We start from the raw sequence: 109,932 nt of genomic DNA, 5'->3' as shown, positions 1-109,932 counted from the left end.
AAGGCGCTCAACCTCGATGAGAAGCACTGGGCCCCGCGCGCCGTGATGGGCTACATCAACGGCAAGAAGGACGAGGGCTTGCGCCCCGGCGACATCGACCTCTACGGCGACCCCGTCACCCGCACCTATCAGCAGATCTACAAGACCTATCAGGAGACCTGCGATCGCTCCGGGCTGGTGGATTTTGCCGAGCTGCTGCTGCGCGCCCACGAGCTGTGGCTCAACCGGCCGCACATCCTTGAGCACTACCGCGACCGCTTCCAGAACATACTGGTGGACGAGTTTCAGGATACCAACGGCATCCAGTACGCATGGCTACGGATGCTGGCGGGCAACAGCGGCAAGGTGATGATCGTCGGCGACGATGACCAGTCCATCTACGGCTGGCGCGGCGCCAAGATTGAGAACATCCAGCGCTTCCTGACCGACTATGAGGGGGCCGAAACCATTCGCCTGGAGCAGAACTACCGCTCCACCGCCAATATCCTGAAAGCGGCCAACAGCGTCATCGCCAACAACGCCGAGCGCCTTGGCAAGGAGCTGTGGACCGAGGGGGCCGAGGGCGACCCGATTTCGCTGTATGCCGCCTTCAACGAGGTGGACGAAGCGCGCTTCGTGGTCGGCCGCCTCAAGGATTGGAAGGAAAAGGGCGGCCTCTTGGCCGACTGCGCCATCCTCTATCGCTCCAACGCCCAGTCGCGGGTGCTGGAAGAGGCGCTGATGCAGGACGCCATGCCGTATCGCATCTACGGCGGCCTGCGCTTCTTCGAGCGGCAAGAGATCAAGGACGCCATGGCCTACCTGCGGCTTATCAACAACCGTGGCGACGACGCCAGCTTCGAGCGGGTGGTCAACACCCCGACCCGCGGCATCGGCGATCGCACCCTCGAGATCCTGCGCGGCAACGCCCGCGATCAGGGGCTCAACCTGTGGCAATCGGCCAAGGGGCTGCTCAATGACAAGGTGCTGACCGGTCGCGCCGGCAATGCGGTGCGCGGCTTTGTCGATCTCATTGATGCACTGGAAGAGCAGGTCGGCATGCTGCCGCTGCACCAGCAGGCGGATATCGCCATCCAGAATTCCGGCCTCAAGGCGATGTATCTGGCGGAAAAGGGCGAGAAATCCCAGGCGCGGGTAGAGAACCTGGACGAACTGGTCACCGCCTGCCGCCAATACCAGCGCCCGGACGAGCTGGAGGATATGAGCGATCTCTCCGCCTTCCTCGCCCATGCTGCGCTGGAATCCGGCGAGAATCAGGCGGACGAATATGCCGATGCTGTGCAGCTGATGACATTGCACAGCGCCAAGGGGCTGGAGTTCCCGCTGGTGCTGCTGGTCGGCGTCGAAGAAGGGATGTTCCCCAGCCCGCAATCTGCCGAGGAGTCGGGCCGGTTGCAGGAAGAGCGGCGCCTCTGTTACGTGGGCATGACCCGCGCCATGGAGAAGCTCTACATCTGTTATGCCGAGAGTCGCCGCATCTATGGCCGCGAAATGCAGCACAGCGTGAGCCGCTTTATCCGCGAGATCCCTGCCGAGTGTCTGGAAGAGATCCGGCTGCGCACCCAGGTGAGCAGACCCACCCAGTACGGCCGCTTTAGCCAGAACGAGGTGCGCGCGATCTTCGACGCCAGCGGCATCAAGCTCGGCCAGCGGGTGCTCCATCCAAAATTCGGCGAAGGGATAGTGCTCAACTTCGAAGGGGTTGGCCAGCAGAGCCGGGTGCAGATCCAGTTCGACGACGTCGGCGCCAAGTGGCTGGTGACGGCGTATGCCAGATTGGAAGCGCTCTGATTTTTGCCGTCTTTTGATACAACCAACCCGGCTTAGGCCGGGTTGGGTTTTATATCAGTCATCGCGGACATCTTATCAAATATGCTGCGTTACTCAGACCAATGACTACTCCAGAGAGTAGCGCTCTATTAAGTTACCTCGATTCGGAAGTGATAATATCCTTTACAACATATTCATAAAACCTTACGCCTTTATCGTTGAGATAAGCCCCACCAAAATTACCAAACGTCGAAGCACCTGAAGGCAGAGTCAACAATCCAGACATAATTAGAGGTTGATAATCTATGTCCGCTCCACGCTGCCAAATATTTTGTTTTTCTGCCTCATTAGTTGTAGATTCCATTTCTGACCAGTAATTATAAAAATCTTTCAGCCTAGGGAATCCCTCTACCGGATGAATACTTTCAATGCTAAACATTAAAGAGTTATATTCAAGTGTTGTAAAATGATTATGCACGAACGTCTCTATAAAAAGCTTTCCCAACAGCTTGGCTTTTAATTCGTTATGATAACGTTCGATATAGACGATTGTGTTTTCAATGATTTTATCTGTTATCTCATGAGAAAATCTTAAAGCATCTACCGATACTATACCATCCACTTCATCTTCATATACCTGCCCAATAAATGCCGCGTACTTTCTTATAAATAGCATGTTACCAATAGATTGCTTTAAATCCTTTGATGCAATAATCCATTTTATTATTGGGATTTCTTTTAACAATGCCTCATTATCACTCAAAAATGATAGAGATTCGTCTAAACCCATTTCCGTTATATCAACAAGAGCATCCTTAGTTTTCTCCGTTAAAAGCGGAGCTAAATTTTTATTAGTTTTCAATTTCACCACCATGCAAATAAAGGTGCAACCTAATGGAATGACTTAACCAGATGGTATTCCAAAGAATCTGGGACATCCACCTTTCCAAAGAATCTGGGACATCCACCTTTCTGGGTAAGCCGTAGCCAGATTGGGGATGTGGTGACGGATGGTTAGCTCGGGAGCAACAAGGTGATGGTTCTGGCCTTTCGACGAAATCTGGGACACCCACCTTTTTGAGAGAGACAGGGCCGTAGGTTCGATTAGCGAAGCGTAATCGGACGATCGCGTAATCGGTCACTTACAACGGAACAACCCTGTTAGAGGTTTACTCCAATCCCCCCTGCACCCCATCCACCGACCCACACCAATCCGGCGGATAGACGCCGCTCGCCACGTAACGATGGAAGGTGGAATACGGCCAATCGGCCACCCGCGTAAGAAAATCTGGGACACCCACCTTTTTGACAGAGGCGTAGCGGTGAGGCTACGCCCTCTTTGTCAGGCGAAGGTATCTGGTCACTTGACCAGCTTGCTCTCCATCACCCCTTGCTTGCCTTCTTCTTCACTGACCTGACTCAGCTGGGAGCGGGCCATCAGCAGGCCCATCTTGATCTCCTGCCAGACGTAGTAGTTTTTACCCGCCTCGGTGCTAAGGGTCAGGGTGGCATCGATCTCCGACTTGGAGGTGATGGTGTGACTGCCCGGCGTCACCTGCTTGAGGATATAGCTGTGGGCCACGGTATCGCCTACGGCAAAGCCATCCACCAGCACCGGCATCTTGACGGCAGTGCCGTAGGTCTCGTTGCGATAGATATAGAGGTTGGCCGCATCCTTGGGCGCAACAAACTGCTTGGCCTGCGCGTCTGCGGTGGCATCGGCCATGGGTACGGAAGCACAACCGGAAAGCAGCACCGCCGACAGCAGGGCGGCACTCATCATTATTTGCCTGAACATAGTGTTTGTTTTTAGTGGGTTAACGGGAAGGAGAGGTTCGCATGAGGCTTTGTCGCCGGGCAACCACTTAAACCGCCGTCGATGTGACGGGATTCAATATTCCAACAATTAATCAGCAGGTGCGGCACTGTGACGGTGCGGCGAAAAATCTGGGAGAAAATCTGGGACATCCACCTTTCTGGGTAAGCCGTAGCCAGATTGGGGATGTGGTGACGGATGGTTAGCTCGGGAGCCGGCTCGGGAGCAACAAGGTGATGGTTCTGGCCTTTAAAGCCTCTTGTTCAGGCAACATCATGCTCGGCATCGGATGACATGCCGGGATGTGATATGAAGTGGGGACTCGCGATTGAAAGAGGCGGCTGATGACATCGCCGCTGGCCGCAGTGCTGTGCGAACAGTTGGCAATGCTCCTTGTCACCCACAGCTCTGATGCCTTGCCGCCGAAACATCGTCACTTGTCGCAACCATTGCGCAGTATCAAGGCCAAGTCGTTGCAGGATGGGGGCAAGATGAGCCGCAATATGGCCCCGTTTGTCGGTTCTGATGGCTCGCCCTGTCCAGTCGACCAGCAAAAAGGTGGGTGTCCCAATATGACTGTCCGAATACGCTTCGCTATTCGAACCAATGGGTCTCCATTAGACTAACCGAAGGAAATAAGCTGCTTATCAGTTGATAACAACCTGAAGACAAGCCAAATATGCCGTACAAAATGAGGGGCCTGATAATATCGTTACTGGAAGCGATGACAAGGATTACAGCCACTATCTCAACCACGTCTAGCTAAGGAAGGTGCGACCCACTTGTTCGTACCTTCCTTAGGTGTTAATAGCCCCTGTCGGGGTGATGAATTCAGTTCACCACATCCAGTGATTTTACCCACAGATAACGCCCAGCTGGGCCGCTATCTATTTCACCAAACAATTTAACCCGGGTTTCTGGCCTAATATCTCTACCCCGCCAAACAGTGTTACCTATCTCCACCCGCAAGGTTCCCGTATCATCTTGGAAGGTGAAATACTCCTCGCGTTGGTGAGATACAATATTCCCCGTTAGAGTGACATAACTCCCAACACGAGCACTCATTACCTGTTGAACCGTGCTGGCCTGCCCTGTCACGCTGGGGCCAGTGAAATTAGCTGAAACATCAAGAGCAAAGAGCAAACTTGCAAATAAAACAACTGGCAGTATTTTCTTCATAGAATGTACCTTTTTTGGAGAATGATGCTTTAACCATGGAGGCACCCACAGTAGTACCCCGTATTACATTATATATTAAGTAAATGTTTCCGACGTTCATTTGCCATAATAGGAAATATGGGGTACCCACCTTTCTGAGTATCACAACTCTAAGCGGGAAAAAGTTTCTGGATCTATGGGGTCAAATCCAGACCCTCCTTGCGGACAGGCCATCAGGAAATCTGCGACACCTACCTTTCTGAGCAAGGCGTCGCGGGCGATGGCAACATTGAGGCAACCAGCAGTGATCCAATCTCGCCGAACAGCCATATCTCCTTGGCCACCGAGCAAAAGGAGATAGAACAGATGAAATGGATTCAGAGTTTGGCCGCCATTGCCATGGGGTTCGCCCTGGCAGCCTGCGGGAGTAGTGATAATGACAACAGCACGAGCAATACCAATACCGCCATCAGGATCAGCCATCTGGCCCCTGATGCCCCCAAGGTCGATGTGACGGTTGACGGCGCCGCTTTCCTGACGGCCGTTGATTATGGCTCCAGCAGCGGGCTAAAACCGCTCAAGGCTGGTAGCTACCGCGTCGCAGTAGATGGCATTTTGCCGGGCGGTACGACAACTGTCATCGGTCCGGTGTCGCTTGAGTTGAAACCCGACACTCAATATGACGTGCTGGCCATCGGCAAACTGGCTGGTAGTGGTGATACCGCGTTTGGCCCGCTGGTGATTGAGCGGCCGAGCCAGACGCCAACGGGAGGCGATATTCGCGTGCAGGTGGTGCATGCCGCACCCGGTGCACCGGCAGTCGACATCCATGTCACGGCTCCGGGGGCCGCACTGACCAGCCCGACGCTGGCCAATATTCCCTTCAAGACCTACAGCGACCCCCTTTCCCTGCCCGCAGGTGAATATCAGGTCAGGCTGACCTTGCCTGGCAGTGTTACCGTTGTGTATGACTCAGGACCACTGACCCTCAGCGCGGGCAGCGACCTGCTGATTGCGGCCATCGATAACCTCGGGGCGGGGCCAAGTCCGGTACAACTGCTCGCTATCGGTAGTGATGGCGCCACGCCCATCTTGTCTGCAGATGAGCAGGCACAGCTGAGAGTGGTTCATGCCGTTGCGGATGCACCTGCCGTCGATATCTGGGTAAATGGCGCGGCGCCGACAGCAGCCCCGCTGCAAGGATTGGCCTATAAGGGCAACACCTCGTACCTGGGCCTGGCCGCTGCCGCGTATGACTTTGTGGTCACGCCAACCGGCTCAGCCACCCCGGAGGTGATCAATGCCAGCGATGTATCGCTCAAGGCGGGCGCTCGTTACTCCCTGTTTGCCGTGGGCCAGCTGCTGACCCCATCCGGCGAAACGATAGAGCCTCTGTTACTGACTGATACCGGGCGTTCGGTTGCTACCGAGGCTCAACTGCGGGTGCTTCATGCTGCCCCCACAGCACCGGCCGTCGATATCTATCTGACCGCAGGTTCGGATATCACAGGTGCTTCACCAGCGCTCACCGCAGTGCCTTTCAAGGCATCCAGTGAGTACCTTGCCATTGCTGCCGGGGATTACTATGTGACCATCACGGCGACAGGTGACAAGACGCCGGTCATTGGCCCCTTGCCGGTCACCCTGGCTAATGGTCAGGTGTTAACAGCCGCAGCGCTGTCTGACAGTGTCGGTGGTGTGGAGCCGGAGTTGCTGATCCTGGATGACGCCAGTAGCAATTGATGACCCCCGGTCATGCAATGGACTGATAATCAGACCCAAACCGATGCCTTCAGTTTGGGTCTTTTTATGGCTGGAAATCGGCATCCGCACGCTTGAGCGCGCTGAGCCAACAGGAAGGCAACACCGGAAGGGGAATCAGAAACCCGGCCGCCAGACGGAGCCGGGTGAATTGTAAAGAGTAGGGTGACAGGGGTAGGAGTCAGCCTAGTCTAATCAACTCGATGGGCGCATAACGCTCTTGAGTGTTTGCCAGCAGCACACACTTCTCATGCTCCGCCTGATAGGGGGTCATGTTGTCGGTGCGGGCCTCTTTCAGGCAATCGACGGCGCCAGTGGCGGCAATCATGACGCGCTGACCCAGGTTCAACACATTTCGGTTCCGGTCATAGATCTTCATTACATTCTCCTTTGCTTGGGTCCTGGTGGATACACTGGCTGGTGTCCAGGACAACGGCTTTCAGACTACGCCCCTGAAAAAGGTGATTTATGTCACAGATCAAAAAAGGGGCAAAGAGGGATTCATGGGATGTAAAAGCGGGCATGGCGGGTTGGTCACCTTCTGCCGGTCACCCAGCTCCCCGGCATGTCTATGACTGGCTTGGGCTACGTTTGCCCCCATTGCTACGGCGCAGTTTTGGTAAAAAAGCCCGCGAGAATATCGCAGGCTCCCGATATAAAATAGGTGCTGGATTAATTGAAGTAATATCCAAGATATATGAATTTTCCTTTGGCGTCTTCATTCAGATCCTGAGCAAGTACCACTGCGCTACGGCCAAAATCGCAGAATGCACTCTCTACCGAATCACCATATCCAGATTGCAAGGTTGCGATATAGTCAGCATCAGCATTTTTCTGATAGCACAGATAGATATATTGACCGCCAGCACCGTCATTAAGATCAACATCCACTTTTTGCCAGCCAGTAGGAGCAGTCGCATCTTTGCCGGTAATAAAGCGCATGGCTGCGACCCCCTTGCCGCTGGTGCCAGTCTGATAATAGATATAAATATATTTCCCTTCCGCTCCCTGATTGAAATCCTGGGGGTCATTATTTTTATTACTGACGACTTGCCAACCACTTCCTGCCGGCATTCCGTGAGTCCAGTCAGCGTTATCAAGTGCCCGTGCTGTCATTTCCACGATATAAGACATGCTTAACCCTCATTGGTATCAACAGGCGCATATAAAAAACTATCTCGCTACTGAATCAGGCAGCTAGATATGGTTGGCTACAAATATATTCTGCGCCTTACTCCTTAAATATATCCGTAGCAAACCCAATAAAACCATATCAGATGGCAAAAAACGCATCGGTCAAATTTAGGCGTAGATCTGACAGGGGCACGCACAATGAAAAGCATGAGACACTCGATCTTTTATGTCGGCCAACTCCTGTCGCAGCAAGATCCAGACTTTATGGGGGAATGAGGGTTATCCGATGGAAAGTTGCGTTATATTGGTGGCCGATTAGCCAGTCTCATTCACTGTGGCCGCGCATCCGGGCCGCTGTTTCAACAAGATGGAGAGTGCTCATGAATCGCGACATTACCGCCCAGTTTATCAAGATGCTGACCAACCTTGACCAGTGCCTGGCCAAGGCCGTAGCGCATGCCGAGGTGAAGCTGTTCAGTGTGGAGAACTTCTTCGGCGATCGGCTGATCGTCGATATGCTGCCCTTCAGCAAGCAGGTGTTGATCTGCTGCGATTCGGCACGGGCCGTGGTGGCCACCGCCAGCCACAGCGAGTTGCCGGTGATGAGGGATGATCCCAAGACCATGGCGGATCTGCGCGCCCATATAGCCAGGACCATCGTCTATCTGCAGAGCAAGCTGGACGCGGACTACAGCCAGTATGCCAGCGCCCGCTACGTGCCCCACTGGGCCGGTGGCAAGGTGATGGATGGCCATACCTGCATTCATGAATACGGCATCCCCAATTTCTACTTCCACCTCACCATGGCCTACGCCCTGCTGCGCCGCGCCGGGGTCGATCTCGGCAAGCGGGACTATCTGGGCGGGTTGAACCTGCAATAAGGCTCAGGGCTGCCGGAATGAAGAGAGCCTGCCATGTGGCAGGCTCTCTTTTTTGGGCGGGCGGACCCGCGCAACCCGCTCGGGCCCGTGCCCGGCTACTCAGCCGGGATCTCGGGTTCGACCAGGGCGGCCAGCTGGGTCAGGGACTCCTGCCAGCCGAGATAGCACATCTCCACCGGGATAAGCTCGGGGATCCCGGCCTGCTCGATGGCAAGCTCGGTACCGCAGAGCACTCCGGTCAGGCTGATGGTGACGCGCATCTCTCCCGGCAGCCCGGGGTCGTCGAAGCTGTCGGTGTAGCGGATGCGCTTACCGGGTTCGAGCTCGAGATACTCGCCGCCGAAGGCGTGGCTGTGACCTGTACCGAAGTTGGTAAACGCCATCCGGAAGTGGCCGCCGACCCTGGCCTCCAACTGCGCCACCCGGCAGGTGAAGCCGTGTGGCGGCAGCCACTTGGCCAGCGCATCCGCCTCGATAAAGGCCCGATAGACCCGCATCGGCGGTGCCTTGAGCACCCGGTGCAGTCGTACTGTTCCCGTCGTCATGGTCAACGCCTCCTGGTTGAGATCCGCATCAAGGATAGTCGTCAGCGCGGGGCCATTCCTGTATGTCCGCCAGATCAGAAGGGGCCGTTACTCTCGCGCAGCTTGTCTGGCAAGCCATCGTGATCACCCAGTTCGCGCCCGGGCACATCATTCCAGTGCAGCTTGCCGAGGGTGATATTGCGTTCGGGATGGACAGCGTAGTGGATGCGGTTGTCCTCCCTAACCGTGTCGCCGATGCAGAGCAGCCGCACTGGTTGGTCGGTGTTGTTGATAAAGGTGTGGGCCAGCCCGTCACCGGCCTTGAAGCCCACCGAGTCACCCGGTTGCAGCCGATGGAGCACGCCATCGAGCCAGACATCGGGCGTGCCTTCCAGGACGTGGACGAACTCATCCTCGGTTTTTTCGGCGTGGGGCCAGCTGGTGCGATGGCCGGGCTCGACGATCTCGTGGTGAATGCCGATGCGGGCAAAACCGAAGTGTTTGCCAAGCGCGCAGCCGCGCGACATCCTCTCCTCGCTGCCGGGGTAACATCCCGGTTCCGCTTCTTGCAGCTCGCGCCAGTGTTTGATGCTGGGGTGACGGTTCATCGTGGGTTTCCTTGTCGCTATGGGGGGCAGTAACGCGAAAGGCCCATCCTACCTGTGCCACCGGAAGCGGGGAAAGGGTAAATCGGGATCTGTGGGGGCATACCTAGTGACGCGTCTCTGTGCCGACAGGTGACGGGGCCATGGAACCCGGCGCTGCCGTCACTTCTGTTCGCTAACACTGTGCTTTTTCAATGTATCGGCAAGGATTTGATCAAGGTTGCGGTTATTTCGGCCATTCGCTCATATAATCGCCGCCATGAAAATGATTCGGAAGGATTCGATGGTCACGCTGATGGCGGCCCTGTGCGGGCTGCTCTGGACCTGCCTGGTATGGGCGGCGCCCACCCCCTTTGTCGCCATCCCGACCGGCCCGTCAGCGGCCAGGGCGACAACGGAACAGGTCAGCATGGAACCGCTGCTATCCTGGTTCTCCGGCGAGTTATCCAGCTGGGAGCAGGCCACTTATGACACCCGTTTCACCAGTGCCGAGCTGCGGTTGGTGGAGATCTGGCCCGGCTACAAGGGCTTTCGCTGGGTCTATGCCGAGCAGTTCCTGACCGAGCGGGCGGTGCGCCCGTTTCGCCAGCGTATCTACCGCTTTTCTCCCGTCCCTGATGGTCGCATCCTGATGGCCGAACTGACCATGCCCAGAGCCGTCGACTTCGCCGGGGCCTGGCGCGATCCCAGTCTGCTGAACTCCCTCACCCCGCAACAGCTCTCCCTGCGTCAGGGCTGCGAGATCTGGCTGACCCGCCAACCCTCGGGGGAGTATGCGGGTCACAGCAAGGTCGGCAGCTGCGCCACCAATTTTGGCGGCGCCAGCACCCTGGTGCAGTACCTCTGGATCGGCCCCGACAGCGTCAGGCTGCTGGACCGGGCTTATGACAACGAGGCCCATCAGCGTTGGGGCAGCCCGGGCGAGGGCTATGTCTATCTGCGCAAGGCGACGCTGCGCGGGGAGTAATCCCGGTCTGACCTGCCTCTCATAAGGGCAGATCCAGCTCATGACAGTGGTTGCTGGGGTAATCGATCAGCAACCGAGGCGCAGCGGCATGGACTTCCTGGCCGAATAGCGCAGGTTGACCGGGCGCGGGGTGGGCAGGGCATCTATCACCTGGACTTTGGTTGTCCCCTGGTGCGATTGCATCGCCACCGTATCGAGACCATGGCACCGGCCTGACTCCGTATGCAAGGAGGGAAAAATGGCATTATTTCTGTCTTGGGCAGGGGGTCGCGAGCCTTTTGCCAACAGTGAAGGGGTCTGAGTGGGGGTTGCCAAGACACGAACGGGGGGCCTGGCCCCCCGTTGTTTATGCGATGCAGGATCAGAGCTTGAACAGCGGCCGCAGGCGAATGCCGATCAGGCTGCCGGCCAGGGCCATCAGCATCCAGACCCAGCCGTGCAGGCTGCCCGACGCCGTACCATCGAAGAAGCCACCCAGGTTGCATGCGCTGTACATGGCGCCCATCCCCATCAGCAGGCCACCGATGATGGATGCCAGGCTGTTGCCGAGCCGCATCGGGGCGAAGTTGCCGCCCCCGCTGATGCAGCGCGCCAGCATGGCCCCCAGGATGCCGAGCCAGAACATACCGACCATGGGATTGATAAAGAGCGGTTGGGCCAGTTTCGGGTTTCCCTCGAACAGGCCGAACAGGGAGGCGCCGCGCAGCGCCATGTCATAGACGGCGCCCGTGATGGTCCATGCCGAGCCGTGCAGGGCCACCACGCTGGAATTGAGCAGGGCGATGAGAATGCCGCCGGTCAGCACGGTGAAGCGGCTGTCGCGCCAAAACAGGTTGCCACCGCTGAAGAGGGGCTTGAGCTCGCCGGTGCGTTTGAGTTCGCTGTTGCGAAACAGCAGGAAGAGCACGGCGACCAGCGCCAGGTTGAGCAGCATGCCGCTCCAGAGATTGCCGGTGAGGTCTTTGGCCAATACCACATGGCTTGTGAAGGTGGCATCCAGCGTGGGGCGGAACTGGTTGCTGATAAGGGTACCGATGCCGTAGCAGAGCAGCACCAGCCAGAAGCGGGGCTGCCCCTCGCCACAGCCGTAAAGGGTGCCGGTGGCGCAGACGCCCGCCAGCTGCATGCCGATGCCGAACAGGAAGGCGCCGACGATGAAGGGAATGCCGATGGCCATCACGTTGCCCACCATGGCATTGCCAAACAGGGCGTGACTAAAGGAGAGGAGGCCGGTGAACAGCAGGATCTCGATGGCGATGGTGAGCAGGTGAACCCGCACATAGTAACTGTTGCGCTTGGTCAGCATTTCGCGCCAACCGAACACGATGCCGAAGCGGCTGAAGGAGAGGGTGAAGCCGAAGCCGAATCCGATCAGGGCCATCAGGGCCCATTTCATACCAAAGGTGTTGCCGAGCCAGAGTAACGCTCCCCCCGCGAGTGCCACGATGGGGAGCGACCATTTTCGATTCATGTTGTTTCCTGTGCGTCATGAGTGAATGGAAGCCGTGCATCCTATTCCCACATTGAGTCCAATGCTATCGGTTTGGTTGATGGTAAGGATTGCGGGACACGGGGGCTAGCCGTGTCCCAGGTGGTCAATTGCGGAGGTTGGCGGGGGTATCGAGGTGAAAATGCTGGGTCTGTTGGGTCAGGATTCGTGAATGTCGGGCCACGGTATCGGCTTCTTCCGCAGCCTGACGTGCGTTGTCGTTGACCTTGGTTGCGAGCTGTGACATTTCAATGATACTGCCGCTGATCCCGTAGATCCGTGTTTTCTCTTCTCCCATCAGGGTGCTGACCTGGGTGATCCGCAGGCAGATTTCGCCACAGCTCTGCTCGATGCGGGTAATGCTCTGTTTGGCATCTGCAACATGCCCTACCGTCTGCTCGACCCGAGTCAGTTCGGTATCCATTTCACTCACAGCTCTCTGGCTGACATCCTGTATCTTGCCGATGATGGTGGTGATTTCGGTCGTTGCCTCGCCGGTGCGATTGGCCAGTGAACGTACCTCATCGGCAACCACGGCGAAGCCACGCCCCTGTTCGCCGGCGCGGGCCGCTTCGATGGCCGCGTTGAGCGCCAGCAGGTTGGTCTGTTCGGCGATGCCGTGGATTACCCCCGCCAAGCCGGATATCTGCTGGGATAACCCGGCCAGGTCTGCAATGGTGCCAGAGACCTGTTTCACTCCGTGAGCCTGGGCCTGGATTACTTGCTCCACCCCTTGTATGACCAGCCGGGTGGCACTGGCGTGAGCTTCTGACTGGGAAGTCAGGTTGCTGACCTGCTGCAGCTGTGCATCTCCCTCCTGGATCAGGGCATATAGCTGCTCGATGACCTGCTCAACCTGCTTGGCCGCCCCCACTTGGGTTTGGCTATCATCGACATGCTGGCGAGAGAGGGTGGTCAGGCTGGTGGCTTGGTCGTTCAGCGAGCCGGCGCTCTGCTGCAGTGACGCCACCAGCGTTGAAAGCTGATCCCGCATGCTGCCAATCCGTTGGATCAGATCACCGATCGCATCGTTGCCAGGGTTTGGCATGGGGCAGTTCAGCGCACCGGCGGCAATGGCGGCGGTGGCCTTGCCTGCCTCCAGCAGGCGTTGCTGGGTTGGCCGTCCCAACCAGAAGACCAGAGTACATCCCATCAGGGCGGCGAGCAGCAGTAACCAATAGCTCATCCGGGTGGTCTGGGTGAGTTGTTCCAACTGTGCGGTCGCAAATTGGTTGCCATGGGTGACGGTGGCATCCACCCCGACCCGGTGGGCCCTGTATATAGTGTGCAGTTCAGCCGCTATGGCGGTGGCGCGCTCGAGATTGCCCTGCTTGATGGCCGGAATGAACTGACCATTGAGGAGTTGCCAGAAGTGCTCGCCCTGTGTGCGCTGTTCACCAAGAAGGCTCCGCTTGAGATCTTCATCCAGTGCGCTTTCCTGCCAGAAGCGGTTGCGGGTGTTGAAATCCTGCTCCAGGCGGGCGAGGGATTGCAGCAGATTCTCCTGTTCATCTGCCGTGGCATGCAGCAGGGTGTAGACCAGCAGCTGGGACTCAATAAGATAGAGCGGGGGAGGCAATATGTCGGCGACGACATCTTTCCCTTCCCCCATCTTGTCTGCTGCGTTTTTTACCGAGTGCATTCCAAAAAAACTGATTGATATCAATACGATGAATATCAATATGCCCAGCGCTTGACTGAAAAAAAGCGAGCGGTTGTGAATTGCCTTCAACATGTAACCTCCATTCGAATCCCTATCATGGATAGCATAGCCCTATCCTGAGCCGACGCCCTGAAACCTCAGAGACGGCCCGGTCCGGGGTATTTGATGGCTTTTGCGGCAGTGGGGAAGGGCATGGATGGTAGACCAGGCTCAGTGAGAGGGATTAAAACTTGGACACCCACCTTGTCTGCCCACCTCGTCTGGGCGAGTCATAGCCAGGATGGTTGTTGATGGCAGGCGAGTTGCCCAGCGGGAACAGGCCAGTGATGGTTCCCGGCTCGCCAGCACCGAGCGTCCCTCTTGGAATTGGTCCCGACCGCGTCAGGCTACTGGGCAGGTTCATACCACAACAGGCCCATCAGCACTGGGGCCGGCTGAGTGAGGAAGAGGGATCTCTACCTGCGGCCGCCCGCCACCGGTTGAGTCGGCTCGGGCAGTGTCCGAGTGTGGGCGGCATCCGCCAGGGCGCGATAGAGCAGCAGGTATCCCAAGGCGCACACCAGGCTTGCCATCAGGAAGATCTCCTGCACTGCGACTCTGTCCCCCAGCAAGGCGATGATAAGCCCGGCCAGGGGCAGGCTGAGCTGATTGAGCAACACCATCAGGCTGATCACCCTTCCCCTCTGTTGTTCCGCTATCCAATGCAGCCGCTCGGTACGAATAAAGACATTGAACAGACCGCATAGGCCGTAGCTGAGACCGCATCCTAGCAGATACCAGCCGAAACTCGGGGCCGTGGCCATGATCAGGCCTCCGGCTAGGATCAGCAGGAAGGCGAGCTGTCCTATCCAGTAGACGGCGACCCGGCGCAACAGCCATGGCATCAGCAGGAAGGCACCGATGGAGATGAGCCCCATGGTGAGCTGGACGCTGGCCAGGGTCTGATCGCTTTGACCAAACAGTCCAAGGGTCATGGGGGCTGCGGTGGCGAGCGCCAGACCGACGATCAGGTTGACCAGCATGGCGAGTCCGACCAGGCGCAGCAGTATGGGCTGGGCCAGCAGAGCGCCGAGCCCGACCCGAAGCTCGGGCAGCAGGGCCCGGTTGCCGGCCAGGGGGCTGGCTGCGGGAGCAGCACCCCTGGTGAGTCCCAGCACCCCGGTGGCACTCAGGGCGAAGCCCAGGGCGCATCCCCAAATCAGCTGGGTGGCCGGCAGCCAGATGAGCAGGGTGGCTGCCAGGGCGGGGCCGAGCACGCTGGCCCCGTTGTTGGTGACCTGCAGCCAGCTCTGGGCCTTGGCCATGTCGGCCGGGGTGACCAGTTGAGGCAAGGTGGTCTCGAGGGCAATGAAGGCCTGGGCATAGCAAAAGGCGCATAGCGCCATCATCACCATGATGGGAGCCATGCCGCTGCCAGGCCACAGCGTCATGATGAGCGCAGTGACGACACAGGCCGCCGCCCTCAGGCCGTCGGCCAATATGTAGACTCGCCGCCCGCCGACCCGATCGGCAAACACACCGGCCAGAGGGAGGGAGATGAGGCGGGGTAGCCATTCGATGAAGAAGGCCAGCCCGGAGAGGGCGACGCTCCCCGTGCTGCGATAGACCAGAAGGGGTACGGCAAACTGGAGGATCTGATCGCCGAGTCCGGACAGCATGCGGGAGCCCAGAAAGACGGAGAAGCGCATTCCCTGCATAGACGGACTCCTCAGCAGTGGACGACCGGCTGGTCGCAGGCGATCAGGGTGCCGGTCTCAATGGCGTCGGCCAAGGCATCGAGCTGGGCCAGCAGGGTCGGGTAGTCGGCGTGGTGTAACACTATCTGGCCCATGAAACCTCCATTGTCGGTCACCCTGGTGCTGACTCTCTCCCCCGAGGCCTTGCTGTAGCTGCCCTGATGCAATGTGATGCCCAGTGCCTGTGCGAGCTGCGGGATATCGGCCTGGCGGCTCAGCGTCCCGCTCTGGCGGGGGCGCAACATGCGGATCCCGCTATAGCCCAGCTGGCGTGGAAGGGTTGTATGGGTCTGGCCCGTGCTGGCCCAGTGCAACCAGCGCTGCCAGGGATCGAATGCATCGAAGCTGAGGGCGGCGAGATCCCAGATGTGCATGCCGGCTGGCCGCATGTTGCTCTCCACCGCGCTGGCCCCCTGCTCGCGCAGGAATAGCTCGTTGTGATAGGCCCCCCACTCCTTTGCCAGCAGCTGACGCATGAAGCCCCCGGCCTGATTGAGCCAGCGGGTTTGCTCCGAGGTGAGTCGGGCCGGCACTATCTGCTGGTACTCGGCGCGGTACTCCCCTTGGGTGGTGTGCTTCTCGGTCAGCCAGCGACAACCGGCCACATAATCCCAGCTAAATTCCCGCGCCGTCTCGATGAGGGGCTCCATCATGATGCCGCTGGCGTGATAGGGGGCCAGCTCCGCCCAGACGGAGGCACAGTCGGTGTGCGCATGGACCGCCATGCAGCCCCGGCTGTTGCCCTCGGCCACGGGCTTGATGAAGCCCTTGCCGCCGAGTTCCTCCCGGGTTGCGACCAGGGTCTCCAGGCTGTCGATAGCCCGGGCCGTCAGGGGCAGATAGTGATCCGGGGCGGGTACTTCGGCCTCCATGGCCCGAAAGCGTCGCTTGTCCAGGCCCGCCAAGGCCGCCTCTGGTTGGGCGCCGGGCAGCAGGTAGTGCTGGGCCAGCATAGCACCGAGCGGTACCCCTCGATCGGAGAAGGGGAGTATACCTATTGGCGTCATGGCTGCCTCTGCCAGGGCTTGGCATACCTGCGGCAGAGCGGGGTCCTGGCCGAGATCCGCCTGGATCACCAGGTCGGCGGCCTGCCAGTCTTGCAGGCTGGCCCGTTCCACCACCAGCACCAGCTGGCAATCAAATTGGTCGTGAGCCAGTTGGCGGAGCTTGGCGACATCATAGATGCGCACATTGTTGTAACCGACGATGACGTAACAGGGGTTCATGCTGATGCCTCCATCCGCGCTGGCGGGGTTAATTTGTATTCCACTCGGGTCTGCTTCAGCAGGGCGCCGAGGGCCTGGGGCAAGGTCTCCTCCCGGCCATGGACTATGCCGGACAAGGGGGTGGCGCCGGTGGCATAGCTGATGCTGCCGGGACGCACCATTTTGGGCTCCGCCTGATGCCAACTGTGCAACAGATCGCTCCAGCAGCCGTGGTCGAAGTGGATGTGTTGGGCCTCACCCGTGTGGTGGGCCGGGTAGACGAACCAGCCGTAGTGGATGTCACTCAGTGGGACGGCATGCTGGGTGATCTTCCCGTGGAGCTGGTATTGCAGGTCGATGTGGTAGAGGTTAAGCCCGGTCCTCAGGGCGAAGGTATCGGCGACCCCGGCCCCGCCGACCCGGCAGGCTGTCTCGAGGAAATGAACCCGGCCCGCCTCATCCTGGATCAGCTCGAAGTGAAAGCAGCCCTGTTCCTGACCCAAGGCGGCCAGGGTCTGGCGTAGCAGGTTTTCCATCTGCGGCTGGGGGGCTATCTGGACCGAGCCCAGAGGGGCGCCCCCTGCGTAGTCGAGGCAGTTACCCACATAGCGGCTGGTGATGGACTGTATGACATGACCATCGCTCAGAAAACCGTCCAGATGGCAGATGCTGCCAGCAATGAAGGCCTCCACGAAGTAGTCGTCGGGGCGAGTCAGGAGTCCGATGGTGTCGAGCATTGTCTGCCGATCCCCCATCACTATCCCTGTGCTAGAGGCTTCCAGCCTGGGTTTCAGCACGAAGCAGCCAAGGCTATCCGGCAGGTTGGCAAATGCCTCAAGTGACCAGAAGTCGGGCTGAGGGATGCCGGCAGCGCGGCAGCGAAGGCGCATGGCCCACTTGTCGCGCAGGGGCAGTATGGCCGCCGGGCGATCCCCCGGGATGGCGAAGCGCTCTCGTAGCAGGGCGGCCGCCAGCAGTTCGTATTCGGATCGGGCGATCAGCCGATCGGCCCCGTGCAGCTGGGGAGCGTATTGGCGGGCCAGTTCCTCGACCTCGAAGCTGGCGACCTCATGATGGTGACTCCCGGCGGGAAGGTCTGCCTGGCCGCCGGGCAGGCAGAGGTAATCCACCCTGTGTGCGCAGTGGTCTATCACCTGGTCATAACGGATCTTGCCGTAGGGTAACCGGTGCAGGATGACGATGTTCATGCTTGATACTCCACCTGGAAGTGGTGCGCCGTGCTGGCGACGAAGTCAGAGAATTTGTGGTGTGGCAGTGCTGAGATGTCCCAGAGCGCCTGACCGATGAAGATCTCCCGCGCTATCTCCGGCAGGCGATCCCCCTCCTGTACAAACAGGCGCTGATCGAGCAGGGGGGCCTCGTTACCGCTCTGGGGCTGGATACGCGACAGGGTGCGACCACTCTGACCGAAGAAGACACGAAAGAAGCTGCGCCGGTTCAAGGGAGGCGCTGGCTGGAGCGGCTGGGATAGCAGGCTGTCTAGCCAGAGGGAGAGCAGGTCTACCCCGGCGTGATGCCTGGTGCTCTCCAGTATGTAGGCGCCGCCGATGCGCGGGTTGATTTCGACAATCTCCCATCCTTGCTCTTCGGCAAACTTGGCCTCGATATGGAACAATCCCGTAGTGATTTCTAGGCTCGCCAGACACCGGGCCACGAACGTCTTACCCTCCGCTAACTGCGCTGGTTGCATCGAGACGGGGGGGCAAACGCAGGCGTTCTCCAACACGGTAAAACCCTGTTGGTGCATGTCTATTTTTTCATGGATTGCCAGTACCTGAACCTGCCCTTTCGCCACTATGACCTCGAAGCAATACTCGGAGCCCCTGATCAGGTCTTCGATGATGAATTCCGGTTCCTCCTTAAAGACACCGGCATAGGCCTGATCGGTACAGGCCTGTTGCCACAGCTCTTCGAGCTGGCTCGGTTGATCCAGCTTGTCCGCCCGGAATGCGCCGAATGAGGCAAGCCCGGTTCTGGGCTTGATAAAGAAGGCGCTACGATCGCTGAGCCTTTGCCACAAGGTGTCGATGAGCGGGTGAGCCTGCACCCGGGAGAGTCTGTCTCTGTGCAGCCAGCGTCGCATGGTCAACTTGTCTCGCAGCCGGGTTACGCTGGTCACGTCGAGGTCGGTTGCGCCGAGTAGTCCATTGGTCTGTGCCATGAGCTCACGATAGCCATCCCATACCGAGATACAGGCCAACAGGGTGATCTCGCCGGGCAGCCGTGCCAAGTAAGCCTCTATGTCCTGCATGGTCAGAGCATAGTCATCCGTGATCTCAAGCTGGCTTACCCAATCCAGCCAGGGGGGAGTGATCGCGCGCGATGGGCGGGAAGATAGGACATAACAGTCGAGCCCTCGGGCTGCCAGCTGTTGTTGCAGTGGTGCGACCATGGAGAGCAGTTGGTGGGACAGGATCAGGACACCTGTGCGTGAATTCATGGGGTCACTCCTTGGGAGGGGGCATGATGGACAGGCCCCACTCTGTGCTTATGCGGCTTGGCCTGTAGGCTGGCCATGCTTCTCGTACAGCTCCACGAAGAACAGCTTGAGCAGTTCCTGGATTTCGCTGAAGTAGCGCTTGATGTCGGCGATGTCCTGCTCGCTCTCGATGAGCAAATGCAAGATGTCCCACATCTCCTGGGTGTGATCTTCCACCAGGTCGGTGTTTAGGTGGGCAGCCTGGCCGGCAATCTTGTCTTTGCCCAGGGAGTCGGCCATGGCGGCAATCTGCTTGGGGGTGATCTTCTGAGTGGTGTATTCGACCAGATAGCTGTAGCAGACTACGCCGAGGGGCTTCTCATGTTCGGCTACGAAATAGAGGTAACCCGCCAGCAGCCGGGTGTAGAAACTGGGTTCGGTACGATAGATCTCTTCCTGAGTGACGCCGATCCGCTCTGCATCCTGAATGAACAAGGTGTCGTGCAGCATCTCTTCATCCTGATAGGCTGCATAGCGCTGGGCGGCTTCGGCATTGATGCGGCTGATCTTGTGCAGGTTGTTACACTGGGCGCTTCGTATCAGGCGGATGCGCCAGGCGTGCTCCATGAGGGTTTGGCGATAGTAGGGCAAGTTGACTTCAGCCCCCTCTAGGTGGCGTGCGAAGGGAACGGTGCGATTCCATTCGTCTATCTTGGTGTCGAGGAATGCGTCCAGCTCTCGCTTTACCTTGTTGCTTTCCTGAAGAGAGAGCAGTGGTTTACGACGAACGATGGCACGGTCAGTGATGCGGTTTTTCAATTCCATGTGAGAGTCCTCGGGTTGATTTAGCGAAGAATGACGTCGCCAAGCACCTTGCATTGGCAGGCTAGGCGCAGGTTGGTATCGGTTTGTTTCGTCAGCGCAAAAAGTCGCTGCTCCCTGGGTGTCAGGGCAGATAGCTGCTCCAGCCCTTCGACGACATTTATGGTGCAGGTACCGCAATTGCCGGCGCGACAGGCGAACCGGATATGCTCGTCCATGTCGAGCAGGCGGATCGGATTGGGCGAGTCGATGACGACACCGCTTTCCTGAAAAGTGATGCTTGGCATAGTTGAATTCCAGCAGATAGGGGGCCAGGCCGTGGATAGGGCCTCATTTGCTGGGGCAACTCTAATCTCGCCACACATGGGGGGGAAGGGAAGGGCGATATTCATTTGGCCTTACTTTACCGGTACAGTAGCCGGTAAAGTTGCTCAAGGAGGTAGCCATGATGATCCCTGCGTTGGCATTCAAGCCGAGGGAGCCCAAGGTGGTTCAAATCACGGACCACCTCGGCCAGTTGATCCGGGATGGCGTCCTGCCAATGGGGGTACGGCTCCCCTCCATCCATACACTGACGCGTCAGTTTGGGGTGAGCAAATTCACCGTGGTGGACGCCCTGGACAGGCTTAAAGGCCAGCAGCTGGTCTATGCCAGCCAGGGGCGCGGCTATTTCGTCTCCCGCCGAGGCCCCGTACCGGATAGTGACAGTCTGGGGAAACTGCTGCCCCAGGATTTTCTGAGCGTCTCCCGGCGCGCCCTGATAGGCGAGCAGGGGGCGAGCCGTCCCGGCTGCGGTTTCTTGCCTGCGGACTGGCTCGATAATGACAATCTTCGCCAGGCCCTGCGCCAGGTGAGTCGACAGCCCAACCTCAGACTGGCCGAATACGGGGATGCAGCCGGCTATCGCCCCCTGCGCGAGACCTTGAGGGAGAGGCTGGCCGTGTTCGGCATGGTGCTGACCCCGGACCAGCTGGTGACCACGGCTAATACCATGCAGGCGCTGGATTTGCTGTTGCGGTTGCTGCTGCGCCCAGGTGATGCCGTGCTGGTGGATGATCCCTGTTACTTCAATTTCCACGGTATCCTGAGCCTGCATGGCGCCCGGGTACTATCTCTGCCCCGAACCCCGGATGGGCCCGATCTGCTGCTGCTTGAACGCTGGCTCATGGAGGAGAAGCCACGGCTATATCTCACCTCCGGCTTGCTGCACAATCCCACGGGTCAGTCGCTCTCGCCTGCCCAAGCGTTCAGCCTGCTGGCACTCCTGTCCCGCTGGGATTGTCACCTGATCGAGGATGACCTCTATGGGGACCTGCTCGGGGAGAGAGTGCCCCGGCTGGCCAGCATAGGGGGATGGGAGCGAGTGACTTATGTGTCGGGTTTTTCCAAGCTGCTCAGTGCCAACCTCAGGTTGGGCTTCGTCGCAGCCAGCCCGGCCCTTGCGGCCAGCCTCGCCGGTCTGAAGCAGGTGTGCGGCGGGGTGACCATGGAGATAGGGGAGCGGATGCTGACGGGGTTGCTGCGGGACGGCCACTACGACCGCCAATTGCGCCGGATCCGGCAACGTTTGTGTGATGCGGGGAGGCGAGTTGATGACTGGCTGACGGGGCTGGGCTGCCAGCTGGAGTTTGATGGCCAGGGGGGCCTGTTTCGCTGGGTACGGCTGCCGGACGGGGTCAACAGCGAGACTCTGGCCCAGTCGGCTCTGGCCGAAGGGATCGCCCTGGCCCCGGGATCCCTCTTCACCCGCGGTAAGGAGGGGCACCACTATATGCGGCTTAACCTTGCCCACACAGACCACCCCGAACTGATGGAGCGGTTGGGCCGGCTGCTGCAAGAGGCAGGGAAAGGGTCGACTTGGCCCCCTGGAGGAGGCCCGCTCCTTCTTAAGTGATGAGCACCGTCAGTTGCTGGGCCATACCGGTCAGGATGGAGAGGCTGACGGCGCCGAACAGCAGACCCGTGACCAGATTGAGCGGGCGCTGGATACGACCAAGCAGGCGTTGGGCCCGCGGGGTGGATAGGCTCCAGGCCAGCACGCCGAACCAGACCAAAGAGAGCAGGAACAGCTCCAGCACCAGCAGGCCGCGCGTCAGGCCGTCCACCTGCGGCGTCACCATGGCCGCCAGCAATCCCATGAAGAACAGCAGTGCCTTGGGATTGAGCAGATTGGTGGCAAGCCCGCTCCCTATCCCCTTGCGCCAGCCCTGCTGCTCTCCGCCAGCCTTGAGGGCCAGTGTTGCCGAGCTGTGCCAGGCGGCCTTGAGCGCTCCCCAGCCGAGCCAGCCCAGATAGAGGGCGCCGACCACCTTCACCGCCATGAACAACCAGGGATGTTCGGCGATCAGCAGGCTGATGCCAGTCAGGCTGAGGGTGGCGTGTACCAGAATCGCCAGCGCTATGCCGAACGCGGCCCCCAGGGCCGTGGGTCTGTGCAGACTGGTGCGCAGGATCAGCGCGAAGTCCGGTCCCGGGCTCGCCAGGGCGACAAGATGGATGAGACCTATGGTCAGAAACAGGCTGGTGAACATGGCAAAACCTCAACGACAGTATGAGGGGGAAGCATGGGGGATCAGGGCTGGGGGAGATTGTAAAAGATTGCATCTGCTGACGGTCATCAGCTGGTTTGGGCTGTCATGGTCCTTATCTAGCCGGGCTGGCCCGTAAAAGATTGCATCTGTTGGCGGTAGTCCGCCGGGGTGAGCCCGAATGCCTGTCGAAAACCGTGGTGAAAGTGGCTCTGGTCGAAGAAGCCGACCGCCAGTGCCACGTCGCTCACCGGCAGACCGCTGCCGAGCAGGCGCTTGCCCTGCTCCAGTCGCAGCCGTTTGAGCCAGGCATAGGGGGTCATGCCGGTCTTTTTCTTGAACTGGCGCAAGAAGGCGAAGCGATCCAGCCCGAACAGGGCGGCCAGATCTTCCAGACTGTGGCGTTCATCCAGGCGGGCCAGCAGATAGTCACGCAGGTATCTGAGCTGTGGATCCGCCAGGGCGTGGCGCTCAGGTGCGATGTGCAGCAGTTCGCCGAGCAGCCCGAGCAGCTGACTCTCCGCCAGCAGGCCGTCCGGTTGGGGATTATCCAGATACATGTGCAGCTGGGCGAAACCCTGATAGAGGTCGGGGCGGCTCTGCAAGCCCTTGTCGAAGAAGGGTTCAGGGCTATCTGGCAGCCAACGTGCCAGCTGTTCGGGATCAATGGCAAACACCCGCACCTCGTACCCTTCTGGCTGCAGGCTGAGGCCGTCGTGCATTTCGTCCGGGTTGACGGTGGAGAGTTGGCCGCGTACCAGATGGTGGCTGCTGCCCTTGTGGATGAATTTCTGGCCGCCCTGCTGCACCAGACCAATGTGATAGTCCAGGTGAACGTGGCGGCCATAGCTGAACTCCCTGTGGTGGGAGTGAGAGAGTTCAACCCCCGGCAACAGCCGGGATTGCCAGTAGTGGATGCGGGATGGGGGAGGGCTCATCGACTATTGATAACCTGAAATCCGAATGTTGGCTTGTAGATTATTGCAGCGTCGATGAGCCATGGCATCAACTCTGGCTGGCCGCCCTGCGCCGCTTGCCGCTGCGCAACCCGTCCAGACTGAACAGTACAAGCGCACTCCAGATGCAGCCGAAGGTGATCAGCTTGTCCAGCGCCAGCTCTTCCCCGTAGAGAGTGACCGCCAGTATGAACATCAGGCTGGGGCCTATGTACTGGAAGAAACCCAGGGTGGAGAGTTTGAGCCGGGTGGCGGCGGCGGTGAAGCAGAGCAGGGGCGCCGTGGTGACTACACCGGCGGCGATCAGCAGCAGGTTCAGTTGCCAGCCGTTTTCTGTCATGTGACTGGTGGGGCTGTCGGCGAATCCCCACAGGTAGATGGCGGCCGGCGGCAGCATGATCATGGTCTCGATCAGCAGGCCCGTGAGGGCATCGAGAGCCAGCTTCTTGCGGATGAGGCCGTAGATGGCAAAGCTGGAGGCCAGCACCAGCGCAATCCATGGCAGGGAGCCGAAGGCGATGATCTGGACGGCGACACCGATCACCGCCAGTCCCACTGCCCACCACTGCAGGCGGCGCAGCCGCTCGCTCAGGAACAGCATGCCGAGCAGCACGTTGAACAGCGGATTGATGTAGTAGCCGAGGCTGGCATCCAGCATGTGGCCGTTGTTGATGGCCCAGATAAAGAGCAGCCAGTTGCCGCCGACGGTGACCGAGGTAAAGGCCAGGGTGAGCAGCACTTTTGGCTGGCGCAGCACGGCCTGCACCTTGTGCCACTGGCGGCCTAGCAAGGTCAGCACCATCAGCAGGACGCAGGACCAGATCATGCGATGGGTCAGGATTTCGGGGGCCGGTACGGCTGAGATGGTCTTGAAATAGATGGGGGCGAGGCCCCAAAGGGTATAGGCGCACAAGGCATAGATGATGCCCTGACGCTGAGCTTGTTGCTGCATGCGGATAACCTTCACTGGAGAGTCGGATGCTGGAAAACATCGAAAAAAATCAGTGTAGCGATCCTTTTGGAGGGAAAGAAGTGAATAAATGATAATCAGCGGATTTTAACGACAGGCTTCTCTGCTCAGCGGCCCCCACCGCGACGGATCTTCTCGACGTCCGCCAGCAACCACAGCATGAGTGCGATGGCGGAGATCCATGGACCCCAGGTCACATAGGCCTCACCCTGTCCCAGCAGGTAGAACAGCAGCGGCAGTCCTATCACCAGAAACAGTACACTTCCCAGAAAAAATAACATTTTTATCTTTATATTTAATGGCTTGTCTATTTGATGATTATATCGATTGGGGCGGGCGATGAAAGGGTAAAAATGAAAAAGGAGGATTTCTCCTCCTCTTTCGCGGATGTCCGTCATTTCTGATGTTATTCGAGCTGGATCCAGGTGCTTTTCAGCTCGGTGTATTTCTCCAGCGCATGCAGCGACTTGTCGCGGCCATTGCCTGATTGCTTGAAGCCGCCAAATGGCATCGTCATGTCGCCGCCATCCCAGTTGTTGACGAACACTGTGCCGGCGCGCAGGGCGCGGGATCCCTTGATCGCCTTGTTGAGATCCGTCGTCCAGATAGCCGCAGCCAGACCGTAGTCGGTGTCGTTACCCAGCGCGATCGCCTCTTCCAGGGTATCGAAGCCGGTCACCGCCAGCACGGGTCCGAAGATCTCTTCGCGGAAGATGCGCATCTCGGGCGTCACCTCGTCGAAGATGGTGGGCTCGATATAGAAGCCGCCGCTCTCGGTGTTGGTGCGGTTGCCGCCCAGCAGCAGCTTGGCTCCCTCCTGCTTGCCAATCTCGATATAGCGCAACACCTGCTCCATCTGGATGTGGTCCACCATGGCGCCGATGCGGGTGGCAGGGTCGAGCGGGTCGGCCGAAATCCACTCCTTGGCATGGGCCAGCAGCCGCTCCATGAACTGCGGTTTGATGCTGTTTTGCACCAGCAGGCGAGAGGCGGCGGTGCACACCTCGCCCTGGTTGTAGAAGATGGCGCCAGCGGCACTTTTGGCGGCGGCGTCCAGATCCGGCGCGTCCGCCAGTATGATGTTGGGGCTCTTGCCACCGCACTCCATAAAGGCACGCTTGAGGTTGGACTTGCCGGAGCACTCCACCAGATGTTTGCCGATCTTGGTGGAGCCGGTGAAGGTGATGCAATCCACGTCCATGTGCATGGCCAGTGCCTCGCCCACGGTATGGCCAAAGCCCGGCAGCACGTTGAAGATCCCATCCGGAATGCCCGCCTCTTTCGCGATCCCGGCGATGCGCAGGGCGGTGAGGGGCGACTTCTCTGAGGGTTTGAGGATGACGGAGTTGCCGGTGGCCAGCGCCGGGCCCAGCTTCCAGCAGGCCATCACCAGCGGGAAGTTCCAGGGCACTATGGCGGCGACCACCCCGAGCGCTTCACGGGTCACCAGTGCCAGCGCGGACTCTTCCACCGGGGCGACCTGATCGTAGATCTTGTCGATGGCCTCGGCGTTCCAGGCGATGCAGTTGGCAGCGGCGGGGGCGTCATACCCCATGGCATCGCCAATGGGCTTGCCCATGTCCAGTGACTCCAGCAGCGCCAGCTCCACCTTGTTCAGGCGCATCAGCTCGGCGAAGCGTTGCATGATCAGCTTGCGTTGTTTCGGGGCCAGCCCGCTCCAGCGTTTGTCACTGAAGGCGGTGCGGGCGGCTTGCACCGCCAGCTCGGCATCGGCGGCGTCGCAGGCGGCGACCTTGGTCAGCAGCTGGCCATTGGCCGGGTTGATGCAGTCGAAGGTGGCGCCATTGATGGCATCCCGGTAGCTGCCGTCAATGAAGGCTTGCGAGGGCAGGGTCAGATGGACGGCCTTGTGTTGCCACTGGGCCAGGGTCAGGTCACTCATGTTCACTCCTTGAACCGGCAAAGAATTGGTCTTTGCGTATCAATATGCTAAACATCTTGCCGCTTGTAAATCCATCCTGTAACAATTCATTAAACACTTGTCCCTTTCTCCCCGGCAATGACGGCCATCCTTGTCACTCGCCATGAGCGAGAAACCGGCCGGGGCAAGGTGCAGCGATCGGCGTGAACGCCGTTGAATGGCCTTAGAAACTGGCCGGGGTGTTGGCGGAGATCAGCTCGCACTCCTGCTCGCCCACGTTGCGAAAACGGTGCGGGGTGCGGCTGTCGAAGTAGTAGCCATCACCCGCCGCCAGCTGGTGGATCTGCTCGCCGACGGTGATCTCGACCGTGCCGCGGATGACGATGCCGCACTCTTCTCCCTCATGGCTCAGCATGTCGTCACCCGTGTCGGCACCCGGCGGCAGTATCTCCTGCATCATGCCGATGGCACGGTTGGCGCGGCTGTGGCCAATCAGCCGGTAGCTGATGGGATGGGTGCCGAGATCCGGCATGTCGCTGGCGCGGAAGATCACCTCGGTGCCCATCTCGGTCTCCTCGGTGAAGAAGCTGGCGAGCGACATGGGGATACCTTCCAGCACCTTGCGCAGTGAGGATACCGAGGGGCTCACCTGATTTTTCTCGATCTGGGAGATAAAACCGTTGGTCACACCGGAGCGTTTGGCCAGCTCGCGCTGGGAGAGGGCCGCCTTGGTGCGAACCGCCTTGAGGCGGTGACCTATATCCATCAATAGACACTCCTTGACTGTTTACTATTATTAAAATTGTGTTAAATATCTTATACCATCCTGCTCATGTATCAGCCAAGGGTGGCACCGAATGGGGCTATTATGAGCCCCTTTTTAGGAATTTAGGTGTTTAATTTAATAGGCGTTAGCCGATAGTTACTAAACACCTTAAGGATGAGGTGACCATGAAACCGATCAGCGACATCAATACGCCCTCCGATATGTCCGCCTTCTGGATGCCGTTTACCGCCAACCAGCAATTCAAGGCGGCGCCGCGCATCCTGAAGTCGGCAGAGGGGATGTATTATCACTCAGAGGATGGCCGCAAGATACTGGATGGCACAGCCGGGCTCTGGTGTTGCAACGCGGGCCATGGTCGCCGCGAGATTGCCGAGGCGGTCTCCCAGCAGATTTCTCACCTCGACTTTGCCCCCACATTCCAGATGGGGCATCCCCTGCCGTTCGAGCTGGCCAATCGGCTGGTGGAGATAGCCCCCAAGGGGCTGGGCCATGTCTTCTATACCAACTCGGGCTCGGAAGCCGTGGACACGGCGCTCAAGATTGCGCTGGCCTGGCAGCGGGCGCGGGGTCAGGGTACCCGCACCCGGCTGATTGGCCGCGAGCGCGGCTATCACGGGGTCGGCTTCGGCGGCATCTCGGTGGGGGGCATTCCCGGTAACCGCAAGTGGTTCGGCTCCCTGTTGACCGGGGTAGATCATCTGCCTCATACCCTCAACATCGCCAAGAACGCCTTTACCAAAGGGCTGCCCGAAGAGGATGTGGCGCTGGCCGACGAGCTGGAGAGGATCGTCTTCCTGCACGATGCCAGCAACATAGCGGCTGTCATCGTCGAACCCATCGCCGGCAGTACCGGTGTCATTATGCCACCCAAGGGCTACCTCAAGCGACTGCGGGAGATCTGTACCAAACACGGCATCCTGCTGATCTTCGACGAGGTGATCACCGGCTTTGGCCGCCTCGGCTCCCCTTTCGCCGCTCAGGAGTTCGATGTCCTGCCCGACATGATCACCTGTGCCAAGGGGCTCACCAACGGCGCTATCCCCATGGGGGCCGTGCTGGTGAGCAATGGTATCTATGACGACATGATGGCCGCCGGCAAGGGCGCCATCGAACTGTTCCACGGCTACACCTACTCGGGTCACCCGGTGGCCGCCGCCGCCGCGCTGGCGACCCTCGAGATCTATCGCAACGAGAATCTGCTCACCCGCGCCGCCGATCTGGCGGGCTACTGGGAGGAGGCGGCCCATTCCCTCAAGGGCTGCAAGCATGTGAAGGATGTGCGCAACTATGGACTGGTGGCGGGCATCGAGCTCGAATCCCTGCCGGATGCACCGGGCAAGCGTACCTATGAGGTGTTCGTACGCTGCTTCGAGAAGGGGGCGCTTGTCCGCGTCACCGGCGACATCATCGCCCTGTCGCCGCCCCTCATCATGGAGCGCAGCCAGATCGACGATCTCTTCACCCTGCTGCAGGACGTGTTGCAGACGCAGGCGTAACCCACTTTCACCTTACACTGCATGGCGCCCCGGATGTGGGCGCTATCTCCCTGTGCCCGGCTCGCGTGAGACGGCGCAGGGAGAGACGGATTAGCCATCACGGAGGATTTATGACATATCGGGTCAGCAACTTTATCAACGGCGAGACGACGGAGAGTCGCAGCGAGCGCTTCGGTGCCATCTTCAACCCGGCCACCGGCCAGCAGCAGGGTCAGGTGGTGCTCAGTACCGCCGCCGAATGCGACGAGGCCATTGCCATGGCAGCGCGCGCCTTCGCCGACTGGTCGCAGACCCCGCCGCTGGTGCGGGCCCGGGTGCTGTTCCGTTTCAAAGAGCTGATGGAGCAGCACAGGGATGATCTGGCCCGGCTCATCAGCCGCGAGCACGGCAAGGTCTTCTCTGATGCCCAGGGCGAGCTGACTCGTGGTCTCGAGGTGGTGGAGTTTGCCTGTGGCATTCCCCACCTGCTCAAGGGGGAGCACTCTCTCAACGTGGGCCGGGGGGTCGACAGCTACTCCATGATGCAGCCGGTGGGGGTGTGCGCCGGCATCACGCCGTTCAACTTCCCGGCCATGGTGCCGCTCTGGATGTTCCCGGTGGCCATCGCCTGCGGCAACACCTTCATTCTCAAGCCTTCCGAGAAGGATCCCTCCCTCTCGCTGCGTATGGCCGAACTACTCAAGCAGGCCGGTCTGCCGGACGGCGTGCTCAACGTGGTCAACGGCGACAAGGAGGTGGTGGACGTGCTGCTGACCGACTCGCGGGTCGGCGCCGTCTCTTTTGTCGGCTCTACCCCCATCGCCCAGTACATCTACGCCACCGCCTCGGCCCACGGCAAGCGGGTGCAGGCGCTGGGCGGCGCCAAGAACCACATGCTGGTGATGCCGGATGCGGATCTCGACCAGGCGGTCTCAGCCCTGATGGGGGCGGCCTATGGCGCTGCCGGTGAGCGCTGCATGGCGATCTCGGTGGCCGTGGTGGTGGGGGATGAGACAGCCGATACGCTGGTGGCAAAACTTTCGCCACTGGTGGCGCAACTCAGGGTCGGCCCGGGGCTGGGTCAGACCCCGGAAAACGAGATGGGGCCCCTCATCAGTCGCGAGCATCTGGCCAAGGTGCGCGATTATGTGGATCAGGGGGTGGCCGAGGGGGCTCTGCTGCGGGTCGATGGTCGCGGCGTGAGTCATGGGGAAGGCTACTTTATCGGCGGCAGTTTGTTTGACGAGGTGACCCCCAACATGCGCATCTACCGGGAGGAGATCTTCGGCCCCGTGCTTGCCATAGTGCGGGCCCCGGATTACGAGACGGCGCTCAAGCTCATCAACGAACACGAGTACGGTAACGGCACCGCCATCTTTACTTGCGACGGTGATACGGCGCGGGACTTCACCGCCAGGGTTCAGGTCGGTATGGTAGGGGTGAACGTCCCTATCCCCGTGCCCATGGCGTTTCACAGCTTCGGTGGCTGGAAGCGGTCCATCTTCGGGCCGCTCAATATGCATGGGCCTGATGGGGTGCGCTTCTACACCCGGATGAAGACGGTGACGGCGCGCTGGCCACAGAGCCTGCGTGCTGGCGCGGAGTTCTCCATGCCGACCATGAAGTGACGCGCAGGCACGCTGACATGGCCAACCTATTGCCCCCGCAGGCCATCGTTCTGCGGGGGTAACCTCTGTAAAGGAGTGACAGATGCGACTGGGAATTCTCGATTGTGACCGGCTGGATCCCGATTTGGCGGGTGATTTTGGCCCTGTTTACTCCGAGATGTTTATCAGGGGCTTTCGGGCCCTGGCCCCCGAGCTGGAGTTTCGGGTCTGGTCGGCGCTCGATGGTGAGCTGCCGGACGACCTGCACGGGTGTGATGCCTGGCTCATCACTGGCTCGCGCCACGATGCTTACAGCGATATCCCCTGGATCCAGGCGCTGCGGGCGTGGATCCGCCAGGCGCACGATGCCGACGTCAAGCTGGCCGGGGTCTGCTTCGGCCATCAGGTGATCGCCCAGGCGCTGGGTGGCGAAGTGGTGAAGTCTACCAAGGGGTGGGGGCTGGGGGTGTCGGTGCATCCCATGCTGGCGAGCGGAGCCTGGATGCAGCCCGGGCTGGATACGATCCGGATCCTGGCCAGCCACCAGGATCAGGTCGAGCAGCTGCCACCGGGCGCGATCCGGCTGGCGGGCAACGATTTTTGCCCCAACTTCATGTTCTTGCAGGGGGATCATATCGTCGCCATTCAGGGTCATCCGGAGTTTTCGGTGGAGTACAACCGGGCGTTGATCGAGCGGCGGCGGGACTTCCTGTCCGATGACCGCTATCAGCGCAGCCTCTCCTCGCTGGAGGGGGAGGTGGACTCGGCTACCATGATGCAGTGGCTGTTGCAATTTTTGGGCATACTGCCCGGTGGCGAAGGAGCGGCCGGCGGGATCACAGCAGGAGAGCGAGCATGATTATTGGCGTACCCAAGGAAATCAAAAACCATGAATACCGGGTCGGCATGACTCCCGCCGGAGTGCAGGAGCTGGCGGCCCGGGGACACAAGGTCCTGGTACAACAGCAGGGCGGTGAGGCGATCGGATTGTCCGATGCCGAGTACCAGGCGGCCGGGGCCGAGCTGGTGGTCAGCGCGGCGGAGATATTCGCCCGGGCAGAGATGATAGTGAAGGTGAAGGAGCCCCAGCCCGAGGAGTGCGAACTGCTGCGCCCGGATCAGCTGCTGTTCACCTATCTGCACCTGGCGCCGGATCCGGTGCAGACCCAGCTGCTGGTGCATTCGGGGGTGGTGGCCATCGCCTACGAGACGGTGACCGACGAGCGCGGCGGCTTGCCGCTGCTGGCGCCCATGTCCGAGGTAGCGGGGAGGATGGCGATCCAGGCCGGGGCCCACAGCCTGGAGAAGGCGCAGGGGGGCAATGGCACCCTGCTCGGTGGCGTACCCGCAGTGGCGCCCGCCAAGGTGGTGGTGCTGGGCGGCGGGGTAGTCGGTGTCAACTCGGCGCGCATGGGGCTGGGGTTGGGGGCCGATGTCACTATCCTGGATCGTTCCCTGCCACGGCTACGGGAGCTGGACAGTCTGTATGGTCCGGCCCTCAAGACCCTCTACTCCACCCGCACCAATATCGAGGCTTGCATCGCCCAGGCGGATCTGGTGATCGGCGCCGTGCTGATCCCGGGGGCGGCGGCGCCCAGGCTGCTGACCCGCGACATGCTCAAGCTGATGCGCAAGGGTTCTGTGCTGGTGGATGTGGCTATCGATCAGGGCGGCTGTTTCGAGACGTCCCACCCGACCACCCACGAGGATCCCACCTATGTGGTGGACGGCATCATCCACTACTGCGTGGCCAACATGCCGGGTGGCGTGGCGCGTACCTCCACCTTCGCCCTGACCAATGCCACTTTGCCGTTCGTGCTGGCACTGGCCGACAAGGGCTATGTCCAGGCGCTCAGGGATGACAAGCACCTGCGGGCCGGTCTCAACGTGTTCAAAGGCAAGGTCACCCAGGCCGCGGTGGCCCAGGCGCTCGGCTACGAGTACGTCAGCGCCGAGTCCGTACTGGGCTGACACAGCGGCGTAAAGCCGGCCGGCAAACGTCGAGCGGGCTCACAAACCCCGCGATTTCAGGGAGGGCCGTCAGGGCCCTTTCTCATATACTGGGGTCCCTTGTCAGTGAGGTCTCTCCATGTCCCGTATTCTGCTGCTCGCCAATCTCAACTGTGATCATGTGCTCTCCCTCTCCGAACCTCTGGTGGCCGGAGCCCGGCTGCAATACGTGGATCAGGGGCGCCGGCTGGGGGGCGGCGCCGCCAACACCGGCATAGGGCTGGTATGGGCGGGCCACGAGGTGACCATAGCCTCCCGCATCGGACTGGATGAGGCGGGCGACTGGCTGCTGGAGCAGGCGGCGGGTTACGGGTTGGACTGCTCTCATGTGGAGCGCTTCGGTGGCGCAACAGGCGAGCTGCTGATCCTGGTGGACGCCACCGGCGAGCGCACCATCCTCAGGCGGCCGCGTCGCCCCGATCTACCCGGCGACTTGCCGGTGGAGGGGGTGGACTGCCTCTACGTGAACTATCCCGGCACCGCCATCATCGGCTACATGCGCCAGATGCTCGGCAAGAGCTTCGTGGTGGCCCAGTATCCCAAGGGTGGGCAGGCGCGCCGCCCCTGCCACGTGCTGGTCGCTTCCCGCTCCGATCTCGGCGAGGTGGGCGACCCCTGGCAGCATGCCAGGCAGCTGGCGGGAGATCAGCTGGAGTGGCTGGTGCTGACCGAAGGCAAGGCGGGGGCCGTGGCCATTCACGGCGAGGAGCAGATCCGGGTGGCGGCGCGGCCGGTGTCCGTGGTCGATACCACGGGGGCGGGGGATGCGTTCGCCGGTGGCCTCATTCATGGTCTTGCCCGTGGCATGGCGATCCAGGATGCTTTGCAGTGTGCGGTGGATTGGGGGGCTTTTGCGGTCGCCTCCGAGAGTTCGATTCCCTCCAGTGCCTTGAAAAACTGGCTCAGGCAGCCCCACTGAATCCTGAAGCAAGGTGTCGTATGGAGTGGTCCGATCCCCTCGGGTGTTGAGGGAGGACAGGCGAGTTTAGCCGCCAAAAATGCCCCAAACCTTGGACTAAGCCTGCAAGTTTGCGATCAATCAAAGAAAGTGTCGATTTATGTGCATCTTCATCGACACCCGCCTGAGCTGCTCTTAACCTTGTCACTCCACGACTCAGATTAAGATGCGTGCTCCGTGCAAGCGCAAGCGCGGCCCCGCCTCTTAGCTTTAGGTTGTCGTCCTGATTTCTGGCTTGTAGTAAGAGGCAAGTGCGACCATGCAACTGACACGATTTACCGACTATGCCCTGCGTACCCTGACTTTTTTGGCGGTTCAGCCGGGAGATCGCCTGTCGACCATCACGGAGGTGGCCGATACCTTTGCCATCTCCCGCAACCACGTGGTCAAGATAGTGCATCAGCTCGGCATCAAGGGCTACATAGAGACGGTACGTGGCAAGCATGGCGGCATCCGCCTCGGTCGCTCCGCCGTCTCCATCAACTTGCGCGATGTGGTGATGGACATGGAGCACGTGCTCTGCCCGGTTGATTGCAAGCGCGAGAACTGCCGCCTCTCCGGTGGCTGCCGCATTCAGGGCATTCTACGGCGCGCCATGAATGCCTTCCTCGAGGTGCTGGGGGAATATACCCTGGCCGATGCGGTGCGGGATCCGACCCGTCTCTGCCACTTGCTCGGTATCGAACAGGATTCCACTCTGGTCATGGCATAAACGCTGTGGGGGACTGACAAAGGGGCCTTGGTGCCCCTTTGTGCTTTCTGGTGTTTTTTGAGACCAGGGTGGCGGATCGGGTCAGAGCTGGGGGATCAGGGTGATGGCACCATGGAAGCAGGCGAGACCGCAGGCACCACAGCCATCGCACGCCGCCATGTTGACGCTGACGCCGTCGGCGGTGGCCTTGATCGCCAGCTGGGGGCAGGCATCTTCACACAGCAGGCAGTAGAAGCCCTGTTTGGCCTGACAGCTCGCCTCTATCTGCACCCGGGTCTGCACCTGGCGTCCCCATTGCAGGTCGAGGGCTCCGGTCGGACAGGCTCTGGCGCAGCTGCCACAGTAGCTGCACTGGCCGCAGGCGAGATCCAGCACAGGGGTGCCAGCGATGGCAGTGCCCTCGTATTCGGATTGGCTTGCCGGTTTGAGCAGGCGGTTGGGACAGGCCTTGAAGCATTCACCGCAGCGGGTGCAGAGGGAGAGGTACTGGGACTCTTCGATGGCCCAGGGCGGGCGTGCCTCGTGACAAACCACGTCCGGTTTGCGGGAGCCCCCCAATGCGTGCATCAGCCATCGACAGAAAAAATGAGTCATGCCCACCCCTTATACCTATTAGGGGTTAATTTTATCCAAGTTTTCGCTGGCAAGCCAGAGAATAGCGCGGGGCAGGATCGCAAGCCGGGTTGCCCTTGTGTAAGCTAGGCGAGTCTTTTTGCGGGATTGAATGAACTCATGTGGTTATTTCTGTGGCGTGCGTCTCTGTTGTATATCTTCCCCCTGTTGATGTGGGCCTACTGCCGCATCAAGGATATCGGGTTCGCCGAGCTCGACACCGGGGTTAACAGTCACAAGTGGGTGGTACTGGCGGCCTACCTCCTCTATGTGCTGATCTGGCTATTGCTCAACCGTTACCTCGAGCTCTTCCTGCGTCAGCGGGGCCGTAAATGATCGACCTGGCGAGCTGGGGGCCGGCACTGCTGGTCGCCCTGATCGCCCTCGGGGTTGGCTGGCTGGCGGGGCGACGTGCCGCCAGCGCACAGGCGCAGGCGTTGTTGCTGAGCCAGGAACGTCACCAGGTGTTGCAGGATCGCTTCGACGAGCTGCAGGACGAGCGGATGCAGGGCCAGCAGAAGCTGGATCAGCAGCAGACTCTGCTCATCAAGCTCACCGCCCGCCTCAAGGATGCCGAAGCCACCCTGCGCAGTGAACGGCTGGCCGCCGCCGAGAAGCTGCAATTGCAGCGGGACGCCGAGCTGCGTCTCAGCCAGCAGTTTGAAAACCTCGCCAACCGGATTTTCGAGCAAAACTCCGGTAACTTCCGCGAACTGAACCAGAACAGTCTCGATCTGCTGCTGACTCCGCTCAAAGAGCAGCTCGAGGGCTTTCGCCGTCAGGTGGGAGAGACCCACGCCCAGGAGACGGCCCAGCGCCACAGCCTCAAGTTCGAGCTGGAGCGCCTTGCCGAGCTCAATGCCCGTATGACCGAAGAGGCGGCAGCTCTGACCCGCGCCCTCAAGGGCGACAGCAAGCAGCAGGGCAACTGGGGTGAGGTGGTGCTGGCCCGAATTCTCAGCGAATGCGGCCTGCGCGAGGGTCACGAGTACCACACCCAGGTCAACATAGAAGTGGACAAGGGCAAGCGCTATCAGCCTGACGTGATAGTCCACTTGCCTCAGGAAAAAGACATTATCATAGATGCCAAGGTGTCGCTGACCGCCTACGAGCGCTGGTACAACGCCGACGACGTGCTGGAGAAGGCAGTGGCGCTGAAGGAGCACGTGGCCTCGGTGCGCAACCATATCCGCGAGCTGGGCCGTAAGGATTACCAGCAACTGCCGGGGGTACGCACCCTCGACTATGTGCTGATGTTTGTGGCGGTGGAGCCGGCCTTCCTCACCGCTCTGGAGGCCGATCCCTCCCTGGTGCGCTACGGCCTCGACAACAACATACTGCTGGTGAGCCCCACCAACCTGATGGTGGCGCTGCGCACCATCGAAAACTTGTGGCGCTACGAGCGGCAGAACCAGAATGCTCGCCAGATTGCCGAGCGGGCCGGGCGCCTCTACGAGAAGCTGCGGCTGTTCGTGGAAGAGATGCAGCAGATGGGGGGGAGCCTGCACAAGGCGCAGGAGAGTTACGACAAGGCGATGGGGCGGCTGGTCAACGGCCGAGGCAACCTGATCGCCCAGGCCGAGCGCTTTCGCGAGCTGGGGGTCGAGGTGACCAAGACGCTGCCCGAGCCGTTGGTCAACCGCGCACTGGAGCGGGAAGAGTCTGCCGAGTGAGGCAGAGGGTCCCGCACAGCATGAGATGAAGAAGGGCAGCCATTGGCTGCCCTTCTTGCATTTCCTCACCCGAGTCTGGCCGGGCAGCGTCGCAGCCTTGATTGGCGGCGCTACTGCTTCCAGAAGGAGGGGAAGAAGATCACGGCCACCGTCAGGATCTCGAGCCGCCCCAGCAGCATGCCGAACGACAGTATCCACTTGGCCGAGTCCGGCAGGGTGGCAAAATTTCCACTGGGACCAATGATGGGGCCCATGCCCGGGCCTACGTTGGCCACCGCCGTGATGGAGCCCGAGATGGCCGTCAGGGGATCCAGCCCGATGGCGGCGAGCAGGGCGGCGATAAGCAGTATGACGGCGAAGTAAGCCAGCACGAACGAGATCATGGAGCGGATGATGGCGTCGTTGACCTGGCGACCGTTGTACTTCTGCGGAAAGACGGCGGAGGGGTGCATCAACTGGCGCATTTGCTTCTTGAACAGGGCGAACGCCACCTGTACCCGGAATACCTTGAGGCCGCCGGCGGTGGAGCCGGAACAGGCGCCCAGTGCCAGCAAGATGATAAAGATGATGCTGGTGAGCGGCCCCCAGGTGCCAAAATCGCCGAGGCCATACCCAGTGGTGGTGAGCACAGAGACGATATTGAAGCTGCTGACGCGCAGGGCATCCATAAAGCCGTAAATGTCTCTGATCCACAGGTAGAGGGTGACCACGATCGTGACCCATACCACCAGCCAGAAGAAACCCTGAACCTGGGCATCCTTGAGCAGGCTGGTGTCACGGTGACTCAGGCTCTGCACATAGAGCAGGAAGGGCAGGCCGCCGAGGAACATGAAGAGGGTGCCGATCCAGTGTGCCGAGTTGGAGAAGTGCGACATGGATTGATCCGAGGTGGAATAGCCCCCGGTACTGAGAGTGGTCATGGTGTGGTTGACCGCCTCGAACAGCGTCATGCCGCTTACCCAGTAGGCGAGGAAGCAGCACATGGAGAGCACCAGATAGACCACCACTATGTTGTTGGCCACCGTCTTGGCGCGCGGTGCGCTCTTGTCCGACCAATCCGAGCTTTCGGTCTGGAACAGCTTCATGCCGCCCACGTTGAGGTAGGGCAGCACAGCCACCGCCATCACGATGAAGCCCACGCCCCCCAGCCACTGCAGTATTGATCGCCACAGCAAGATGCTGTGGGCCATGTCGTCGAGCCCTGACAGTACGGTGGAACCCGTGGTGGTGACGCCGGACATGGTCTCGAAGTAAGCGTCAGTGAAGTCGATGTGGTTGAAGAAGAAGAAGGGCAGAGCCCCGAAGATGCAGGCGACTACCCAGACAGAGGTGGTGAGCAGGAACATCTCGCGCACGCCGAGGTGAAACTCTGCCTTGCGACCGTGGTGCAGGCAGAGCAGGGCGGCACCGTGGGTGATCAGCACGGATTTGAGGAACTCGACGAAGCCCTCGGAGCCGGTGAGCAGCGCCAGCAGGGTGGGCAGCCACATGAACAGGGCCAACTTGGAGAGCACCAGCCCTAGGGTGAAGATGATGGGACGCAGCTTGATCATGCAGGATAACCTGATCGTTGATTGACAAAAGACCCGGACAATCCGTTTGGGAGGTTGTGCCGGGTCAGGTTTGCGTTGCCTGGGGGCATGGGCAGGTTACAGGAAGAAAGGACTTGGCTGAAACAGCCGTTCCACTTCCGGGATGTACTTCTTGTCCACCAGAAACATCACCACATGGTCATCCTGCTGGATCTGGGTGCGATCGTGGGCGATCAGCACCTCATCACCGCGCACTATGGCGCCTATGGTGGTGCCGGGCGGCAGCTTGAGCTCACCCACCGTCTTGCCCACCACCTTGGAGGTGTTTTCGTCACCGTGGGCGATGGCCTCGATGGCCTCGGCTGCACCGCGGCGCAGGCTGTAGACGTTGGCGATGTCGGCCCGGCGCACGTGGGTCAGCAGGGCCGAGATGGTGGCCTGCTGCGGCGAAATGGCGATGTCGATGGATCCACCCTGCACCAGATCCACGTAGGCGCTGCGCTGGATCAGCACCATGGTCTTCTTGGCGCCCATCTTCTTGGCGAGCAGGGCCGACATGATGTTGGCCTCATCCTCGTTGGTCACGGCGATGAAGACGTCGATCTGATCGATGTGCTCCTCGGCCAGCAGTTCTTGATCCGCTGCATCGCCGCAGAAGACGATGGTGTTTTCCAGCAGCTCCGACAGCTGTTCCGCCCGCTTCTGGTTACGCTCGATCAACTTGACGCTGTAGCGCTTCTCCAGCTGGTGCGCGAGGCCGGCGCCTATGTTGCCACCGCCGACGATCATGATGCGGCGATAGGGGCTCTCGAGCCGCTGCAGTTCCGACATCACTGCCCGGATATGGCCAGCGGCGGCGACGAAGAAGACCTCGTCATCCGCCTCTATGATGGTGGTGCCTTGCGGACGTATGGAGCGGTTCTGGCGGAAGATAGCGGCCACCCGGGTCTCTATGTTCGGCATGTGATCCCGCAGGGTGGAGAGGGCATTGCCCACCAGAGGGCCGCCGTAGTAGGCCTTGACCGCCACCAGACCCACCTTGCCACCGGCAAAGTCCACCACCTGAAGCGCACCTGGATATTCGATCAACCGGCGTACATAGTCGGTCACCAGTTGCTCGGGGGCGATCAGGTGATCCACCGGCACGGATTCCGGCAGAAACAGGCGATCCCGTTCCACCAGATAGGCCGGCGATCGAATGCGCGCTACCTTGTTCGGGGTGTTGAACAGGGAGTAGGCAACCTGGCAGGCGATCATGTTGGTCTCGTCACTGTTGGTGACCGCGACCAGCATGTCTGCATCCTGGGCGCCCGCTTCGCGCAGCACCTTGGGGTGGGCGCCGTGGCCGTTCACCACCCGCAGGTCGAACTTGTCCTGCAGCTCCCGCAAGCGGTCGCTGTCGGTATCGACGATGGTGATGTCATTGTTCTCGCCGGCCAGGTTCTCGGCCAGGGTGCCACCGACCTGGCCGGCACCCAGAATGATGATCTTCATAGGAACCCCTCAGGGAACGAGGATGTGTTGCAACGGCTGCCAGTATGGTCAGGGTCAGTCATCAACATGATGATTTTCATAGGGAGAGCGTGCTCGATATTGCGCAGTAATGGGTGCCGTCAACCGGCACCCGTCATCTTCATGGCCACTGCCCTGCTTACCGTTTGAGCAGCTTGGCATAGTAGAAGCCATCCATTTCGGCTTCGCCCGGCAGGAACTGGCGGCCCGGACATGCCGGGGTATCCTGTTCGTGCAGCGGCACCAGGGTGGCATCCGGGGTGGCTGCCAGGAAGGCACGGATCTGTTCGCGGTTCTCTTCCGGCAGCACTGAGCAGGTGGCGTAAAGCAGAGTACCGCCGCTTTTCAGTTTCGACCAGAGGGCGATCAGAATACGGCGTTGCAGCTCGGCCAGCTCACGGATGTCCTGATCCCGGCGCAGCCACTTGATGTCGGGGTGGCGGCGGATGACACCGGTGGCGGAGCAGGGGGCATCCAGCAGGATGCGATCGAACTGACCCTTTGGCCACCAGAGTTCCGGGGTGCTGGCATCACCGTGGATCACCTCGGCCTTGAGGCCGATGCGATCCAGGTTTTCCTGCACCCGCTTGAGGCGGTGTTCGTCGGCATCGACGGCCACCACGCCAGCCAGGGCGGGTTGACGTTCAAGCAGGTGAGCTGTCTTGCCACCGGGGGCGGCGCAGGCATCCAGCACCCACTCGCCCGGTTGCGGGTCGAGCAGTCGGGCGGCCTGTTGCGCCGCGCCATCCTGTACCGAGCAGTCACCTGACTCGAAGCCGGGCAGCTTGGTTACGTCGCAAGGGCGTTCCAGCAGGATGCAATCTTCCCCTTCCTCACCGGCCACCGCATTGATGCTCACTTCGGCCATGCGGGCCAGCATCTGCTCGCGGCTCTGGCGCTGGCTGTTGTTACGGATCCACATGGGCGGGCGCTGGTTGTTGGCCTCCATGATGAATTCCCAATCTTCGGGATAGGCCTGGCGCAGGCGCTTGGTGAGCCACTCGGGGTGGCCTAGGCAAATGCTGGGAACGCGGTCGATGCGTAGCAGAATGACTTCAGCGCTGCGCTGGAAGTTGCGCAGCACGCCATTGATGAGGCCGCGCAAGGAGGTACCCTTGAGCAGCTTGACGGCGTTGACTGTTTCGGCCACGGCGGCGTGTGCCGGAATGCGGGTGTAGATGAGCTGATAGAGACCGACCAGGATCAGATAGTGGAAGATGCGGCTCTTGTTCTTGAGCGGCTTGTCCATCATCTCGTTGACCGCTGCATCGAGGCGGGGCAGCCAGCGCAGGGTGCCGTAGCAGAGTTCTTGCAGGAGGGCGCGATCGCGGGGCGCAACCTTCTCCTGGGCAGCAGGCAGAACAGCGGAGAGAGATTGACCCTGATCCAGCACCTGTTGAATAACGAGAGCGGCCTGTGCACGTGTTTTCATAATGTTACCTTAGATGCGCAAGTCGGGGCCTGGGCCCCGCTTGGTTCAATTCAATTGCGTGCCGGGTTCAAACCAGTCGCGGCGAGAGTTGAGCAGATCCGAGACGGACATGGCCTTCTTGCCGGGTGGTTGCAGGGTCAGCAGGCGCAGCACGCCCTTGCCGGTGGCAATGTCGATCCCCTGCTTGTTGGCCTTGAGCAGGGTGCCTGCGGGTTGGCCATGGTTGCTATCCACTACTTCGGCTTGCCACACCTTGATGGTCTGGCCGGCGACCTCGAACCAGCTAATGGGCCAGGGATTGAAGGCGCGGATGCAGCGCTCGATGGCAACGGCCTCCATCGACCAGTCGATGCGGGCCTCTTCCTTGGAGAGCTTCTGGGCATAGTTGGCCAGAGAATCGTCCTGCTGCTCGGCAGCCGTGTCACCGGCCGCCATTGCATTCAGGGTATCGACCAGCGCCTGCGGGCCCAGCCCGGCCAGCTTGTCGTACAGGCTGGTAGAGGTTTCGTCGGCGGCGATAGGGCAGCTCACCTTGCGGATCATGGCGCCGGTATCCAGCCCCACATCCATCTGCATGATGGTGACGCCGGTCTCGGCATCGCCCGCCCAGATGGCGCGCTGGATCGGCGCCGCGCCGCGCCAGCGCGGCAGCAGGGAGCCGTGCACGTTGATGCAACCGAGACGGGGAGTATCGAGCACCACCTTGGGCAGGATCAGACCATAGGCCACTACCACCATGAGATCGGCACCAAGAGCTGCCAGTTCGGCCTGCGCCTCTTCATTGCGCAGCGAGGCAGGTTGGTAAACCGGTAGATTGTGGGTCAGGGCCAGCTCTTTGACCGGGCTGGCAGTGAGCTTCTGACCACGGCCGGCCGGTTTGTCAGGCTGGGTATAAACGGCAACGACCTCGTGGTCGGAAGACAACAACGCCGCCAGATGACGGGCGGCGAAGTCGGGAGTACCGGCAAAAATCAGTTTCAGCTTATTCAATGGGGCAGGTCCTCAGAGGATTTTGCGATCTTCACGGGCCATCTTTTCCAGCTTCTGGCGAATGCGCTGGCGCTTGAGCGGGGACAAGTAGTCCACAAACAGCTTGCCGACCAGATGATCCATCTCATGCTGTATGCAGATAGCGAGCAGATCGTCTGTTGCCAGCTCGAACGGCTTGCCGTTGCGATCCAGCGCGCGGATTTTGACCTGTTCGGCGCGTGGTACCAGAGCGCGGTGCTCGGGCACGGAGAGGCAACCCTCTTCGATGCCGGTGCTGCCGGATTGCTCGAGGATCTCGGGGTTGATCAATACCAGAGGATCTTCACGGTTTTCAGAGACATCGATCACTATGATGCGCTGATGAATGTCGACCTGAGTGGCGGCAAGGCCTATGCCTTCCTCCGCGTACATGGTTTCGAACATATCATCTACAATGTGTTGTAACTCGGGTGTAAAGGTCTCGACAGGGGCTGCTATAGTGCGCAGACGTTCATCGGGAAAACGCAATACATCTAGAATGGCCATAGTTTTTTCTTTAGTTTCGTATAAATGCAGTCAATATTGGCGTAATTCTAGTCATTTACGCCGACAAAAAACAGCAACACTTTGCGCGCAGAAGTAACAGGGAGTGTTATGTATCTGAAGCAAACCATCCTCGCCTGCCTGCTGGCCACTCTGAGCCAGAGTGCCTTGGCCGATCAGTTGAAATTGCAAGTGGGTTATCCCGAGCGTCATACCGTTCAAAAAGGCGACACCCTCTTGGATATTGCTGGCCAGTATCTGGCAGAGACCGGGCTCTTGCACCGCCTGTGGAACGTCAATCCCCAGATTGCCAATCCGCACTGGAGCTACCCCCTGCTCGGCAAGGCGACAGAGGGGGGCAAGCAGGTAGTCCACCTCTCACCCAAGAGCCGCGTCGAGAATAAGGCCAATCCGGTCCCGATGCTGCCGCTCAGCGAAATAGGCCCCTTCCTGCAAACCGACCACATTCTGGCCGACAACCAGCAAGCGAAACAGCTGCCCTATGTGCTTGGCAACAATGAGGCCCATATCGGTATGCTGGAGGGCGACACCCTCTATGTGCAGGGATCGCTGACGCCAGGTCAGGACTACGGCATCTATCATCCCGGTGTCGTTTATAAGGACAAGCAAACCGGCGAGCTGCTGGGGCAGGAGGCGGTCTTTGTCGGCACGGCCAGAGCCGAGGAGCGGCTGCCGGATGATCGCACCCGGGTTACCCTCAGTCACAATCAGCGAGAGGTGTATCAGGGAGACAAGGTGATGCCTTTGCCGCCACAGGAAACTCTCTCTGCCGTGTTCACCCCGAAGGCGGCGCCCGTGATTTCACCGGGTTACATAGTCGATCTGCCGAGCAAGGCCCGTGGTGGTGGCAAGTTTGATGTCGTGCTCATCAACAAAGGGCTGCGGGATCAGCTTGCCCCCGGCGATGTGCTGGAGGTCCGGCGTCCCGGCGCCACGCTGGTGAGCAAGAACGGCAAGGTGTCGTACAAGGAGTACTCTTCCGTCTACAACAAGGCCTTCTACTCGACCGGCAAACCACCCTTGCCTTCGGAAGCTGTGGCCCGAGTCATGTTGTTCAAGGTGTATGACAAGCTGAGCTACGGTCTCATCATGCAGAGCCAGGACATGGTCAGCTCCGGCTATCAGGTCAGTAACTTCTAACGTGCCACCTCCACTCGAGCGGGTCTCGCTGTGGTTGACGCTGGATGCCGTCACCGGTATCGGCCCAGTCACTGCCGCCCGCCTGCTTGCTCACTTTGGTGGCGATATTGCAGCCCTGTTTGAGAGTGATGATGGCCATTTACGGGCGCTTGGCCTGCACTCGGCCCAGATCCGGCAGCTCAGATGGCCACTACCTTCGGTTGATCAGGGGCTGCGTTGGGCCACCGAGCCTGGTAATCACCTGATCTGCCCCGATGACCCCGCCTATCCTGACTTGTTGAAAGAGATCCCTGCCGCCCCCTTGCTGCTCTACTGTCGTGGCAATCTTGCCGCCTTGTCTGTTCCACAGCTGGCGATGGTCGGTACACGTCACCCCACCTATGCCGGCAAGGACAATGCCGCCCGCCTGTGTGCGGAACTGGTGGCGTGCGGTCTGGCGATCACCTCGGGACTCGCGCTCGGTATCGATGGTGTCTGTCATCAGCAGGCCCTGGCGACCGGTGGTGTTACACTCGCCGTACTGGGTTCCGGTCTCGACTGCCTCTACCCCAAGCGTCATCAGGGACTGGCTGGCCAGATCCTGGAGAACGCGGGTGCGCTCATCTCCGAGCTGGCGCCGGACAAGGGGCCGCTGGCCGAACATTTCCCTCGTCGTAATCGCATCATCAGCGGACTGGCGCGAGGGACGCTAGTGGTGGAGGCGGCCGAACAGAGTGGCTCACTCATCACGGCCCGTTACGCGCTGGAGCAGGGGCGCGAGGTATTTGCCGTTCCCGGTGCGCCGCAGAATCTGCAGGCGCTGGGCTGCAACAAATTAATCCAGCAGGGGGCCAAACTTGTGTTGAGCGCGGCCGATATAGTGGAAGAGTTTCCCGGATTGGTCAGCCTGGCACGGAAACCGGCTGAATTGCCTGAGCAACGGCATAATAGCGAATTGCCTTATGCCGATTTGTTGGATAACGTAGATTATGAGACCACGAGCGTGGATACCGTCGCCGAACGGGCCCAGCTTCCTGTCGAGGTGGTATTGGGCAGGTTGGTAGAGCTGGAGCTTTGCGGCGCAGTGATGGCGGTAGCCGGTGGATACGTCAGAGCGAGGAGGGCGAATCATGTTTGATGTATTGATGTACCTTTTCGAGACCTACATCCACAGCGATGCAGATGTGATGATCGAGCAGGATGAGCTCACCGACGAGTTGAGCCGGGCCGGTTTCGATAAAGAAGAAATCGACAAGGCGCTCGACTGGCTGGAGCGACTGGCCAACCTGCACGATAGCGAGCGGGAGGTGTACGTCACCGCCAGCGCGCAAGGCTCGATGCGTATCTATGCCCCGCAAGAGCTGACTCGCCTCAGCACCGAATGCCGTGGCTTCCTGCTCTTCCTGGAACAGGCTCAGGTACTGAATGCCGAAACCCGAGAGATCTGCATCGAGCGCCTGCTCGAGCTGGACAAGCCGGATATCGAGCTGGATGACTTGAAGTGGGTCGTCATGATGGTGCTGTTCAACGTACCGGGCAGTGAAAATGCCTACCAGCAGATGGAAGAGCTGGTGTTTGATGAGTCAGACGGCGTCATTCACTGACAGTCCGGTGCCGCGCTGGTAGAATTCAGGCCATCTGGATTTCAAGGCGCGGCCCATGTCAAAAATCGATCATCATCTCTTTTCTGTCCACGAGCAGGCATTTGAGCGAGAGCCCTGCCCGCAGTGTGGTGCCGAGTTGCTGATCCGACAGGGCAAGCATGGTCCCTTCCTCGGCTGCTCTGCCTATCCTGCCTGTGACTATATCCGTTCCCTGACGCCATCCGGCCGCGACATCGAGAAAGTGCTTGAGGGCTCGGCCTGCCCGGATTGCGGCCAGCCGCTGGCGATCAAAAAGGGGCGTTATGGCCTGTTTGTGGGGTGCACCCAGTACCCGGCCTGCCAGCACATCGAATCCTTGCAGGAATGCGACGATACCCAGATCCTCTGTCCTGATTGTGGCAAGGGTCATCTGGTGAGTCGCACGTCACGTTATGGCAAGCAGTTTTACTCCTGCGATGGGTATCCACATTGTAAATATGTGGTGAACGACAAGCCTATCTCTATGCCTTGTCCCGAATGTGGCTGGGGCATCATGGTGGAGAAGAAAGTAAGGGGAAATCTGAGGTGGATCTGCCCGCAAAAGAAATGCGGCCATCAAAGTGAGCAGGTATAATCCCGCCGCCGTAACCAGATTGAAACGTTTTCGGCGAACTTCAACCCCATTTGGAGTAAGGAAATTCCCACCATGAATAAACCCTTTGTTGCCGTATTGATGGGCTCTGATTCTGATTTTCCCGTGATGCAATCTACCCTTGAGATCCTCAAGTCGTTTGATATCACAGTGGAAGTCAAGGTTACCTCTGCGCACCGTACCCCGGCTGCGACTCATCAGTATGTGACCGATGCCGAAGCCCGTGGCTGCAAGGTCTTTATCTGTGCTGCCGGTCTGGCGGCTCACTTGGCCGGTGCTGTTGCCGGTATCACCACCCGTCCCGTGATTGGGGTGCCCATTGATGGAGGCCCGCTCAAGGGACTGGATGCGCTGCTCTCTACCGTGCAGATGCCGGGTGGCGTGCCAGTGGCAACCGTAGCGATCGGCAAGGCCGGTGCCAAGAACGCGGGCTATCTGGCAGCCCAGATGCTGGCAGTAGCCGATGATGAACTGGCGGCCAAGGTTCGGGCCGAACGCCAGAAGAATGCCGAAGAGGTGATGGCCAAGGATGCCGCCCTGCAGGCTCAACTCAAGTAAGTGAACGGGTGGTGCTCCGGAAGTGTCGTATTTTCTGTGCTACAGCAAAAACGTCACTTCGCCATGATCGCCGCCATATCGGTTCAACTTGCTTCCAAGTGACGAGGCGGTAGCCTGGCTGCCGCATTTTTCCTATGCCAAATGAATTTGAACAGGCGGTTGCTGCTCTCCAACAGGAAGGGGTGATCGCTTATGCGACCGAGGCCGTGTTTGGTCTTGGTTGTGATCCCGACTCCGAAGTTGCGGTGCAGCGACTGCTTACCATCAAGCAGCGTCCGGTGGAGAAGGGGTTGATCCTGATCGCTGCCGATCTGGCGCAGCTGCAAGAATATATCAATGTGAGCCAGCTCAGCGCCGAGCAGCTGGCACGGGTTGAAGCCAGCTGGCCCGGTCCCTTTACCTGGGTCATGCCTGCGAAGCCTGATACGCCCTCATGGCTGACCGGGCAGTTCGAGACCCTGGCGGTGCGCGTGACGGCTCATCCTCAGGTGCAGGCGTTGTGCCGCGCCTTTGGTAAGCCGCTGGTCTCTACCAGCGCCAACCTGACCGGCGAGGAGCCTGCTCGTCGGGTGGCCGATATCGGTGAGCGGCTGGCCAGCAAGTTGGCCTATATCCTGCCCGGTGACGTGGGTGGTCAAGCCAACCCATCCGAGATCAAGGACGCCCGTACCGGCGCCATTATTCGCCCCTCCTGAGCGGGCGGATGCGTCATGATTTGCCATCAATTCGCTGAGCGGTGAGCTCACCGAATTGATTCAACTATAAAAATGGACAGGGCGTTCAAGATCCTGCCTGACTGGAGACAAGATGAGCAAACCGGACGTGGCCCAGGTCAAGGCCTTCCTGTTGCAGTTGCAGGACGAGATCTGCCGTGGCCTGGAGCAGGCCGATGGTACCGGGCACTTTGTGGAAGATGCCTGGTGTCGTGAGGGCGGCGGTGGTGGTCGTACCCGCGTGTTGCGCCATGGCGCCGTGATCGAACAGGGGGGCGTCAATTTTTCCCATGTCTATGGCGATGCCATGCCTGCCTCTGCGACGGCCCATAGGCCCGAGCTGGCGGGTCGCAAGTTCGAAGCCATGGGGGTGTCGCTGGTGATCCATCCACACAACCCCTATGTGCCGACCAGCCACGCCAACGTCCGTTTCTTCATTGCCGAGAAGGAAGGCGAAGAGCCCATCTGGTGGTTTGGTGGTGGTTTCGATTTGACGCCCTTCTACCCGTTTGCCGAAGATGTACAGCACTGGCACCGGGTATCGCACGACCTCTGCCAACCCTTTGGCGAGCAGGTCTACCCCGAGTTCAAATCCTGGTGCGATCGCTACTTTTTCCTCAAGCATCGCAACGAGACACGCGGCGTGGGTGGCCTCTTCTTCGATGACCTGAATCGCTGGCCGTTTGCGGATTGTTTTGCCTTCATGCAGGCGGTCGGCAAGGGCTATCTCGATGCCTACCTGCCGATTGTCGAGCGGCGCAAGGCTCAGCCTTATGGCGAGCGGGAGCGGGAGTTCCAGCTCTATCGCCGCGGTCGTTACGTGGAGTTCAATCTGGTGTATGACCGGGGCACCCTGTTCGGGCTGCAGACCGGCGGACGTACCGAGTCGATCCTGATGTCGATGCCACCGCTGGCACGTTGGGAGTATGACTGGCAGCCGGAGGCGGGCAGCCCGGAGGCCTTGCTCTACACCGATTACCTCACGCCGCGGGAGTGGCTGTGACCCGAGGGGCCATAACGGCCCCTTTTTATTGGCCGATATTCAGCTTGTTCCTGAGTGCGAAAACCCGTTAAATCGGAATATTGCCCTCTGATGGAACTCTTTGATGGATCGTTATCTGGTTTTTGGCCACCCGGTGCGCCACAGCAAATCCCCCTTTATTCACACCCTGTTTGCCAGGCAGACCCAGCAAGAGTTGGAATATGGTCTGGCAGAGCCCGCTGTCGACGAGTTTGCCGATAGCCTGCGCAGCTTCTTTGCCGAGGGAGGGAAGGGGTGCAATGTCACAGTGCCCTTCAAGGAGCAGACGTTTGCGCTGGTTGACCGCTTGAGCCCCAGGGCCAAGCGGGCGGGGGCCGTCAATACCATCAAGCTGACCGATGATGGCGTGTTGCTGGGGGACAATACAGATGGTGCCGGTCTGGTGGCTGATCTTAAGGCTCACGGCGTGATCCTGACGGGCTGCCGGATCCTGCTGCTAGGTGCAGGAGGGGCGGCTCGTGGTGCGCTGGCACCGCTGCTGGCCGAGCTGCCGAGTGAATTGGTGATAGCCAACCGCACCCACGCCAAGGCGGAGCAACTGGCGGCCGAGTTTCACGATCTGGGGGGGGTCATGGCCCAGCGCTATGAGCTGCTGGAGGGAGTATTCGATCTCATCATCAATTCCACTTCTGCCAGCCTTCAAGGAGAGCTACCGCCCCTCGCCCCCGCGCTGATCCACGCCGATATTGCCATCTACGACATGATGTATGGTACCTCGGATACCCCCTTCATCGGCTGGGCTAGACAGCAGGGGGCTTGCCAAGTCATGGATGGGCTGGGCATGCTGGTCGAGCAGGCGGCTGAGGCCTTTACCGTGTGGCGCGGCATCCGGCCAGGGACTCAACAGGTATTGAGAGAACTCAAACGAAATCTGGGGACCCTATGAACCAAGGCATACTGTTTCCCGAACTGGCGGACTGGCAACCGCACGAACAGCGGATCCATTTTCCGGCCCAGCAGAGAGGGGCTCTGGTCGATTGCTACATCAGTCGCCGGCGTCTGGAAAAGATGACTGGCCTCTCCCTCGTCAGGGAGGAGGGCATACTACGCGCCTTCGAGAGTGTGCGCTTCGACATTGAAGACTTGGCTGAGAAACTCATTGAAGAACAAGAGTTTGCAGAAGATGGGGCCATCTATCTCTAAGTTTTTTAGAGTTTTTTCTCAAAGCAGCGGAACTTGTGTGGAATACCGCTGACTAACTAGATAGTTGAGGAAGTGCTAGCTAGTCACCTTTATAACGCCCCGGTATTCGTACTGGGGATTTTTTTATCTATATGAAAAACAGAGTGTTTTTTGTAATTTATTTTACGTGAAACTAAATTACATAAATTACTTTCACTTTCTGCTGCTTTGCTATACAGTTAGCAACGTAGGGTACAGAGGTTAGATGTTCTATCTTTCAGACCTTTTATTTCACGTAATTGAATGTGGCTGAATAGCGACCCCGATGAGTATTCGTCGGGGTGTTTTTTTACGTGTGATAATTAGAGTAAAAGCTTTAAGCTTGCCACGTGTTTGTTAGAATGAAGGGGATTCTTGAGGAAAACCAGTTGCCTTTGTTCTCAAGATTTAGCCTCTTCCCCATTTTTGAGCTGATTGTTGCAGGCCGATACCGCACCAGTGGTGCCGGTCTCATTTTTATCCCCCCCTCTCCCTACCATCATGTAATAAAATTTCATTTCTGTACTTATTGAGTGATGTGCCTTCTGCTCCATGGCAGAAATATGAAAACGTTGCCATGAGGATGACAAGTTGATTTCTAATGGAAATTAACTTGTCACAAAACTGTTAAAAAGGGCTTTTATCAAATTTCTTGTGGGAGTGCATAGGCGGGTATTGAGGGTTGGCGGGACGTCATCCAACTGAAAGTTTTTCAATCAGCGGAGGGTCAACTCCGCCAATTGCAAGGAGGGAAGAGCAGAATGATGAAGGAATGCATTATTCCTCTATCTGCTCTTGTTCATCACCTTCGGCGATCTCGTCTGCCCCGGCCAGATACCAGCCAGACAGGGTCTGGGCCAGTTTTTCCACCCCGATATTGTTGAGGGAGGAGAAGGCTTCTACCTGTATCTGCGGGCCCAGGTCGGCAATGGCCTGACGAACCTTGATGACCTGATTGTTGCGGGGACCCGGGCTTAGCTTGTCCGCTTTGGTCAGCAGCAGCATAACCGGCAGTTCACGGTGGGAGCTCCACTCCAGCATGTTCATGTCGGTATCTTTGAGCGGGTGACGTATGTCCATCAGGATCACCAGGCCTTTCAATGACTCACGACGCTGCAGGTATTCTGCCAGTGACTTTTGCCACTTGAGCTTCATTTCCAGCGGTACTTGTGCATAACCATAGCCCGGCAGATCGACCAGACGCTTGCCCGGTTCCAGTTCAAACAGGTTGATCAGCTGGGTGCGACCCGGGGTCTTACTGGTGCGAGCCAGGTTCTTGTGCTTGGTTAAGGTGTTCAATGCAGATGACTTACCGGCATTGGAACGGCCGGCAAACGCAATCTCGACACCCCCATCATTTGGCAGGTGACGGATGTCGGGTGCGCTGGTCACAAAATGCACCTTATTGAAATTTAGAGTTTGTGTATCCAACGTAAATTCCCCATAGAGATAGAGGGTTATAGAGTTACTTTTTTGTGAAATCGTGTAAAATGGCGTCGCTTAAACGCGTTTATTTTAACATGCCTTCAGCGGCATGGGATCTGGAAGCCTAATAACGAGAAGTTGGAACGCCATGAAGAACCTAGTCATTACTCTTGCTCTGATGGTTGGCGTAACGGGGATGGCACAAGCCAAGGGCGATGCCGCTGCGGGACAATCCAAGGCTGCCGTGTGTGCGGCTTGTCATGGACCGGACGGAAACAGCCTTGTCGATATGTACCCCAAGATTGCTGGTCAGCACGCATCATATATCAAAAAGCAATTAGTTGAACTGAAGGCTGCAGCTTCTGGCCAAATTGGTCGGGTTGCGCCCATTATGGGGCCTATGGCTCTCCCCCTGTCCGACCAGGACATGGAAGACCTCGCTGCCTACTTTTCCAGCCAGAAGGTAACACCGATTGCGGTGCCTGATGACGCTGTAGCAGCGGGTAAAGCGCTCTATATGGGTGGTGACATGAGCCGTGGTCTGGCTGCTTGTACCGCTTGTCATGGTCCACGGGGCTCGGGTGTCGAGCAGGCCAAATATCCGAGTCTGTCCGGCCAACATCCTGCTTATATCAAGGCCCAGCTCACTGCGTTTCGTGCGGCTGCCCGTGATAACGACCCGAACAGCATGATGCGGGACGTTGCCAAGAAGCTGACCGATCAGGATATAGAGGCCTTGTCCATATACGTGGCAGGCTTGCACTGATAGCGCATGATGATGCACCCCATTGATATTAACGAGGAGCTACCGGCTCCTCGTTTCTTTTTGGCCTTTAACTCCATTTGGCCAATTATTTCTCGCATTGTTGTAAGAGATCCCCCATTCATTGGTCTGGCCAAGGCTTAAACATTTTTCAATAATGTTGAGTAATTCATTAATTTCAATATGTTAAATGACAACAAGCGATTTATCTCCGTTTGAAAACGTTCTCGGTGGATTGAGTCATTTTATTAAGTTGATACAGTGGATGCATGGAGTGACCCACGGGGCGATTCACGACCGGGATGTTGTGAAGACAGGATGTCGATACGGCGGGATGCCACAGGAACAGGCAAGTGACAGGCAAGGGATTGAAATACCAGGATGGTGACTGCTCAGGAAGAGCGGGGCTGCGGGATGCAACCACCCCAGAATGACGGCCGGAGGCCATCTCCATGGGTTAAGCAAGCACACGCACATTCAGGAACGACCATTAAGGTCAGGACGACCATATACAAAGATATGATGCGCAGAGGTATCGCCACGGACAGGGTGATTTGCAGCCAGGGATGGGACTCGCATAAACATATCGAGGCAGCTTCGGCTGCCTTTTTTCTTTTGGGTCATTAACCCGATTAGCCATTCTGTGTCAAAATACCAGCAACATGCCCAGAGGATGCCGATCCTGCGGTGTTCAGACGCCAGAAATGGTCGGGTTGGTGCAGGATCCCGCTCTTGTTTCTGCTCCACTGTCCCCCGTGTCAGTATCCTCCCCGGATGGTTTCATCCCGGGAGCGGCTTCAATCCAGTTATTTGTCGGAGTCAGTCATTCATGTCGGCTAAACAACCCAATCGCAAGCCTACCGGTAAGCGCAAAGAATCAGATGCCAGTGCCCTGGAAGGCCGTGAGCGCAAACGCGCCGCCAAGCGTAAGGGCTTGAAGGCGGGCTCCCGCCAGCAGGCAGAACAGGCCAGCAACAAAAATGGCAAGCAGGCCAAGGATCCGCGTATCGGCTCCCGCAAGCCGGTCGCCCTGATAGTGGAAGAGAAGAGCGGCAAGCCGGTTGCGCCCAAGCCGTTGAAAGAGAAGAAGCTGGTGATGACGCCTGAGCAGGAGCTGGCCGCCATCGAGAATGATGATCGCCTGAACGATCTGCTGGATCGTCTCGATGCCGGCGAGACCCTGGAAGCGGCCGAGCAGACCTGGGTTGACCAGCGTGTCGATCGCTATCAGGAGCTGATGGATGAGCTTGGCATCATAGACAACGATGATGACGAAGACGACGATGGCTCCTTCGACGATGCCAGCTATGACGAGCCGAGCCAGCCAGCCTCCGAAGAGGAGCTGTGGGATCGCTTCACCCAGGTTGACTATCAGCCTGAGCCCAAGCCTGAGCCGAAGAAAAAGTGATGAGTGGATGGATGCTGGCCGCCCTGTTGGGCGGCCTGATTTTGCTGGGGCTGGCCGTGTATGCCGGTACCCTGCTGGCCCGACTCAAGCGCCAGCGTGATATGCAACGGCAGGCCATTGCGGCCCGCAATGAGCGCATTCTCGACAGCGTGCGAGTGATTGCCCATGCGGTGCGGGACGGTCAGTGCGACTATTCCGAAGGCGCCATCCGGCTGACCAATTTGCTGGATGCTTTGCAGATCAAGGGCGGCCGCGCCTTTGCCAGCGAATTTCCGGGTTTGTACGCTCTCTATGAGAAGGTGAAAGAGATGCCGACTCATGAGGCGAGACGTGCCCTCAAGCGTAATGAAGTGATGAAGATGGATCTCGAACGCAGTGGCTATGAGGCCGAGCTGGAGGCGCAGATCCTCAAGGATGTGGCCCAACTGAAGGATTTTCAGTTAAGCCGGTGAGCCGATAACAAAAAAGAGGAAGCAAGCGTGCAAGCAGAACAGATTGTGTGGGATCAGGCCCTGATCGAAAAATATAACTACAGCGGCCCGCGCTACACCTCCTATCCCACTGCGCTGGAGTTCAACGAGCGCTTCGGCTATCCGGACTTCGTCCACGCCGCAGGCCAGTATCCGGCGCGCAACCTGTCCCTCTACGTGCACATCCCCTTCTGTCACAAGCTCTGCTATTACTGCGGCTGCAACAAGGTGATCACCCGTCATCAGCACAAGGCCGATCAGTACCTCGACTATCTCGAGCAGGAGATCAAAGCGCAGTCCCCCCTGTTCAAACACCGGCTGGTGACCCAGTTGCACTGGGGTGGTGGCACGCCCACCTATCTGAACGAAGCCCAGACTCGCCGTTTGATGGCCATGTTGCGTGAGCACTTCCAGTTCGCGGATGAAGGCGAGATAAGCATCGAAGTGGACCCGCGCGAGATCGAACTCACTATGCTGGATGTGCTGCGCGAAGTGGGGTTTAACCGCATCAGCCTCGGCGTGCAGGACTTCAACAAGGCGGTGCAGGTCGCGGTCAATCGCGAGCAGGATAACGACTTCATCCGCGCGATGCTGGAGCGTGCTCGCGAACTGGGCTTTCGCTCGACCAACCTGGACCTCATCTACGGCCTGCCGCACCAGAATCGCGATAGCTTCCACCACACCCTGGAAGAAGTACTCAAGACGGATCCGGCCCGCCTTTCCATCTTCAACTATGCCCATCTGCCGAGCCGTTTCGCCGCCCAGCACAAGCTGAAAGAGGAAGACATGCCAGCCCCCCGGGAGAAGCTGGCCATGCTGCAGGACACCATCGGCTTCCTCACCGGTCAGGGTTACCAGTTCATTGGCATGGATCACTTCGCCAAGCCTGATGACGAGCTGGCGGTGGCGCAGCGGGAAGGCAAGTTGCACCGCAACTTCCAGGGCTACACCACCCAGGGGGATTGTGATCTGCTGGGGCTGGGGGTCTCCTCCATCAGCATGATCGGCGATGCCTATTCCCAGAACCAGAAAGAACTCAAGGCCTATTATGCTCAGGTAGAAACGCTGGGTCATGCCCAGTGGAAGGGGTGCTCCCTCAATCAGGATGATCTGATCCGCCGCGAGGTGATCAAGCGCCTCATCTGTGACTTTCGCTTGAACTCCGCCGCCGTCGAGCAGGCCCATGGTTTGGTCTTCAAGGAGTACTTCGCCGACGATCTCAAGCTGTTGCAGACCTTTATCGACGACGGTCTGGTACGCATGACCGACGATGGGCTGGAAGTGGTCTCCACCGGTCAGCTGCTCATTCGCAACATCTGCATGTGTTTCGATGTCTACCTGCGCAACAAGGCGCGCCAGCAGCAGTTCTCCCGCGTGATCTGAACCGGCAGCCCTGCACTGAAGATAAAAAAACCGCCGTTTCAGGCGGTTTTTTTATGGGGTAAGCAAACGGTTCAAGGTTTAGCGACTGGCGGCGCGGGCGCTCAGCTCGGCTTTCTCGCCATCGCTCAGGAAGGCGAGGGTCAGGCCGTTTTGCTGGGCGGTGCGGATCTCGCTGGCCGTCATGCCAGCGGCCGGGGCAGCCATTTCATATTCGTGGGGCAGGTCTATGCCTTCGACCGCCGGATCGTCGGTGTTGAGGCAGGCCAGCACACCGGCTGCCAGGAACTGGCGGATCGGGTGTTCGGTCAGGCTGGCGACCGTGGTGGTCTGGATATTGGAGGTGAGGCAGGATTCGATGCCGATGCGGTGCTCCGCCAGGTAGGCCATCAGGGCCGGATCCGCAATCGCCTTGACGCCGTGACCGATACGCTCGGCGCCCAGCTCGTGAATGGCTTGCCACATGCTTTCGGGGCCCGCCGCTTCGCCTGCGTGCACTGTGACGCGCATGCCCGCATCACGGACCTTGCGAAAATGCTCGGTGAACAGCTCGCCCGGGAAGCCCAGTTCGTCGCCGGCCAGATCGACGGCGACCAGTTTGTCGCGATAGGCCAGGCAGGCGTCCAGCTCCTTGCGGCACTGTTCGGTGCCGAAGGTGCGGCTCATGATGCCGATGAGGTTGGTCTTGATGCCGAAGTCGCGGCTGCCGGCAGCCACGCCGTCTATGATGGCTTCCACCACACCTTGTGGGTGCAGCTTGTGTGCCATCGCCATGTAGGCCGGGCTGAAGCGCAGCTCGGCATAGTCGATGCCGGCGCGCAGCAGGTCTTCCACGTTCTCGTAGGCGACCCGGCGGCATGCATCGTAATCTGCCAGCACGGCCACTCCCCAGTCCAGCTTCTTCAGGAAGGCGACCAGACTCGGCTCGTTCTCGACAATTTGCACGTGAGGACGCAGCGCCTCCAGTTCATTGGCGGGCAGCGGGAGATTGTGCTGACGTCCCAGCTCGAGGATGGTCTGCGGACGAATGTTGCCGTCCAGATGACGGTGCAGGTCGGTCAGGGGGAGAGATCTGTCAATCATGGTGGCGCCTTCTTCGAGTCGGGTTTGAAAGCCTGTCATTCTAGGCAGGGCTCTCAAAAAAGATACCCCGTTTGAAATCAAACGGGGTCTTATTGGTCAGTGATGTGCCAAGGCGTGATGGGAATCGTTTTTCCAGAGGATTCAGGAGAGGTCGAGCTCCTTCAGCTTGCGGGTCAGGGTGTTGCGACCCCAGCCGAGCAGGCGGGCGGCTTCCTGTTTGTGGCCATGGGTGTGATCCAGCGCCGTCTCCAGCATGATCCGCTCGAACTGGGGCAGGGCGTCGGCCAGGATGTCGGTCTCCCCCAGTGCCAGTTTGCTGGCGACCCAATCCTGCAACTGCTGCTGCCAGCCGCCGGACAGGGCTGGCTGGCCCGGTTCGGCCGTGCTGGTGATGGGGGTCAGCAGTTCGGCGGGTAGATCCCCTACCAGCACCTCCTGACCCGAGGCCATCACGGTCAGCCAGCGGCAAACGTTCTCCAGCTGGCGTACGTTGCCCGGCCAGGTGAGACGGCTGATGTAGGCCTGGGTATCCGGGTGCAGGCTCTTGCTCTCCACGCTCAGCTCCTTGGCCGCCTGCAGTAAAAAGTGCTGGGCCAGTTGGGGTATGTCCTCGCGGCGATCCTTGAGGGCCGGAATGTGGATGCGAATGACGTTGAGGCGGTGGAACAGATCCTCCCGGAATTCGCCATCGGCGACCCGCTTCTCCAGATTCTGGTGGGTGGCGGCGATGATCCGCACGTCCACCTGCACCGGTTGATGGCCACCGACCCGGTAGAATTGGCCATCGGCCAGCACCCGTAACAAGCGGGTCTGCACATCCAGCGGCATATCGCCTATCTCGTCGAGAAACAGGGTGCCGCCGTCAGCCTGCTCGAAGCGGCCGTGACGGATGTTGTTGGCGCCGGTGAAAGCCCCTTTCTCATGACCAAACAGCTCGGATTCGATGAGATCTTTCGGGATAGCCGCCATATTGAGGGCGATGAAGTGTTTGTGGGCACGCGGGCTGTGCTTGTGCAGCGCGTGGGCGACCAGCTCCTTGCCGGTGCCGCTCTGGCCGTTGATCAGCACAGAGATGCTGGAGCGCGACAGCCGGCCTATGGCGCGGAACACCTCCTGCATCGCCGGTGCCACGCCGATGATTTCAGGGGTGGTGGTCGTCTCCTGCGGGCGCGTCTTGCGCTTGGTACGCTGCTCTTTCAGGTGATTCTCGGCGCGGCGCACCAGGGTCACTGCCTCGTCTATGTCGAACGGTTTGGGCAGGTACTCGAAGGCGCCGCGCTGGTAGGCGTTGACCGCGCTGTCCAGATCCGAGTGGGCGGTCATGATGATGATGGGCAGATCGGCCTGGCGGCGGTGGATCTGCTCCAGCAGGCTGAGGCCGTCTATGCCTGGCATGCGGATATCGGAGATGATCACATCCGGCGAGCGCATCTCGAGCGAGCTCAGCAGGGCCTCGCCGTCGGCGAAGCTCTCGCACTCGAAGCCTTCGCTGCCGAGGGTGCGTTCCAGCACCCAGCGGATAGAACTGTCGTCATCGACGATCCACACTTTTGCTGTCATGACGTTCCCTTATTTGCGAAGCGGTAGAAAGAGGGTGAATTCGGTGTGACCCGGCCAGCTGATACAGTCGATTCGCCCCTTGTGCTGATCGATCAGGTTCTGGGCGATGGAGAGGCCGAGCCCGGTGCCCCCCTCCTTGCCGGTGATCATGGGGTAAAAGAGGGTATCGCGGATGGCATCGGGGATGCCGGGGCCGTTGTCGATGATCTTGATCTCCGCTGCCAGCCGGTAGCGCTGGCCGTGGATGGTGATCTGGAAGGCGGTGCGGGTCTTGATGCGGATAAGGCCGGTCTGATCGCCCAGCGCTTCGGCGGCGTTGCGCACTATGTTGAGAAAGGCCTGCTGCAGCTGATCCGGCTCCATCTCGAATTCCGGAATGCTGGGGTCGTAATCCCGCTCGATACGTACCGAGGGTGGCAGTTCGAGCTCCACCAGACGGCGCACTTGCTCCAGCACTGAATGGACATTGTGCATCTGGTGGCGGCCGGGACGCTGGGGGCCGAGCAGTCGGTCGACCAGCACCCGCAGCCGGTCGGCCTGTTCGATGATTATGCCGGTGTATTCACGCAAGGCCGGATCCGGCAGCTCTTTTTGCAGCAGCTGAGCCGCGCCACGCAGGCCGCCCAGCGGGTTCTTGATCTCGTGAGCCAGACCGCGCACCAGCTCCTTGGCGGCCTGTTGCTGGGCATGTTGTTGCAGCTCCTGGCTGATCTTCTTCTGTTGATCTATCTTGCGCAGCTCCACCACCATCAGCCGTTGTTCATGGTCGGCGAGCGGGCTCACGCTCATCTCCACCAGTCTGGGTTCTCCTTCAACCACCAGGGTCACTTCGCTGTCGGTGAAGCCCTGCCCCGAGGTGAGGCATTGCTTGAGGCGCTGCAAATCGAGGGAAATGTGTTCCAGCAGATAGGGCAGCTCGATCCCGATCAGCCGGCGCTGGCTGAGGGAGAGCAGTTGTTCGGCCGCCGGGTTGACGAACTGGATGCAGAGCCGCTCATCCATCAGGATGACGGCGGTCAGCAAGTTATCGAGCAGTATCTTGGCTTGATCCGGGCGGGCTGGCACAGGTTTCTCCCTAAAACGGTGCTATACACCAGTAATGCACCAGTATGGTGCATTTAGTCTACCCGTATCGATGCACAGGATCACCCCCTGTTGGGGCGGGGGGTCACTTTTGGTGCCGGATTGAGGCTGGCTCGGTGCAGGTAGAAGGTGACTACCTTGGATTCAGCAAGGATCGTACCGTCTTTGGCCAACAACTCGAGTTGGGCCTGGTGGGCACCGCGATCCAGGTTCTCGACCCGCACGGCCAAGCCATTTTTGACTACGGGCGCCGCCTTGCCATTCAGGAGCAAGCGCACGTCGTACTGGGCCGGTGCTTTCGGGCTGATCTGCCCCTGGAACACCACGTTGCCCGTGTTGTCGCGCAGCGTGCTGCCCTGTTCTGGTGAGAGCAGTTCGATCGCCAGCTTGACAGCTTCCTTCTCCTTCTTGGTATCGACGCCGGTCAGGCTGTTGAAGTTCTCCACCTGCACCGAGCGCGGCGAGCTGCCAATGAGAGGGGCAACCCGCAGATCCACTTCTTTGGCTTTCTGGCCGGGGGGAGGGGCATCCGTGAAGTGGGTGACGCCATTGCTATCGACCCAGGAGTAGACCCTGGTCGCATCAACGCCGAACGAGGTTAGCAGCATGAGGGTGAGTATCCCTATGCCGTGCTTGTTGTTCATCCATCTCTCCTTGACGGTAATTTGCTTAATCCTATCAGAGAAAAAACCCGCCAGATGGCGGGTTTTGTCACGATTAAGCAAGCTGACCGGATTTAAACGGGCAGTCTGTTCCGATTTAGACGGAGTAGTACAGTTCGAACTCCAGCGGATGCGGTGTCATGCGCACGCGGTCAACATCCTGTTGTTTCAGTTCCAGGTAGGAGTTGATGAAGTCATCGCTGAACACGCCGCCGCGGGTCAGGAACTCGCGATCGCTGTCCAGTGCGGCCAGCGCTTCGTCCAGAGAGCCGGCCACGGTCGGCACTTCAGCGGCCTCTTCCGGCGGCAGGTCATACAAGTTCTTGTCCATGGCATCGCCCGGATGGATCTTGTTGATGATGCCGTCCAGACCAGCCATCAGCTGTGCTGCGAACGCCAGGTACGGGTTGGCTGCCGGATCCGGGAAACGCACTTCGATACGACGAGCTTTCGGGCTCGGCACGACCGGAATACGGATGGAGGCAGAGCGGTTGCGGGCTGAGTAAGCCAGCATGACAGGGGCTTCATAACCCGGAACCAGACGCTTGTAGGAGTTGGTCGTCGGGTTGGCGAAGGCGTTGATGGCCTTGGCGTGCTTGATGATACCGCCGATGTAGTGCAGTGCCATCTCGGACAGACCGCCGTACAGGTCGCCGGCGAACAGGTTGACGCCGTTCTTGGCCAGGGACTGGTGGCAGTGCATGCCGGAGCCGTTGTCACCGAACATGGGCTTCGGCATGAAGGTGACGGTCTTGTTGTAGGCGTGGGCCACGTTGTGGATCACGTACTTCAGAACCTGAACTTCATCTGCTTTCAGCGTGAGGGTGTTGAAGCGGGTTGCGATCTCGTTCTGACCGGCGGTCGCCACTTCGTGGTGGTGAGCTTCAACGACCTGGCCCATCTCTTCCAGCACCAGACACATGGCGGCGCGGATGTCCTGGGAGGAGTCAACCGGTGCAACCGGGAAGTAACCGCCTTTCACGAACGGACGGTGGCCCTTGTTGCCGTGATCGTACTCGGTACCCGAGTTCCAGGCGGCTTCTTCAGATTCGATTTTCACGAAGCTGTGGCCCATGGTGTTCGAGAAAGTGATGTTGTCGAACATGAAGAATTCCGGCTCCGGCCCGAACAGCACGGTGTCAGCGATGCCGCTGGCTTTCAGGAAATCTTCGGCACGCTTGGAGATGGAGCGCGGATCGCGGTCATAACCTTGCATGGTGGCCGGTTCCAGCACATCGCAGACGATGTTCAGGGTGGTCTCTTCGGTGAACGGATCCAGCTTGGCGGAGGCCGCATCCGGCATCAGCACCATGTCAGACTCGTTGATGCCCTTCCAGCCGCCGATGGAGGAGCCATCGAACATCTTGCCGTCTTCGAAGAAGTCTTCGTTGACCTGGTGGGAAGGGATGGATACGTGCTGCTCTTTACCTTTGGTGTCGGTAAAGCGCAGGTCAACAAACTTGACTTCGTGTTCCTGGATCAGGGCCAAAACGTTCTGGGCTGACATGCTAAGTAACCTCCGGTGTTAAAACTCTTAGGGTGAATGCGTCATCGCATTCACATAAGCCAGTATCGTGCCAAGTTTGTGACAGCTTGATTTCAGGGCATTTGCGACTATAAGCCTGCCCCAAGACCCGCCATCTCAGCGCGTTACGCCTCAAAATAGTGCAACAGTGGATCGTTTTGGTGCACTAAAGTGGTGCGCAGTATACGGTCAGCCCCCATCTAAGCAGGCTTTGAGCGGAAGGTCTATGATCCCGAACCCCTGTTATACGAGATTGCACTGTAATTCTGCTAGGCAGATCACAAAGGCGAGAGTACAATTAGCGCCCAATTTTACCCGGTGATTGAGGCGAGAATGTTAGAGAATTTACGCAATATTGCGATTATTGCGCACGTAGACCACGGCAAAACTACCCTGGTTGATAAGCTGCTGCAGCAGTCTGGAACCTTGGACCGTACCACTGATGGTCAAGAGCGTCTGATGGATTCCAACGACCTGGAAAAGGAACGTGGTATTACCATTCTCGCCAAGAACACCGCGATCCGCTGGAAAGACTACCGTATCAACATCGTTGATACCCCGGGTCACGCTGACTTCGGTGGTGAAGTAGAGCGTGTCATGTCCATGGTCGACTCGGTGCTGCTGCTGGTTGATGCCGTTGACGGCCCGATGCCGCAGACTCGTTTCGTGACCCAGAAAGCCTTCGCCCAGGGTCTGAAGCCGATCGTGGTCATCAACAAGATCGACCGTCCGGGTGCTCGTCCTGACTGGGTAATGGATCAGGTATTTGACCTGTTTGACAACCTGGGTGCGACCGATGAGCAACTGGACTTCAAAGTTGTTTACGCTTCAGCACTGAACGGTTGGGCCACCATGGACCAAGGCGTTGAATCCGACAACATGGAACCCCTGTTCCAGGCCATCGTCGACAACGTCGAGCAGCCGAAGGGTGACCCTGCCGGTGCTTTCCAGATGCAAATCTCCCAGCTGGACTACAACTCCTACGTCGGTGTTATCGGTATCGGCCGTATCAGCCGTGGTCGCGTTAAGACCAACCAGCAAGTCACAGTCGTCGGTGCCGATGGCAAAACCCGTACTGGCAAGGTCGGTCAGGTGCTTGGCTACCTGGGTCTGTCCCGTACCGAAGTTGTTGACGCGCAAGCGGGCGACATCATCGCCATCACAGGTCTGGGCGAGCTGAAAATCTCCGACACCATCTGTGACAACGGTGCTGTTGAAGCCCTGCCGCCGCTCTCCGTTGACGAGCCGACCGTGAACATGACCTTCCAGGTCAACACCTCACCGTTCGCTGGTAAAGAAGGCAAGTTCGTGACTTCCCGCAACATCCTGGAGCGTCTGAACCAGGAGCTGGTCCACAACGTGGCCCTGCGTGTGGAAGAGACCGAAGATCCGGACAAGTTCCGCGTATCCGGTCGTGGTGAACTGCACCTCTCCATCCTGATCGAAAACATGCGTCGCGAAGGTTACGAGCTGGCAGTATCCCGTCCGGAAGTTATCCTGCGCACCGTGGATGGCGTTCTGCACGAACCGTTCGAAACCGTGACTGTCGACGTGGAAGAGATTCACCAGGGTTCCGTGATGGAGCAACTCGGCCTGCGTAAGGGCGAGATGACCAACATGACCCCGGATGGCAAGGGCCGTGTCCGTCTTGACTTCATGATCCCGAGTCGTGGCCTGATCGGCTTCCAGACCGAGTTCCTGACCATGACGTCCGGTACCGGTCTGCTGTACCACACCTTCGACCATTACGGTCCGCACAAGGGTGGCAGCATCGGCGAGCGTCAGAACGGCGTGCTGATCTCCAATGCTACCGGCAAGGCGCTGACCTTCGCCCTGTTCGGTCTGCAAGACCGTGGTCGTCTGTTCATCGGTCACGCGACCGAAGTGTATGAAGGCCAGGTGATCGGTATTCACTCCCGTTCCAACGACCTGACAGTGAACTGCCTGAAGGGCAAGCAGCTGACCAACATGCGTGCCTCCGGTACCGATGAGGCCCAGGTGCTGACTCCGCCGATCCGCATGACCCTGGAACAGGCTCTCGAGTTCATCGACAACGATGAGCTGGTAGAGATCACGCCCAAGGCTATTCGCGTGCGTAAGAAACTGCTGACCGAGATGGATCGCAAGCGCGCCGGTCGTGCTTGATATCTGTTCATCGACAGACAGAGAGAGGCCTTATGGCCTCTTTTTTTATGGTCGCCCGGCGGAGCATCGCTGGTCAGTATGTCCGAACAGATCGCATCTATCCGGCCCATGGGTGGCCAAATGACCATGCAATCTGACACAATGCCAGCATGATGAAGACATTGGGAATCACGATGCAGCAGAAATTCGGTGGCCGTCTCGGTCATGCCCTCTCTTTTTTACGCCACGATGGTGGTCACTTTGCCCAGTTTGTCTGGGGCCGTTTCCAGCAGGACAGGCTGACAGTGACTGCTGGCTATCTGGCCTATGTCACTCTGCTCTCCCTGGTGCCCATGATTGCCGTGGTGTTCGGCATGATGTCCGCTTTTCCCGTGTTCCAGACCCTGAAGCAGGCGATAGAGCAGTTCGTCTATCACAACTTCGTGCCCACTGCGGGTGAGATGCTCAAGGAGTACATAGATGGCTTCGTGGCGAATGCCACCAATACCACTGCCGTCGGCATAGGTGCCCTGATCGTGGTGGCGCTGATGCTGATCTTGGCCATCGACAAGAATCTCAACTACATCTGGCGTTCGACCCAGGGCCGACCGCTGGCACAGGCGTTTGCCATGTACTGGATGATACTGACGCTGGGCCCCGTGCTCATAGGTGCCAGCATCGCCATCTCCTCTTACATTTTCTCGCTGCGGCTGTTTGGGGCGGAGAGCCTGTTTGGTATCGGCTACCTGCTGCTGGGATGGTTGCCGTTCCTCTTCTCTGTGCTCACCTTCCTGCTGGTGTATACGGTGGTGCCCAACTGCAAGGTGCGGCTGATACACGCCTTCATCGGTGCCTTGGTGGCCGCAATCCTGTTCGAGTTGGCCAAGCGGGGATTTGCCATCTACATCACGAACTTCCCCTCCTATCAGGCTATCTATGGCGCTCTCGCGACCATTCCGATCCTGTTTGTTTGGGTCTATCTCAGCTGGCTGGTGGTCTTGCTTGGCGCAGAAACTACCGCTTGTCTCGGTGAATATGAGCGGCCAGCCTCAGAAGAGCTGGCTTGAGCCATCGCTTTGCCCGCTGCTTTATTGATAGCATCGACGACCGCCCCCGTTAGCAAGACGGAGGCGGTCGTTCTGTTTTGAGAGGAGAGGGATGTGATTGCATTGATCCAGCGGGTTTCCGAGGCCAGCGTGACAGTGGAGGGGGTCATCACCGGCGCCATAGCCAATGGTCTGCTGGTGCTGCTCGGGGTGGAGCAGGGGGATGATGAGGCCAGTGCCGACAAGCTGCTGCACAAGGTGAGCGGCTACCGGGTTTTCAGTGACGAGAATGGCAAGATGAACCTCAATGTGAGCCAGGCTGGCGGCAGCCTGCTGGTGGTCTCCCAGTTCACCCTGGCGGCGGATACCAAAAAAGGCATGAGACCCGGCTTCTCCGGCGGCGCCCATCCAGCCGAGGCCGAGCGGCTATATGACTACTTCGTGGCGCAGGCAAAAGCCAGCGGCATGCCGACCGAGACCGGTCGTTTTGCCGCCGACATGAAGGTGGCGCTGCTCAACGATGGCCCTGTGACCTTCTGGTTACAGGTCTGAGAGGGGGCGTCAGCCGTCATCACCGGGAGCCTCGTGTCTAGGCGACGTGGCGCGGAACTGTGTGCAGGATCACGTTGATGTAGCCGGGCACGGGGTGTGCCTGGGTGGGGCCAATCCACTCCTCGACCAACATGAGTGCCTGCTCCAGTTCCTTGTGGGTGCGTGGCAGCAGGTTGATGATGAGGGGACCGCGCAGACGGGCGGCCAGGGTCTGATAGAGGTGAGGCTGGAACAGCAGCAGGGGGTTGCCATCCTGGCTGAACAGGTCGAGCAGCGCGAAGTCATAGGTGTCGTCGTGGGCCAGCAGAAAGGCGAGGGCATCGGCGTGGTGCAGGTGCAACGCTCGGTCAGCGGGTTCCGTCGGGTGGCGGAAGAATGCCTGAAACAGGGTCAGCACCTCTTCATCCAGATCCACGCAGTCGTGCCGTGCCTCCGGCCAGCGAGCCCCCAGATGGCGGGTCAGATCGCCACCACCCAATCCCAGCTCCAGCACCCGGCTTGCGGTGGCGGGCAGCAGGTCTGCGATGCACTGCTGATGGGGCAGGCAGAGGGCGGCAGGTGCGGCGAGTGACATGGCCGATTGCACCACGCCGTCGATCTCCAGCCAGCGGTGATGGGCATTTTCCAGAATGGAGAGGCGCCGTTCCGGCTTGGCGCTCAGGTGCAATAAGTGGTCGGCTTGGTACGCTTGCAGATTGAAGTCCATGAATTTGCACGGCAAGATGGTTTTCGGCCAGTGTAACTCAAGGATAGAACTATGTACCGGGTGGTCACTCCCCAGACGGCAGCCGAGCGGGACACTTACTACCAGCTGCGCTGGGAGGCATTGGTGCGCAAGCCCTTCAATCTGTCCGTCGGCGCTAACTCAAGGATCGCTTTATGTACCGGGTAGTCACTCCTCAAACGGCAGCCGAGCTGGACGCTTACTACCAGCTGCGCTGGGAACTGCTGCGTAAACCCTTCAATCTGCCCGTTGGTTCCGAACGGGATGAATACGATACTGTCGCCATCCACCGCCTGATGCTGGCGCCTGACGGCACACCGATCGCCGTCGGCCGGCTGTTTGTCGGTGGCGACGAGGCCCAGATCCGCTTTATGGCGCTGCGCCCCGAGTTTCGTGGTCAGGGGCTGGGGGCTCGCATGGTGGCAGATCTCGAACAGCTGGCCCGTAGCGAGAAGGTGAAGCGGCTGGTGATGAACGCCCGCCAGGAGGCGGTGGAGTTTTATTGCAAGTGCGGTTTCCTCGAGGTGGGGGAAGGGCCCGTCTCTTTCGGCCGCATTCCGCACCGTCAGATGATCAAGTCCCTCAGCCCCTTGCAGACCATCCAGTACCGCCCCGAGTGGTGTCAGGATCTCACGACCCGCTGGGCGCGGGGCATTCCCATCAGCGAGAAGATGGGGGTACACATCACCCACTACGATGGCCAGACGTTCCATCTCAAGGCCAATCTGGCGGCCAACCTCAATGTGCACGACACCATGTTTGCCGGCAGCAGCTACAGCCAGTGTGTGCTGGCGGGCTGGGGCCTCATCTGGTTGCAGCTCAAGGAGGCGGGGCTGGTGGGGGATACTGTGCTGGCGGAGGGCAACATCAAGTATTACCGCCCGGTCAACGAGGAGCCGGAAGCACGGGTGGCCCGTGAAGGAATGCCCGCCGTGCTGGCGCCGCTCAGGGCGGGAGAGTCGGCCAAATTCAGCCTCAAGATCAAGCTGTTCAGTGGTGACAAGCTGGCAGCCGAGTTCCTCGGCCACTACGTGGTGCAGCCCATCAAACGACCCGGTCAGCAGACCTGACGCTTTTTCTCTCGCAAGATTGCAACAAGGCCTCATGATGAGGCCTTGTTCATTTTACGGCTCGCTGGCCGACGTTGGCGCGTTGGCGGGCTGTGCTGGTCGCCAGAGCGGGCTGTTGCTTCCCTGGGCCGGATAGCGCACCCCTACCTCCCAGCCACAGGATGCCTGCTTGGCCGGGAACTCCCAGCTCAGCTCAGGGGCATCGAGCGGGCCGCGCCAGTGGCTCAGCAGCTCGGCGCAGCGCTGGCCATTCAGGGTGCCGAAATCCAGCTGCCACTGTTCATTGACCAGATCTATGCCCCCCTGCAGGGCGAGCAGGTGAGTGATGGTGGAGGCGCCGGCCTGCTCTATTTGCAACTTGCCCTGCGCCACCTTGCCCTGCAGTTTGATGTGGTAGAAGGGCGTGTCGCCCCCCTGCATGGCCTGCCACAGCTGAGCCGGGGTGAGGGTGGGCGGGGTGGTGCCCTTGAACCACTCCTCCAGCAGGGGATCTATCTGCACCTTGTCCCAGAAGGGGTCGCTGGCATCGAGGGCAAAGCTCCCCTGCAGGGTGCTGCGCCACTCACCTGGTGTGTTGCCGTGCCGGGCTTGCAGGTCGGCGCTCAGATCGGCCTTGCCGGCGAAGGAGATGGGGGAGTGCAGCAGTTTGCTCCACTGCACCAGATCCAGCTTCTCCCCCTTGAGCTGCAACCGGCTGGTCTGGCCCGGCTCCTTGCCCCACTGGCCACTCAGGCTGAGGGATCCTTCGTCGGGCAGCGAGCTGGTCAGCTTGTTGAGTCGCCAGGCGCTGGGGGTCAGTTCGCCATCCAGCGTGCCGTTGCGGGCACTGAGGCCATCCCACACCAGTTCGAACCACTGGCTCTCAATCCTGGCCCGGCCGAGCAGGGACACGGGCTGCTGGCCCCGCAGGCCGAGGTCGGTCAGATAGAACTGCCAGCCGGTCAGCGATAGCGGCAGGGCATCGTCGAACGAGAGCACCTTGAGCTTGTCGAATGCCAGCTTGCGGATGTCGATCTGCGGTGGCTGCCAACTTTGCCAATCCTGCCACCACCCCTGTGGCAGGCTGATGTCCATGCCGCTCAGGGCTATGTCTTTGAGGGTCAGCTTCTGCTGTTGGGTATCCAGTGCCAGCGCCAGATTGAATTCGCCTTCGTAGGCCTTGCCCTGCACCTCGGCGTCGATCTGCTGGGGCGAGAAGGAGACCCGTCCCTTGAGGTCTTCCAGCTGGAACAGGCCGCGGCCGAGATCGCCGAGGGCGCCAGAGAAGTAGCCGGTCGGCGTGCTGCCGGCCTGCCAGCTGAAGGCGGCGAGCTGGCCGTTGAAGTTGTTGAGGGAGATCTCCTGTTCGATGGCGCTGATGCTCACATCACGCACCTGTCCCACGTCCAGGCTGATGTGGCGCAGCGGCAGCTCCTTGTGTCCCGCTTTTCCCCACTCGATCCGCATGCCCTGCGCCTTCAGATTGCTCAGCCGCAGGCTGCGGGCGGGCCAGTCCAGGGTCATGCCGGTTTCCAGCAGGCCCTCGAACAGGTTGGCGGTCAGCTTGCCGGTGCTCAGCACCTGGCCTTCCAGCCTGCCCTTGAGATTGAGGCGGGAGAGGGCAAAGGTGGGGGTTGTCAGCTCATTGATGTTGAGGCTCAGGTTGGCCTGGGGTGGCCGCACCGGATTGAGTAACTGCCAGTCGTTGAGGGTGGCGTTGAGGCCGCTCAGGGTCAGTTCGTCACTTTGCAGGCTGAGTCGATCGATAGTGCTGTCGCGGATGGTGAGGGAGTGCAGCGGCAGGTTCGGCAGCTGGTTGGGCAGCGGCAGCCTGATGACGGGGCGGATCAGGTCGAGATGGGCGATGCGCACATCCCGGCTCAGCCAGTCGATGCTCTCTATCTCCAGATAGAGCTTGTCGAGGGTGACGGCGTCGCCATAGCCCACCTGCTCGGCCAGCAGGGTATAAGGGTGGAGCGGGTTGAACACCAGCCGCCCTATGGTGACGGGCACACCTGTCTGCTGGCTGATCCAGCTGGCAATGGGGTCCTTGGCCCGCTCTGCATCGAACAGGCCGAGGGCGACCCAGACAAACAGCAGCAGGAAGGCGAAGGGGTAGAGCAGGCCGCGTAGCCAGGAATTCATGGGTGCTTTCCTCCTGTTTTGGGATGGTTGTCAGGGGTTGGAGTAGTGATCTCGCAGACCCAGCCAGCGGCGGATCAAGGGGTCTACGTGGGATCTGTGTCTGTCCATCAGGCAATGTGCCTATCTTCTGCATTTGCCTTGGTCAGGCATTGGAACAGTGATCCCGTAAACCGAGCCAGCGGCGGATCAAGGGGTCTACGTGGGATCTGTGTCTGTCCATCAGGCAATGTGCCCATCCTCTGCATTTGCCTTGGTTAGGCATTGGAATAGTGATCCCGTAAACCGAGCCAGCGGCGGATCAAGGGGTCCACGTGAGAGCCGTGTCTGTCCATCAGGAAGCGCGCCATCTTCTGCACTTGCGGGATGAGCGACTGGTCGCGCACCAGGTCGGCGATCTTGAGATCGGCCAACCCGGTCTGGCGGGTGCCGAGCAGTTCCCCCGGGCCGCGCAGCTCGAGATCGCGCTGGGCGATCAGGAAGCCGTCATTGGTCTCCCGCAATACCCCGAGCCGGCTCTGGGCCGTCTTTGACAAGGGTGCATGATAAAGCAGCACGCAGTGGGAGGCCACAGAGCCGCGACCGACCCGGCCACGCAGCTGGTGCAGCTGGGCCAGCCCGAGCCGCTCCGGGTTTTCGATGATCATCAGGCTGGCGTTGGGCACGTCCACCCCCACCTCGATGACGGTGGTGGCGACCAGCAACTGCAGTATGCCCGCCTTGAACTCCTCCATTACCCGCTGCTTCTCGATAGGGCGCATCCGGCCGTGTACCAGCCCGATATGCAGGCCGGGCAGCTGGTTTTGCAGCTCGGCGGCAGTATCCTCGGCAGCCTGGCACTCCAGCACCTCGGACTCTTCGATCAGGGTACAGACCCAGTATGCCTGCTTGCCCTCTTCACAGGCCAGCTTGACCCGATCTATCACATCCTGGCGACGGCTGTCCGGCAGGGCGACCGTGGTGATGGGGGTGCGGCCAGGTGGCAGCTCGTCGATGATGGAGGTGTCGAGATCGGCATAGGCGGTCATTGCCAGGGTGCGGGGAATGGGGGTGGCGGTCATGATGAGCTGATGGGGATGGACGCCCTCCCGCTCCCCTTTCTCGCGCAGGGCGAGGCGCTGGTGCACCCCGAATCTGTGCTGTTCATCGATGATGACCAGGGCCAGGCGCTGGAACACCACCTGCTCCTGGAAGATGGCGTGGGTGCCCACCACCATCTTGACGCTGCCATCGGCAATGGCGGCGAGCTGAGCTTCTCGCGCCTTGCCCTTCTGCTTGCCTGCCAGCCAGCCGACCCCGATGCCGAGCGGTGCCAGCCAGTTGCCGAAGTTGATGGCGTGTTGCTCGGCCAGCAGCTCGGTCGGTGCCATCAGCCCCACCTGGCAGCCGTTGCCGATGGCTTGCAGCGCCGCCAATGCTGCGACCAGCGTCTTGCCTGAACCCACGTCGCCCTGTACCAGCCGCATCATGGGGTAGCTGCGTTGCAGGTCCTGGCCGATTTCCGCCACCACCCGGTTCTGGGCACCGGTGGGCGTGAATGGCAGGGCGCCGAGCAGTTGTTCGACCAGCGCTGGCGCCGGTTTGAGGACTCGAGCCAGCTGGGTTTGCGCCTGGGCGCGGACTTTCAGTACCGAGAGGTTGTGGGCCAGCAGCTCTTCCAGCACCAGTCGCTGCTGCGCCGGGTGCTGGCCGCTTTCGAGCAGCGCCAGCGCCACCGAGGGGGGCGGGCGATGGAGCAGACGCAGGGCGGCGGCCAGTTCGATCTGCTGGGGATAGAGCCCGGCGGGCAGCAGCTCTTCCACGCCGTAGAGGTCGAGTTGAGCCAGCGCCTGATCGGTGAGGTTGCGCAGGGTGAGCTGGCGCAGCCCTTCGGTAGTCGGGTAGACGGGGGTGAGCGCCTCTTCAGTCTGGCCGGCTTGTTCTTCGCCGAGCAGCTTGTACTCGGGGTGGGCCATCTCCAGCCCGTATTTGCCGGGGCGCACCTCGCCGAAGCAGCGGATCAAGCGGCCCTGGCCCAGGCTGTTTTTCTGGGCGGCGGTGAAGTTGAAGAAGCGCAGGGTGAGGGTGCCGGTGCCGTCGCTGATGCGGCAGACCAGCATGCGGCGACGCCCCATCACCAGCTGGGTATCCTGGATTTCGCCCTCGACGGCGCCGTGCAGCCCGGGTGGCAGATCGCCAATGGGCCACACCTGGGTACGGTCCTCGTAGCGCAGGGGGAGGTGGAACAGCAGATCCTGTACCGTCGCCAGCCCCAGTCGCTCGAGTTTCTCCTGCATCTTGCTGCCGACGCCCTTGAGGCTGTCGAGGGAGATTTTATCCAATTTCATCAATTAGATGCCCGAAAACACTGTAAATATGTCCAGATGATAGGGGGTGTTGATGGCTCGATGCAAGCCGCGTTGCAGTGAGCAGGGCTGTTGGGCGGCTGCAAAAAGGCAGTGGCCATATGTGACAAAGGCCTGCCGAAAAACGGGAGGCCTTTTTTGTCGCGGCTTGCGGGCGGGATGCGCCCCGGCGTCAGATGATGCGTTTGAGCAGGATATGAGCCTTGACCCTGTGGATCCGGGCCAGCAGCTTGCGCACCTGTTCCGGGTAGTCCTTGATCTGCTCAATCTGATCGAAGTGGCTGATCCGCTTGGTGTTGGAGAGTATGTTCTCCCGCTCCCCATTGAACTGGGCGCGGAGGTGATGGCGACGATCGTACACCAGCAGGCCGTTCTCCAGATCCAGCGCCCAGGCACGGGGGTTGAGGTTGCTGCCGGTGAGCAGCGCCCACTCGTCATCCACGAAGATCCCCTTGAGGTGGTAGGAGTTGCGCTCGCAGCACCACAACATCAGGTTGAGACGGCCTGCATCGATGTGATGCTGGTTGCGCTCGGCAAACTTGCGCAGATTGGTCTCGTACAGATAGGGCAGGCCGCCTATGGTGGTGAACCTCTCCTCCGGTGGGATGAAGAAGTCGTTGGCCGTCTTGTCGCCCACCACTATGCTCACCTTGCAACCGCGTTTGAGCAGGGCTTCGATGTCCTTGTTCAACTCCTTGGGCGGGTTGAAATAGGGGGTGCAGATGAAGATCTCCCGCTCGGTGGCACGCACCAGGGTTCGAATCATCTTGTTGAGCTGATTGCCCCGCTTGCCAAGCCCTGTCATCGGGGTGATGGCGATCTCCTGGCTGTTGACCGGTATGCTCTCGAAGCGGTACTGGCCCACTCGCAGGCTTTGCTTGAAGCGGCGGATCGGCCCCTTCAGCTGCTTGGCAGTGGGAATGTCGGTGCGATCGAGTCGCTGCACTGCTTCGCTCTTGAGGAAGAGATCGTCCACATAGTTGACCATGCAGCAGGTCAGCTCCGGGCTGGTGATCTGGTGATAGCGGTCGAAACGGTAGCGATCCTGCTGATGCAGGTAGATGTCGTTGAGGCTGGCACCCGAGTAGAGCAGGGTGTCATCGAAGATAAAGCCCTTGAGGTGCAACACACCGAGCAGCTCGCGCCCCTTCACCGGCACGCCGTAGATGGCGATCTGGTGCTCGTGACGGGCAGCCATGTCCTGATACATCAGGTGGTTGCCCCCCTGCTCGCCCTTGCCGATCAGACCGCGCTGGGCACGGTGGAAGTCGACGAAGAGCTTGATGTCCAGAGCCGGGTTGCGCTGCTTGGCGGCGTAGAGGGCGGACAGTATCTCCCGTCCCGCTTCGTCATCCTGCAGGTAGAGGGCCACCAGATAGATGCGGTGTGTCGCGCTGGCGATGAGCGAAAGGATCCGGCTCTTGAAGTCCCTGGCGCTATTGAGCACCTGAAACTGATCTGCGGCGACGGCGATCTGGGGCAGATGAGCCAACAGTTGTCGATAATGTGCCGATGAATGCATAGAGAAACCTGAAATCACTGCGTTAAGCGTTCCACTCGGAGCGATGGATAGGCGATTCTAGCAACCTCGACCTGTTAGCCAAAGAAAGAATCGTCATAAAGATGAAAAAGGCCTCACATCGGAGGCCTTTTTGACTGCGGTTATGTTCAAAGGAAGCTGTAGATGATCATCGCCATGACGCCGCCCGTGGTGCCTATGATGGTCTCCATCACTGTCCAGGTCTGCAGGGTCTGCTTCTCGGAGAGGCCAAGATAGCGGTTGGCCAGCCAGAAGCCGGAGTCGTTGACGTGGGAGAGGACGATGGCCCCGCCACCGATGGCGATGGTCACGGCGGCCAGCTGGGCACCGTTAAGCCCGAGCGGCTCCAGCATCGGCAGCACCAGACCGCATGCGGTCAGCATGGCGACCGTAGCGGAACCCTGAATGACCCGCACCGCGGCCGCCAGGATAAAGGCCAGCGCGACGATGGGCAGGCCGGAATCTGCCAGCATGTTGCCGAGAGCGGCACCCACCCCGGAATCAACCAGCACCTGCTTGAACACGCCACCGGCGCCGGTCACCAGTATGATGACGCCGGCTGGCTGGATGGCGCTGTTGCAGACGCTCATCACTTCGTCACGGGACATGCCGCGACGCACCCCCAGCAGGTAGAAGGCGGCCAGACAGGCGACCATGATGGCAGTGAAGGGATGACCGATGAACTCCAGCCAGTTGTGCAGGGTGGATCCCGCCTCGACGAAGCGGCCGACGATGGTCTTGAGGCCTATCAGCAGCAGCGGCAGCCCGATCAGGCCCATGGCCAGCCCGAACGAGGGCAGGGTCTTGCAGTCGTCGTGGGCACTGTTCTGGGCATCGGCGGGCAGCGGCACATCCACCACCTTGCTGATCAGTTCCCCGAACAGCGGTCCCGCCAGGATCAGGGCTGGTACGGCGGCGATCAGACCGAACAGTATCATGTAGCCAAAATCGGCCCCCAGCTGAGAAGCCACCAGAATGGGGCCCGGCGCCGGAATAAGGAACGCCTGGCAGGTTGCGATGCCTGCCAGCAGCGCTATGCCTATCTTCACCACGCTGCCGCCGCCACGGCGGACGATGGCAAAGGCCACCCCGATCAGCAGCACCACGGCCACGTCGAAGAAGAGCGGAAGGGCGCAGATGAAACCGGTCAGTGACATGGCCCAGTTGGCGCGCTTGACGCCAAAGGTACCGAGCAGGGTATGGGCTACCCGGTCGAGGGCGCCGGTGACTTCCATCACCTTGCCGAACATGGCGCCCAGCGCCACTACCACGGCCACGAAACCCAGGGTGCCGCCCATCCCTTTCTGGATGGTGTTGGCGATCTCGGCCGGGTTCATGCCGGCGGCGAGGCCAGCCACCATGGAGACCAGAATGAGGGAGACGACCGCGTGCAGGCGGGCCTTCATCACCAGAAAGAGCAGCAGCACTATGGAGCCGGCGGCCGTCATGATCAGGGATAGGTCAGACATTGTTGTGCGTTCCTTGTTCCAGATTCAGTATCGACACCCTGCCGATCCGTTGGCAGACCATATCTTTATGATTTATTTAGATTTATGGCCAGGGCTCAAGCTCGCTTGCCCAGGTGACTGTGAGTTCGCTCAGTCTGTGGCAGACTTCACATTTCTTGTTGTTACCGGTAACATGTTACCGGTAACGTGATAAGTTAGAACCCATCAGCAGCACGATTTTTGAAAAATGGGATAGAGGTCAAACAATGGCGGGCAAGAGCATTATTGTGATGGGTGTGTGTGGTAGCGGCAAGTCCAGCGTTGGCCTCAAGGTGGCCCAGGCACTGGGGGCCAAGTTCATCGATGGTGATGATCTGCATCCCAGGGCCAACATCCAGAAGATGGCAGGCGGCAAGCCCCTCAACGACGAGGATCGCGCCCCTTGGCTGGAGCGGATCCGCGACGCGGCTTACAGCCTGGAGCAGAAGAACGAGGTGGGTGTCATCGTCTGCTCGGCCCTCAAGAAGCAGTACCGCGACCAGATCCGCGAGGGCAATGACTCAGTGCATTTCCTGTTTCTGGATGGTGATCAGCCGCTGATCCTCGAACGGATGCGGGCACGGAAGGGCCATTTCATGCGGGAAAGCATGGTACAAAGTCAATTCGATACTCTGGAGCGCCCGGATGGCGAGGCCGGTGTATTCCACATCGACATAGACGGCACCTTCGAACAGGTGGTTGATCGGGCCGTCACAGCATTGGAGCAAGCCCAATGATCCATCAGGTAATTTCCGACGTCACCGCCCGCATTCGCGAGCGCAGTGCCGCCCGTCGCCAGGCTTTTCTGGCCCGTATCCAGCGTCAGGCCGAGCAGGGCAAGACCCGCGCTGCACTGGCCTGCGGCAACCTGGCGCACGCCGTGGCCGCCTGCAGCAGTGACGAGAAGGGTCGCATCCTCGACATGACCCGCGCCAACGTCGGCATAGTCACTGCCTACAACGACATGCTGAGCGCCCATCAGCCCTATCAGGGCTACCCGGACATCATCAAGGCGGCACTGGCCGAACTGGGCCACAGCGCCCAGGTGGCGGGTGGCGTACCGGCCATGTGCGATGGTGTGACTCAGGGTCAGCCGGGGATGGACATGTCTTTGTTTTCCCGCGATCTCATTGCCCAGGCAACCGCGCTGTCACTCTCCCACAACACCTTCGACGCCACCCTGCTGCTCGGCATCTGCGACAAGATAGCCCCGGGCCAGATCATGGGGGCGCTCTCCCACGCGCACCTGCCCACCGCCTTCGTGCCGGCGGGCCCCATGGCCAGCGGCATCAGCAATGATGACAAGGTGAAGGTGCGCCAGCAGTACGCCGCCGGTCAACTGGGCCGCGACGCCCTGCTGGAGATGGAGTGCGGTGCCTACCATGCACCGGGCACCTGTACCTTCTACGGCACTGCCAACACCAACCAGCTGGTGTTCGAGGCCATGGGCCTGATGCTGCCGGGCTCTGCCTTCGTCCATCCTCACAGCGAGTTGCGCCACGCTCTCACCGAAGAGGCTGCCCGCCGCATCAGCGCCATGATCCCGGGCTCTCCCGCCTACCGCCCCTTGAGCGAGGTGCTGGACGAGCGCGCCCTGGTCAATGGTCTGGTGGCCCTGCTCGCCTCTGGCGGCAGCACCAACCACAGCATCCACATGGTGGCGTTGGCACGGGCCGCCGGGCTGCACCTGACCTGGGACGACATCAGCGATCTCTCGGACGTGGTGCCGCTGCTGGTGCGCATGTACCCGAACGGCCCGGCCGATGTGAACGCCTTCGAACAGGCGGGTGGTGTGCCCGGCCTGATGCGCCGTCTGGCGCAAGAGGGGCTGATCCACATGGATGCCACTCCGGTCTTTGGCGAGATGCAGGATTACCTCAGCCGTCCGGTGCTGGTCGATGGCAAGCTGGTGTGGCAGCCGGTGGGCGAAAGCAGCGATGCGAGCGTGCTCTCACCCTCTGGCAGCGTATTCCAGGCCACCGGCGGCACCAAGCTGCTGGCGGGCAATCTGGGTCGCGCCGTGGTCAAGGTCTCTGCCGTCGCCCCCGAGTATCGGGTGATTGAAGCCCCTGCCCGGGTCTTCTCCTCCCAGCATGCGGTGGAAGCAGCCTACAAGGCGGGTGATCTCAATCAGGACGCCGTTATCGTGGTGCGTCACAATGGCCCGGCCGCCAACGGCATGCCGGAGCTGCACAAGCTGATGCCGGTGCTCGGCAACCTGCAGAAGGCGGGTCACAAGGTGGCGCTGGTCACCGATGGCCGTCTCTCCGGCGCCTCCGGCAAGATCCCGGCCGCCATCCACGTCACCCCGGAAGCGCTGCACGGCGGGGCCATCGGCCTGTTGCAAGATGGCGATCTGCTGCGGGTGGACGCGGTGACTGGTCGTCTCGACTGCCTGACCGATTTGAGTGGCCGTACCCAGGCCGAGATTGACCTCACTCTGGAACAAGAGGGGTGGGGCCGTGAACTGTTCAGCGTGATGCGTCGCGCGGTATCGAGCGCCGAGTGTGGCGCCACCATCTTTGATTAAGGAAGCGTTATGCAAAACTGGAAAGTGACCCCTGCTGAGGTGTTTGCCGCCTCTCCGCTGGTGCCCGTGATGGTCATAAGCGACTTGGAACAGGCCCTGCCAATGGCCAAGGCGCTGCTGGACGGCGGCATCTCGGTGTTCGAGATCACCCTGCGCACCCCGGTGGCGCTCGATGCCATCGCTCTCATCGCCAAGGCGATGCCGGACGCCATGGTCGGTGCCGGTACCGTGCTCAACTGCGCGCAGTTTGACGCTGCCGTCGCTGCCGGTGCCCGCTTCGTCATCTCCCCGGGTATGACTCCGGCCCTGCTGGCCCACGCGGCCAAGAGTACCGCGGCGCTGATCCCGGGCGTTGCCACGCCTTCCGAGGTGATGCAGGCGCTGGAAGCGGGCTACGACCACCTGAAGTTCTTCCCGGCTGAAGCGAACGGCGGTACCAAGGCACTCTCCGCCATTGCCGCTCCTCTGCCCCAGGTGAAGTTCTGCCCCACCGGCGGTATTGGCCCGAAAAACGTGGCCGACTATCTGGCGCTCAAGTGCGTGGCGACTGTTGGCGGCTCCTGGATGCTGCCAGCCGATGCGGTCAAGAGCGGCAACTGGGAAGAGGTGACCCGCCTCTCCCGCGAAGCGGTTGCCATGGTTAAACGCTAAGCATCAGTTGTGCAGAAAATCCAGACAGGCCACCCTCGGGTGGCCTGTTTCTTTTGACCATGCTGACAGCGGAAAAGCCATTTACAGGGCGCTGTCTGCTCCCTTATGGTCGTGGTCGGTTTCTTATCCGGCTGGTCGATATGTCCTTTCTCCATCGTTCCTGTCCGCAAGGGCACTTCACACCGCTGCACTGCCATCCGCAGGCCCAGTATTGTTACATGCACGACGGTGGCGGCGTTATCACCGGCGGTGCTGCCAGCGAGTTGCTGGTTGCTGGTCAGCTCTGCTTTATTCCGGCGGGCTGGGAGCATGAGTTTCGCGTGCTGCGCCACTCTCGCCTGTCGCTTATCTATACCGATTCGTCCGCATTAGCCCCTTTTGGTCTGCGGCAGGTAACGCCGCTGCTGGCAGGGCTTTTTGCCCGCCAGAGCGAGTTGGAGGAGGGGGCCGAGCAGGAGGCCTATCTGACAGTGATTGGCCACGAGTTGGTGCGAGCTACTCCGCAAGCAGCCCAGCCTGCGCTGGCGGCCAACCTCGACCCGCGCCTGCTGCGGGTGCTGGAGCGTTTCTGTCAGGCGCCCTCAATCAACACCATGCTTGCCGAGCTGGCCATGGATTGCGGCGCTTCGCTGCGCACTCTCAACCGGCTTTTCCTCCAGCAGCTGGGTTGTACCTTCCGCCAGTGGCGCGAGCAGGTGGTGATGGGGCGGGCCCGTCAGTTGCAGTATCAGGGGTTCACATCGGTGCAGATTGCCGACCTGCTCGGTTACGAAGATCCCGCCGCCTTCTCCCGCGCGCTCCAGCGCTTCGCCCGGCGTGGCTCAGCGTCGTGAACCTATGTCGGCATCCTGCTTGCTGCCGCTCAGCAGGCAGGTCACCTCGTCGGTCTGGCAGATCTTGCCGTCGCGAAAGGTGAATAGGCCGCTCACCTTGCAGACCAGTGGGGCGCCATCGTGGCGGGTAGCTCGCACCACATGGGTCGAGTGCACCCTGTCCCCTTGCGCGATTGTGGCGACGAACTCGATAGTGGTTTCGGCCAGATGAGCTCTCAGCGCCGCAATGTGCTGGCAAAAGGCGATGTAGTCGAGCTGCTCGCCATTCACCTGCTGGCAGTAGTCCGGGGTGAACCACTGGTCGAGCTCGGCCAGGGTAAAACGAGGATCGCAGACAACGCGCTGCAGGCAGGCTTGCAATCTTTCGGTGTTGTTCATTTTCTGCTCCTGAAATGTGGCTGTAATGCCGGGCCAGCATAGAGCAGAGGATGGCGATAAGAGGTTGCAGTATGCGCCATCATAGCGGGTAAACACGCCATGATGGCAGGGGGTCAGCCCAGACTCTCCCCGACATAGAGGGAGAAGCCGATATCCTTGCGGGTGTCGGGCAGGGGCTGGCCGCTGAGGCGAGCCAGCAGCATGGTCGCCGCTTCGCGGCCGATCGCTTCCCGCGGGGTGGCGATACTGGCCAGCTTGGGGGTCATGGCGTGGCCAATGTCGAGGGCATTGCACCCGGCAATGGCGATCTGCTGGGGCACAGGGATCCACTTGGCCTGACATTGCAGCAGGGCGCCCACCGCCAGGTCATCGTTGGTACAGAAGAGACCGTCGAGGTCGGGATAGCGCACCAGCGCCTGATCCAGCAGCTGGCCACCCAGGGTGAAGCTGGAAGATTGCTCGGTCAGCAGATGCTGGCCGGTGAGGCCGACGTCGGTCATCGCCTGATAGTAACCCTCCATCCGCAGCTGGGTGCGCACGTCGAGCCGCGCGCCGAGATAGACCACCTTGCGTCGGCCCCGGCGCAGCATCTCTGTTACCATGGCCCGGGCGGCGGCTCTATGATCCATGCCGACCACCATGTCGATGGGGGCTTGCGGCAGATCCATGGTTTCCACTACCGGAATGCCGGCGGTGGCGATCATCTTGCGGGTACGCTCGGTGTGCTGGCTGTCGGAGAGGATAAGGCCATCCACGTGATAGGAGAGCAGGGAGGCCACCTGCTCCTCTTCCCGTTCCGGGCTGTAGCCGTAGTGAGCGAGCAGGGTCTGGTAGCCGGCAGGCCGGGTCACGGACTCAATGCCGTGCACCACGGCGGAAAAGACCTGGTTGGAGAGCGAGGGGATCAGGATGCCGATCGCCCTGCTGGTGGCGTTGGAAAGAATGTCCGGTGCCCGGTTGGGGATGTAGCCCTGCTCCTCCACCGCGGCGGCGATCCGCTCACGGGTGCCCTCGGCCACGGCCTGTGGATCGCGCAGGTAGCGGCTGACGGTCATCTTGGTGACCCCGGTCAGGTCGGCTATGTCCTGCAGGGTAGGGCGGCGCTTTCGGGTATCGTTCATCTCGGGATCCGGCAAAAATGTTACAGGTAACATTACCGTTTTTGTTTAACAAAGTCAGCATATGACGCCATCGGCAGGAGACTATTCGCATGATCAAGGGCAAGTGCTTCGAGGGGACGCGTTTCGAGCAGCAGGATGTGGCGGGAGAGTGTTTCACGGAGTGCCGCTTTATCGACTGCAACTTCTCCTGGTTGGATTTGAGTGAGAGCCGCTTCGTCGACTGCAGCTTCTACGAGCGGGAGCGCGAGCTGGGCTGCCAGCTACAGGGCTGCGATCTGCGGGAGGCCAGTTTCCTTCGCTGTGATTTGACCCTGGCGGATCTTGGCCGCAGCCAGTGTCTGGGGCTGGAGATGCGTGACTGCCAGGCCATGGGCATCAACTTTGCCCGAGCCAGCTTCGCCAACCAGATCACCATCAAGAGCTACTTCTGCGAAGCGCATCTTACGGGCAATAACTTCAGCTACGCCAACTTCGATGGCTGTGTGCTGGAGCGCTGCGAGCTGACCGGCAATCGCTGGCAGGGAGCCAGCCTGCTGGGTGCTTCGCTGGCCGGCTCCGATCTGAGCGGTTCAGCGTTTGGCCAGATAGAGTGGACCAGTTTCAACCTGCAGGGCTGCGATTTGCGCCAGTGCGACCTGCCCGGGCTGGATCTGCGTCGGGTCAATCTGGACGGGGTGCAGATCAATGAAGAGCAGCAGCAGGGGTTGCTCGAACAACTCGGCCTCATCGTCTTCCCCTGATCCCGGTGGGCGAAAACGGGGTAAATTTCCGTCATTCGATGCCGCTGACAGGGCCGTCGGCGACGATCAAAAAAGCCTGCGTCATGCAGGCTTGTGGTCATCGAGTGTACGGGGTCAGCGTTTGGCTAACCACTTGGTCGGGTTGATGGCTTCACCCTGATAGCGGATCTCGAAATAGAGGCCGGATCTGTCCTGGCCGCCACTGTCGCCGACCAGTGCCACGGGTTCGCCCTGTTCCACGCTCTGACCCACCTGACGCAGCAGCGACTGATTGTGACCGTAGAGGCTCATGTAGCCACGGCCGTGGTCGATCACCAGCAGCATGCCGAAGCCATCCAGCCAGTCGGCGTAAACCACCTGGCCCGGTGCGACCGCCTTGACCTGGGTCCCTTCGCTGGCCCCGATCAGGGTGCCTTTCCACTTGAGCTCTGCGGTGCGGGGTGAGCCGTAGGAGATGAGGATCGGGCCCTGCACTGGCCAGCGCAGGCTGCCGTTGGTGCTGAGACCGCCGTAGCCGCCACTGTTTGGCTTGCTGCTGCGCGCGGCGGCTTGCTGCTCCGCTACCCTGTTCTGTTGTTCGGTGACTTTCTGCTGTTGGGCTGCGAGCCGTTGCTGCTCGCCGACTTTCTGCTGCTGTGCCGCGATCCGCTGTTGTTCGGCAATCCGCTTCTGTTCGGCGGCCAGGCGCTGTGCCTCCAGACGGCGCTGGCGCTCCTGCTCGGCTTTCAGCTTGGCCAGCCGCTCCCGCTCGGCCCGTTCACGGCGCTCCTGCTCTTCCCGCTGGCGACGCAGCTCTTCCAACCGGGCTTTCAGGGCTTTCTCTGCCTTGACCAGCTTGGTCAGCTTTTGTTCGTCGTTTTGTACCGATTGCTGCAGCTGGTTGCGTACTTTGGCGCGGCTCTGTTGACTGGCAAGCAGGGCCTGATGGTGCTCCTGCTGTTCGCTTAGCAGGGCTTGCAGCTTGCTCTCGGTCTCTTTGGTGGCCTGCTGGTTTTTGGCCAGCTTGGTGTGGGTCACACGCAGGGCGTCGATGGCCTCGATACGGGCCTTGTTGAGGTAGTCGTAGTAATCGAGAGAACGGCTCAGTTTGGCCGGGTCCTGCTGATTGAGTAGCAGTTTGAGGTAATCGTGGTTGCCCGCCTGGAAGGCGCTTTCAGCCTGCTTGGCCAGCAACTGTTTCTGATATTTTGCTTGTAGTTCCAGTGCCTGCTTGTCTTTTTGCAGGGTCGCCAGCTTCTGCTGGTTCTGTTTCAACTGCTGCTTGGTCTGGTTGAGTTTGGCGGCGGCCGCCGAGATGGCCTGCTCATCGGCCTTGAGCTGGGTGTTGAGTTTGGCCAGCTCCTGCTTGCTGAGCTTGATGCTCTTCTGTTGCTCTTTGATCTGGGACTGCATGGTGCCGAGCTGCTGATTGGCAGCCCAGGCGTTGCCCGCGATAAACCACAGGCAAAAAAACAGCGCGCCGGCCAACTGGCCGACGCGACTGGTTTTGTTTGAAATAACTTCGCATCCCCGCATGGGGAAGGATTATTTCAGAATCATCAGGGGCTTGCCAGTCATTTCCGGCGGGACAGGCAGACCCATCAGGGTCAGCATGGTCGGAGCCAGATCGGACAATTTGCCACCTTCAACCACCTCGGACTTGCGACCGAAATAGATGAGGGGAACCGGCAGGTTGGTGTGGGCTGTGTGCGCCTGACCTGTCTCTTCGTCCAGCATCTTCTCGGCGTTGCCGTGGTCGGCGGTGATCAGGCATTCGCCACCTACTTCGGCCAGGGCCTCGGTGACCCGACCAATGCAGTGATCAACCGCTTCACAGGCCTTGACGGCCGCATCGAACACACCGGTGTGGCCGACCATGTCGCCGTTCGGGTAGTTGCAGATGATGGTGTCGTACTTGCCGCTCTTGATGGCGGCCACCAGCTTGTCGGTCAGCTCTTCGGAGCTCATTTCCGGCTGCAGGTCATAGGTGGCCACTTTCGGGCTGGCAACGATCTCGCGATCTTCACCGGTGAAGCAGGACTCTTCGCCGCCGTTGAAGAAGAAGGTCACGTGAGCGTACTTCTCGGTTTCGGAGATGCGCAGCTGGGTCTTGCCCTGCTTGGCCAGCCACTCACCCAGGGTGTTCACCAGGGCGGTCGGCGGATAGGCACAGGCAGTTTTGATGTCGGCCGCGTATTCGGTCAGCATCACGAAGTTCAGCGCCGGGGTGGCGGCACGGGCGAAGCCGGTGAAGTCGCTGTCGACGAAGGCGCGGGTGATCTCACGGGCGCGGTCGGCACGGAAGTTCATGAAGATCAGGGCATCGCCATCCTGCATGGGGGCGGCGGCACCGATGCGGGTGGCCTTGACGAACTCGTCGTTCTCGTCGCGGGCATAGGCGGCGGCCAGGGCTTCGCTGGCGCTGTCGGCGGTGAACTCGCCCTTGCCTTGAGTCATCAGGTCATAGGCTTGCTGCACGCGATCCCAGCGGTTGTCACGGTCCATGGCGAAGTAGCGGCCGATCATGGAGGCGAAACGACCCTTGCCCAGACGGGCAAACAGGGCATCGAACTGTTCGATGGAAGACTGGGCAGAGCGCGGCGGTACGTCACGGCCATCCAGGAAGGCGTGGAAGTAGATCTGCTCGGCGCCACGTTTGGCGGCCATCTCGATCATGCCCATGATGTGCTCTTCGTGGCTGTGTACGCCACCCGGGGACATCAGACCCATGATGTGAACGGCCTTGCCCTTGGTCACGGCAGCATCAACAGCCTTGGCCAGTTCGACGTTCTGGAAGAAGTCGCCGTCTTTGATCTCTTTGGAGATGCGGGTCAGCTCTTGATAAACGATGCGACCGGCACCTATGTTGACGTGGCCCACTTCGGAGTTACCCATCTGGCCATCCGGCAGACCCACGTCCAGGCCGGAGCCGGAGATCAGGGTGCTGGTGTAGTCACGGGCGAGACGGTCGAGGTTGGGAGTCTTGGCGGCAGCGACGGCGTTGTGCTCTTGCTTGGTGCTGTAGCCCCAACCGTCCATGATGACGAGAACCAAAGGTTTCTTAGCTGTTGACATAAGGCTATGTCCTCTCGGATAGGAATGAATTGCGGGAAGTGAAACTAGCGTAATATTACTACATCTGCCGAAATAGTCACCTGATAGCCAAGCCTCGGCCACCGTCGCTCAAGGCTGTTGCCAGCCTGTTTCCCCTTTGTCGCCGGCTTGTCTCCCTGCTCGACGAATCCTCGCCCCAAAGCGTCGGACGCCATTTTTTATTCCGATCCTTTATCGCGCCCCTGCCCGATGGGAGCCCGCTCCCGCTTTGCCGCCAAGATGGCTGATCTTGGTGGGGTCCCCATGTATACTCGGGTCCTTGTCTTGGTCCCTGGATAGTAGAAGATGCAAGAGTATTTGGATTTTGCGGCCCGTAACCCGCTGCTGACCGCAGCTTGGTTCGGCCTGGCAGGCACCCTGGTTTACACCACGGTGCGTGCTCGTTTTTCTCCGGTTAAAACGGTAAGCAACCACACGGCTACCCTGCTGATCAACCGCGAAAATGCCACTGTGGTGGACATTCGCAGTCAGGAAGAGTTTACCAAGGGCCATCTGGCCGGTGCCAAGCACTTGCCGCTCAGCCAGATCCAGAGCAATAACCTGGGTCCAGTTGAAAAGCATCAAGATGCCCCCATCATAGTGGTGTGCGAGTCGGGGATGACCGCTGGTGGCGCAGGTCGCCAACTGAGCAAGGCCGGTTTCAAGCAGGTGTATGTGCTCAGCGGTGGCATGGCCCAGTGGCGTGCAGATAATCTGCCGGTGACCAAAAAACGCTGATTGAAGGGCCTGCGCCCACATATTTTCTTAAAAGGAATCAAACGAAATGGCTGACGAAATCAACAACCAGGAAGTACAACCGGAATTCCACATCCAGCGTGTTTACACCAAGGATGTCTCTTTCGAAGCCCCTAATACCCCGCACATCTTCCAGAAAGAGTGGCAGCCGGACGTCAAGCTGGACATGGACACCAAGACCAATATCCTGGCGGATGGCGTGTATGAGGTTGTGCTGACCCTGACCGTGACCTGCAAGCTGGAAACCGAAACGGCCTTCCTGTGCGAAGTACAGCAAGCCGGTATCTTCACCATAGGCAACCTGCCTGAGCCGCAACTGGCCCACTGCCTGGCAGCCTTCTGCCCGAACATCCTGTTCCCGTACGCCCGCGAAGCCGTGGCCAACATGGTGAGCAAGGGTTCCTTCCCGCAGCTGAACCTGGCACCGGTCAACTTCGATGCCCTGTTTGCCCAGCACATGGCGCAAGCACAGGCCCAGCAGGCGACAGCGGAAGCCTGATAATGGCTGACCAGATCGCTATCTCGGTCTTGGGGGCGGGGTCTTATGGCTCCGCCCTTGCCATTTCTCTGGCGCGCAACGGTCATCCGACCCTGCTGTGGGGTCACGACCCAGCCCATGTCGCCGAGCTGGAAAAAGAGCGCTGCAACAAGGCTTTTCTGCCGGATGTCCCTTTCCCTGCTGATCTGCAACTGACCGCCGATCTGCAGGCTGCGGTGCAAGCAGCTCCCGTGCTGCTGCTGGTGGTGCCGAGCCATGTGTTCGGTCAAGTGTTGGCTCAGGTCAAGCCCTTCCTGCGCCCCGATACCCGTATCGCCTGGGCCACCAAGGGGCTGGAACCAGACAGCGGCCGCCTGTTGCAAGATGTGGCACGTGAGGTGCTGGGTGAGGCGATCCCGCTGGCGGTGATCTCCGGCCCCACCTTTGCCAAGGAGTTGGCCGCCGGCCTGCCGACCGCCATCTCGGTGGCGTCGACTCACGATGACTTTGCTGATGATCTCTCGCTGTTGCTGCACTGCGGTCGCTCGTTCCGGGTCTATACCAATCCGGACTTCGTCGGTATGCAGCTCGGCGGCGCCGTCAAGAACGTCATCGCCATCGGTGCCGGTCTCTCCGACGGGCTGGGATTTGGCGCCAACGCCAGAACTGCGCTCATCACCCGGGGCTTGGTGGAGATGCAGCGTCTGGGAGCGGCCCTGGGTGCCGACGCCAAAACCTTCATGGGGATGGCTGGGCTCGGGGATCTGGTGCTCACCTGTACCGACAACCAGTCTCGCAACCGTCGCTTCGGTCTGGCCCTCGGGGCTGGCAAGAGCATGGATACCGCCATGGCCGAGATAGGTCAGGTGGTGGAAGGCTATCGCAACACCAAGGAGGTGCATCTGCTGGCGGCCCGTTGTGGCGTCGAGATGCCTATCTGCGAGCAGATCTTTCAGGTGCTCTATCAGGGCAAGAACCCGAAAGAGGCCGCCATCGCCCTGCTTAGCCGGGACAAGCGCGACGAATAAGCCATCCGCTGATGCTGGATAGCAAAAGGCCCCGCCAGATTGGCGGGGCCTTTTCATGTGTGGTCAGGGGGGATCAAGCTTGTCGGGTGATCGCCACGGGCATTCGATCAATAGTAGGAGTGATCGCCGCGCTGGTGCTCGGTGGCATCTTTGACGCCGTTGAGCTCGCCCGGGAATTTCTCCAGCAGCTGCTTCTCGATCCCCTCTTTCAGGGTGTAATCAACCATGGAGCAGCCGTTGCAACCGCCGCCAAACTGCAAAATGGCCAGCTTGTCTTCGGTCAGCTCAACCAGCGTGACCTTGCCACCGTGACCGGCCAGCATGGGGTTCACCTCGGACATCAGCACGTATTCTATGCGATCGATCAGCGGTGCATCGTCGTCCACCTTGCGCATTTTGGCATTGGGGGCTTTCAGCGTGAGCTGGGAGCCCATCTGATCGGTAACAAAGTCGATGGTGGCATCGACCAGGAAAGGGGTGCTCAGCGGATCGACCAGGCAGTCGAAGCCGCTGAAGGGCAGGTGTTGATCTTCCGGATCGACCGCGTCGGGTGGGCAATATGATACGCCGCACTCGGCATTCTGGGTTCCCGGATTGACCACAAACACCCGGATATTGGTGCCATCAGGCTGTTTTTCCAGCAGTTTACGGAAATGGGCCTGGGCGGTGTCGGAAATGCTGATCATCACTATCCTCATAAACCTGAGTGTACGACTAGGGTATTCATGATAACTCGCTTGGCAGTGCTTGGGTAGCATGCAGATGGTGCCGAGCATATGTCAAATATCCCTATGGCAGCCTGATGTGCCTGCGCTTGCGGGACAGATATCGAGTGTCATTTTATGTGTTTGAGCGTACGGCACATGGCCCACACGTCCACTTTTTCGATGCCGCTCTCGTGAAGCATGCGGGTGAGCTGACCCGCCGTCGCCCCCGTGGTCACCACATCGTCGAGCAGGACGACATGCCGATAGTGGTGAGGCTGGATGTGGAAGGCTCCGCGCAGATTCCGTCGCCGCTGAGCGGCACTGAGCCGGGTCTGCTGCGGAGTGGCTCGGATTCTGCGCAGCAGCCGGGTGTCGCAAGGGATGCCGGTGATCTCGCTGAGGGTGATGGCTATCTCTTCTGCCTGATTAAAGCCGCGCCACCACTGCCGCCACCAGTGCAGGGGAACCGGAATGATGGCTTCGGGGGGATCGTCTCTCTCCAGATGATCTGCCAGCAGACGGGCGAGCAGCGGTGCCAGCAGGATCTGGCCAGAATACTTCAACTGGGGAATGAGCATGGAGTAGGGGGGCTGGTAGTCGCCAATGACCTGCAACCGCTGCCAGGGCGGTGGCCTGCGCTGGCAGTGTCCGCAGACAGGTTCGGCTTCCCCGTCTGATTCCGGCAAGGGTGCCGCACACAATCTGCATTTGTGATAGGGCTGGTGGAGGGCCTGTTGGCACCAGCTGCAGAGCAGCGGCTGTTCATCGCAAGGCTGTTGGCAGAGCAGACAGTGGCCCTGCCAGTCGGCATGGTTGCCAAGGATCGGACTTGCTTTGGCGAGCAGTCGCTTTAACATGCTGACCCCAAGAGAATGAACAGGGATCTTGAGTCTAGATGAGCGTATCGGTAGAGCGATTTGGTCAGGGGCCCGACCTGGTGCTGTTGCACGGATGGGGCATGAATGGCGCAGTCTGGCATGGTATTGCCCAGCAGTTGGCGGCCCAGTATCGGATACATCTGGTGGACTTGCCCGGGTTTGGCAACAGTTCGCTGCTTGATGGGAGTGATTATTCCTTGCCCTGGCTGGCGGAGCAGGTCGCCGCTGTCTTGCCGCAGAAGTGCCATTTGCTCGGTTGGTCCCTCGGTGGTCTGGTGGCGAGCCAGTTGGCGCTAACCCAGCCTGAGCGATGCCTTTCGCTTATCACGGTAGCCAGCTCTCCCTGTTTCATGGCCCGTGACGACTGGCCGGGGATCGCCCCCAAGGTGCTGACCGGTTTCAATCAGATGCTGGCGGGGGATTTCAAGCAGACCATAGAACGATTCCTCGCTATCCAGGCCATGGGCAGCGAACATGCCCGGGATGATATCCGCCAGCTGCGCCACTGGTTGGCAGAGCGCCCGGCTCCCCAGCTTGCGGCGCTGGAGGCCGGACTCGGTTTGCTGGCGGAGGTCGACTTGCGCGATGAGCTGACCACGCTGAGCCTGCCCTGGTTGCGGGTCTATGGCCGGCTGGATTCGCTGGTGCCCAAGGCGGCCATACCGCTGCTGGACGAACGCTATCCGGCCAGTCACAGCCTGGTGCTGGAAAAGGCCTCGCACGCACCCTTTATTTCCCATCCGCAGCAGTTCGTTGAAATCATTCGACATTTTGTTGGTTGAAAAACAACCTATTTGCTTCATTAATCCTCTGGCGTGACGGATAATTAATCCAGCGTCAGAGGAGAGTCATCATGCGTATAGATTCTGCATTGAACAGCGGTGTACAAGGGTTTCAGCGAGCGGAACAGATTGCCGATAAGGCATCCAGCCAGATCGCTCGGCTCAACACCCCGAGCGGTGACCAGGTACAATTGCCTGATGAACTGGTCAACCTCAAGGTGGCCGAAATACAGGCCGGGGCGTCTGCCAAGGTGATCCAGACCGCCAGTGATGTTATGGGTACGCTGATCGATATCCGGGTGTGACATGAACATCAATGTCAGTCTGCCGACCATGATTCCTAATCAGCTGCAACCGCAGACGGAATCCGCACGCACTGACAATCGCCGTGCAGCCCTCATCCCCCAGACCCGCCAGAGCGAGGTATTTAATGCCGAGCCTGAAGTCGGCTCACAGAAAGACAAGTCCAAGGCCAGCCAGGCCAATCCCAACCAGAGTTTCCAGCAGACGCGGGAAGCTTCCCAGACCGGCAACCCGCAAACACCGGTTGATCACCGCGTCGTTGAGGCCACGGGGGAATACGGGCAGCGCAACAAGCAACAGCAGGATCCCAGGCAGCAGGAGCAGCAACAGAAGCAGGAGCTGCAGGTCAAGGCGCTGGTAGACAGGGATCAGGAGGTGCGAGCCCACGAGCAGGCCCATCAGGCTACCGGTGGTCAGTATGCCGGTAGTCCGACCTATCAGTTCTCGATGGGACCGGATGGCAAGCGCTACGCCACCGGCGGGGGCGTCTCCATTGATATCGGGACCATTTCCGGCGATCCCAGGGCTACCATCGCCAAGATGCAACAGGTACGTGCCGCCGCCCTGGCCCCGGCGGATCCTTCCGCACAGGATCTGAGCGTGGCCAGAAGTGCCGCCGCCAAGGAGGCCCATGCCCGCAAGGCGCTGCTTTCATCCGACCCAGATACCGCCCTGGCGGCCGATGGCAGCGCCAAGAGAGGTGTATTGAGCGGCTACATGGAGCAGCGCAATCAGGTCATTGCCCAGCGTTATCAACAGGCGGTCAAGCCTGCTGCACAACAGGGTGTCAGTCTGAACGTCTGAGTGCCGCGCTGCCTCTTCCCCCTGACTTTTCGTTCACGCCCCGGGTATTTGCATCTAATCTGAGGGTAATCCCATTCATCCTCACAGGAGTCGTCATGCACTTTGATGAAGTCAAACCGGAAGACTTTGCCATCTTCTCCCGCGTTCCCCCTTCTCACCTTCAGATGGAACAATTTTTGATGCAGCTTGGTGGTGGCGGAACTGAAGGCACTCATTTCAAGAAGAAGGTCTTGTTGGCGGCCGGTTGGAGTCATACCGGCGTGGTTTCCTATGGCAAGTACCCGCAGGAGGCCAGCAAGGCATTCAATCGACTGCGAGAGGTGCTGGCCCGGCATCAGGACTCTGACACTATTCTGGCCGCCCTCACTCAATGAGCCTGGGCCTCTTGCAAAAAAAGCCCCTTTCGGGGCTTTTTTCATTTCTTGGCGGTTTATTTCTTTGCTTTGGAGAGGGCTGCCGCGAAGGCGTTGCCCATGGCGCCGCCCACTGGCGTACTTGGTTGCGGCGCTGGTCTCGGCTTGGCACTGCCAGCATTCACGTTGCGGGATTCCGCAGGTTTGCGAGCCGGCTGTCCGGCTTTTTCGTCCAGTCGCATGGTCAGGCTGATCCGCTTGCGCGGGGCATCCACCTCCAGCACCTTGACCCTCACTATGTCACCTGCCTTGACCACCTCGCGGGGATCCTTGACGAAGCGATCGGTCAGGGAGGAGATATGCACCAGTCCATCCTGATGGACGCCGATATCGACGAAGGCGCCGAAGTTGGTGACGTTGGTGACCACCCCCTCCAATATCATCTCGGGCACCAGGTCGCTTATCTTCTCCACCCCCTCCTTGAAAGTGGCGGTCTTGAACTCGGGTCGCGGGTCGCGGCCCGGTTTATCCAGCTCACCTATGATGTCGGTGACAGTGGGTAGACCGAACTGCTCATCGGTGTAGTCGGCCGGCTTCAGGCTGCGCAGCAGACTGCCGTTGCCAAGCAGGCTGGTGACGGTCTGCTCCAGCTTGGCGAGGATCCGCTCTACCACCGGATAGGACTCCGGGTGCACCGCCGAGCTGTCGAGGGGGTTGCTGCCCCCGCGAATACGCAGGAAGCCTGCGCACTGCTCGAATGCCTTGGGGCCGAGTCGGCTCACCTTGAGCAACTGCTGGCGGTTCTGAAAGGCGCCGTGCTCGTCCCGATAGATGACGATATTCTGGGCCAGCGTCTGGGATAGACCTGAAACCCGATTCAGCAGGGCGACCGAGGCGGTATTCACATCGACCCCGACCGCGTTCACGCAATCCTCGACCACGGCATCCAGCCGGCGGGCCAGCTGGCTCTGGCCGACGTCGTGCTGATATTGGCCCACGCCGATACTCTTGGGATCTATCTTGACCAGTTCGGCCAGGGGATCCTGCAGGCGGCGGGCGATGGAGACGGCGCCACGGATCGAGACGTCGAGATCCGGGAACTCCAGGGAGGCAAGCTCGGAGGCGGAATAGACAGATGCCCCCGCTTCGCTCACTACTATCTTCTGTGCTTTGGCTGCGGGGTAGCGCTCGAACAGATCGCTGACCAGCCGGTCGGTCTCTCGCGAGGCGGTGCCGTTGCCGATACTGATGAGCTCGACCTTGTGCTTCTGGCACAGCTCGCTCAGGGTCTTGAGGCTTTGATCAATCTGGCGTTTCGGTTCGAACGGATAGATGGTGGCGTGATCGACCAGTTTGCCGGTGGCGTCGACCACGGCCACCTTGACCCCGGTGCGGATGCCCGGATCCAGCCCCATGGTGCAGCGCATGCCTGCCGGCGCTGCCATCAGCAGATCCTGGAGGTTCATGGCGAACACCTTGATGGCCTCGTCTTCTGCTGATTCGCGGATACGGCCGATCAGCTCGGTTTCCATCTGCAAGGAGAGCTTGATCTTCCAGGTCCAGCTCACCACCCCCTGCAGCCACTTGTCGGCCGGGCGGTTTTGCAGATTGAGCTTGAGGTGGTGGGCAATGATGCCTTCGCAGGGGCTGGAGCCCTCGTCGTCACCCGTGATCAGCGCCAGATTGAGGATGCCCTCGTTGCGACCGCGCAGCATGGCCAGCACACGGTGGGAAGGGGCCTTGTGCAGCGGCTCGTCGTGCTCGAAGTAGTCCTTGAACTTGGCTCCTTCCTGCTCCTTGCCAGCCACCATGCGGGCGCGAAGGGTGGCGTTGTGCCACAGGTAGTCACGTAGTTTTTCCAGCAGGTCGGCCTGCTCGGCGAAGCGCTCCATCAATATGTAGCGGGCGCCGTCGAGGGCGGTCTTGCTGTCGGTAATCCCCAGCTGGGTATTCAGGAAGGCGGTCGCCGCTTGTTCGGGATCCTTCATCGGATCGGTGAGTAGCAGGTTGGCCAGCGGTTCGAGCCCCGCTTCAATAGCCATCTGCCCCTTGGTGCGACGCTTGGGTTTGTAGGGGAGATAGAGATCTTCCAGCCGGGTCTTGCTGTCGGCACCCTTCAGCTCACGCGCCAATTCCGGGGTGAGTTTGCCCTGCTCCTCGATGGAGCGCAGGATCACCAGGCGGCGATCCTCCAGTTCACGCAGATAGCCGAGGCGGCTCTCCAGAGTGCGGAGCTGGCTGTCGTCCAGGCCACCGGTTACCTCTTTGCGATAACGGGCGATAAAGGGAACGGTCGAGCCTTCATCCAGCAGGCGCACGGCCGCCTGCACCTGTTCCGGACGGGCATTCAGCTCACCGGCAATCTGTCTCTCTATGATATGGCTGTGCATCTGGGATCTCTGTGGTCGCTTCTATCCAACTAGCCTGGGGGCTCGACTTGCTGCGGCCGGGTATGCCGCTCGTCAGCTTGTTGCTTCTCTACATCATTAGGGGGCCGCATGGTGTGGATTGAGCGTCGCCGAGACAGGCCCGCACCCAAGGCGCTAAATGTGAGCACTATATGAGGTCGGGCGGCGCTATGCCACCCCGGTGACATGCATGGCCGTCGGGCCGAATGGCAGGAGAGGAGGCGGACGGCCCGGATCCCCGTCATGGAGGCTCGTTACGTGGACGGGAAGGGGATCAGCCGTTATCCATGGTGGGGAAGCGAGGGCTTCCCGTCACTTCGGATAACTGATCTCGGTGACATACCAGCAGGCGTCACCGATTGGCGTAGGCACTATGGCCTCATCCCCTACCTCCTTCTTGAGCAAGGCGCGGGCCATGGGGGCGTCGATGGAGATGTAATCCTTGCGGCCAAAGATCTCGTCATAACCGACGATGCGAAAGCGCTTGGTCTCGCCCTCGTCGTTCTCCACCTCGACCCAGGCGCCGAAGAACACCTTGCCTTCCTGGGCGGGGGCATAATCGACGATCCCCAGCTCCTCGAGGCATTTGCGCAGGTAGCGCACCCGCCTGTCGATCTCCCGCAGCCGCTTCTTGTTGTACTGGTAGTCGGCATTCTCGCTGCGATCGCCCAGGCTGGCGGCCCAGGCCACCTTGCGGGTTGTCTCGGGGCGCTCTTCGCGCCATAGGAAATCGAGCTCTTCTTTCAGCTTGTTGTAGCCTTCGCGGGTGATCAGCTTGGTCTTCATGGATATCAAGTACCTGCGTCAATGTGGGCTGATGGGCCTCTTGTGGCTCGGCCGATCTTATCCGCTGTTGCTTCGCTGTCGAGCAAAACCTGTGTCGTCATGGGGGAGCGGAGCCTGCAGGCGTAGCATGAGGGCCACAAGGCGGCTGCCATGGGCAATAACCAGTAACATATTTATGCTTTGCCGTTGGGGGCCCGAGCCCTAGTATTGGCAACATATCGAGAGGAGAGGCAAGCAATGAGTCAGCAATACAAGGTTCTGGTCGTCGACGATGATTTGAAATTACGTTCCCTGTTGGAGCGCTATCTGACCGAACAGGGATTCGTGGTTCGTGGCGTTGCCAATGGTGAACAGGCCGATCGCCTGCTGACTCGTGAAAATTTCAGCCTGATGGTACTGGACTTGATGCTGCCGGGGGAGGATGGCCTCTCCATCTGTCGTCGCCTGCGCGAGGCTGGCAACCAGATCCCGGTGCTGATGCTCACCGCCAAGGGCGATGAGGTGGATCGCATCGTCGGGCTCGAGATGGGGGCCGACGACTATCTGCCCAAGCCGTTCAACCCGCGTGAATTGCTGGCGCGGATCCGCGCCGTGCTACGCCGTCATACAATCGAACTGCCCGGGGCTCCCTCGACCGCCGAGAAGATGGTGACCTTCGGCAACTATCAGCTCAAACTGGCGACGCGTGAACTCAGTCGTGATGGCGAGCCGGTGGCCCTGACCAGTGGCGAATTTGCGGTGCTCAAAGTGCTGGTCAGCCATCCCCGTGAGCCCCTTTCCCGCGACAAGCTGATGAACCTGGCCAGGGGCCGTGAATATACGGCGACCGAGCGCAGCATAGACGTGCAGGTTTCCCGTTTGCGCCGCCTGCTGGAGCAGGACCCGGCCCAACCCCGTTACTTGCAGACCGTCTGGGGTCTGGGTTACGTCTTCGTGCCGGACGGTGATGGCGCATGAAGAAAGTGAGCAGCATGTTTTCCCGCATGCTCTGGTTTCTGGCCGCTGTCCTGGTGGTCTATCAGTTTGTCTCCTATGCCACCTTCTACAACTATCTGCTGGCGCCGACCGTCAAGCAGATCAGCCACCTGTTGGCCAATCAGGTCAAACTCATCTTTCCGGTCGAAAGCAACCAGCTGGCGTTGAGCGAAGATGCCGAGGCGCTGGTCTATGTGGCGACCGGTAGCGACATCTATACCCAGACAGAGGCGGAGCAGCACGGGCTCAATGACTCCAAGCCCTACGCCTATCTGGAAGAGAGCATCAGCCGCGAGCTGGGGGGCAAGACCAAGGTGCGGGTCGAGATCCAGGATCACTACATCATCTGGATCCAGCCGCCCCAGGCCAATCGGGTGTGGGTTCGCATCCCGCTGACCGAGATCGAGGATGATGACATAGAGCCGCTGCTCCTCTACATGAGTGTGTTGCTGGTGGTGACCCTGTTCGCGGCCTGGCGCTTTGCCCGCCAGCTGGTGCGTCCGCTGGAGGATCTGGAGGCCGGTGCCGTGGCCGTGGCCCGTGGCAACTTCCCCGATGCACTGGGAGAGCTGGGCTCGCGGGAGGTTCGCCGATTGACCCGCACCTTCAACCACATGTCGAGCTCGATCAAGGGGTTGATCGAGGAACGCAATCTGATGATGGCCGGGGTCTCCCACGATCTGCGCACCCCGTTGACCCGCATCCGGCTGGCGACCGAAATGATGTCTTCCGGGGATGAGTATCTCAAGGAGAGCATCAATGCGGACATTGACGAGTCCAACGGCATCATAGATCAGTTCATCGACTACATTCGGCCGGACGAGGGGCTGGATACCCAGCAAATCGACCTGACCCAGCTGATCCACGACGTGCTGTTGGTGCAGACCGATCAGGGGCTGGAGGTGGATCTCGAATTGCCGGAAGAGGCGGTGCGTGTGGCCTGCAATCCCATCAGCATCCGGCGCATCCTCAACAACTTGTCTGGTAACTCGTTGCGCTATGGTGCGAGCTGTTTGCAGGCCGAGCTAAAGGATGATGGCCACTGGGTGCGGCTACGGCTGTCAGACAATGGCCCCGGCATTCCGGAGCAGGACTACAACCGGGTGCTCAAGCCGTTTACCCAGGGCAACGAGGCCCGCACCGGCAGTGGCAGCGGCCTGGGGTTGGCCATAGTTGCCAAGATTGTCTCCCAGCACCATGGCACCATACGGCTGGGGCGCTCAGAACTGGGGGGCTTGCTGGTGGAGATCAGGCTACCCAAGAACCAGCCACTGGAGTGGATGGATTGAGAGAAGGGCGTATCCATGGATACGCCCTTTTGCATTGTCAGGCTTGCGGCTCGGCGCTCTTGCGGTAGCGCTTGCCGTATTTGAGCTGCTGGATTAGAAGGGCGGCCACGATCAGCCCAAGCCCTATTGGGGTGGCCGGGTGTATGGTTTCGCCAATGAGCAGGTTGAGCAGCACCAGGGAGGCAAATGGCGAGATGAAGATGAGGTTGCTGATGGGGGCTGTGTTGGTGGCGTGGCGTAGGGCCATCAGCCAGAGCACGAAGCCGAAGCCCATCTCGAAGACCCACATAGATGGCGCCGACCCAGCCCTGCCAGGCGGTCATGGCAAAATCGGAGAGCAGCCAGGTCGCCGCGATGATGAAAGGAAGACTGATGATGAAGCCGATCAGCAGACTGACGATGGGGTCCCCCTGATTGCGGGTGTTGAGGATCCAGTAACTGGCCCAGATAAGGGTCGATACCAGCGCCAGCGTCACCCCGAGCGGGCTGTCGAATTGCAGACCGAGCACATCTCCCCGGGTAGCGATCACCAGGGCGCCGAAGTAGCCCAGTACTATTGCGACCCCGTCGCGGCGGCGCAGCTTCTGGCCGAGAAAGGGAACGGCCAGCAGACTGAGGGTGATGGCCCAGGTGTAGTTGAGGGTCTGCGCCTGCTGCGCGGGCAGCAGGTCATAGGCCTTGAACAGCAACAGGTAATAGAGGAAGGGATTCAATACCCCCAGCGCCAGATAGTAGAAGGGGCGAGCCTTGAGGTAACTCAGCAGCAGCGCCAGCTTGCCCTGTTTGGCTACGATAGCGCCGAGAGTCAGGGTCGAGGTGAAGGCGGCAACAAGCAGCAATTGCACAGGTTCGAAGTAGGCGAGGGAAATCTTGAAGGCGGTGGCAACCGTCGACCAGAGGGCAACGGCGCAGAGTCCATACTGATAGGCTTTCTTTTGATCTTTGAGCATTGGATGTCGTTCCACTGACGGAGGGAGGCGCAGAGTCTACCAGCCTGTTTGTAAGATTGTCGTTACCCCCGATTGGCAGGAAATGGTGTCACCGCCGGCGAGATCCATCTGTCACATAAAACTGCGCACAATCTGTTCGTTCTCCCTTGCGAAAATTTGAAAAATCCGTATAATCCCCTCCGCTTACCCATGAGGTAAGCCAGACGATATGTCTGCTGCTGAGTTCCTCGTTTACGAGAGCCAGCCATACAGTCCTCCCGATATGGGGGGAAACGTGAAAAATCACACCTCTGGCGGGATAACTCCCGGTCGGGCGGTGTTGGTTTATGTTCTTTTATCTATTGGAGCTCTGTCAATGCAGAACCAAAGAATCCGTATCCGCCTGAAGGCTTTTGATCATCGCCTGATTGATCAATCCACTGCGGAAATCGTTGAAACTGCAAAGCGCACCGGCGCGCAGGTTCGCGGTCCTATTCCGCTGCCGACTCGCAAAGAGCGCTTCACCGTCCTGATCTCCCCGCACGTCAACAAAGATGCGCGTGATCAGTACGAGATCCGCACTCACAAGCGTCTGGTAGACATCGTTGAGCCGACTGACAAGACCGTGGACGCTCTGATGCGTCTGGATCTGGCAGCCGGTGTAGACGTCCAGATCAGCCTGGGTTAATTACGGAAAGAGGTTGATAACAATGACAATCGGTCTTGTAGGTCGCAAAGTGGGTATGACTCGCATCTTCACTGAAGATGGCGTTTCTATCCCGGTGACTGTTATCGAAGTTGAAGCTAACCGTGTAACTCAGGTCAAATCTGTAGAAACCGACGGCTACAACGCTATTCAGGTTACCACTGGCGCCAAGAAAGCCAGCCGTGTGACCAAGCCGGAAGCTGGCCACTTCGCCAAAGCTGGTGTAGAAGCCGGTCGCGGTCTGTGGGAATTCCGCCTGAACAACGGTGAAGCTTTCACTGTTGGTAGCGAGCTGAAAGTAGATCTTCTCGCTGACGTTAAGCTGGTAGACGTTACTGGCACATCCAAGGGTAAAGGTTTTGCTGGTACTGTTAAGCGCCACAACTTCCGCACCCAGGATATGACCCACGGTAACTCCTTGTCTCACCGCGCTCCGGGTTCTATCGGTCAGAACCAGACTCCGGGTCGTGTATTCAAGGGCAAAAAGATGGCTGGTCACATGGGTGCTGAGCGTGTAACGACTCAGAACCTGGAACTGGTTCGTGTTGACGCTGAACGTAACCTGCTGCTCATCAAAGGTGCAGTCCCAGGTGCAACCAACGGCAACGTGATCGTCAAACCTGCCGTCAAAGCGTAACGTCTGAGGAGATAGTAATGGAATTGGTAATGAAAGACGCCAAGAGCGCTCTTGAAGTTTCCGAGACTACCTTCGGGCGCGAATTCAACGAAGCTCTGGTTCACCAGGTCGTCGTTGCATATGCCGCAGGTGCCCGTCAGGGTACTCGCGCGCAGCTGACTCGCTCTGAAGTGTCTGGTGGCGGCAAAAAGCCGTGGCGTCAGAAGGGTACTGGTCGTGCCCGTGCTGGCTCCATCCGTTCGCCCATTTGGCGTTCCGGTGGTGTGACTTTTGCTGCTAAGCCGCAAGATCACAGCCAAAAAGTAAACAAGAAGATGTACCGCGGCGCTATCCGTAGCATCCTGTCCGAACTGGTACGTCAAGAGCGCCTGATCGTTGTCGAGAAATTCGGCATCGAAGCGCCGAAGACCAAAGAACTGATCGCCAAGCTGAAAGAGATGGAACTGACTGACGTTCTGATCGTGACAGCTGAAGTCGATGAGAACCTGTTCCTGGCTGCTCGCAACCTGTACAAAGTTGACGTGCGTGATGTTGCCGGTATCGACCCGGTCAGCCTGATCGCTTTCGACAAGGTTCTGATGACTGCTGATGCAGTTAAGCAAATCGAGGAGATGCTGGCATGATCCGCGAAGAGCGTCTGTTGAAAGTTCTGAAGGCTCCGCATATCTCTGAAAAGAGCACCATGGTCGCCGAGAAGCAGAACACTATCGTGTTCAAAATTGCTGTCGACGCCACCAAGGCGGAAGTCAAAGCTGCAGTTGCGAAACTGTTCGAGGTCGAAGTTGAGACCGTCCGTACCCTGAACATGAAGGGTAAAACCAAGCGCGCAGGTGCACGCGTAGGCCGTCGTTCCGATTGGAAAAAGGCTTATGTGACCCTGAAAGCTGGTCAGGACATCGACTTCATGGGCGCAGCCGAGTAAGAGGAGTTCTGAAAAATGGCAATCGTTAAGTGCAAGCCTACTTCTCCGGGCCGCCGCCACGTCGTTAAGATCGTCAATCAAGAGCTGTACAAGGGTAAGCCCTTTGCCGCTCTGCTGGACAGCAAGAGCAAGTCCGGTGGTCGTAACAACAACGGTCGTATCACTACCCGTCATATCGGTGGTGGTCACAAGCAGCATTACCGTATCGTCGACTTCAAGCGCGACAAAGACGGTATCCCGGCCAAAGTAGAGCGCCTGGAATACGATCCTAACCGTACCGCTAACATCGCTCTGGTGTTGTATGCAGACGGTGAGCGTCGTTACATCCTGGCTCCGAAAGGTCTGAAAGCTGGTGACGCTATCGCTTCTGGTGCTGATGCCGCAATCAAGGTAGGTAACGCCCTGCCGATGCGCAACATCCCGGTCGGTTCGACTGTTCACGCCGTTGAGATGAAACCTGGTAAAGGTGCCCAGCTGGCTCGTTCCGCTGGTACTTTCATCCAGATCCTGGCTCGTGAAGGTAACTATGTAACTCTGCGTCTGCGTTCCGGCGAAGTACGTAAAGTTCTGGCCGAGTGCCGCGCCACCATCGGTGAAGTCGGTAACTCCGAGCACATGTTGCGTCAACTGGGTAAAGCCGGTGCCAACCGCTGGCGTGGTATTCGTCCGACCGTTCGCGGTATGGCGATGAACCCGGTCGACCACCCGCACGGTGGTGGTGAGGGTCGTAACAAGGGCATGCAGCCTGTGTCCCCATGGGGCCAGAAGGCTAAAGGCTTCAAGACCCGTAAGAACAAGCGTACCGACAAGTACATCGTACGTCGTCGTAACAAGTAATTGTTAACATAGAGGAATCACCATGCCACGTTCTCTCAAGAAGGGTCCATTTATTGACCTGCACTTGCTGAAGAAGGTAGAGAAAGCGGTGGAAAGCGGGGATAAAAAGCCGGTTAAGACCTGGTCCCGTCGTTCAATGATCATCCCGAACATGATCGGTTTGACCATCGCTGTCCATAATGGTCGTCAGCACGTTCCGGTTTTCGTTACCGAAGAAATGATCGGTCACAAACTGGGTGAATTCGCACCGACTCGTACTTATCGCGGCCATGCTGCTGATAAGAAGGCTAAGAAGCGCTAAGGGATAAATGATGGAAGCTATCGCTAAACACCGTTATGCCCGTACTTCTGCCCAGAAAGCTCGTCTGGTAGCCGATCAAGTACGTGGTCTGTCCGTAGACAAGGCTCTGAATCTCCTGACCTTCAGCCCGAAAAAGGCTGCTGTGCTGGTTAAGAAAGTGCTGGAATCTGCCATTGCAAACGCTGAGCACAACGAAGGCGCCGACATCGACGCCCTGCGTGTTGCTACTATCATGGTCGACGAAGGTCCCTCCATGAAGCGCATCCGTCCGCGTGCCAAAGGTCGTGCGGATCGTATCCTCAAGCGTACCGCTCACATCACTGTAGTGGTATCCGACGCTAAGGCTGGGAGATAAGCAATGGGTCAGAAAGTACATCCTAATGGCATTCGCCTGGGTATTACCAAGCCTTGGAATTCTACCTGGTTCGCGAACACCAAAGACTTCGCTGACAACCTGTACAGCGATTTTCAAGTACGCCAGTTCCTGACCAAGGAACTGAAAAATGCGTCCTTGTCCAAGATCACCATCGAGCGTCCGGCCAAGAGCATCCGTGTGACCATTCACACCGCTCGTCCGGGTGTTGTGATCGGTAAGAAAGGCGAAGACGTTGAGAAACTGCGCAAAGCTGTAGCCGCGATTGCCGGCGTGCCTGCTCAGATCAACATTTCCGAAGTCCGTAAGCCGGAGCTGGATGGCAAGCTTGTTGCCGACAGCATCACTTCCCAGCTGGAACGTCGCGTTATGTTCCGTCGTGCTATGAAGCGCGCCGTACAAAACGCAATGCGCCTGGGTGCCAAGGGCATCAAAGTGGAAGTGTCTGGTCGTCTGGGCGGTGCTGAAATCGCGCGTACCGAATGGTACCGTGAAGGTCGTGTGCCTTTGCACACCCTGCGTGCCGACATCGACTACGCAACTTCTGAAGCCCACACCACTTACGGTGTGATCGGCGTTAAAGTTTGGATCTTCAAGGGCGAAGTTCTGGGTGGTCTGGCTGCAGTTAATGCTGCCGCTGCTCAAGAGCAAGCTCCTGCAAAGCCCAAGCGCGATAACAAACGCCGCGGTAAGTAAGGAGATTCGGTAAATGTTGCAACCTAAGCGTACTAAATTCCGCAAGACCCACAAGGGTCGTAACCGCGGTCTGGCCACCTCTGGTAACGAAGTATCCTTCGGTACCTTTGGCCTGAAGGCGACATCTCGTGGCCAACTGACTGCTCGTCAAATCGAAGCAGCCCGTCGTGCCATGACCCGTCACGTTAAGCGTCAAGGTAAGATCTGGATCCGCGTATTCCCGGACAAGCCCATCACCGAAAAGCCCCTCGAAGTTCGTATGGGTAAAGGTAAGGGTAACGTGGAATATTGGGTTTGCCCGATCCAGCCTGGCAAGGTTCTGTACGAGATGGACGGTGTACCTGAGGCTCTGGCGCGTGAAGCGTTTGCCCTGGCCGCAGCTAAGCTGTCTGTTCAGACCACTTTCGTAATTAAGACGGTGATGTGATGAAAGCCCAAGATCTGCGTCAAAAGAGCGTCGATGAACTGAACCAGGAGCTGCTGGGCCTGCTGCGTGAGCAATTCAACATGCGCATGCAAGCGTCCACCGGCCAGCTGGCTCAGACTCACACTCTGAAACAAGTGCGTCGTGACGTCGCACGTATCAAGACTGTACTGACTGAGAAGGCAGGTGCGTAATGACTGACAAGATCCGTACTCTGCAAGGTCGTGTAATCAGCGACAAGATGGAGAAATCCATCACTGTTGCTATCGAGCGCAAGGTAAAGCACCCGATCTACGGTAAGATCATCAAGCGCACTACCAAGCTGCACGTACATGATGAGAACAACGAGTGTAAAGCTGGCGATCTCGTGGAAATCCGCGAGTGCCGCCCGCTGTCCAAGACCAAGTCCTGGACCCTGGTTGCAATCTTAGAAAAGGCCTAATCGGTACTTTTTAGCCCAAACGGCCCCTTAGCGGGGCCGTTTGTTTTTTAGGCTACCTTTTCTAAAAATCCTGTGTTATAGTTTCGCGCCTTTTGAAGGCAGCCAGATCCCGAGAGGGATAAGAAGTAAACAAAGCGGAGCACTAAAATGATCCAGATGCAAAGTATGCTGGGCGTAGCCGACAACTCCGGCGCTCGCAGTGTAATGTGTATTAAGGTTCTGGGTGGCTCGCACCGCCGTTACGCCGGCATCGGCGACATCATCAAAGTTTCCATCAAGGAAGCCATTCCTCGCGGTAAAGTGAAGAAAGGTGATGTATATAATGCGGTGGTCGTACGCACCCGTAAAGGCGTTCGTCGTCCGGACGGCTCAGTCATCCGTTTCGACAACAATGCGGCTGTTTTGCTTAACGGCAACCAACAGCCAATCGGTACTCGTATTTTTGGCCCGGTGACCCGTGAACTGCGTAATGAGAAGTTCATGAAGATTGTGTCCCTGGCACCCGAAGTACTGTAAGGAGTCGAACGATGGCAGCTAAAATCCGTCGCGAAGACGAAGTGATTGTTCTTACCGGCAAAGACAAGGGCAAGCGTGGCAAAGTCACTCAAGTCCTGGTAAGCGAAGGTAAGGTATACGTTGAAGGCATCAACTTGGTGAAGAAACACCAAAAGCCGGTACCCGCACTGGGTCAGGCTGGCGGTATCATCAGCAAAGAAGCCCCAATGGACGTTTCTAACGTAGCGCTGTTCAACTCTGCCGCTGGCAAGGCTGATCGCGTTGGTTTCCGGATTGAAGACGGCAAAAAAGTTCGTTTCTTCAAATCCACCGGCGAACTTGTGAAGTAATTGGAGTTTAACGATGGCGAAACTGCATGATTACTACAAATCCGATGTAGTAAATGAACTGGCCAAACAGTTCGGTTACAAGACTATCATGCAAGTCCCTCGGATCGAGAAAATCACCCTGAACATGGGTGTTGGTGAAGCTATCTCTGACAAAAAGCTGTTGGAAAATGCCGCTGCCGATATGGCTGCCATTTCCGGTCAGAAGCCGCTGATCACCAAAGCTCGCAAATCTGTTGCGGGCTTCAAGATTCGTGAAGGCTACCCGATAGGTTGTAAAGTAACCCTGCGTGGCGAGCGTATGTGGGAGTTCCTGGAACGGCTGATTTGCATCTCCGTACCGCGTATCCGTGACTTCCGTGGCCTGAATGCTAAAGCGTTCGACGGTCGTGGTAACTACTCCATGGGCGTGCGTGAGCAAATCATCTTCCCGGAAATCGACTATGACAAAGTCGATCGCGTTCGTGGTCTGGATATCACCATCACCACTTCCGCGAATACCGATGAAGAAGGCCGTGCTCTGCTGGCTGCCTTTAACTTCCCATTCCGCAAGTAAGGTTAGGGTTATGGCTAAAACATCCATGAAAGCACGTGAAGCAAAGCGTGCGAAGCTGGTAGCCAAGTTCGCTACTAAGCGAACCGAGCTGAAAGCTATCATCGTTGATATGAACGCTTCTGAAGAAGCGCGTTGGGATGCTGTCTTGCAACTGCAACAGCTGCCCCGTGATTCCAGTCCGTCCCGCCAGCGTAACCGTTGCAATATTACTGGTCGTCCGCACGGTTTCCTGCGCAAGTTTGGCCTGTCTCGCATCAAGGTGCGTGAGCATGCCATGAAGGGCGAAATTCCAGGCCTCACAAAGGCCTCTTGGTAAGAATCTCGGGAGTTAGACTATGAGCATGCAAGATCCGATCGCGGACATGCTGACCCGCATCCGTAACGGTCAGGCGGCGAGCAAAGTTGCGGTTTCCATGCCTTCTTCCAAGCTGAAAGTGGCAATCGCCAAAGTGCTGAAAGAAGAAGGTTACATCGCTGGCTACTCCGTAGCGGGTGATGTGAAGCCGGAACTGGAAATTGAATTGAAATATTTCCAGGGCAAGCCGGTTGTAGAACTGATCCAACGCGTGAGCCGTCCCGGCCTGCGTATTTACAAGCGCACTACTGATCTGCCGAAAGTTATGGGCGGTCTCGGTGTTGCTATCGTGTCCACGTCTAAAGGTGTGATGACCGACCGTGCTGCCCGCAAGGCAAGCATGGGCGGTGAGATCATCTGCTACGTCGCTTAATAGGAGGTCGGAAATGTCTCGCGTTGCTAAGGCACCCGTCACTATTCCTGCTGGCGTAGAGGTGACTCTGAACGGTCAGGAACTGTCCATCAAAGGTGGTAAAGGTTCTCTGGTTCGTTCCATCCACGCCGGTGTAGAAGTGACCAAAGAAGACAATGTACTGAAGTTCGCCCCGCGCGACGGCATCGCTGGTGCTGACGCTCAGGCCGGTACTGCACGTGCATTGGCTAACAACATGGTAATCGGTGTTACCCAAGGCTTCGAGCGTAAGCTGCAGCTGGTTGGTGTAGGTTACAAAGCCTCCATCAAGGGCAATGCTGTCGCGCTGGCCCTGGGCTTCTCTCACCCGGTAGAGCATGCGCTGCCGGCTGGTGTCACCGCTGAATGCCCGACCGCTACAGAGATCGTTCTGCGTGGTGTGGACAAGCAGCTGGTTGGCCAAGTCGCCGCCGATATCCGTTCTTACCGCGCTCCGGAGCCCTACAAGGGCAAGGGTGTACGCTATGCCAACGAGCAAGTGCGTACTAAAGAAGCTAAGAAGAAGTAAGGTAACACTATGGACAAGAAAGCAGCTCGTCTCCGTCGTGCTACTCGTGCTCGGAAGAAGATGCAGGAACTGGGAGCTACCCGTCTGGTTGTTCACCGTACCCCGCGTCATATCTACGCGCAGGTTATCGCAGCCAACGGTTCCGAAGTTCTGGCCTCTGCTTCTACAGTAGAGAAAGCCATCAGTGAAGGGCTCAAACACTCCGGTAATGCTGATGCAGCTACCGCAGTGGGTAAAGCAATCGCTGAGCGTGCTATTGCCAAAGGCGTTCAGAACGTATCTTTCGATCGTTCCGGTTTCAAGTATCACGGTCGTGTAGCCGCTCTGGCTACCGCTGCTCGTGACGCTGGTCTTCAGTTCTAAGCTAGGAGTCGAAGATGGCTAAAGTCGAATCTCAAGCCGGCGAACTGCAAGAAAAGCTGATTGCAGTAAACCGTGTTTCGAAAACTGTTAAAGGTGGTCGTATCATGTCCTTCACCGCGTTGACCGTGGTGGGTGATGGTAACGGCCGTGTAGGTTACGGTTACGGTAAGGCCCGTGAAGTTCCGGCCGCTATTCAAAAAGCGATGGAACAGGCTAAACGTAACCTGAGCAAGGTAGAACTGAACAATGGCACCCTGCACCACCCGGTGCGTGGCGTTCACTCCGGTTCCTCCGTGTTCATGAAGCCGGCCTCACAAGGTACTGGTATCATTGCAGGCGGCGCCATGCGTGCTGTTCTGGAAGTTGCTGGTATCCACAACGTGCTGGCCAAGACCTACGGTTCCACCAACCCAATCAACGTTGTTCGCGCAACTGTAGACGCTCTGGTACAGGGTCAATCCCCGGCCCAGATCGCTGCCAAGCGTGGTCTGCGCGTTGAAGAAATTCTGGGGTAATGCGACATGGCTAACACTGTAAAAGTAACTCAAACTCGCAGCTCTATCGGCCGTCTGCCAAAGCACAAGGCGACTCTGCGTGGTCTGGGTCTGCGTCGCATTGGTCACACCGTTGAGCTGGAAGATACTCCCTGCGTACGCGGTATGATCAACCAGGTTTATTACATGGTTAAGGTGGAGGGCTAAGCATGCGTCTGAATACTCTGTCTCCGGCCGCTGGTTCCAAGCCTGAAAAACAACGTCGTGGCCGTGGTATCGGCTCCGGCTTGGGCAAGACTGGTGGTCGTGGTGTGAAAGGTCAAACCTCTCGTTCCGGTGGCGGTAAAGTCCGCGCTGGTTTCGAAGGCGGCCAGATGCCTTTGAAAATCCGTCTGCCGAAGTTCGGTTTCTTCTCTCGCAAATCTTTGGTGTCTGCCGAAGTGCGTCTGAACGAAATCGCCATGGTAGAAGGTGATGTGGTCGATCTGAGCACTCTGAAGCAAGCCGGTGTTGTTACTAAGAACATCGTTTTCGCTAAAGTTGTTCTGTCTGGCAACATTGACCGTGCTGTGACCGTTCGTGGTGTGTCCGTCACCAAAGGTGCACGTGCAGCCATCGAGGCCGCTGGCGGTAAAATCGAGGAATAATCAGTACAATGGCTAAGAAACCAGGATTGGATGTTAAAGCACAGGGTGGTCTGAGTGAACTGAAGAGCCGTCTGCTCTTCGTTCTCGGGGCGATTATCGTTTTCCGTGCAGGCTCTTATGTGCCGATTCCTGGTATTGACGCCGCCGTACTGGCCGAGTTGTTCCAACAACAGAAGGGCACCATCATTGAGATGTTTAACATGTTCAGTGGTGGTGCACTCTCGCGTGCTTCTATTCTTGCGCTGGGGATCATGCCGTACATTTCGGCATCGATCATTATCCAGCTACTGACTGTGGTTCACCCCGCTCTTGCTGAACTCAAGAAAGAAGGTGAATCCGGCCGTCGCAAGATTAGCCAATATACCCGTTGGGGCACGCTGGTTTTGGGAACTTTCCAGGCCATTGGTATTGCAACCGGTCTGCCGAATATGATGCAGGGACTCGTGACTCATCCGGGTTTGGGCTTCTATTTCACGGCCGTTGTGAGTCTGGTCACCGGTACCATGTTTTTGATGTGGTTGGGTGAACAGATTACCGAGCGTGGGATCGGTAATGGTATCTCGTTGATTATTTTCACGGGTATCGTTGCTGGTTTGCCGCATGCCATTGGTGCTACGGCCGAACAGGCACGTCAAGGGGAATTGCACATCCTGCTGTTGTTGTTGCTGGGCTTGATTGTTTTCGCAGTGACTTACTTTGTGGTGTTCGTGGAACGTGGTCAGCGTCGTATCGTCGTTAACTACGCCAAGCGTCAACAAGGCCGCCAGGTATTTGCCGCGCAAAGCACACACCTGCCGTTGAAAGTGAATATGGCCGGTGTGATTCCTGCGATTTTCGCATCCAGCATCATCCTTTTCCCAGGGACCATTACCTCTTGGTTTGGTCAGGGCGACGGCAAGATCGCTGATATCCTGCAACAGGTCTCTATGGTCCTGCAGCCGGGTCAGCCCTTGTATGAGATGTTGTATGCAGCAGCCATTATCTTCTTCTGTTTCTTCTATACCGCGCTGGTGTTCAACCCCCGCGAGACAGCAGACAACCTGAAGAAGAGTGGAGCCTTTATCCCGGGGATCCGCCCGGGCGAGCAGACAGCACGTTACATCGATAAGGTTATGACTCGCCTGACATTGGCAGGTGCGCTCTATATAACCTTTATCTGTCTGGTACCCCAGTTCTTGATGACTGCTTGGAACGTACAGTTCTACTTCGGTGGCACTTCGCTGCTGATTATCGTGGTAGTTATCATGGACTTCATGGCTCAGGTACAAACCCATATGATGTCTCATCAATATGGCGACGTCCTGAGGAAGGCCAACCTGAAGGGCTACGGCCGCTAAAGGTCGGCGTAGTTACGGAGTTAAGCAATGAAAGTTCGTGCTTCCGTTAAGGCAATCTGCCGTAACTGCAAAATCATCAAGCGTCACGGTGTGGTGCGTGTGATTTGCAGCGAGCCAAAGCATAAACAGCGCCAAGGCTAATTTTTTACGGTTAGTACTTGCAACAAATAGTTGTGCTGGCTAATATAGCCAGCCAACTTTTGTTGTGTATTGGTTGACCGCCACGTATCCGCTCACGGGCTTTGTGGTGGTCGTAATCTACTATATGTAGGAGTGAATAGTGGCCCGTATCGCTGGCATTAACATTCCTGACCATAAGCATGCAGTCATTGCGTTGACTGCGATTTATGGCGTCGGTCGTACCCGCTCCAAGGCCATCTGTGCCGCAGCCGGTATCGCTGAGAATGTGAAAATTAAAGACCTGGACGAAGCTCAGATTGAGAGTCTGCGTGAACAAGTAGGTAAATTCACCGTTGAAGGTGACCTGCGTCGTCAGATTTCCATGAACATCAAGCGATTGATGGATCTGGGTTGCTACCGTGGTTTGCGTCACCGTCGTAGCCTGCCTGTTCGTGGTCAACGTACCAAGACCAACGCTCGTACCCGTAAGGGTCCGCGCAAGGCTATCAAGAAGTAACGGGAAGGTAGAAAATGGCTAAAACTCCGACTCGTGCTCGCAAGCGCGTTAAAAAGCAAGTGAGCGACGGTATTGCGCACGTTCATGCATCTTTCAACAACACAATCGTGACCATTACTGACCGTCAGGGCAATGCTCTGTCATGGGCTACCTCCGGTGGTTCAGGTTTCCGTGGTTCCCGTAAGTCCACTCCGTTTGCTGCCCAGGTAGCTGCTGAGCGTGCTGGTGAGATCGCCAAAGAATACGGCGTGAAGAACCTGGAAGTCATGGTCAAAGGTCCGGGTCCCGGTCGTGAGTCTTCCATCCGCGCTCTGAACGCGGCTGGTTTCCGCATCACTAATATTACTGATGTGACTCCGATCCCGCACAACGGTTGTCGTCCTCCCAAGAAGCGCCGCGTATAACGCTGTAGCTACTTGGTCTAGGATTGTTGGAGAAAGAAGATGGCAAGATATATCGGTCCTAAGCTTAAGCTTAGCCGTCGTGAGGGCACCGACCTCTTCCTGAAGTCTGGTGTTCGTGCGATTGATTCTAAGTGCAAGATTGACACCGCCCCTGGTCAGCACGGTGCGCGTAAAGCGCGTCTGTCCGACTACGGTGTTCAGCTGCGCGAGAAACAAAAAGTTCGTCGTATCTACGGCGTATTGGAAAAACAGTTCCGCAACTACTACCGCGACGCTGCCCGTCAAAAGGGTAACACCGGTGAAAACCTGTTGCAGCTGCTGGAAGGTCGTTTGGACAACGTTGTTTACCGTATGGGCTTCGGCGCCACCCGTGCTGAATCTCGTCAGCTGGTGAGCCACAAAGCCATCATGGTAAACGGTCGCGTTGTGAACATTCCTTCTTTCCAGGTTTCCCCTGAGGACGTGATCTGCATTCGTGAGAAGGCTAAGAAGCAAGCGCGTATCAAAGCTTCCCTGGAAGTTGCTGGTCAGCGTGAGAAGCCGACTTGGGTAGAGGTTGATGCCGCTAAAATGGAAGGTGCTTTCAAGCGTCTGCCAGAGCGTTCCGACCTGTCTGCCGACATTAACGAACAGCTGATCGTCGAGCTTTACTCCAAGTAAAGCTAGCTTCTAAAGAGAGGACACAATGCTGGGTTCTGTAACAGATTTTCTTAAACCGCGGCTAGTTGACATCGAGCAAGTTAGCCCGACTCATGCGAAAGTGACTCTTGAGCCACTTGAGCGTGGCTTTGGTCACACGCTGGGCAATGCTCTGCGTCGTATTTTGCTGTCATCTATGCCCGGTTGTGCAGTTACTGAAGTCGAAATTGACGGGGTACTGCATGAGTACAGCAGCAAAGAAGGTGTACAGGAAGACATTCTTGAAATCCTGCTCAACCTGAAAGGTATCGCTGTAAAGCTGGAAGGCAAGGACGAGGTAACTCTGTCCCTGACCAAGTCTGGAACAGGCCCCGTTACCGCTGGTGATATCACTCACGGTGATGAAGTCGAGATCGTAAACCCGGAGCACGTAATCTGCCACCTGACTGGTGCCAATGCTGAAATCAGCATGCGCCTGAAAGTTCAGCGCGGTCGTGGTTATGTGCCTGCTTCTGCTCGTGTTCACAACGATGATGAAGAGCGTCCGATTGGTCGCTTGCTGCTGGACTCCGCGTTCAGCCCCATCGTTCGTATTGCCTACAATGTTGAGGCAGCACGTGTGGAACAGCGTACCGACTTGGACAAGCTGGTCATCGACATGGAGACCAATGGTACTCTGGATCCTGAAGAAGCCATCCGTCGTTCAGCCACTATTCTGGCCGAACAACTGGAAGCTTTCGTGGATCTGCGCGATGTCAGCGTGCCCGAGAAGAAAGAAGAGAAACCCGAGTTTGATCCGATTCTGCTGCGTCCTGTCGATGATTTGGAGCTGACAGTTCGTTCTGCGAACTGTCTGAAGGCAGAAGCTATCCACTATATTGGTGATCTGGTACAGCGTACCGAAGTTGAGTTGCTTAAGACTCCTAACCTCGGTAAGAAGTCCCTGACTGAGATCAAGGACGTGTTGGCCTCCCGTGGTCTGTCTCTTGGCATGCGCCTCGAGAATTGGCCGCCCGCCAGCATCGCTGACGAGTAATCCAGATTACGGGTTTCACAGATTTAGTTAGAAGGATAAGGTCATGCGCCATCGTTTGAGTGGTCGTCAACTGAACCGGAACAGCAGCCATCGTCAGGCTATGTTCCGCAACATGGCCAGCTCCCTGGTTCGTCATGAGATCATCAAGACGACTCTGCCTAAGGCAAAAGAGCTGCGTCGTGTAGTTGAACCGCTGATCACCCTTGCCAAGACTGATAGCGTTGCTAATCGTCGCCTGGCATTTGCCCGTACTCGCGATAACGCGATCGTGGCTAAGCTGTTCAATGAACTGGGCCCGCGCTACCTGGAGCGCGCCGGCGGTTATACTCGCATTCTGAAATGCGGTTTCCGTGCAGGCGACAACGCCCCTATGGCTTACATTGAGCTGGTAGACCGCCCGGCCGCTGCTGAAGCAGCTGCTGAGTGATAAAGAAAAAGCCGGGCTTGTCCCGGCTTTTCTTTTAATGAATTCTGATACTGCCTCAACTGCCTCAACTGCCTCAACTGCCTCAACTGCCTCAACTGCCTCAACTGCCTCAACTGCCTCAACTGCCTCAACTATTACTCGTTCGCGATCTCACGTCATCTATATAGCGCTACCCCTGAGCGCGACTTAATCGTTAGTACTTATTCACAGTGTTGTGGGATCAGATGGATGTCTACCACCAGGGTTGTATAGGGATCTACTTACACCCGCTTGCCCAGTTGCGGGCGTTTTCCCTTGTAGGGTCTCAGTCGCAAGTCCATCTTGGCCTCCTTGTTTTCGGCCATTCTAGCAATCCGGAACCGGTTTCTGTGGATAAGTTTGTATAAAAGCTGTGGTTGGTTATGAATAACTAAATAAGTGCCGATTTTTGCAGTTTTATTGCATTGCGGCCCTTGCCAACGCGATCAATCTCTCTATAATGCGCCACATCGACAGGGCAAGCGGTAACGTAGTTAAGCCAGTCGGTGCCTCGAAAAGCCTTTGAAAATAAGGCTTGACTCGAGAAGGCGGTTGAGTGGAATTCCACTCCCGCAGCAACGAACTGTTGCGTCGCTCTTTAACAATTTGAATCAAGCAATCTGTGTGGGCACTCACAGCATCGATCATCAAACAATTTTGTTGATTTTCAATGTCTGGTGAAGTGACCAAGACGATTTCTTAGCAATAAGAAGTCGAACAGTTTATTTCAGCAATTCATTGAGCCGCTGAAGTTCATTGCCTCGGTAATGAA

General features: G+C 59.0%; 118 protein-coding genes and 3 pseudogenes (1 of these 121 only partly in view). 73 read left to right on the top strand and 48 right to left on the bottom strand.

The features are described from left to right. On the top strand, positions 1-1,791 hold the 3' portion of the coding sequence (gene uvrD, locus GWQ22_RS03185; protein WP_275929439.1) for a DNA helicase II. 381 nt of this gene lie to the left of the window's left edge; 1,791 of the gene's 2,172 nt are visible here — the last part of the coding sequence; the start codon falls outside the window, past its left edge; it ends in the stop codon at positions 1,789-1,791. A gap of 133 nt (positions 1,792-1,924) precedes the next feature. On the opposite strand, the gene GWQ22_RS03180 is transcribed toward uvrD, so the two are convergent. The 3 genes from GWQ22_RS03180 to GWQ22_RS03165 all read right to left on the bottom strand — a co-directional run bounded on the left by GWQ22_RS03180 (position 1,925) and on the right by GWQ22_RS03165 (position 4,765). After that, entirely contained in the window at positions 1,925-2,632 is a 708-nt protein-coding gene (locus GWQ22_RS03180) for a hypothetical protein (protein ID WP_275929438.1), read from the bottom strand. Between the two features lie 498 nt (positions 2,633-3,130). After that, complete coding sequence (locus tag GWQ22_RS03175; protein WP_212514050.1) at positions 3,131-3,568, bottom strand: DUF2846 domain-containing protein; 438 nt, start codon at positions 3,566-3,568, stop codon at positions 3,131-3,133. Positions 3,569-4,417: 849 nt separating this feature from the next. Beyond that, entirely contained in the window at positions 4,418-4,765 is a 348-nt protein-coding gene (locus GWQ22_RS03165; protein WP_275929437.1) for a NirD/YgiW/YdeI family stress tolerance protein, read from the bottom strand. A gap of 345 nt (positions 4,766-5,110) precedes the next feature. Between GWQ22_RS03165 and GWQ22_RS03160 the strand changes: the two genes are divergently transcribed. Further along, the gene (locus GWQ22_RS03160; RefSeq protein ID WP_275929436.1) at positions 5,111-6,487 is read left to right on the top strand and encodes a DUF4397 domain-containing protein; all 1,377 of its coding nucleotides are present in this window, start codon (positions 5,111-5,113) and stop codon (positions 6,485-6,487) included. A gap of 199 nt (positions 6,488-6,686) precedes the next feature. Here the strand turns inward: GWQ22_RS03160 and ydfZ are convergent, their stop codons facing one another. Then, positions 6,687-6,884, bottom strand: coding sequence for a putative selenium delivery protein YdfZ (gene ydfZ / locus GWQ22_RS03155; RefSeq protein WP_042033966.1), 198 nt, complete (start codon positions 6,882-6,884; stop codon positions 6,687-6,689). Between the two features lie 293 nt (positions 6,885-7,177). Then, complete coding sequence (locus tag GWQ22_RS03150; RefSeq protein WP_052449290.1) at positions 7,178-7,639, bottom strand: hypothetical protein; 462 nt, start codon at positions 7,637-7,639, stop codon at positions 7,178-7,180. 380 nt (positions 7,640-8,019) lie between these two features. Between GWQ22_RS03150 and GWQ22_RS03145 the strand changes: the two genes are divergently transcribed. Beyond that, complete coding sequence (locus tag GWQ22_RS03145; protein ID WP_042033965.1) at positions 8,020-8,520, top strand: DUF1993 domain-containing protein; 501 nt, start codon at positions 8,020-8,022, stop codon at positions 8,518-8,520. Positions 8,521-8,615: 95 nt separating this feature from the next. Here GWQ22_RS03145 and GWQ22_RS03140 read toward each other — a convergent pair whose 3' ends face one another. Next, positions 8,616-9,065 carry an SRPBCC family protein gene (locus GWQ22_RS03140; protein WP_275929435.1) on the bottom strand — a complete coding sequence of 150 codons (450 nt, stop codon included), beginning with the start codon at positions 9,063-9,065 and terminating at the stop codon, positions 8,616-8,618. Positions 9,066-9,139: 74 nt separating this feature from the next. Further along, a complete protein-coding gene (locus GWQ22_RS03135) occupies positions 9,140-9,652 on the bottom strand; it encodes a cupin domain-containing protein (protein WP_275929434.1) in 513 nt (170 codons plus the stop codon). 280 nt (positions 9,653-9,932) lie between these two features. On the opposite strand from GWQ22_RS03135, the gene GWQ22_RS03130 reads away from it, so the two are divergent. Then, positions 9,933-10,616, top strand: a complete 684-nt coding sequence (locus GWQ22_RS03130; protein WP_181364842.1) for a chromophore lyase CpcT/CpeT — start codon at positions 9,933-9,935, stop codon at positions 10,614-10,616. Between the two features lie 361 nt (positions 10,617-10,977). On the opposite strand, the gene GWQ22_RS03125 is transcribed toward GWQ22_RS03130, so the two are convergent. The 8 genes from GWQ22_RS03125 to GWQ22_RS03090 form a co-directional block, all read right to left on the bottom strand. Beyond that, positions 10,978-12,087, bottom strand: coding sequence for a YeeE/YedE thiosulfate transporter family protein (locus GWQ22_RS03125; protein ID WP_244462995.1), 1,110 nt, complete (start codon positions 12,085-12,087; stop codon positions 10,978-10,980). Positions 12,088-12,211: 124 nt separating this feature from the next. Then, complete coding sequence (locus tag GWQ22_RS03120) at positions 12,212-13,747, bottom strand: methyl-accepting chemotaxis protein (RefSeq protein ID WP_275929433.1); 1,536 nt, start codon at positions 13,745-13,747, stop codon at positions 12,212-12,214. A 476-nt stretch (positions 13,748-14,223) separates the two neighbouring features. Beyond that, positions 14,224-15,465 carry an MFS transporter gene (locus GWQ22_RS03115; RefSeq protein ID WP_275929432.1) on the bottom strand — a complete coding sequence of 414 codons (1,242 nt, stop codon included), beginning with the start codon at positions 15,463-15,465 and terminating at the stop codon, positions 14,224-14,226. An 11-nt stretch (positions 15,466-15,476) separates the two neighbouring features. Further along, positions 15,477-16,730 carry a biotin carboxylase gene (locus GWQ22_RS03110; RefSeq protein ID WP_275929431.1) on the bottom strand — a complete coding sequence of 418 codons (1,254 nt, stop codon included), beginning with the start codon at positions 16,728-16,730 and terminating at the stop codon, positions 15,477-15,479. Next, on the bottom strand, positions 16,727-17,917 hold the full coding sequence (locus GWQ22_RS03105) for a hypothetical protein (protein ID WP_275929430.1): 1,191 nt from the start codon (positions 17,915-17,917) through the stop codon (positions 16,727-16,729). The genes GWQ22_RS03110 and GWQ22_RS03105 overlap by 4 nt, the downstream gene beginning before the upstream one ends. Further along, the gene (locus tag GWQ22_RS03100) at positions 17,914-19,170 is read right to left on the bottom strand and encodes an ATP-grasp domain-containing protein (RefSeq protein WP_275929429.1); all 1,257 of its coding nucleotides are present in this window, start codon (positions 19,168-19,170) and stop codon (positions 17,914-17,916) included. The genes GWQ22_RS03105 and GWQ22_RS03100 overlap by 4 nt, the downstream gene beginning before the upstream one ends. Positions 19,171-19,218: 48 nt before the next feature. Continuing rightward, positions 19,219-19,974 carry an iron-containing redox enzyme family protein gene (locus GWQ22_RS03095; RefSeq protein ID WP_275929428.1) on the bottom strand — a complete coding sequence of 252 codons (756 nt, stop codon included), beginning with the start codon at positions 19,972-19,974 and terminating at the stop codon, positions 19,219-19,221. A gap of 20 nt (positions 19,975-19,994) precedes the next feature. Continuing rightward, positions 19,995-20,258 (bottom strand): 2Fe-2S iron-sulfur cluster-binding protein, encoded by a 264-nt coding sequence (locus GWQ22_RS03090; RefSeq protein ID WP_275929427.1) that lies wholly within the window; start codon positions 20,256-20,258, stop codon positions 19,995-19,997. A gap of 158 nt (positions 20,259-20,416) precedes the next feature. On the opposite strand from GWQ22_RS03090, the gene GWQ22_RS03085 reads away from it, so the two are divergent. Further along, positions 20,417-21,865: a PLP-dependent aminotransferase family protein gene (locus GWQ22_RS03085; RefSeq protein WP_275929426.1), complete on the top strand. Its 1,449-nt coding sequence runs from the start codon at positions 20,417-20,419 to the stop codon at positions 21,863-21,865. On the opposite strand, the gene GWQ22_RS03080 is transcribed toward GWQ22_RS03085, so the two are convergent. The 6 genes from GWQ22_RS03080 to GWQ22_RS03055 all read right to left on the bottom strand — a co-directional run bounded on the left by GWQ22_RS03080 (position 21,858) and on the right by GWQ22_RS03055 (position 27,073). Next, a complete protein-coding gene (locus GWQ22_RS03080; protein WP_275929425.1) occupies positions 21,858-22,502 on the bottom strand; it encodes a LysE family transporter in 645 nt (214 codons plus the stop codon). The two genes, GWQ22_RS03085 and GWQ22_RS03080, sit on opposite strands and share 8 nt — an antisense overlap. 116 nt (positions 22,503-22,618) lie before the next feature. After that, positions 22,619-23,437: an AraC family transcriptional regulator gene (locus GWQ22_RS03075; protein WP_275929424.1), complete on the bottom strand. Its 819-nt coding sequence runs from the start codon at positions 23,435-23,437 to the stop codon at positions 22,619-22,621. Between the two features lie 67 nt (positions 23,438-23,504). Then, positions 23,505-24,407, bottom strand: coding sequence for an EamA family transporter RarD (gene rarD / locus GWQ22_RS03070; protein WP_275929423.1), 903 nt, complete (start codon positions 24,405-24,407; stop codon positions 23,505-23,507). Positions 24,408-24,532: 125 nt separating this feature from the next. Beyond that, positions 24,533-24,706, bottom strand: a complete 174-nt coding sequence (locus GWQ22_RS03065) for a hypothetical protein (protein ID WP_209418464.1) — start codon at positions 24,704-24,706, stop codon at positions 24,533-24,535. A gap of 125 nt (positions 24,707-24,831) precedes the next feature. Next, a complete protein-coding gene (locus GWQ22_RS03060; RefSeq protein ID WP_275929422.1) occupies positions 24,832-26,328 on the bottom strand; it encodes an aldehyde dehydrogenase in 1,497 nt (498 codons plus the stop codon). A gap of 202 nt (positions 26,329-26,530) precedes the next feature. Next, positions 26,531-27,073 (bottom strand): cupin domain-containing protein, encoded by a 543-nt coding sequence (locus GWQ22_RS03055; RefSeq protein ID WP_042033953.1) that lies wholly within the window; start codon positions 27,071-27,073, stop codon positions 26,531-26,533. A gap of 185 nt (positions 27,074-27,258) precedes the next feature. On the opposite strand from GWQ22_RS03055, the gene GWQ22_RS03050 reads away from it, so the two are divergent. The 6 genes from GWQ22_RS03050 (at position 27,259) to GWQ22_RS03025 (ending at position 33,856) form a co-directional block, all read left to right on the top strand. Then, positions 27,259-28,590 (top strand): aspartate aminotransferase family protein, encoded by a 1,332-nt coding sequence (locus GWQ22_RS03050; RefSeq protein ID WP_275929421.1) that lies wholly within the window; start codon positions 27,259-27,261, stop codon positions 28,588-28,590. Positions 28,591-28,700: 110 nt separating this feature from the next. Continuing rightward, positions 28,701-30,197, top strand: a complete 1,497-nt coding sequence (locus tag GWQ22_RS03045) for a CoA-acylating methylmalonate-semialdehyde dehydrogenase (protein WP_275929420.1) — start codon at positions 28,701-28,703, stop codon at positions 30,195-30,197. Positions 30,198-30,279: 82 nt separating this feature from the next. Next, positions 30,280-31,035 carry a glutamine amidotransferase gene (locus GWQ22_RS03040; protein WP_275929419.1) on the top strand — a complete coding sequence of 252 codons (756 nt, stop codon included), beginning with the start codon at positions 30,280-30,282 and terminating at the stop codon, positions 31,033-31,035. Beyond that, positions 31,032-32,147 carry an alanine dehydrogenase gene (gene ald / locus GWQ22_RS03035; protein ID WP_275929418.1) on the top strand — a complete coding sequence of 372 codons (1,116 nt, stop codon included), beginning with the start codon at positions 31,032-31,034 and terminating at the stop codon, positions 32,145-32,147. The genes GWQ22_RS03040 and ald overlap by 4 nt, the downstream gene beginning before the upstream one ends. A gap of 118 nt (positions 32,148-32,265) precedes the next feature. Then, positions 32,266-33,105 (top strand): PfkB family carbohydrate kinase, encoded by an 840-nt coding sequence (locus GWQ22_RS03030; protein WP_275929417.1) that lies wholly within the window; start codon positions 32,266-32,268, stop codon positions 33,103-33,105. A 298-nt stretch (positions 33,106-33,403) separates the two neighbouring features. Continuing rightward, positions 33,404-33,856, top strand: a complete 453-nt coding sequence (locus tag GWQ22_RS03025; RefSeq protein ID WP_042033941.1) for an Rrf2 family transcriptional regulator — start codon at positions 33,404-33,406, stop codon at positions 33,854-33,856. 81 nt (positions 33,857-33,937) lie between these two features. On the opposite strand, the gene GWQ22_RS03020 is transcribed toward GWQ22_RS03025, so the two are convergent. Further along, positions 33,938-34,450: a ferredoxin-type protein NapF gene (locus GWQ22_RS03020; RefSeq protein WP_275929416.1), complete on the bottom strand. Its 513-nt coding sequence runs from the start codon at positions 34,448-34,450 to the stop codon at positions 33,938-33,940. Positions 34,451-34,588: 138 nt separating this feature from the next. Between GWQ22_RS03020 and GWQ22_RS03015 the strand changes: the two genes are divergently transcribed. Together GWQ22_RS03015 and rmuC are read left to right on the top strand one after the other, a co-directional pair. Further along, positions 34,589-34,804 carry a hypothetical protein gene (locus tag GWQ22_RS03015; RefSeq protein WP_042033938.1) on the top strand — a complete coding sequence of 72 codons (216 nt, stop codon included), beginning with the start codon at positions 34,589-34,591 and terminating at the stop codon, positions 34,802-34,804. Then, complete coding sequence (gene rmuC / locus GWQ22_RS03010) at positions 34,801-36,141, top strand: DNA recombination protein RmuC (RefSeq protein ID WP_275929415.1); 1,341 nt, start codon at positions 34,801-34,803, stop codon at positions 36,139-36,141. Before GWQ22_RS03015 ends, rmuC begins: the two co-directional genes overlap by 4 nt. A 110-nt stretch (positions 36,142-36,251) precedes the next feature. Here the strand turns inward: rmuC and GWQ22_RS03005 are convergent, their stop codons facing one another. From GWQ22_RS03005 to def, 5 genes are all read right to left on the bottom strand, one after another. Beyond that, positions 36,252-37,694 (bottom strand): TrkH family potassium uptake protein, encoded by a 1,443-nt coding sequence (locus GWQ22_RS03005; protein ID WP_042033936.1) that lies wholly within the window; start codon positions 37,692-37,694, stop codon positions 36,252-36,254. Positions 37,695-37,790: 96 nt separating this feature from the next. Then, complete coding sequence (gene trkA / locus GWQ22_RS03000; RefSeq protein WP_042033934.1) at positions 37,791-39,167, bottom strand: Trk system potassium transporter TrkA; 1,377 nt, start codon at positions 39,165-39,167, stop codon at positions 37,791-37,793. 157 nt (positions 39,168-39,324) lie between these two features. Beyond that, complete coding sequence (gene rsmB / locus GWQ22_RS02995) at positions 39,325-40,617, bottom strand: 16S rRNA (cytosine(967)-C(5))-methyltransferase RsmB (protein ID WP_275929414.1); 1,293 nt, start codon at positions 40,615-40,617, stop codon at positions 39,325-39,327. 45 nt (positions 40,618-40,662) lie between these two features. Continuing rightward, positions 40,663-41,607 (bottom strand): methionyl-tRNA formyltransferase, encoded by a 945-nt coding sequence (gene fmt / locus GWQ22_RS02990; protein WP_275929413.1) that lies wholly within the window; start codon positions 41,605-41,607, stop codon positions 40,663-40,665. 12 nt (positions 41,608-41,619) lie between these two features. After that, on the bottom strand, positions 41,620-42,132 hold the full coding sequence (gene def, locus GWQ22_RS02985; RefSeq protein ID WP_275929412.1) for a peptide deformylase: 513 nt from the start codon (positions 42,130-42,132) through the stop codon (positions 41,620-41,622). A 108-nt stretch (positions 42,133-42,240) separates the two neighbouring features. Here def and GWQ22_RS02980 point away from each other — a divergent pair, with 108 nt between their 5' ends. The 9 genes from GWQ22_RS02980 (at position 42,241) to GWQ22_RS02940 (ending at position 48,960) form a co-directional block, all read left to right on the top strand. Then, positions 42,241-43,290 carry a LysM domain-containing protein gene (locus GWQ22_RS02980; protein ID WP_275929411.1) on the top strand — a complete coding sequence of 350 codons (1,050 nt, stop codon included), beginning with the start codon at positions 42,241-42,243 and terminating at the stop codon, positions 43,288-43,290. 1 nt (position 43,291) lies between these two features. Next, entirely contained in the window at positions 43,292-44,407 is a 1,116-nt protein-coding gene (dprA, locus tag GWQ22_RS02975; protein WP_275929410.1) for a DNA-processing protein DprA, read from the top strand. After that, the gene (locus GWQ22_RS02970) at positions 44,400-44,873 is read left to right on the top strand and encodes a DUF494 family protein (protein ID WP_275929409.1); all 474 of its coding nucleotides are present in this window, start codon (positions 44,400-44,402) and stop codon (positions 44,871-44,873) included. Before dprA ends, GWQ22_RS02970 begins: the two co-directional genes overlap by 8 nt. A gap of 55 nt (positions 44,874-44,928) precedes the next feature. Beyond that, positions 44,929-45,486, top strand: coding sequence for a topoisomerase DNA-binding C4 zinc finger domain-containing protein (locus GWQ22_RS02965; RefSeq protein WP_275929408.1), 558 nt, complete (start codon positions 44,929-44,931; stop codon positions 45,484-45,486). Positions 45,487-45,558: 72 nt separating this feature from the next. Continuing rightward, positions 45,559-46,062, top strand: coding sequence for a 5-(carboxyamino)imidazole ribonucleotide mutase (gene purE / locus GWQ22_RS02960; RefSeq protein ID WP_042033925.1), 504 nt, complete (start codon positions 45,559-45,561; stop codon positions 46,060-46,062). A 134-nt stretch (positions 46,063-46,196) separates the two neighbouring features. Continuing rightward, a complete protein-coding gene (locus GWQ22_RS02955; RefSeq protein ID WP_275929407.1) occupies positions 46,197-46,757 on the top strand; it encodes an L-threonylcarbamoyladenylate synthase in 561 nt (186 codons plus the stop codon). Positions 46,758-46,869: 112 nt separating this feature from the next. Continuing rightward, positions 46,870-47,778, top strand: a complete 909-nt coding sequence (gene hemF, locus GWQ22_RS02950) for an oxygen-dependent coproporphyrinogen oxidase (protein WP_275929406.1) — start codon at positions 46,870-46,872, stop codon at positions 47,776-47,778. Positions 47,779-47,881: 103 nt separating this feature from the next. Next, positions 47,882-48,703 carry a shikimate dehydrogenase gene (gene aroE / locus GWQ22_RS02945; RefSeq protein ID WP_275929405.1) on the top strand — a complete coding sequence of 274 codons (822 nt, stop codon included), beginning with the start codon at positions 47,882-47,884 and terminating at the stop codon, positions 48,701-48,703. Further along, on the top strand, positions 48,700-48,960 hold the full coding sequence (locus GWQ22_RS02940) for a DUF1488 domain-containing protein (RefSeq protein WP_275929404.1): 261 nt from the start codon (positions 48,700-48,702) through the stop codon (positions 48,958-48,960). The genes aroE and GWQ22_RS02940 overlap by 4 nt, the downstream gene beginning before the upstream one ends. Positions 48,961-49,755: 795 nt before the next feature. Here the strand turns inward: GWQ22_RS02940 and yihA are convergent. After that, positions 49,756-50,409 (bottom strand): ribosome biogenesis GTP-binding protein YihA/YsxC, encoded by a 654-nt coding sequence (gene yihA, locus GWQ22_RS02935; protein WP_042033919.1) that lies wholly within the window; start codon positions 50,407-50,409, stop codon positions 49,756-49,758. A 142-nt stretch (positions 50,410-50,551) separates the two neighbouring features. On the opposite strand from yihA, the gene GWQ22_RS02930 reads away from it, so the two are divergent. The 4 genes from GWQ22_RS02930 to hemN all read left to right on the top strand — a co-directional run bounded on the left by GWQ22_RS02930 (position 50,552) and on the right by hemN (position 54,427). Continuing rightward, complete coding sequence (locus GWQ22_RS02930) at positions 50,552-51,169, top strand: c-type cytochrome (protein ID WP_042033918.1); 618 nt, start codon at positions 50,552-50,554, stop codon at positions 51,167-51,169. A gap of 826 nt (positions 51,170-51,995) precedes the next feature. Further along, positions 51,996-52,574, top strand: coding sequence for a Der GTPase-activating protein YihI (gene yihI / locus GWQ22_RS02925; RefSeq protein ID WP_275929403.1), 579 nt, complete (start codon positions 51,996-51,998; stop codon positions 52,572-52,574). 11 nt (positions 52,575-52,585) lie between these two features. Further along, positions 52,586-53,026 carry a DUF2489 domain-containing protein gene (locus GWQ22_RS02920; protein WP_108535466.1) on the top strand — a complete coding sequence of 147 codons (441 nt, stop codon included), beginning with the start codon at positions 52,586-52,588 and terminating at the stop codon, positions 53,024-53,026. 27 nt (positions 53,027-53,053) lie between these two features. Further along, on the top strand, positions 53,054-54,427 hold the full coding sequence (hemN, locus tag GWQ22_RS02915) for an oxygen-independent coproporphyrinogen III oxidase (RefSeq protein WP_275929402.1): 1,374 nt from the start codon (positions 53,054-53,056) through the stop codon (positions 54,425-54,427). A 78-nt stretch (positions 54,428-54,505) separates the two neighbouring features. On the opposite strand, the gene add is transcribed toward hemN, so the two are convergent. The 5 genes from add to glnA form a co-directional block, all read right to left on the bottom strand. Beyond that, entirely contained in the window at positions 54,506-55,507 is a 1,002-nt protein-coding gene (gene add / locus GWQ22_RS02910) for an adenosine deaminase (RefSeq protein WP_275929401.1), read from the bottom strand. 141 nt (positions 55,508-55,648) lie between these two features. Next, positions 55,649-57,067, bottom strand: a complete 1,419-nt coding sequence (gene glnG, locus GWQ22_RS02905; protein WP_275929400.1) for a nitrogen regulation protein NR(I) — start codon at positions 57,065-57,067, stop codon at positions 55,649-55,651. A 9-nt stretch (positions 57,068-57,076) separates the two neighbouring features. Continuing rightward, positions 57,077-58,132 carry a nitrogen regulation protein NR(II) gene (gene glnL / locus GWQ22_RS02900; RefSeq protein ID WP_212514022.1) on the bottom strand — a complete coding sequence of 352 codons (1,056 nt, stop codon included), beginning with the start codon at positions 58,130-58,132 and terminating at the stop codon, positions 57,077-57,079. Between the two features lie 80 nt (positions 58,133-58,212). Further along, positions 58,213-58,794, bottom strand: coding sequence for a DUF4124 domain-containing protein (locus GWQ22_RS02895; RefSeq protein ID WP_275929399.1), 582 nt, complete (start codon positions 58,792-58,794; stop codon positions 58,213-58,215). Positions 58,795-58,909: 115 nt separating this feature from the next. After that, positions 58,910-60,319, bottom strand: coding sequence for a glutamate--ammonia ligase (glnA, locus tag GWQ22_RS02890; RefSeq protein WP_042033910.1), 1,410 nt, complete (start codon positions 60,317-60,319; stop codon positions 58,910-58,912). A 351-nt stretch (positions 60,320-60,670) separates the two neighbouring features. On the opposite strand from glnA, the gene typA reads away from it, so the two are divergent. The 3 genes from typA to dtd all read left to right on the top strand — a co-directional run bounded on the left by typA (position 60,671) and on the right by dtd (position 64,059). Continuing rightward, entirely contained in the window at positions 60,671-62,482 is a 1,812-nt protein-coding gene (typA, locus tag GWQ22_RS02885; RefSeq protein ID WP_108535472.1) for a translational GTPase TypA, read from the top strand. A 173-nt stretch (positions 62,483-62,655) separates the two neighbouring features. Further along, complete coding sequence (locus GWQ22_RS02880; protein WP_275929398.1) at positions 62,656-63,528, top strand: virulence factor BrkB family protein; 873 nt, start codon at positions 62,656-62,658, stop codon at positions 63,526-63,528. A 93-nt stretch (positions 63,529-63,621) separates the two neighbouring features. Continuing rightward, on the top strand, positions 63,622-64,059 hold the full coding sequence (gene dtd / locus GWQ22_RS02875; protein WP_042033906.1) for a D-aminoacyl-tRNA deacylase: 438 nt from the start codon (positions 63,622-63,624) through the stop codon (positions 64,057-64,059). A 37-nt stretch (positions 64,060-64,096) separates the two neighbouring features. Here dtd and GWQ22_RS02870 read toward each other — a convergent pair whose 3' ends face one another. Beyond that, the gene (locus GWQ22_RS02870; protein ID WP_042033989.1) at positions 64,097-64,765 is read right to left on the bottom strand and encodes an SAM-dependent methyltransferase; all 669 of its coding nucleotides are present in this window, start codon (positions 64,763-64,765) and stop codon (positions 64,097-64,099) included. 51 nt (positions 64,766-64,816) lie between these two features. Between GWQ22_RS02870 and GWQ22_RS21845 the strand changes: the two are divergent. Together GWQ22_RS21845 and GWQ22_RS02865 are read left to right on the top strand one after the other, a co-directional pair. Continuing rightward, positions 64,817-64,921: pseudogene (locus GWQ22_RS21845) on the top strand (GNAT family N-acetyltransferase); the annotation flags it as partial. Between the two features lie 17 nt (positions 64,922-64,938). Continuing rightward, positions 64,939-65,853 (top strand): bifunctional GNAT family N-acetyltransferase/hotdog fold thioesterase, encoded by a 915-nt coding sequence (locus GWQ22_RS02865; protein WP_275929397.1) that lies wholly within the window; start codon positions 64,939-64,941, stop codon positions 65,851-65,853. A 54-nt stretch (positions 65,854-65,907) separates the two neighbouring features. Here the strand turns inward: GWQ22_RS02865 and GWQ22_RS02860 are convergent, their stop codons facing one another. The 4 genes from GWQ22_RS02860 to gntU form a co-directional block, all read right to left on the bottom strand. Beyond that, positions 65,908-67,977: an AsmA-like C-terminal region-containing protein gene (locus GWQ22_RS02860; RefSeq protein ID WP_275929396.1), complete on the bottom strand. Its 2,070-nt coding sequence runs from the start codon at positions 67,975-67,977 to the stop codon at positions 65,908-65,910. Positions 67,978-68,231: 254 nt separating this feature from the next. Beyond that, positions 68,232-70,301 (bottom strand): ATP-dependent DNA helicase RecG, encoded by a 2,070-nt coding sequence (gene recG / locus GWQ22_RS02855; RefSeq protein ID WP_042033900.1) that lies wholly within the window; start codon positions 70,299-70,301, stop codon positions 68,232-68,234. A gap of 190 nt (positions 70,302-70,491) precedes the next feature. Beyond that, entirely contained in the window at positions 70,492-71,841 is a 1,350-nt protein-coding gene (gene pssA / locus GWQ22_RS02850) for a CDP-diacylglycerol--serine O-phosphatidyltransferase (protein WP_275929395.1), read from the bottom strand. A gap of 146 nt (positions 71,842-71,987) precedes the next feature. Next, positions 71,988-73,328 carry a gluconate transporter gene (gene gntU, locus GWQ22_RS02845; RefSeq protein ID WP_042033897.1) on the bottom strand — a complete coding sequence of 447 codons (1,341 nt, stop codon included), beginning with the start codon at positions 73,326-73,328 and terminating at the stop codon, positions 71,988-71,990. A gap of 245 nt (positions 73,329-73,573) precedes the next feature. Here gntU and GWQ22_RS02840 point away from each other — a divergent pair, with 245 nt between their 5' ends. The 4 genes from GWQ22_RS02840 to GWQ22_RS02825 all read left to right on the top strand — a co-directional run bounded on the left by GWQ22_RS02840 (position 73,574) and on the right by GWQ22_RS02825 (position 77,360). Continuing rightward, entirely contained in the window at positions 73,574-74,083 is a 510-nt protein-coding gene (locus GWQ22_RS02840; RefSeq protein WP_275929394.1) for a gluconokinase, read from the top strand. Next, a complete protein-coding gene (gene edd / locus GWQ22_RS02835; protein ID WP_275929393.1) occupies positions 74,080-75,876 on the top strand; it encodes a phosphogluconate dehydratase in 1,797 nt (598 codons plus the stop codon). Before GWQ22_RS02840 ends, edd begins: the two co-directional genes overlap by 4 nt. A gap of 9 nt (positions 75,877-75,885) precedes the next feature. Further along, positions 75,886-76,527 carry a bifunctional 4-hydroxy-2-oxoglutarate aldolase/2-dehydro-3-deoxy-phosphogluconate aldolase gene (locus GWQ22_RS02830; protein ID WP_275929392.1) on the top strand — a complete coding sequence of 214 codons (642 nt, stop codon included), beginning with the start codon at positions 75,886-75,888 and terminating at the stop codon, positions 76,525-76,527. Positions 76,528-76,667: 140 nt separating this feature from the next. Then, the gene (locus GWQ22_RS02825) at positions 76,668-77,360 is read left to right on the top strand and encodes an AraC family transcriptional regulator (RefSeq protein ID WP_275929391.1); all 693 of its coding nucleotides are present in this window, start codon (positions 76,668-76,670) and stop codon (positions 77,358-77,360) included. On the opposite strand, the gene GWQ22_RS02820 is transcribed toward GWQ22_RS02825, so the two are convergent. Next, entirely contained in the window at positions 77,349-77,738 is a 390-nt protein-coding gene (locus GWQ22_RS02820; protein ID WP_275929390.1) for a nuclear transport factor 2 family protein, read from the bottom strand. The genes GWQ22_RS02825 and GWQ22_RS02820 overlap by 12 nt on opposite strands. Before the next feature lie 113 nt (positions 77,739-77,851). After that, complete coding sequence (locus GWQ22_RS02815; RefSeq protein ID WP_275929389.1) at positions 77,852-78,859, bottom strand: substrate-binding domain-containing protein; 1,008 nt, start codon at positions 78,857-78,859, stop codon at positions 77,852-77,854. Positions 78,860-78,948: 89 nt separating this feature from the next. Between GWQ22_RS02815 and GWQ22_RS02810 the strand changes: the two genes are divergently transcribed. Next, a complete protein-coding gene (locus tag GWQ22_RS02810; protein ID WP_108536507.1) occupies positions 78,949-79,599 on the top strand; it encodes a Qnr family pentapeptide repeat protein in 651 nt (216 codons plus the stop codon). 114 nt (positions 79,600-79,713) lie between these two features. Here GWQ22_RS02810 and GWQ22_RS02805 read toward each other — a convergent pair whose 3' ends face one another. Both GWQ22_RS02805 and gpmM read right to left on the bottom strand, forming a co-directional pair. Continuing rightward, complete coding sequence (locus tag GWQ22_RS02805; protein ID WP_275929388.1) at positions 79,714-81,114, bottom strand: peptidoglycan DD-metalloendopeptidase family protein; 1,401 nt, start codon at positions 81,112-81,114, stop codon at positions 79,714-79,716. Positions 81,115-81,123: 9 nt separating this feature from the next. Beyond that, positions 81,124-82,653, bottom strand: coding sequence for a 2,3-bisphosphoglycerate-independent phosphoglycerate mutase (gpmM, locus tag GWQ22_RS02800; RefSeq protein ID WP_275929387.1), 1,530 nt, complete (start codon positions 82,651-82,653; stop codon positions 81,124-81,126). Positions 82,654-82,977: 324 nt separating this feature from the next. On the opposite strand from gpmM, the gene GWQ22_RS02795 reads away from it, so the two are divergent. Genes GWQ22_RS02795 through gpsA form a run of 3 tightly spaced genes read left to right on the top strand, consistent with a single transcriptional unit; the run spans position 82,978 to position 84,933 of the window. After that, a complete protein-coding gene (locus tag GWQ22_RS02795; protein WP_108536652.1) occupies positions 82,978-83,409 on the top strand; it encodes a rhodanese-like domain-containing protein in 432 nt (143 codons plus the stop codon). 46 nt (positions 83,410-83,455) lie between these two features. Then, positions 83,456-83,926 (top strand): protein-export chaperone SecB, encoded by a 471-nt coding sequence (gene secB / locus GWQ22_RS02790; protein ID WP_005319808.1) that lies wholly within the window; start codon positions 83,456-83,458, stop codon positions 83,924-83,926. A gap of 2 nt (positions 83,927-83,928) precedes the next feature. Further along, entirely contained in the window at positions 83,929-84,933 is a 1,005-nt protein-coding gene (gene gpsA / locus GWQ22_RS02785) for an NAD(P)H-dependent glycerol-3-phosphate dehydrogenase (protein WP_275929386.1), read from the top strand. Positions 84,934-85,040: 107 nt separating this feature from the next. Here gpsA and nfuA read toward each other — a convergent pair whose 3' ends face one another. Next, the gene (gene nfuA / locus GWQ22_RS02780) at positions 85,041-85,619 is read right to left on the bottom strand and encodes a Fe-S biogenesis protein NfuA (RefSeq protein WP_042033882.1); all 579 of its coding nucleotides are present in this window, start codon (positions 85,617-85,619) and stop codon (positions 85,041-85,043) included. A gap of 149 nt (positions 85,620-85,768) precedes the next feature. Continuing rightward, entirely contained in the window at positions 85,769-86,497 is a 729-nt protein-coding gene (locus tag GWQ22_RS02775; protein WP_275929385.1) for a ComF family protein, read from the bottom strand. 38 nt (positions 86,498-86,535) lie between these two features. Here GWQ22_RS02775 and bioH point away from each other — a divergent pair, with 38 nt between their 5' ends. The 4 genes from bioH to GWQ22_RS02755 all read left to right on the top strand — a co-directional run bounded on the left by bioH (position 86,536) and on the right by GWQ22_RS02755 (position 88,781). Then, positions 86,536-87,300 carry a pimeloyl-ACP methyl ester esterase BioH gene (gene bioH, locus GWQ22_RS02770; protein ID WP_212514011.1) on the top strand — a complete coding sequence of 255 codons (765 nt, stop codon included), beginning with the start codon at positions 86,536-86,538 and terminating at the stop codon, positions 87,298-87,300. A 71-nt stretch (positions 87,301-87,371) separates the two neighbouring features. Further along, entirely contained in the window at positions 87,372-87,605 is a 234-nt protein-coding gene (locus tag GWQ22_RS02765) for a flagellar biosynthesis protein FlgE (RefSeq protein WP_275929384.1), read from the top strand. A gap of 1 nt (position 87,606) precedes the next feature. Further along, positions 87,607-88,407, top strand: a complete 801-nt coding sequence (locus tag GWQ22_RS02760; RefSeq protein WP_275929383.1) for a putative metalloprotease CJM1_0395 family protein — start codon at positions 87,607-87,609, stop codon at positions 88,405-88,407. A 95-nt stretch (positions 88,408-88,502) separates the two neighbouring features. After that, positions 88,503-88,781: a hypothetical protein gene (locus GWQ22_RS02755; RefSeq protein WP_275929382.1), complete on the top strand. Its 279-nt coding sequence runs from the start codon at positions 88,503-88,505 to the stop codon at positions 88,779-88,781. Positions 88,782-88,837: 56 nt separating this feature from the next. Here GWQ22_RS02755 and GWQ22_RS02750 read toward each other — a convergent pair whose 3' ends face one another. Then, on the bottom strand, positions 88,838-91,150 hold the full coding sequence (locus GWQ22_RS02750; RefSeq protein WP_275929381.1) for a Tex family protein: 2,313 nt from the start codon (positions 91,148-91,150) through the stop codon (positions 88,838-88,840). A 330-nt stretch (positions 91,151-91,480) separates the two neighbouring features. Next, on the bottom strand, positions 91,481-91,954 hold the full coding sequence (gene greB / locus GWQ22_RS02745) for a transcription elongation factor GreB (RefSeq protein WP_042033872.1): 474 nt from the start codon (positions 91,952-91,954) through the stop codon (positions 91,481-91,483). A gap of 237 nt (positions 91,955-92,191) precedes the next feature. Between greB and ompR the strand changes: the two genes are divergently transcribed. Both ompR and envZ read left to right on the top strand, forming a co-directional pair. Beyond that, positions 92,192-92,911, top strand: a complete 720-nt coding sequence (gene ompR, locus GWQ22_RS02740; RefSeq protein WP_042033870.1) for a two-component system response regulator OmpR — start codon at positions 92,192-92,194, stop codon at positions 92,909-92,911. Then, the gene (envZ, locus tag GWQ22_RS02735; RefSeq protein WP_042033869.1) at positions 92,908-94,218 is read left to right on the top strand and encodes a two-component system sensor histidine kinase EnvZ; all 1,311 of its coding nucleotides are present in this window, start codon (positions 92,908-92,910) and stop codon (positions 94,216-94,218) included. The genes ompR and envZ overlap by 4 nt, the downstream gene beginning before the upstream one ends. A gap of 37 nt (positions 94,219-94,255) precedes the next feature. On the opposite strand, the pseudogene GWQ22_RS02730 reads toward envZ, so the two are convergent. Beyond that, positions 94,256-95,168: pseudogene (locus GWQ22_RS02730) on the bottom strand (DMT family transporter). Positions 95,169-95,523: 355 nt separating this feature from the next. On the opposite strand from GWQ22_RS02730, the gene rpsJ reads away from it, so the two are divergent. The 28 genes from rpsJ (at position 95,524) to rplQ (ending at position 109,142) form a co-directional block, all read left to right on the top strand. Further along, a complete protein-coding gene (gene rpsJ / locus GWQ22_RS02725) occupies positions 95,524-95,835 on the top strand; it encodes a 30S ribosomal protein S10 (RefSeq protein WP_005307944.1) in 312 nt (103 codons plus the stop codon). A 22-nt stretch (positions 95,836-95,857) separates the two neighbouring features. Then, positions 95,858-96,490, top strand: a complete 633-nt coding sequence (gene rplC / locus GWQ22_RS02720; protein ID WP_042033865.1) for a 50S ribosomal protein L3 — start codon at positions 95,858-95,860, stop codon at positions 96,488-96,490. A gap of 17 nt (positions 96,491-96,507) precedes the next feature. Beyond that, positions 96,508-97,113: a 50S ribosomal protein L4 gene (gene rplD, locus GWQ22_RS02715; RefSeq protein ID WP_005340616.1), complete on the top strand. Its 606-nt coding sequence runs from the start codon at positions 96,508-96,510 to the stop codon at positions 97,111-97,113. Further along, positions 97,113-97,412, top strand: a complete 300-nt coding sequence (gene rplW, locus GWQ22_RS02710) for a 50S ribosomal protein L23 (protein WP_345893614.1) — start codon at positions 97,113-97,115, stop codon at positions 97,410-97,412. The genes rplD and rplW overlap by 1 nt, the downstream gene beginning before the upstream one ends. Before the next feature lie 15 nt (positions 97,413-97,427). Then, positions 97,428-98,249: a 50S ribosomal protein L2 gene (rplB, locus tag GWQ22_RS02705; protein WP_005340614.1), complete on the top strand. Its 822-nt coding sequence runs from the start codon at positions 97,428-97,430 to the stop codon at positions 98,247-98,249. 22 nt (positions 98,250-98,271) lie between these two features. Continuing rightward, positions 98,272-98,550 (top strand): 30S ribosomal protein S19, encoded by a 279-nt coding sequence (rpsS, locus tag GWQ22_RS02700; protein WP_005307960.1) that lies wholly within the window; start codon positions 98,272-98,274, stop codon positions 98,548-98,550. Positions 98,551-98,560: 10 nt separating this feature from the next. Next, the gene (gene rplV / locus GWQ22_RS02695) at positions 98,561-98,905 is read left to right on the top strand and encodes a 50S ribosomal protein L22 (protein ID WP_033130007.1); all 345 of its coding nucleotides are present in this window, start codon (positions 98,561-98,563) and stop codon (positions 98,903-98,905) included. A gap of 3 nt (positions 98,906-98,908) precedes the next feature. Beyond that, positions 98,909-99,619, top strand: a complete 711-nt coding sequence (gene rpsC, locus GWQ22_RS02690; RefSeq protein WP_005890900.1) for a 30S ribosomal protein S3 — start codon at positions 98,909-98,911, stop codon at positions 99,617-99,619. Positions 99,620-99,632: 13 nt separating this feature from the next. After that, positions 99,633-100,046 (top strand): 50S ribosomal protein L16, encoded by a 414-nt coding sequence (gene rplP, locus GWQ22_RS02685; RefSeq protein ID WP_005340612.1) that lies wholly within the window; start codon positions 99,633-99,635, stop codon positions 100,044-100,046. Beyond that, the gene (gene rpmC / locus GWQ22_RS02680; RefSeq protein WP_005319733.1) at positions 100,046-100,237 is read left to right on the top strand and encodes a 50S ribosomal protein L29; all 192 of its coding nucleotides are present in this window, start codon (positions 100,046-100,048) and stop codon (positions 100,235-100,237) included. Before rplP ends, rpmC begins: the two co-directional genes overlap by 1 nt. Next, the gene (gene rpsQ / locus GWQ22_RS02675) at positions 100,237-100,485 is read left to right on the top strand and encodes a 30S ribosomal protein S17 (RefSeq protein ID WP_005319730.1); all 249 of its coding nucleotides are present in this window, start codon (positions 100,237-100,239) and stop codon (positions 100,483-100,485) included. Before rpmC ends, rpsQ begins: the two co-directional genes overlap by 1 nt. A 147-nt stretch (positions 100,486-100,632) precedes the next feature. Continuing rightward, positions 100,633-101,001, top strand: coding sequence for a 50S ribosomal protein L14 (gene rplN / locus GWQ22_RS02670; protein ID WP_005890908.1), 369 nt, complete (start codon positions 100,633-100,635; stop codon positions 100,999-101,001). 11 nt (positions 101,002-101,012) lie between these two features. Beyond that, a complete protein-coding gene (rplX, locus tag GWQ22_RS02665) occupies positions 101,013-101,330 on the top strand; it encodes a 50S ribosomal protein L24 (protein ID WP_042033862.1) in 318 nt (105 codons plus the stop codon). A 13-nt stretch (positions 101,331-101,343) separates the two neighbouring features. Then, positions 101,344-101,883, top strand: coding sequence for a 50S ribosomal protein L5 (rplE, locus tag GWQ22_RS02660; RefSeq protein WP_005319725.1), 540 nt, complete (start codon positions 101,344-101,346; stop codon positions 101,881-101,883). Between the two features lie 10 nt (positions 101,884-101,893). Further along, complete coding sequence (gene rpsN, locus GWQ22_RS02655) at positions 101,894-102,199, top strand: 30S ribosomal protein S14 (RefSeq protein ID WP_042033860.1); 306 nt, start codon at positions 101,894-101,896, stop codon at positions 102,197-102,199. 19 nt (positions 102,200-102,218) lie between these two features. Next, the gene (gene rpsH / locus GWQ22_RS02650) at positions 102,219-102,611 is read left to right on the top strand and encodes a 30S ribosomal protein S8 (protein WP_005307980.1); all 393 of its coding nucleotides are present in this window, start codon (positions 102,219-102,221) and stop codon (positions 102,609-102,611) included. A gap of 13 nt (positions 102,612-102,624) precedes the next feature. After that, positions 102,625-103,158, top strand: a complete 534-nt coding sequence (rplF, locus tag GWQ22_RS02645) for a 50S ribosomal protein L6 (protein WP_005319720.1) — start codon at positions 102,625-102,627, stop codon at positions 103,156-103,158. Between the two features lie 9 nt (positions 103,159-103,167). Next, entirely contained in the window at positions 103,168-103,521 is a 354-nt protein-coding gene (gene rplR / locus GWQ22_RS02640; protein WP_042033858.1) for a 50S ribosomal protein L18, read from the top strand. A 14-nt stretch (positions 103,522-103,535) separates the two neighbouring features. After that, positions 103,536-104,036 carry a 30S ribosomal protein S5 gene (gene rpsE / locus GWQ22_RS02635; RefSeq protein WP_005319713.1) on the top strand — a complete coding sequence of 167 codons (501 nt, stop codon included), beginning with the start codon at positions 103,536-103,538 and terminating at the stop codon, positions 104,034-104,036. A 6-nt stretch (positions 104,037-104,042) separates the two neighbouring features. Then, entirely contained in the window at positions 104,043-104,222 is a 180-nt protein-coding gene (gene rpmD, locus GWQ22_RS02630; protein ID WP_005307985.1) for a 50S ribosomal protein L30, read from the top strand. A gap of 2 nt (positions 104,223-104,224) precedes the next feature. Further along, on the top strand, positions 104,225-104,662 hold the full coding sequence (gene rplO / locus GWQ22_RS02625) for a 50S ribosomal protein L15 (RefSeq protein WP_005319708.1): 438 nt from the start codon (positions 104,225-104,227) through the stop codon (positions 104,660-104,662). Positions 104,663-104,670: 8 nt separating this feature from the next. Next, on the top strand, positions 104,671-105,999 hold the full coding sequence (gene secY / locus GWQ22_RS02620; protein WP_042033856.1) for a preprotein translocase subunit SecY: 1,329 nt from the start codon (positions 104,671-104,673) through the stop codon (positions 105,997-105,999). Between the two features lie 27 nt (positions 106,000-106,026). Beyond that, positions 106,027-106,140, top strand: coding sequence for a 50S ribosomal protein L36 (gene rpmJ / locus GWQ22_RS02615; protein WP_005319705.1), 114 nt, complete (start codon positions 106,027-106,029; stop codon positions 106,138-106,140). A 139-nt stretch (positions 106,141-106,279) separates the two neighbouring features. Then, on the top strand, positions 106,280-106,636 hold the full coding sequence (gene rpsM, locus GWQ22_RS02610) for a 30S ribosomal protein S13 (RefSeq protein WP_005307991.1): 357 nt from the start codon (positions 106,280-106,282) through the stop codon (positions 106,634-106,636). A gap of 14 nt (positions 106,637-106,650) precedes the next feature. Further along, positions 106,651-107,040 (top strand): 30S ribosomal protein S11, encoded by a 390-nt coding sequence (gene rpsK / locus GWQ22_RS02605; RefSeq protein ID WP_005319702.1) that lies wholly within the window; start codon positions 106,651-106,653, stop codon positions 107,038-107,040. Between the two features lie 39 nt (positions 107,041-107,079). Next, positions 107,080-107,700 carry a 30S ribosomal protein S4 gene (gene rpsD, locus GWQ22_RS02600; RefSeq protein WP_042033855.1) on the top strand — a complete coding sequence of 207 codons (621 nt, stop codon included), beginning with the start codon at positions 107,080-107,082 and terminating at the stop codon, positions 107,698-107,700. Positions 107,701-107,725: 25 nt separating this feature from the next. Continuing rightward, positions 107,726-108,715 carry a DNA-directed RNA polymerase subunit alpha gene (gene rpoA, locus GWQ22_RS02595; protein WP_005307997.1) on the top strand — a complete coding sequence of 330 codons (990 nt, stop codon included), beginning with the start codon at positions 107,726-107,728 and terminating at the stop codon, positions 108,713-108,715. 43 nt (positions 108,716-108,758) lie between these two features. Further along, positions 108,759-109,142: a 50S ribosomal protein L17 gene (gene rplQ / locus GWQ22_RS02590; protein ID WP_005307999.1), complete on the top strand. Its 384-nt coding sequence runs from the start codon at positions 108,759-108,761 to the stop codon at positions 109,140-109,142. Between the two features lie 263 nt (positions 109,143-109,405). On the opposite strand, the pseudogene GWQ22_RS02585 reads toward rplQ, so the two are convergent. After that, positions 109,406-109,486, bottom strand: a pseudogene (locus tag GWQ22_RS02585) (gamma carbonic anhydrase family protein); the annotation flags it as partial. Positions 109,487-109,932 lie beyond the last annotated feature (446 nt).

The organism is Aeromonas sp. 1HA1 (genome assembly GCF_029237385.1).
In the GTDB taxonomy this organism is placed as follows: Bacteria; Pseudomonadota; Gammaproteobacteria; order Enterobacterales; family Aeromonadaceae; genus Aeromonas; species Aeromonas popoffii.
This window is presented reverse-complemented; position numbering and strand designations above follow the sequence as displayed.

What these genes read in the sequence shown, in the direction of transcription:
- GWQ22_RS02930 (WP_042033918.1), top strand. Translation starts at nt 50,552, where the DNA reads ATGAAGAACCTAGTCATTACTCTTGCTCTGATGGTTGGCGTAACGGGG.
- GWQ22_RS02755 (WP_275929382.1), top strand. Translation starts at nt 88,503, where the DNA reads ATGCACTTTGATGAAGTCAAACCGGAAGACTTTGCCATCTTCTCCCGC.
- GWQ22_RS02865 (WP_275929397.1), top strand. Translation starts at nt 64,939, where the DNA reads ATGTACCGGGTAGTCACTCCTCAAACGGCAGCCGAGCTGGACGCTTAC.
- rplC (WP_042033865.1), top strand. Translation starts at nt 95,858, where the DNA reads ATGACAATCGGTCTTGTAGGTCGCAAAGTGGGTATGACTCGCATCTTC.
- recG (WP_042033900.1), bottom strand. Translation starts at nt 70,301, where the DNA reads ATGAAATTGGATAAAATCTCCCTCGACAGCCTCAAGGGCGTCGGCAGC.
- secB (WP_005319808.1), top strand. Translation starts at nt 83,456, where the DNA reads ATGGCTGACGAAATCAACAACCAGGAAGTACAACCGGAATTCCACATC.
- GWQ22_RS03050 (WP_275929421.1), top strand. Translation starts at nt 27,259, where the DNA reads ATGAAACCGATCAGCGACATCAATACGCCCTCCGATATGTCCGCCTTC.
- trkA (WP_042033934.1), bottom strand. Translation starts at nt 39,167, where the DNA reads ATGAAGATCATCATTCTGGGTGCCGGCCAGGTCGGTGGCACCCTGGCC.
- GWQ22_RS03060 (WP_275929422.1), bottom strand. Translation starts at nt 26,328, where the DNA reads ATGAGTGACCTGACCCTGGCCCAGTGGCAACACAAGGCCGTCCATCTG.
- GWQ22_RS02880 (WP_275929398.1), top strand. Translation starts at nt 62,656, where the DNA reads ATGCAGCAGAAATTCGGTGGCCGTCTCGGTCATGCCCTCTCTTTTTTA.
- GWQ22_RS02895 (WP_275929399.1), bottom strand. Translation starts at nt 58,794, where the DNA reads ATGAACAACAAGCACGGCATAGGGATACTCACCCTCATGCTGCTAACC.
- GWQ22_RS03125 (WP_244462995.1), bottom strand. Translation starts at nt 12,087, where the DNA reads ATGAATCGAAAATGGTCGCTCCCCATCGTGGCACTCGCGGGGGGAGCG.
- secY (WP_042033856.1), top strand. Translation starts at nt 104,671, where the DNA reads ATGGCTAAGAAACCAGGATTGGATGTTAAAGCACAGGGTGGTCTGAGT.
- rplP (WP_005340612.1), top strand. Translation starts at nt 99,633, where the DNA reads ATGTTGCAACCTAAGCGTACTAAATTCCGCAAGACCCACAAGGGTCGT.
- GWQ22_RS02775 (WP_275929385.1), bottom strand. Translation starts at nt 86,497, where the DNA reads ATGTTAAAGCGACTGCTCGCCAAAGCAAGTCCGATCCTTGGCAACCAT.
- rplN (WP_005890908.1), top strand. Translation starts at nt 100,633, where the DNA reads ATGATCCAGATGCAAAGTATGCTGGGCGTAGCCGACAACTCCGGCGCT.
- GWQ22_RS02820 (WP_275929390.1), bottom strand. Translation starts at nt 77,738, where the DNA reads ATGAACAACACCGAAAGATTGCAAGCCTGCCTGCAGCGCGTTGTCTGC.
- rpsS (WP_005307960.1), top strand. Translation starts at nt 98,272, where the DNA reads ATGCCACGTTCTCTCAAGAAGGGTCCATTTATTGACCTGCACTTGCTG.
- def (WP_275929412.1), bottom strand. Translation starts at nt 42,132, where the DNA reads ATGGCCATTCTAGATGTATTGCGTTTTCCCGATGAACGTCTGCGCACT.
- aroE (WP_275929405.1), top strand. Translation starts at nt 47,882, where the DNA reads ATGGATCGTTATCTGGTTTTTGGCCACCCGGTGCGCCACAGCAAATCC.
- rplB (WP_005340614.1), top strand. Translation starts at nt 97,428, where the DNA reads ATGGCAATCGTTAAGTGCAAGCCTACTTCTCCGGGCCGCCGCCACGTC.
- rarD (WP_275929423.1), bottom strand. Translation starts at nt 24,407, where the DNA reads ATGCAGCAACAAGCTCAGCGTCAGGGCATCATCTATGCCTTGTGCGCC.
- GWQ22_RS02750 (WP_275929381.1), bottom strand. Translation starts at nt 91,150, where the DNA reads ATGCACAGCCATATCATAGAGAGACAGATTGCCGGTGAGCTGAATGCC.
- GWQ22_RS02795 (WP_108536652.1), top strand. Translation starts at nt 82,978, where the DNA reads ATGCAAGAGTATTTGGATTTTGCGGCCCGTAACCCGCTGCTGACCGCA.
- GWQ22_RS03165 (WP_275929437.1), bottom strand. Translation starts at nt 4,765, where the DNA reads ATGAAGAAAATACTGCCAGTTGTTTTATTTGCAAGTTTGCTCTTTGCT.
- rplD (WP_005340616.1), top strand. Translation starts at nt 96,508, where the DNA reads ATGGAATTGGTAATGAAAGACGCCAAGAGCGCTCTTGAAGTTTCCGAG.
- GWQ22_RS02765 (WP_275929384.1), top strand. Translation starts at nt 87,372, where the DNA reads ATGCGTATAGATTCTGCATTGAACAGCGGTGTACAAGGGTTTCAGCGA.
- rplE (WP_005319725.1), top strand. Translation starts at nt 101,344, where the DNA reads ATGGCGAAACTGCATGATTACTACAAATCCGATGTAGTAAATGAACTG.
- GWQ22_RS02805 (WP_275929388.1), bottom strand. Translation starts at nt 81,114, where the DNA reads ATGCGGGGATGCGAAGTTATTTCAAACAAAACCAGTCGCGTCGGCCAG.
- rpsN (WP_042033860.1), top strand. Translation starts at nt 101,894, where the DNA reads ATGGCTAAAACATCCATGAAAGCACGTGAAGCAAAGCGTGCGAAGCTG.
- GWQ22_RS03110 (WP_275929431.1), bottom strand. Translation starts at nt 16,730, where the DNA reads ATGAACCCCTGTTACGTCATCGTCGGTTACAACAATGTGCGCATCTAT.
- rplQ (WP_005307999.1), top strand. Translation starts at nt 108,759, where the DNA reads ATGCGCCATCGTTTGAGTGGTCGTCAACTGAACCGGAACAGCAGCCAT.
- gpmM (WP_275929387.1), bottom strand. Translation starts at nt 82,653, where the DNA reads ATGTCAACAGCTAAGAAACCTTTGGTTCTCGTCATCATGGACGGTTGG.
- rpmJ (WP_005319705.1), top strand. Translation starts at nt 106,027, where the DNA reads ATGAAAGTTCGTGCTTCCGTTAAGGCAATCTGCCGTAACTGCAAAATC.
- edd (WP_275929393.1), top strand. Translation starts at nt 74,080, where the DNA reads ATGATCCATCAGGTAATTTCCGACGTCACCGCCCGCATTCGCGAGCGC.
- GWQ22_RS03025 (WP_042033941.1), top strand. Translation starts at nt 33,404, where the DNA reads ATGCAACTGACACGATTTACCGACTATGCCCTGCGTACCCTGACTTTT.
- GWQ22_RS03175 (WP_212514050.1), bottom strand. Translation starts at nt 3,568, where the DNA reads ATGTTCAGGCAAATAATGATGAGTGCCGCCCTGCTGTCGGCGGTGCTG.
- yihI (WP_275929403.1), top strand. Translation starts at nt 51,996, where the DNA reads ATGTCGGCTAAACAACCCAATCGCAAGCCTACCGGTAAGCGCAAAGAA.
- rsmB (WP_275929414.1), bottom strand. Translation starts at nt 40,617, where the DNA reads ATGAAAACACGTGCACAGGCCGCTCTCGTTATTCAACAGGTGCTGGAT.
- glnG (WP_275929400.1), bottom strand. Translation starts at nt 57,067, where the DNA reads ATGACAGCAAAAGTGTGGATCGTCGATGACGACAGTTCTATCCGCTGG.
- GWQ22_RS03015 (WP_042033938.1), top strand. Translation starts at nt 34,589, where the DNA reads ATGTGGTTATTTCTGTGGCGTGCGTCTCTGTTGTATATCTTCCCCCTG.
- GWQ22_RS02830 (WP_275929392.1), top strand. Translation starts at nt 75,886, where the DNA reads ATGCAAAACTGGAAAGTGACCCCTGCTGAGGTGTTTGCCGCCTCTCCG.
- glnA (WP_042033910.1), bottom strand. Translation starts at nt 60,319, where the DNA reads ATGTCAGCCCAGAACGTTTTGGCCCTGATCCAGGAACACGAAGTCAAG.
- GWQ22_RS02920 (WP_108535466.1), top strand. Translation starts at nt 52,586, where the DNA reads ATGCTGGCCGCCCTGTTGGGCGGCCTGATTTTGCTGGGGCTGGCCGTG.
- GWQ22_RS03145 (WP_042033965.1), top strand. Translation starts at nt 8,020, where the DNA reads ATGAATCGCGACATTACCGCCCAGTTTATCAAGATGCTGACCAACCTT.
- GWQ22_RS02840 (WP_275929394.1), top strand. Translation starts at nt 73,574, where the DNA reads ATGGCGGGCAAGAGCATTATTGTGATGGGTGTGTGTGGTAGCGGCAAG.
- GWQ22_RS03045 (WP_275929420.1), top strand. Translation starts at nt 28,701, where the DNA reads ATGACATATCGGGTCAGCAACTTTATCAACGGCGAGACGACGGAGAGT.
- rplX (WP_042033862.1), top strand. Translation starts at nt 101,013, where the DNA reads ATGGCAGCTAAAATCCGTCGCGAAGACGAAGTGATTGTTCTTACCGGC.
- GWQ22_RS03085 (WP_275929426.1), top strand. Translation starts at nt 20,417, where the DNA reads ATGATGATCCCTGCGTTGGCATTCAAGCCGAGGGAGCCCAAGGTGGTT.
- rplF (WP_005319720.1), top strand. Translation starts at nt 102,625, where the DNA reads ATGTCTCGCGTTGCTAAGGCACCCGTCACTATTCCTGCTGGCGTAGAG.
- envZ (WP_042033869.1), top strand. Translation starts at nt 92,908, where the DNA reads ATGAAGAAAGTGAGCAGCATGTTTTCCCGCATGCTCTGGTTTCTGGCC.
- GWQ22_RS03080 (WP_275929425.1), bottom strand. Translation starts at nt 22,502, where the DNA reads ATGTTCACCAGCCTGTTTCTGACCATAGGTCTCATCCATCTTGTCGCC.
- purE (WP_042033925.1), top strand. Translation starts at nt 45,559, where the DNA reads ATGAATAAACCCTTTGTTGCCGTATTGATGGGCTCTGATTCTGATTTT.
- add (WP_275929401.1), bottom strand. Translation starts at nt 55,507, where the DNA reads ATGATTGACAGATCTCTCCCCCTGACCGACCTGCACCGTCATCTGGAC.
- GWQ22_RS03150 (WP_052449290.1), bottom strand. Translation starts at nt 7,639, where the DNA reads ATGTCTTATATCGTGGAAATGACAGCACGGGCACTTGATAACGCTGAC.
- greB (WP_042033872.1), bottom strand. Translation starts at nt 91,954, where the DNA reads ATGAAGACCAAGCTGATCACCCGCGAAGGCTACAACAAGCTGAAAGAA.
- GWQ22_RS03020 (WP_275929416.1), bottom strand. Translation starts at nt 34,450, where the DNA reads ATGACTCATTTTTTCTGTCGATGGCTGATGCACGCATTGGGGGGCTCC.
- GWQ22_RS03130 (WP_181364842.1), top strand. Translation starts at nt 9,933, where the DNA reads ATGGTCACGCTGATGGCGGCCCTGTGCGGGCTGCTCTGGACCTGCCTG.
- GWQ22_RS02760 (WP_275929383.1), top strand. Translation starts at nt 87,607, where the DNA reads ATGAACATCAATGTCAGTCTGCCGACCATGATTCCTAATCAGCTGCAA.
- ydfZ (WP_042033966.1), bottom strand. Translation starts at nt 6,884, where the DNA reads ATGAAGATCTATGACCGGAACCGAAATGTGTTGAACCTGGGTCAGCGC.
- rpmD (WP_005307985.1), top strand. Translation starts at nt 104,043, where the DNA reads ATGGCTAACACTGTAAAAGTAACTCAAACTCGCAGCTCTATCGGCCGT.
- GWQ22_RS02955 (WP_275929407.1), top strand. Translation starts at nt 46,197, where the DNA reads ATGCCAAATGAATTTGAACAGGCGGTTGCTGCTCTCCAACAGGAAGGG.
- rpoA (WP_005307997.1), top strand. Translation starts at nt 107,726, where the DNA reads ATGCTGGGTTCTGTAACAGATTTTCTTAAACCGCGGCTAGTTGACATC.
- rplV (WP_033130007.1), top strand. Translation starts at nt 98,561, where the DNA reads ATGGAAGCTATCGCTAAACACCGTTATGCCCGTACTTCTGCCCAGAAA.
- rpsQ (WP_005319730.1), top strand. Translation starts at nt 100,237, where the DNA reads ATGACTGACAAGATCCGTACTCTGCAAGGTCGTGTAATCAGCGACAAG.
- rpsC (WP_005890900.1), top strand. Translation starts at nt 98,909, where the DNA reads ATGGGTCAGAAAGTACATCCTAATGGCATTCGCCTGGGTATTACCAAG.
- GWQ22_RS02965 (WP_275929408.1), top strand. Translation starts at nt 44,929, where the DNA reads ATGTCAAAAATCGATCATCATCTCTTTTCTGTCCACGAGCAGGCATTT.
- hemF (WP_275929406.1), top strand. Translation starts at nt 46,870, where the DNA reads ATGAGCAAACCGGACGTGGCCCAGGTCAAGGCCTTCCTGTTGCAGTTG.
- GWQ22_RS03005 (WP_042033936.1), bottom strand. Translation starts at nt 37,694, where the DNA reads ATGATCAAGCTGCGTCCCATCATCTTCACCCTAGGGCTGGTGCTCTCC.
- rpsK (WP_005319702.1), top strand. Translation starts at nt 106,651, where the DNA reads ATGGCTAAAACTCCGACTCGTGCTCGCAAGCGCGTTAAAAAGCAAGTG.
- nfuA (WP_042033882.1), bottom strand. Translation starts at nt 85,619, where the DNA reads ATGATCAGCATTTCCGACACCGCCCAGGCCCATTTCCGTAAACTGCTG.
- GWQ22_RS02980 (WP_275929411.1), top strand. Translation starts at nt 42,241, where the DNA reads ATGTATCTGAAGCAAACCATCCTCGCCTGCCTGCTGGCCACTCTGAGC.
- GWQ22_RS03040 (WP_275929419.1), top strand. Translation starts at nt 30,280, where the DNA reads ATGCGACTGGGAATTCTCGATTGTGACCGGCTGGATCCCGATTTGGCG.
- rpsD (WP_042033855.1), top strand. Translation starts at nt 107,080, where the DNA reads ATGGCAAGATATATCGGTCCTAAGCTTAAGCTTAGCCGTCGTGAGGGC.
- bioH (WP_212514011.1), top strand. Translation starts at nt 86,536, where the DNA reads ATGAGCGTATCGGTAGAGCGATTTGGTCAGGGGCCCGACCTGGTGCTG.
- GWQ22_RS03135 (WP_275929434.1), bottom strand. Translation starts at nt 9,652, where the DNA reads ATGAACCGTCACCCCAGCATCAAACACTGGCGCGAGCTGCAAGAAGCG.
- GWQ22_RS03030 (WP_275929417.1), top strand. Translation starts at nt 32,266, where the DNA reads ATGTCCCGTATTCTGCTGCTCGCCAATCTCAACTGTGATCATGTGCTC.
- GWQ22_RS02870 (WP_042033989.1), bottom strand. Translation starts at nt 64,765, where the DNA reads ATGGACTTCAATCTGCAAGCGTACCAAGCCGACCACTTATTGCACCTG.
- gpsA (WP_275929386.1), top strand. Translation starts at nt 83,929, where the DNA reads ATGGCTGACCAGATCGCTATCTCGGTCTTGGGGGCGGGGTCTTATGGC.
- gntU (WP_042033897.1), bottom strand. Translation starts at nt 73,328, where the DNA reads ATGTCTGACCTATCCCTGATCATGACGGCCGCCGGCTCCATAGTGCTG.
- GWQ22_RS02815 (WP_275929389.1), bottom strand. Translation starts at nt 78,859, where the DNA reads ATGAACGATACCCGAAAGCGCCGCCCTACCCTGCAGGACATAGCCGAC.
- GWQ22_RS03090 (WP_275929427.1), bottom strand. Translation starts at nt 20,258, where the DNA reads ATGCCAAGCATCACTTTTCAGGAAAGCGGTGTCGTCATCGACTCGCCC.
- GWQ22_RS02810 (WP_108536507.1), top strand. Translation starts at nt 78,949, where the DNA reads ATGATCAAGGGCAAGTGCTTCGAGGGGACGCGTTTCGAGCAGCAGGAT.
- GWQ22_RS03075 (WP_275929424.1), bottom strand. Translation starts at nt 23,437, where the DNA reads ATGAGCCCTCCCCCATCCCGCATCCACTACTGGCAATCCCGGCTGTTG.
- rpsJ (WP_005307944.1), top strand. Translation starts at nt 95,524, where the DNA reads ATGCAGAACCAAAGAATCCGTATCCGCCTGAAGGCTTTTGATCATCGC.
- GWQ22_RS02825 (WP_275929391.1), top strand. Translation starts at nt 76,668, where the DNA reads ATGTCCTTTCTCCATCGTTCCTGTCCGCAAGGGCACTTCACACCGCTG.
- typA (WP_108535472.1), top strand. Translation starts at nt 60,671, where the DNA reads ATGTTAGAGAATTTACGCAATATTGCGATTATTGCGCACGTAGACCAC.
- GWQ22_RS02970 (WP_275929409.1), top strand. Translation starts at nt 44,400, where the DNA reads ATGTTTGATGTATTGATGTACCTTTTCGAGACCTACATCCACAGCGAT.
- GWQ22_RS03160 (WP_275929436.1), top strand. Translation starts at nt 5,111, where the DNA reads ATGAAATGGATTCAGAGTTTGGCCGCCATTGCCATGGGGTTCGCCCTG.
- GWQ22_RS03115 (WP_275929432.1), bottom strand. Translation starts at nt 15,465, where the DNA reads ATGCAGGGAATGCGCTTCTCCGTCTTTCTGGGCTCCCGCATGCTGTCC.
- rplO (WP_005319708.1), top strand. Translation starts at nt 104,225, where the DNA reads ATGCGTCTGAATACTCTGTCTCCGGCCGCTGGTTCCAAGCCTGAAAAA.
- GWQ22_RS03140 (WP_275929435.1), bottom strand. Translation starts at nt 9,065, where the DNA reads ATGACGACGGGAACAGTACGACTGCACCGGGTGCTCAAGGCACCGCCG.
- rpsH (WP_005307980.1), top strand. Translation starts at nt 102,219, where the DNA reads ATGAGCATGCAAGATCCGATCGCGGACATGCTGACCCGCATCCGTAAC.
- GWQ22_RS03095 (WP_275929428.1), bottom strand. Translation starts at nt 19,974, where the DNA reads ATGGAATTGAAAAACCGCATCACTGACCGTGCCATCGTTCGTCGTAAA.
- GWQ22_RS03120 (WP_275929433.1), bottom strand. Translation starts at nt 13,747, where the DNA reads ATGCACTCGGTAAAAAACGCAGCAGACAAGATGGGGGAAGGGAAAGAT.
- pssA (WP_275929395.1), bottom strand. Translation starts at nt 71,841, where the DNA reads ATGCATTCATCGGCACATTATCGACAACTGTTGGCTCATCTGCCCCAG.
- rplR (WP_042033858.1), top strand. Translation starts at nt 103,168, where the DNA reads ATGGACAAGAAAGCAGCTCGTCTCCGTCGTGCTACTCGTGCTCGGAAG.
- GWQ22_RS02940 (WP_275929404.1), top strand. Translation starts at nt 48,700, where the DNA reads ATGAACCAAGGCATACTGTTTCCCGAACTGGCGGACTGGCAACCGCAC.
- ald (WP_275929418.1), top strand. Translation starts at nt 31,032, where the DNA reads ATGATTATTGGCGTACCCAAGGAAATCAAAAACCATGAATACCGGGTC.
- GWQ22_RS03105 (WP_275929430.1), bottom strand. Translation starts at nt 17,917, where the DNA reads ATGAACATCGTCATCCTGCACCGGTTACCCTACGGCAAGATCCGTTAT.
- GWQ22_RS03100 (WP_275929429.1), bottom strand. Translation starts at nt 19,170, where the DNA reads ATGAATTCACGCACAGGTGTCCTGATCCTGTCCCACCAACTGCTCTCC.
- GWQ22_RS03055 (WP_042033953.1), bottom strand. Translation starts at nt 27,073, where the DNA reads ATGGATATAGGTCACCGCCTCAAGGCGGTTCGCACCAAGGCGGCCCTC.
- rpmC (WP_005319733.1), top strand. Translation starts at nt 100,046, where the DNA reads ATGAAAGCCCAAGATCTGCGTCAAAAGAGCGTCGATGAACTGAACCAG.
- GWQ22_RS03065 (WP_209418464.1), bottom strand. Translation starts at nt 24,706, where the DNA reads ATGTTATTTTTTCTGGGAAGTGTACTGTTTCTGGTGATAGGACTGCCG.
- GWQ22_RS02860 (WP_275929396.1), bottom strand. Translation starts at nt 67,977, where the DNA reads ATGAATTCCTGGCTACGCGGCCTGCTCTACCCCTTCGCCTTCCTGCTG.
- ompR (WP_042033870.1), top strand. Translation starts at nt 92,192, where the DNA reads ATGAGTCAGCAATACAAGGTTCTGGTCGTCGACGATGATTTGAAATTA.
- rmuC (WP_275929415.1), top strand. Translation starts at nt 34,801, where the DNA reads ATGATCGACCTGGCGAGCTGGGGGCCGGCACTGCTGGTCGCCCTGATC.
- rpsE (WP_005319713.1), top strand. Translation starts at nt 103,536, where the DNA reads ATGGCTAAAGTCGAATCTCAAGCCGGCGAACTGCAAGAAAAGCTGATT.